We start from the raw sequence: 115343 nt of genomic DNA on the forward strand, positions 1-115343 counted from the left end.
ACATGCGACCAAACAAACCCCAATCACAAGGGCACCTGATCCACACACAACCAAACACGCACACCACAACAAAAGCAGCACACATCAACAAAACAAAGCTGGCACACTATCGAGTTCTCAAACAACACTCACTACTGCTCGAACGGAAGCTTTTCGCTCGTCCGTGCCGCAGCGACTCGATAAACACTACACAGCACTCTATAACAACACAAACCTGCAGGTCACTCACTGTTCTTCTGATGTTCATAACCTTGCAACGTGGCTTTTATATGGCCGCGCCCCACCTAGGCCGTCTGTAGCCGCCGCCGAGCACGCACCCGGGCCACACCCAAGCACGCGCCCAAGCACGCGTCCAAAGATGAAGTACTCGGTCCGTGCTAGCGATACACCCCGCACCGTATGGAGGTCTGTGTTCCGCGGAGGAAGATGTTGACCATCGCCACGACCACGGCCACCACGAGGATGACCAGGCTGAGCACGAGGTCCATACCGTAGTACTCGGCGATCTGCATTACGGAGGTAGCGAGGATCACTGTCGCTGGAATTCCAAAGATCGCCACAGTGGGCTTAGCGAAGGTATAGAGCGCAAGGTAGACGAGCATGAAGGCCAATGCCCGCAACGCGAGGGTGGGATAGCTCATGACGGAGGTGTCATAGCTAATAAGAGCGGCAAGCAGTTTCGAGCACCCTGCGGCTATAAGCACATAGAGCACCATGGCGCTCAGGCAGGTGCCGAACCACTGTTTGCGCGTGAGCCCGAAGCTCTGCCATGTTCCGAGGGAACCGGGTTCTTGGGCAACAATCAACCCTCCGAGGCTGAGCACGATCGCGACCATTCCCATCAGCGGCTGCGGTTCCGTCCACTCCCATGCCTGCGAGCCTAGGGCGATAATCTGAGCGATCACGAAGAAGACAAGCAGTGGCGGGAGTGTCAGCTGTACCGGCAACGGCAGACCCTTGCAGGCACGCATGAGCACCAGGGTGGGGCGAGTGGCCCACACCTTGGGTTCCATCGCCCGCGCCAGTTCCGGCCGATCGTGCGCGCGTTGGAACCACAGCGCTTCGAGGACATAGATGGCGAGAGCACAGAGGGCAAGCCCGAGAAAACCATTCCACCACCAGCGCGCATTCTCTGCGAATAATGCTCCGGCGACGATGATGCAGGCTGGTAGCTGAGTCAGGATCGCCAGCATCAACGGTCCGGTGAGCAGGCGCATTCTTCCCGCGTGGTTAACTCCCAAGGCCCACGCTCCGAACACCACTTTGTTGCGGAGAGCGGCATAAGCGACGAGCACGAGGAGCGCACTCATCACCGCTTGCGCTGGTGGAACCATGAAGTAACTGGTCAAACCCACAAGGCCCAAGCCCAGCATGGGGAGAATGTCGATCCACTTCGCGTTCATGCGCACGCTGGAACGCAGCGGGCGCGCAAAGTGTGTGGCTGTCATGTCTTCCTCCTTATATACGTGGCGGTGGAGTGGAGTTAGCGGGTGGGGATGGGGGTTTCTGTCAGCGCCTGGAACACATCGGCCAAGCTCGGGGTATCGATGCGCACGCTGCGCCCCTGTAGGTCCGCTGCCTCCACAGATGCGGCGGTGACCATGAAGCGGCTATGGGTGCGGCCATCGCGGCGGCTGAGGATTCCGGAACCCAGCGCCCGCACAAGAGCGTCACTATCGGCCCGCGGGACGGTGACAAAGCGGTAGGCATCGTCGATATCTTCGACGGGGAGTTGCCCCACAAATTCACCCGTGGGGGAGAGCACGAGCGCTTCATCGATCACGAGGGCGAGCTCTTCGAGCTGATGCGTGGCCATCACGATGGTGCGCGGGTGGGTTTGCTGCTCCTCACGCAGGAATGAGTAGAAGAGTTCGCGGTTCTGGGCGTCGAGGCCCAAATAGGGTTCATCCAGCAAGGTCAGCTCGGCGCGCGCACAGAGCCCGACGATGGCGCCCACCATGGAGCGCTGGCCGCGGGAGAGATCCGAATAGGATGCGTGCGGCGCGAGCCCGAACTGCGCGGTCATCTCTGTGGCCCGAGCTGGATCGAAACGCGGGTAGCGGCGAGCAGCGAGGTCGAGAATCGTGCTCACACTCCACGGCCCAGGGTAGGGGTTATCGATTCCGGCATAGACGCAGCGATCCATCACGGCGGAATTATCGAAGGGCGCACTATCGAAGACGCTCAGCTCACCTGCGCTGGCTTTGTTTTGGCCCGCGAGGATAGTGAGCAGCGTGGACTTACCGGTGCCGTTGCGCCCGAGCAGACCATAAAGCGAACCGGGCTGCAGGTCGATGCTCACGCCGCGGAGAACCGTGTGCGAGCCATAGGACTTAGACAGATTGTGTGTATGGACGATACTCATTGGTAGAGGCCTCTACTTTCTGCAACTCGATCAATCAGGGTGTGCAATTCAGCGCGGGCGATACCCAGCTTGACGGCTTCATCAATAAGTGGTGCGAGAAAACTCGCGGCGAATTCCTCGCGCCGCCTAGCGAGGATCAGCTCACGGGCGTCGTCCGTCACGAACATCCCGATGCCGCGGCGCTTCTCTAGAACGCGGATATCGACAAGCAACGCGAGCCCCTTTCGGGCAGTTGCCGGATTAATGGAATGAAATTCCGCCAACTCATTGGTGGACGGGGCACGCTCGCCAGGAGCGAGGGAGCCCTCCACAATGGAATCCTCAACGAGGGTGGCAATCTGCCGGAAGAGGGGAGCAGTGGCTTCATCCATGCTTCCTCCTTCTCACACGCGCCCTTCGGGGCGGAGGCTTATCGACGCCACCCCGCAGGCTCATTGGTTGGTTACTTGTGTAACTAACCATATAACTAACCAACCCAGATGACAAGGGCTACCGACATACACAACTGGACGCAGCTCATCGCGACCGTCCACCCTGCCGCCGCGCAAGCCCACCCGAAGTGCTGGTCACAGAAAGATTGGGGGGAGGAGACGATGTGCCTTTTCGACGCGAGGGGTGCACATAGGGCACACTATAAGGCACACGGAGGGTGCATCTTTACCCCCGTTTTTATACAGATGATTATTAATGAGAAACGGATGACAACCATTAGCCATGTTGCCTCGTACACAGGTATTTGTAGACACTTCCTACCTTCTAGCCAGCTTTTATAACTCATGGGAAACAGGGGCCCGCGCCCAGTTAGAGATTGATCTTCCCGAGGTGGTAGCGGTCCTAGGTCAGATGATCCAGGACCAGCTGGGCCAGCCGATTCACCGCCAGCTGTGGTACGACGGGCTCCCCGATTCCGGCCCCCACCGCTATCAACGAGCCTTGCGCACCTGCGATGGCGTGCTGCTCCGCGCCGGCCAGCTCATCGAATGGGGCGAGCGCCGCACCCAAAAGGCCGTGGACACCCGCCTCGTCGCGGACATGGTTCTCGCCGGAGTGCGCGGCACCTGCACGGACATGGTGCTGGTCTCCGGCGATGCGGACATGATCCCGGGCGTCCAAGAGGCCTCAATGGCGGGCGTGCGGGTGCACCTCTACGGCTTCGGCTGGGACTCCATGTCCTCCGCACTGCGCCACGCCTGCGATACCACCACCATTTTGGATCCCCGCGAGGATTTCGCAGAGTGCATGCAATTGCAGGTCCTGGAAGGCCCACTGCCCCCGCAGGTTCGCCCCAAGCCCATCGGCGATGCCGAGCCCTTGGACGATACCTCGCCCTGCTCGGTGCCGGGCACCACGCTCAGCCATGGCAACCGCGCACAGCCGCGCCCCTCGTCCCCCTGTGACTCCTCCTCCGCGACGGACAGCTCCGAGCAGGACCCAGCCGCCGGCGATAACACAAGCGAAAGTGCAGCAACGCCGAGGGACACCTCGGCCGAGAAGCAGGACACACCCGAGAGCCCAGCACCTCCCGAGAAGCCGGCAACCTCCGAGAACTCTGCGGACGCCAGCGAGCAACAGCGCAACCGCAGCGACTCGCCGCTGCTGACCCGTCCGGGCGAGCCCGCCGAAACCGATGATGACCGCCCCTATTCCAGCGCGGAGTCCACCGAGCCGGAGCAGGCCGCCACATCCACCACGGAACCCTGCGCCGATGCGCCCGCCACACTCTCCACCCCGAGTGCCGCGGCGGGGCTCACCCCAGCACACCTCTCGGGGGATACCCCCGAGCCAGCGCCGCAACCTACCCCCGCAGATATCGCCCAGAATCAGCAGCAGCCAGCTGGCGAGAAGCAGGAGTCGGAGAGCAGCTCACACACGCAGTCCGAGGCGGCAGGGGAGAGCTCCACCGGCGCGGAGAATCGCCGGAGCGCGGCGTCGACAAGTGGCCCCGTGCCGAAGCCCACACCGAAACCGACGCCCAAGCCCTCCATGATGGCGCGCCGCCGCAAGCTGCGCTCGCGCTATGTGCCCCTGCCGAATGAGGTATGGGCCTCTGCGGGATTCCAAACTCCCTTCGATGTGGGCCAGCAATACGCCTCGTGGTGGTTTGATAATGCCGCCTCCTCCGAGCAGCGCGACCAAGCGCATATGCTCTCCGGCGGTGGCCTGCCCCCGGAGATTGATCGGCCGCTGCTGCAATTCGCCTGCGAAACCCTGCATGAATACACGCTCACTGAATCGCAGCGCGTCAGTCTGCGCGATGGTTTCCACTCGGGTATTCGCGGCGTGCTCATCAATTTGAGCGGACGCGACTTCTAACACCGGCTGTGGGCGCCCACGCGCCGCAGAGACATCCACGAGCCGCCACCGGATCCCGCGCGGGGGATCGACGGTGGCGGCTCGTTGTACACGCCCAGGCTTAGGGCTATCGCCGCAGCTAGCGGTCGGAATCCTGTTCAGAATCCGCCGTGGGATTCTCGGGTGTAACCTCTTCGGCGTCCTCGGGCTCGCTACCGCGGGAGAGCTCGGCGGGAGAATCCTGCGCGGCGCTCAGCTCGCCCTGCATCTCGGAACGAATCTTCTCCAGCCGCGACTGGGCGGCCATATCGCGGCCGGCGGCCTGGATCTCCTGCATCTGGGTATTCACGGTGTTCACCGTGAGTTCCTGCGCCCCGAGCGCGGTGGCGTAGCGGCTCTCGATCTTCTCGCGCACGCTATCGAGGGTGGGCACGGAATCGTCCTGGGAGAACTGCCCCATGGAATCCACGGCCTTGGCATTCGCCTCCTGCATCTCCACGTGCTCGGCCTGGCTGCGCAGCTGGGTCAGCTCACTGAGCTGCTCCTGCAGGCGCGCCTCCGACTGCTTCGCGGTGGCCTTGGCCTGGTCTGCCGCCTGCACCGCCTGCTCGTATTGACTGCGCACATCCTCGATCTGGTTCTCTACCGCCACCAGCTGGCTCACGATCACCTCGGCGGTGGCGTCATATTCCGCCCCGGCCCGCTCATCGCCCTGAGCGCGGGCGTTATCAGCGGCCCGCACCGCGGTGCGCGACTGCTCATCGAGTTTCTTTTGGTCCTCCACGAGGCGGTTGAGCTTCATCTCCAACTGGCGCTGCTGGCCAATGATGGAGGCCGCATGCTCGGCGATCTCGCGATGCTGCTTCTTCGCCGCCTCCTCAGCCTGATTGATCTGTACCTGCGGATCGGCGTTCTCATCGATCGCATTGTCGAAGGAGGCCATGAGGTACTTCCAGCCCTTACTCAGTGGATTAGCCATCTAGATCAGTGTCCTTACCTTTTCTGCTTGGTGGCGGTCACGAGAGACGGCAGCGCACGCTGTGCCTGCGCAACCGCAGTTGTAGCTTCAGTGTAGAGAAAATCCCCACGATCCGAGCGCTCCACAGCGCCCAGAAGGTGGGGATGGGGCGCGCATCACCCAGAGCACCAGAGTGCGCTGGGTGGCTGCGCCGCATAGTCAGTCTTAGCCCTGCTCGTTCTGCGCCTGCTCGACCTGCTTGCGCACCTCATCCATGTCCAGCCCCTTCACCTGGGTGATGAGGTCCTCCAGTGCGGCGGGCGGCAGGGCGCCGGCCTCGCGGTAGACCAGAATGCCATCGCGGAAAATCATCAAGGTCGGGATGGACTGAATCTCTAGTGCAGCGGCAAGGCCCTGGTTGTTCTCGGTATCCAAGGTGCCGAACGTGGCGTCCGTGTGTTCCTCGGAAGCCTTCTCAAAGGTGGGTTTGAAGGCGCGGCAGGGGCCACACCATGCGGCCCAGCAATCCACGAGCACAATGCCCTTGCCGGTAACCGTGTCCTGGAAGTTGTTCTCATTCAATTCGATGGTTGCCATGGTGGCCAATCTCCTTCATTATCTGTTGGTGTACGTAGACCGTGGTTTCAAGGCTACATGGGGGTGCAACGCCGCCGGAGCGAGGTTCATTCCGCAACGGTGGTTTTCACCCCTCTCGCGAGCCCGTGACGCGCAGCTGACGTGGGCCACACGCGGACACTGGGGTGGCTGCGGCACGCGGGATCGGGGAGGGGTTAGTATCGGTGGGTGTACGCCGCGCCACGCGGGCCCCGAGCGGGGCCGCTCTGCGGCGCCAGAGAGCCGTACCGCACGTATGACCAGCCGCGGCGCATGCGGACGCCGCGCGATGATTTGCTAAGGAATTGAGAGTAAACATGGGCATGAAGAACTACAAGGTAAAGGGTATGACCTGCGAGCACTGCGCCAAGGCAGTGGAGCAGGAGCTGGAGTTTGTTGCCGGCACCCAGGGTGTCGATGTTGATGTTGAGCGGGGCATTGTCCGCGTCACCGGCCATGGCTTCACCGATGAGGGTGTGACCGCCGCGATCGAAGAGGCCGGCTACGAGGTTGTCGTCGAGGACTAGTCTCGGCTCCGCCACTCATCTCGTGCAGGTGAGTGGTCTTTTTCACTCACCTCTATACCCCCTAGGGGTATCGAGGTAGCATGGGTCCCACGAGGGAAGAGAAGGAGAATATATGCAGGACAGCACCGCAATGGAGCATGTCGATCTAGGAATAACGGGCATGACCTGCACGTCCTGCTCCTCGCGGGTGGAGCGCAAGCTGAACAAGCTCGAGGGCACGCAGGCGACGGTGAATTTCGCCACCGAGACCGCACGCATCACCTTCGACCCGGCGCTGCATTCCACCGCGGACTTTCTCGACGTGGTGCGCACCACCGGCTATGACGCCTTCATCATGAGCGACTCCACCGCTGCGCCTGTCGATGCCGCCGCACCGGCATCGGAGGCGGCCGCTGACGCCCCCGCGCGGGCCGAGCAGGAGCACGCCCGCTATCAGGCAGAGCTGAAGCAGCGGGTGATCGTTTCCGCGTTATTGGCGCTGCCGGTGATGCTGCTGTCCATGGTGCCGGCCCTGCAATTCCAGTACTGGCAGTGGGCCGCGCTCACTCTTGCCGCCCCGGTGTATGTGTGGGGCGGCTGGCCCTTCCACCGCGCCTGCGTGCGCAATGCGCGCCACGGTGCCTTCACCATGGACACGCTCATCTCCATGGGCACGACGGCGGCGTTCCTGTGGTCGCTGTACTCGCTTTTCCTCGGCTCGGCAGGGCAGCCAGGAATGCACATGCATATGAGCCTCTCCGCGCACGCCGCTGCGGGCATGGATCAGATTTATCTGGAAACCGCCTCCATGGTGATCGTGTTTTTGCTGCTCGGGCGCTGGTTCGAGGAGCGGGCGAAGGGGCGCAGCTCCCAGGCGCTTACGGAATTGCTCAACCTGGGCGCGAGAGAAGCCGCGGTGCTGCGCGATGGGCGAGAGGTGCGTATTCCCAGCGCCCAGGTGGCGGTGGGCGATCACTGCGTCGTGCGCCCCGGAGAGAAGATCCCCACCGATGGGCGGGTGGTCGAGGGGCATTCCGCGGTGGATGAATCCATGCTCACCGGCGAGTCCATGCCCATCGAGGTCGATCCCGGCGCGACGGTCACCGGCGCCACCCTCAACACCACGGGCCGGTTGATCGTGGAGGCCACCCGGGTGGGCGCGGATACCACCTTGGCCCAGATAGGCCGGCTGGTGAGCGACGCTCAGGCCCGCAAGGCGCCTGTGCAGCGGCTGGTGGATCGGATCTCCCAGGTATTTGTGCCCGTGGTGATCACCGTCGCCCTGCTCACCCTCGGCGCCCACCTGCTGCTGCGGGATGGCTCGGTGGCCGACGCCTTTGCGGCCGCAGTAGCGGTGCTCATCATCGCCTGCCCCTGCGCGCTGGGGCTGGCTACTCCGACAGCATTGCTCGTGGGCACGGGCACCGGCGCCCGGCTGGGCATCCTGATTAAGGGCCCCGAGGTGCTGGAATCGACCCGCCACGCCGACACCATCGTGCTCGATAAAACGGGCACGATCACCACGGGGCAGATGTCCTTAAGCGGCCTCTACGCCACCGGGGTCTCGGAGGAGGAGCTTGTGGCTCGTGCCGCGGCAGCCGAGTCGGGCAGCGAGCACCCAGTGGGGCGCGCGATCTGCCATGCCGCCGCCGAGCGCGGGATCACCGTGCCTGCCGCCAGCGAGTTTCTCGCCACCGCGGGACAGGGGGTCAGCGCCGTGGTGGAGGGGCAGCGGGTGAGCGTCGTCAAGCCAGGAGCGGCGGACCTGCCCGAGGTGGTGAGCCAGATGCGCGAGACCGGCGCCACCGTGGTGCTGGTGCGCGTCGACGAGGCGCCCGTGGGCGTGATTGCCGTATCCGATGCGCCCCGAGAGGAGGCGACTGCCGCCATCAGCCAGCTCAAGGACCTAGGGCTGCAGCCGTGGATACTCAGCGGCGATAACCAGCAGGCGGCGCGCCATGTGGCCCGCCAGGTGGGCGTCGCGGAGGAGAACGTGATCGCCGAGGTGCTGCCGGAGGATAAGGTGCGCCACGTCGCGGCGCTCGCCGAGCAGGGGCGCACCGTGGCGATGGTTGGCGATGGCATCAATGACGCCGCCGCCCTCACCGAGGCGGATCTGGGCATCGCCATGGGTGGGGGCACGGATGTGGCCATCGAGGCCGCCGATATCACCCTCATGCACTCAGATCTGCGCGCTACCGTTGATGCGCTGCAGCTATCGCGCGCGACGCTGCGGGTGATCCAAGGAAATCTGTTCTGGGCGTTTATCTACAACATCGTGCTCATCCCCGTGGCCGCCTTGGGTCTGCTGAATCCGATGCTCGCGGGATTGGCGATGAGCCTGTCGAGCGTGTTTGTGGTGACTAACTCGCTGCGGCTGCGGCGTTTCCGCTCGAGCTTCCTCAACCCCGGTGCGGCGGCTGCGAGGTCGCGAGACTAGGCTCACCTACCTCCGAGTCGTTGCTGTGGGTGGCGCACTAACTCTGGGCTGATGTCGATTTTGTAGACTGTTCGACAACCGAGAAACTGCACCGGAGTTCCGCATCAGCCTTGTCACCGGTTTTATATGCGGTCGCGTGCCGCAGAAACAGACCGCCGAGGCAGTGTGTGCTGTGTAACTTCCGGGACGACAACGAGGACACACAGTGACTACCGACAACGCCTATTTCGGCCGCATGGGCCACCAGCCCACCACACGCTCGGATCAGCTGGTACAGGAGATCGCGCGCTATATTCTGAATGCTGGGCTGGTCAATGGCGACCCCATTCCGCCCGAGCCGGAACTCCAGCGCATCCTTGGCTGTTCCCGTAACTCCATTCGCGAGGCCATCAAGGTGATGGAGGCCGTGGGCATGGTGGAGGTGCGCCGCGGCACCGGCACCTTTGTCGCCGGCAATCCTCTGGCTCCGCTGACTCCGGCGTTGATCTTCCAGGGCATGCTCTCGCTCAATTCCGGCGGCAACGAGGCCAAGGACATCATTACGCTGCGCCGCGGCCTCGAGGTGGCCTTCCTGCCCATCGTGATGAAATATGTGGCCGAGGACGACGCCGCGAAGCAGACGCTGATCGCGCAATTGCAGGACACCGTGGAGGAGATGGCCGCGGCCGAGCGCGCCGGCTCTTCGACCGTGGACTTGGATTATCGCTTCCACAACCAGCTATTCGCCCCGCTGCGCTCGCGCACGCTGAAGCAGCTTAACGACGCCATCCTGAATGTGTATTTCTCGCTGCTCGAGGCCGTAGCGGAGCGCTTCGGCGAGCACCCCGTGTTCGAGTCGGATCCCAGCAGCCAGCCGCTTGCCACCGCCCACCAAGGCATCGTGGATGCCATCGCCGAGGGCAATGGCGAGGAGGCCGTGGAGCGGCTGCTCAACCACTATCAGCCGCTGTCGGAAGCCATCGATAGTGTGATCGCCGCCCGCGAAGAACGCTAGGCGGCGCCGCCCGCTTTTTAGGCGCGGGCCAAGTCCTTGAAGCGCGAGTAGTGCAGCTGGTGGGCCACCTCGACGGTGCCGATGGGGCCACCACGGTGCTTCGCCAAGATGATGTCCGCCTCGCCGGCGCGCACATCCTCGAGGTCCTGGGAGTCGGGGCGATACAGCAACATCACCATATCGGCGTCCTGCTCCAAGGAGCCGGATTCACGCAGATCCGCCAGCTGGGGGCGCTTATCCGTGCGCGACTCGGGGCCACGGTTGAGCTGCGCCACCGCAACCAGCGGCACCTCTAGCTCCTTGGCCAACAATTTAAGCTGGCGGGAAAATTCGGACACCTCTTGCTGGCGGGACTCCACCTTCTTGCCGGAGCTCATCAGCTGCAGGTAGTCCACCACGATCAATTGCAGATCATGCTTGTCCTTGAGCTGGCGGGCCTTCGAGCGGATCTCCATCATCGTCAGGTTCGGGGAGTCATCGATAAATAGCGGTGCCTCGCTGAGTTCCCCGGCCCGCTGCGCGATACGCGCCCAGTCATCATCGGACATGGTGCCGGAGCGCATATCGGAGAGCTTCACCTCGGCCTCGGCAGAGAGCAGACGCATGACGATCTCGGACTTGGACATCTCGAGCGAGAAGAGCACCGAGGCCATATTGTGCTTGATCGAACAGGAGCGCATGAAGTCTAGGGCGATGGTGGATTTACCCACACCAGGACGAGCCGCCACAATGATCATCTGGCCGGCGTGCAAACCATTGGTGATGCGGTCGAGATCAATAAACCCAGTGGGCACGCCGGTGGACAGCCCGCCGTTTTGGGCGATCTCATCCAGCTCATCCATCACCGGCTGCAGCAGATCATCCAGCACAGCATAATCGGTGACGGTCTTCTTCTGCGCAATCTGGAATACCTCCTGCTGCGCCAGATCGATCATGACTTCGATCTCGGTATCGCCGGCCGCCTCATAGCCCAGCTGGACGATGCGCGTGCCCGCCGAGACCAAACGCCGCAGCACGGCCTTCTCAGAGACGATCTCCGCGTAGTAGGGGGCGTTGGCAGGGGTGGGCACAACCTCGGCGAGGGTGACCAGATAGGAGGGGCCTCCCGCCCGCTCCAGATCGCCGTGGCGGTGCAAACGATCGCGCACGATGAAGGTGTCGATCTGCTTATTGTCCGCGTAGAGATCCAAAATGGCGCGATAGATCAGCTGATGCTGCGGCGCATAAAAGTCCTCAGGGTTGAGCTCCTCGACGATATCGGTGACCACCGTCGGCGCAATGAGCATCGCCCCCAGCACGCCCTGCTCCGCCTCGCGGTCATGCGGCAATTGCCGGGCATAGTCCCGCGGGGTGGCGTCATCGAAGCGCCCCCGACCCGCGCTGCGCTGCGGGGCGAATCGACCCTGATTAGGCCCGGCGTGGTTATAGCTCGGGGCCGAGTCATCAAAGCTACTGGGCGCAAACTCGGGCGCCGGGGGGAAATCACTGATCGCCTCGGCGGGGAAACCCTCCGGCCGAGCTGGACTGGGGGAGTAGCTGGCATCCTGCCCGGCCCCGCCCTCGGCGGGTTCCGGCGGGAAGGCGTTGTCATCAAAGTTCGCGCTACCTGCCACGTCTCTCAGCTCCTTCACTGTCGCCACTTTTCAGCCTGGGCGCATCCCGCGGATGCGGGAGACGCCAGACCTCGATTCTATCCACCCCTGAGCGCGCCGTCCCCCTAGGGCAGAGGAGGTCCACCCACAGCAGCGGGGAAGCAATGCGCTCGGCGCCCAGCCGCTCCACATTGGTGGCCGCCGCTGTGGATAACTCCCCGCGTTCTGGGCTGCGGGGGAGAGATTCTTCACACTCTGCACGGAGGTTATGCACAGGGGTCTGTGGATAACTCTGTGTACGCGAGGTAAATAGCAGCTAAAACTCCTGCTCACCTAGCGCTTAGCTGGCGTTTACCTGCGGTTTTATATATCCGTCCTGCTCAGACGGTAGTTCGCTAGTGGCACCCAGCATCGACGTCACCGGATCGTCACCTTCGCACCCGCCAAGCACCCCCTCTCGAGGGGCCAGTTGCCCCCTCGCCGCGGGGCTTATGGACCTCTCATGCACAGGTTATGCACAGTGCTATCGCACTTGTCCACAGACATGGCTGTGGATTGTGCATAACTCTGCCGATAGGCGTACACCCCTATGCATCACACACGCATCAGTGTCGATAGATCTCCCCATACCGACACGACCTAGAGAGGCACTGCGGGCGAGAGATGCACCACAGCCCTGCCCGTGCCCGCTTCCGGCTAAGCGAGCCGCACCGGCCCCCGCAGCGCCTTTGTGAGCACCCCCTGCTCCGAGATACACCAAGGGCCCCTAGCGGGGAGTGTGTCCCCACCAGAGGCCCTGGTGCGCTGTTGTCGTTGGGGTCTCCTCTGTGCGTGAGACCCGCCGTCTAGTGCGCGTAGATTACGCGGCGACGACCTTGAAGTTCACCTTTGCACTGATGTCATCGTGCAGCTGAGCAATCACCTGGTAGCCGCCGGTGCTCTTGACGAGACCCTTCGGCACGGTGATGGTCTGCTTCTCGATCTTGGGGCCGCCAGCGGCCTCGATCGCCCTAACGATGTCGCCAGCCTGGACAGAGCCGAAGAGCTTGCCCTTGCTGGAGGTACGCATGGTCACAGTGATGTTGTCAAGGGCCTCGATCTGCTCCTTGACCTCGCGTGCATGATCCAGGCTCTGGATCTGGCGCTCGGAGCGCACACGCTTGATGTCTTCGATCTGCTTCTCTGCACCACGGGTTGCCACAATGGCCATACCGCGGGGAAGCAGGTAGTTACGTCCGTAGCCGTCCTTCACCTCGACGATGTCACCGGGGACACCGAGGTTCTCTACGGCAGCCGTAAGGATCAGCTTCATGATCCCTGCCTTTCGCTTATGAAAAGAATGAAAAGTGGTTGTGTATTCGCATGAAGTCCCAACACCCGCGAACGGGCGCATCGGACTCGCCTATCAGAATGGCGGGTCGTCATCATCGCCCTGGAACCCACCCGCAGGGGGCGCCGAGTTCCACGGGTCATCGTTGTGGACGTCGTTCTGCGACTGTTGCTGATAGCCACCAAAACCACCTTGGCTTTGACCGCGGTTTCCACCACCTTGGCCGCCACCAAATCCACCCTGGCCACCGCCAGAGTTAGCGCCACCAAAGCCACCGCCTTGGCCGCCCTGACCACCCTGGCCGCGCTGCACGCGGTTCACGGAGGCCGTAGCGTACTTCAGCGAGGGGCCCACCTCATCGACTTCGACTTCGAAGACGGTGCGGCGCTCTCCCTCGCGGGTGTCGAAGGTGCGCTGGCGGAGCCGACCATTAACGATCACGCGCATACCTTTAGTCAGCGACTCGGCGACGTTCTCCGCCGCCTGGCGCCACACGTTGCACTGCAAGAACAGTGCCTCGCCGTCCTCCCACTGGCCGGTCTGCGAGTTATAGCGTCGCGGAGTGGAGGCCACACGGAAGTTGGCCACTGCGGCACCCGAAGGGGTAAAACGCAGTTCAGGGTCGGCAACGAGGTTGCCAACAATCGTGATAGGGGTATCGCCTTGTGCCATGGTCTCAGGACTCCTTAGGAGTTCGTTGGTTGGTGTTACTACCAGTGTTCCTGATTAGCGATCGGTGCGCAGCACCTTGGTGCGCAGAACCGTGTCGCTGAGGTTCAGCTTGCGGTCGAGCTCGACGACAGTCTCCGACTCACAGGTCAGGTTAAGGACCACGTAGATGCCCTCTTCCTTCTTGTTGATCGGATATGCCAGACGACGCTTCGGGCGAATGTCCACCTTGTCAACGGTGCCGTTTTCCTTGCGAACAGTCTCAAGGAACTTATCTAGGGACGGGGCTACGGTGCGTTCATCCTGCGAGGGATCGAGAATGATCATGAGTTCGTATTGACGCACGGACCTCATCACCTCCTATGGTCTAGTAATTGTGGTTCGGCCGCGCCCATCGTGGACGTGGCAGGAGGGTCGTTGCGTCAAGCAACCTTTTCAAGATACACCATCTACCTGCTCTCTTTCAATTGCGTACCCTGCGGCGGCCGCCGCTTATCGACGCCCACTCGCTGCCCACGCACCCTAGCGGCCCAGCCGCAACCTAGTTCATGGCGGCATCGCCAATGAAGCCGGTAGCCATAAACACAGCAAAGATGAGGGGGACAAGGAGCACGAAGAAGAAGGCGGCGATAATCCAAGAGACCACGGCTTTGGTGCTCTTGCCATAGGACTTGGCAGCATAGCCGCCGCCGAAGCAGCAAGCGCCAATGAACACGCTCGCCATCGTGAGGATCATGATGGTGGTGGAACTCATGGCTCTTAGCTTAGCTGCCAGATGCACGAATCCCCGCTCCCAGGTGCAGTGTCGCTGCGCATGTGGGGGAGCGGGTCGGGAGAAGAGGAAGCGTCGATAAGCGCCGTGCTAGCCCGGTAGCAGATCACCCAAGTTCGGGAGTGCGGGCTGCGCCGGTTGCTCCGGCTCCGCCGGGGGAGCCGGGGCCGGCAGCGGCACATCCGGGATCTCCGGCAGGGCCGGCTCGGCGGGCTCAGCCGGCTCCGAGGGCTCCGTCGGCTCGGTGCTGGTGGTCTCGGGCGGAGCCACCGGGGTGGCGGGCGCCGGCGGTGCGGGCGGAGCCACATAACCCAGATTGGAGGTCGGAACCGGGAAGCTCTCGTAGTCGGCATTCGCCAGCGCGGCATCCATGGTGGACTTCCAGATATCGCTGGGCAGGCCGGAGCCCCAGATCTTGCCACCATAGAGGTTCAGCAGCGGCTGGCCATCATCGGTGCCCACCCACACAGCGGTGGAGAGCTGCGGGGTGGCACCAATCATCCACGCATCCTTGTTCTGACCCGTATCACCCAGCTGGGCGGTACCGGTCTTGGCGGCGGACTCTCGGCCATTCAGGGCGTGGCCGCGGGAATAGGCGGCGATCGGCTTCATCGCGTGGATCACGGAATTGGCCACTTCCTCGTCCACGATGCGCTCGCTTTCACCCTCGTGCTCATAGAGCACCTCGCCATCATTGGTCACAACCTTCTGCACGAAGTGCGTCTTGTTGTACACGCCCTCATTGGCGAGGGTGGCCAAGGCGACAGCCAAGTCGAAGGGGCGGGACTGGTACTGGCCCAGTACCACACCCAGCTGGCTATGACCATTCTCCTCCTTCAGGGTGTGCGGGAGCCCCGGCAGGGACTCCGCCACGCCCAAGCGATGCGCCATGGCGGCGGTGTCATCGGGGCCATTCTTCAGATCATCCTGGAGGCGGATGAAGGAGGTATTCAGCGACTGCTTCAGCGCCTGAGCGATGGTACAGGTACCGCAGCTTTGCCCCTCAGAGTTGGTCACCGTGACATCACCGGTCTGTACCGGGGCGGAGCTGTAGTACTGGGAGAGCGGTATGCCCTGCTCCAAGGCCGCCGCGAGGGCGAAGATCTTGAAGGTCGAACCGGTCTGCAGCGGGGCAATGGCATAGTCCCAGCCGGCCGGGTCGTCGCCGCCATAGTAGGCGGAGACACCACCGGTCTTGGGGTTGATGGAGACCACCGCGGTGCGCAGGTTCTCCGGCTCGCCCTGCATGTTGTTCTCCACCGCCGCCTGGGCCGCATTCTGGGCGTCGGTATCGATGGTGGTGGTCACCCGCAGGCCGCGGGTCTGCACATCCTGTTCGCTGATGCCCACGCCTTCGAGCTCGGCGAGCACGCGATCCTTGATCAAACCATTGGTGCCGGTGGCCTCGGTATTGGACTGCACGGTGGCGGGGTCAATCACCTCTGGGAAGCGCGCCTCCGCGCGCGCCCCGGGGCTCATGGCACCGATCTCGACCATGCCGTCCATCACGTAGTTCCAGCGCTGCTCCGCCTCGGCCCGGTTATTCCAGGGATCGAGGGTGGAGGGGCGCTGGATGGCGGCGGCCAAGAGCGCGGACTCTTCGGGCGTGAGGTCCGTGAAGTCCTTGGCAAAATAGGCTTGGGAGGCCGCGGCCACACCATAGGCATTGCGGCCCAAGTAGATGGTGTTCAGATAGGACTCCAACACCTGCTCCTTGGACCACTCATTGGCCATCTTGGCGGAGTAGACGAGCTCCTTGAGCTTGCGCTCATAGGAACGCTCATTGCCCACCACGGCGATCTTCACGTACTGCTGCGTGATGGTGGAACCGCCGCCCTTGGAGCCGTCACCGGTGAGCTGGCCGATAATCGCGCGACCGAAGCCGGTGATAGAAAAGCCGGGGTTGGTATAAAACTCGCGGTCCTCGGCGGCCAGAGTGGCGTCCTTCATGGACTCCGGAATCTCCGAGAGCGGCACCACCACACGGTTACCTTCCGGGGGCACGATGCGCGCTAACTGCGTCTCATCATCCCCAGCATAAATCTCCGTCACCTGCTTATTCACAAGCTGGTCGGCCTTCGGAACATCCACAAGCAGATAGGCGATCATGAATGCCACGAAGGGAGCGAGGATAATCAACACCACTGCGATGAGGATCGAGCGCCAGACCCACGGGTTACGGGTCTTCTCCTCGCTCTCTTCTACGGTCACGGTGTGTTCAGTCACGACTATTGCTTCCAATCTCCATGGGTGAAATTGCGGCGTTCGGGCGAGCGACGGCCGGCGACCTGCCCAAACAAACTAACTAATCGGTTAAGCATAGCGGGTACGAGGGGAAACAACCATTGTCGCCAACAGGTGATTCCAATGACAATCAGGACAGACCTCCACGCGGTGAACGTCGAAAAGCTTGCCAGCGGAGACCAGCTGCGCGATCTCTTCCTCGCTGCGGGCGGAACCGGCTGCCCGGCCCACCTCATCGCCATAAATCCACAGCACGTCCCGCATGTTCTGAGAGGAACATACCGGGCAGTCCCGCGCTGAGGGCGAGCCATGAAACTCGGCCGCCGTGCGCAGCAAGAAATCGCACTCGCAGATCTCGGCGCGCGTGACCACCCCTTGGCTATAGAGGCGCAAGGTGTGGCGACGGTGCCACTCGTGACTCACGATATTGCGATATTCAACCACGCGGCCAGTCTAGCTATCCCCACGGCAGTGGCGCCCGCGGCGATAATACTGTGTCTGTGCTCACAACTTAATCGGTTCACTGCGGTTCTGTATCGATTGAGCACCTGCGCTGGGCCAAAAAGGCGGGTTAGATTCTGAGGAATCACGATTGTTGCGCGTCCTCAGGAGTGAGCCCCACGACTGCGGACGTGCTCGCCCGCCGCGGTGCGCCCCCACCCGTAGGAGGTGTCGCGGCGGTACAAGTTTGTTTGAAGGAGTTTGCCCATGAGCGGAGAAATCCGTGTTGCGATCGTCGGAGTTGGTAACTGCGCCACCTCGCTGATCGAAGGCGTCGAGTTTTATAAGGACGCCCGCGATAGCGACGATGTTCCCGGCCTGATGCACGTGCGCTTCGGCGACTATCACGTCAAGGACGTCACATTCGCCGCAGCCTTCGATGTGGATGCCGCCAAGGTGGGGCTCGATCTCTCCGAGGCCACCCGCGCATCCGAGAACTGCACCATCCAGATTGCGCAGCTGCCGCATCTCGGCGTGAAGGTCCAGCGCGGCCCCACGCACGACGGCCTCGGCCGCTACTATCAGCAGACCATCACCGAGTCCGAAGAGGAGCCGGTGGATGTGGTGCAGGCCCTCAAGGACGCCCAGGTGGATGTGGTGGTCAGTTATCTGCCCGTGGGTAGCGAGGAGGCCGATAAGTTCTACGCCCAGGCCGCAATCGACGCCGGCTGTGCCTTCGTCAACGCCCTGCCGGTGTTCATCGCCTCCGATCCCGAGTGGGCCGAGAAGTTCCGTGCCGCCGGGGTGCCGATTGTGGGCGATGACATCAAGTCCCAGGTGGGCGCGACCATCACCCACCGCGTGATGGCCAAGCTCTTCGAGGATCGCGGCGTGCGCCTCGAGCGCACCATGCAGCTCAACGTCGGCGGCAACATGGACTTCAAGAACATGCTCGAGCGCGAGCGCCTGGAGTCCAAGAAGATCTCCAAGACCCAGGCCGTCACCTCCAACCTGAAGACCTCCCCCTTGGCGGGCAAGGTGGATGATCGCAATGTGCACATCGGCCCCTCCGACTATGTGGGCTGGCTGGATGATCGCAAATGGGCCTATGTGCGCCTCGAGGGCAAGGCCTTCGGCGAGGTGCCGCTGAACCTTGAGTACAAGCTCGAGGTGTGGGACTCCCCGAACTCCGCGGGCATCATTATTGACGCCCTGCGCGCGGCGAAGATTGCCCTCGACCGCGGCATTGGCGGCCCGATCGACGCCGCCTCCTCCTATCTGATGAAGTCCCCGCCGAAGCAGCTCGGCGACGACGAGGCCCGCGCCCGCCTCGAAAGCTTCATCGCCGGCGACTAAACCCCACCGGTGGGCGCGAACGCAGCGCCCTAGCGGCCACGGCCACGGACGACGCCCTGTGGTGTCTGTCCGTGGCCGTACTGCATTCTCCTGCCTCCCGTGGACAGACACCTACCCCCGCCGCAGCACACCCACCTGCCGAAATACTTTTTCACCTAAACAATTTTTAGGACAGTACTGTTTCGCGCCATAGAATATGGACTATGAACGCGCAACCTTATTTTGAACTCGCCCGGAATGCACGGCCCGCGCTCACGCAGCTCTACGTCACCTATTTCCGGCTTGCAGAGCGCTCCGATCTCACCGGACCGCAGCTGACAATCCTGTCTCGCTTGAAGTCCGATGGAGCGGCGCGTATCAGCGAACTAGCCAAGCGGGAGGGCATTCGCATGCCCACCGCCTCTAATGCCTTGCACCAGCTCGAATCCCGCGGCTTGGTGGAGCGCGTCCGCGATAATAATGACCGCCGCGGCGTGCGCGTGCAGCTGACCGAGCAAGGCGCTGTCGAACTCGAGCGCGTCGGCGAGGAACGTATCGCCCAGCTGGCTGATATGTTTAGCACTCTCGAGGATGAGGAGATCGCCGCTATCGAAGAGATCGTCCCGATTATCAATCGCCTCGCCGAGCGCTATACCGCCCAAACCCGCAACGGCGATAAGTAACTAGCCTCGGAGCGTGCCCGCCCCTGTTCCTTTGTCCGCCCAGATGAAAGTTGAGCGCATGAGCAGCGCTCGGCCCCGCCCTCGCCGCTCATGCATAGACACCTATGCCCGATTCTCGCCTCCGCGTATTGATAGCGTGGCAGCCCGACGCCGCCAATAACGAAATTCTCGATGCCGTCGCATGGCTACACCGCTCTGGGCCCATCACCGTCCGCGCCATCTCGGCCTTTACCCGCCCCTGGCCACAAACTTCCCTATCCAAACTGGGGGGCAAGTACAAGAAGTGGTTGAAGAAGCAGGAGGAGGCCAGCCGCGAAGTGGTGACCGCCGCGCTGCTCGACGCCGGCGTGGACAAAGACTGCTTCGATAGCAAGCTCGCCGTCTTTGCCGATGGCTCCTCCGAGCCGCATCTGCTCACCCAGGCTGCCAAGGACTTCCACGCCGACATTATCCTGCTGGGCCCCGCCCAAGCCGCCCCCAAGGGGCGATATTTGGCCGGCACCACCGCCGATGCGCTGCTGCACGCCTCCCCTTATCCCCTGGGCCTGATCCCGCGCGAGGTGAAGCTGGGCAAGAAGGGCGTGAACCGAGTCTCCTGCGCGCTCACCGAGGAGGCCGGCAGCGCTGCCGTCTTCGATCATGCCGCCGCGGTAGCCGAGACCTACTCCGTCCCGCTGCGGATCGTGGCTTTCGTGCCCGATCGAGTGGGCAATGCGTTGAAGTCCACGAATAGCAAGCTCGAGTCTGTGCTGGCTGATGACGCCCGCGAACATGCGCTGGCCAATCTTGATCGGGCGCGAGATAGCGTCGTCAAGCATCGCCCCGAGCTGCAGGTGGAAACGGAACTCGCTACCGGCAGCGGCTGGTCCGAGGCCATGGACGCGGTGAAGTGGAAGAAATCAGATCTGCTCGTGGTGGGCTCCGAAGATAGCAATCCCATCGCGCGGGTGTTCATGGGCTCTCATACCTCGGCCGTGCTCAAACACGCGCGCGTACCGGTGATGATCTACCCGACCACGACCTAAACCCGCCCCGTGTGGGGCACAGACTACGCATAGGAGACACGCACATATGCGCACAGCACTCGTTACCGGCGCCAGTGGGGGAGTGGGGCGCGAGATCGCCGAGCAGCTTATCGACGCCGGCTGGGTGGTCTATGCCCACTATCGCAGCGAGTCACCCGCCACGGACAAGACCCGGGCCGCCGTCTCCCAAGCCAGCTGGTTCCGCCTTAATTTCGATTCCCCCGAGCTCGATCTCTCGGCCGTGCCCGATATCCACAGCCTCGATGCGCTCATCCACTGCGCCGGCTACTGCCAGCTCAACCGCATCGAGGACGCCAGCAGCCAGGAATGGCAGGATTCCTTCAACGTCAATCTGCACGGCCCGGTGGCGCTGACGAATCATCTGCTCCCCGCCCTGCGCGCCGCCCAAGGCACCATGGTGTATCTCAACTCGGGGGCCGGTTTTCGGGTCAAGCCCGAATGGGGCAGCTATGCCGCCGCCAAGTTTGCCGCCCGCGCTTGGTGCGATGGGCTGCGCGAGGAAGAGCCCGGCATCCGCGTCTCCTCGATCCACCCGGGCCGCATCGATACGCAGATGCAGCGCGCCATCGTGACCTATGAGGGCGGCAGCTATGATCCGCATCAATTCCTGACCGCCGAGACCGTGGCGCGCTCGGTGGTGCAGGTGATCACCACACCGATGGATGCCCAACCCACCGAGCTGGTGCTGCGTCCCCGCCCTCACTAGCGCCGCAGCGCCGCATGCTGGGGTCTACCCACGATGCGGAGCAGCGAGTAGGGTGGCGAAGAAAGGGCTGGATAAACGGCCCGAGAAGCACGACAAGGCAGAGCTATAGGGGTGAGAAGCCATGCAATCCGAGTCTGAAGACGATCCACGCCCGCCGCGGCCGGAGTCTGCGGCGGGCCCCACGCCCGCCGCCGGCCTGCCCGAGGGACAGTATTTCGATCCCACCGTGGATCGGGTCTCCACCACGCCCCGCGGCCCCTCCCGTGAGGAGTTCGAGCGCGACCCCTTGGCGTGGTTCGAGCACAGCCGCCGCTCCTCACGCAGGGCCATTGCCTATGCGCTGACGATACCCCTGCTCACCGTCCTCACTGGGCTGGTGATCGCGCTCATCTCCCGCGCCCACGGCGGACCGATCTGCGAGGCCGGGCTCTCGACGTGGATCTGCAGCCGTGACTACGAGATTCTATTCTCGCTGGTGCCCCTCGGCGTGGCTTTGGCCGGCACCTTCGGCGCTTTTTGGATCACCTATCGCACCTGGGCCCGCTATGGAGCATGGCGGCCGTGGCTCGCCATCATCTGGGTGCTCATCCCTGCCTCCTTGGCGTGGATGACGGGCTTCGGCTGGATGTTCGTTAACGGTCACCACTAGCGGCGGCAGCGATCTCAGCGCAGCCCGCATCGCCGCAGTGCCCCACGGAATCCGCGCAGTCCGCGCACATGAGCGTCTGCTTGCGGCAGGCCTGGTTGCTGCAGTTGTGGAAGTCATTCGTGGCCGCACCACAGTGGGCACAGTGCCCCAGTTGGGTGAACTCGCCGCCCTCGAACTCCATGTGCATGCGCTTGTCAAAGACGTAGAGCGAGCCTTCCCAGAGTCCAGCGTTACCGTACTTTTCGCCATAGCGGACGATACCGCCATCGATCTGATAGACCTCCTCGAAGCCACGGTTTTTCATCAGACTCGACAACACCTCGCAGCGGATACCGCCGGTGCAATAGGAAACCACCGGCTTATCCTTCATCCAGTCATATTTGCCGGAATCGAGCTCTGCGATGAAGTCGTGGGTTGTGGAAACATCGGGCACCACGGCGTTTTTAAACTTGCCGATCTGCGCCTCCATGGCATTGCGCCCGTCGAAGAACACCACCTCCTCGCCGCGCCGCTCCACTAGCTCATTCACTTCTTCGGGCTTGAGGTGCACGCCGCCGCCGATCACACCGTCGTCATCCACCTTCAGCTCGCCCGGCGCACCGAAGGCCACGATCTCATCGCGGACTTTCACGGAGAGTTTCGGGAAATCCTCGGCCCCGCCCTCGGACCATTTGAACTCCATGGGCTTGAAGTATTCGCGGGTTTTACGGACATATTTCTTGCAGGAATCCATCGGTCCGCCGACGGTGCCGTTGATGCCGTGCTCGGAGATCAGAATGCGGCCGCGCAGCCCGAGGGACTCGCAGAGGTCGCGCTGCCACAGCATCACGGCCTTGGGGTCGGCGATGGGCTGGAACTTGTAGTAGAGCAGGATCTTCGAGAGCATATGTTGATCCTATTCCGGCACGGCGGCCAGTTCCTAACCACCGCGGCGGGCAGCGCAGGAGGGCGGGGGTGTGGTGAACGGTGTTCTAGAATGAGAGGCTATGGAACCTTTTGATATCAATGCCGGTCGTTTCTATCTGCGGGCACTGCACAACCAAACCACCCTCGACGACGGGCCCACCCTGCGCTCGATCACGCCCACCCCAGCGATTCAGTCCAATGATGACGCCGAGGATGGCTGGATGAACAATACCTGCTATAGCTGGGCGGTGTGTGAACAAACCTCCTCAGATCTGCTGGCCTTGGTCACCTACGAACCGGCCACCGATACCGTGACCTCCTACCCAGCCGGGGAGGCAGACACGGTATGGGATCATAACCGCGAGCTCGAGCCCATCACCTTGGGCCAAGCGGCCGCTACGGGCGAAAAGGCGGTCCGAGCGCACATCTAGCGCCACACGAACCGCCTTCTACGCGCTCGGTGTTACTTCCGGAAGAGCAGCTTCTTCTGATAGATCGGATCGGAGGTCACCTGGATATCCAGGTTGCGGAAGATCCCCTCATCCACCGAGCCGAGAATGGTGGTGGTGTGCACGTCGAGGCCACGCAGGTTGTGCAGCTCCTCTAGGGCGCGGCGGGCATTAGGGTCATGATCCGCCGAAACGCTCAGGGCGATGAGCACCTCATCGGTGTGCAGCCGCGGGTTGCTGCTGCCCAGCTGCTCGATCTTGAGGGTCTGGATGGGCTTGATGGAGCTCGGCGCCAGCAAGTCCACATCCGGCTCGATACCGGCCAGATACTTCAGCGCGTTGAGCAGCATGGCCGCCGAGCAACCGAGCAAAGCGGAGGTCTTGCCGGTAATGATCTCGCCATCATTGAGCTTGATGGCGCTACCAGGCTGGCCGGTCTCCTCTGCGATGGCGCGCGCCGGCTCGATCACGGGGCGATCAGTTTCGTGAATGCCCTGCTTGCCCATGAGCAGGCGAATGCGGCCGGATTCCAGCGGCGCCTTTTGATTCTTCTTCTCCTCTACCAGCGCCTTGTAGTAGCGCCGGATGATCTCCTGCTTGGCAGCCTCGCGGCACACCTCATCATCGCTGATGCAATTACCCACCATGTTCACGCCCATGTCGGTGGGGGACTCATAGGGAGAGTGCCCGGAAATCTTCTCCAGCAGGTGCTTGAGCAGCGGGAATACTTCCACATCGCGGTTGTAGTTCACCGCCTGGCTGCCATAGGCCGCCAGGTGGAAGGGGTCGATCATGTTCACATCATCCAGATCGGCGGTGGCGGCCTCATAGGCAGCGTTCACCGGGTGATCCAGCGGGATATTCCAGATGGGGAAGGTCTCGAACTTGGCATAGCCCACGTCAATGCCGCGCACGTGCTCGTGGTAGATCTGCGAGAGGCAGGTGGCCAGCTTGCCCGAGCCGGGGCCGGGCGCGGTGACGATAATGAGATCGCGGCTGGTGTCCGCGTACTCGTTGCGGCCGAGGCCATTCTCGGAGACGATGTGCTCGGTATCAGCTGGGTAGCCCTCGATCACGAAGTGGCGGGTGACCTTCAGGCCCAAGCGGGTGAGCTTCTCCTGGAAGGCGGTGGCGTGCTTATTGCCCTCCTCGCACTGGGTCATCACCACGTTATCCACGAGGAAACCACGGGCGCGGAAGACATCCACCAAGCGCAGTACATCATCCTCATAAGAAATGCCAAGGTCGGCGCGCATTTTACCGCGTTCCAGATCCTTGGCGTTGATGCAGACCATGATCTCGACATCGTCCTTGATGTTCTCGAGCATCGCGATCTTGTTGTCGGGAGTAAAGCCCGGCAACACACGGGAGGCGTGCATATCGTCGAAGAGCTTGCCTCCCATCTCCAGATAGAGGCGTCCGCCGAGACTCTCTCGGCGCTCCTTAATGTGCTCAGATTGCATCTGAATGTACGCGGATCGGTCGAAGCCAATGGCGGGTGAAAGCATAGAGCAACCTCACTTGAGATAAGAGCGTAAAGGGGGGCGGCAACTGACGTAGTGGCAGCGGTCGGAGTGAGGCCCTGTGGCGGCCTACATTCTCTCTGACGGCCGCCGCTACGGTTACCCTGAGATACTACCGCCGTCGGGGAACAATTGCATAAAGGAGCATTAAACGCGCTGGTGAGAGCTTATTTTAATTTCTGTTTGTCGATAGTTTTTAGCGTCGAATATAGGCCTCCAGGCGATCGCAGGCGGCCACCACATCGGCGGTATCGCAGGCATAGCTCAGCCGAATCCAGCGGTGCCCGTGCACGGTGTCGAAATCCACTCCGGGCGCCACCGCCACCCCCGTGGCGTCGAGCAACTCATGGGCGAAGCGAAAGGAGTCCTCGGTGATCGAGGAGACATCCACATAGCAGTAGAAGGCGCCATCCGCGGGCGCGATATTCTCCAAGCCCAGCGCGGGCAGCCGCTGCATGAGGATCTCTCGGTTGCGGGCATAGCGCTGCACATGCGCGTCGAGTTCCTCCAGGGCGGCGTCGTCAAAAGCACGCAGCGCGGCCTGCTGCGAGATCGCCGGCGGGCAGACCGTGAAATTGGCATGGAGGCGATCGAGCGCTCCCACCAGCTCCGGCGGCACGATGAGCCACCCGACCCGCCAGCCGGTCATGGAGAAATACTTGCTCACGCTGCCTACGATGACCGCCCGTTCAGAAAACTCGGCGGCGCTGCGGCACTGGGCTCCATAGCTGATGCCGTGGTAGATCTCGTCGGAGATCAGTACCACACCGTGCTCCTCACACCACTGCGCAAGACGACGCAGCTCTGCCGGATCGATCACCGTGCCGCTGGGGTTGGAGGGGGAGGTCACAATCACCGCCCGCGGTAGCCGCGGCAGGGCCTGCAGATCCTCGACGCGCAGCTGGAAGGCATGCTCGGCATCGGTGACGTCGATCTCCACCATGCGTACCCCGAGCGCGGAGAGCACATTCCGATAGGCGGGATAGCCCGGGCGGGCCAGCACCACCTCATCGCCGGGATCGCAGACGGCGAGAAAGAGCGAGGTAAACCCGCCCGAGGAGCCGGTGGTGATGAGAATACATTCCGGATCCACCGACACCCCATAGCGGCGCTGATAGTAGGCGGCGATGGCCTCTTTAAGCTCGGACGTGCCGCTGGCCGCTGTGTAGCCGAGGATATCCTGGCGCACCACCGACTCGGCCTGCTCCAGCACGGGGCTAGGTGCCGGGGTCGAGGGCTGGCCCACGCATAATAGCAGCGCATCGCCGTGTGTCTGGCGGCGCTGGAGGGCCCGGGCGAGAATATCCATCACGATAAAAGGTGCGATCTCGCCACGCTGGGAGAAGTGCATCGGCGCTGCGGTAGGGGAGGAGTCGGTGGAACGCGAAGCTGCTGACATGCCCTTTAGTATGGCCCATGCGCGGCAGCCGGCGCCCGTTGCCGCGCGGAGCCCCCTGCGCGTCATGGAGCGGCCTACACTAGAACACCATGCCCGAAGGTCATGTGATTCACCGCCTCGCCCGTCAGCTCAACCAGCATTTCGCCGAGCAGAGCGTGCAGGTCAGCTCGCCACAGGGGCGCTTTGCCGCCGCCGCGGCGCAGCTTGACGGCCACCGCTTCGACCACGCAGATGCCTGGGGCAAACACCTCTTTATCCACATCGATAACCCACAACCGGACTCGATTGTGCATATTCACCTCGGGCTCATCGGTAAGTTTCACTTCGAATCCCCCGAAGCCGACTGGGGCCAGATTCGGCTGCGCATCGCGAACGAGGACATAGCCGCCACGCTCCGCGGCCCCCAGTGGTGCCGGCTTATCACCGCCGAGGAGCAGGCCGCGGCGATCGCCCGGCTGGGGGCAGATCCCTTGCGCGCGGACTCAGACTGGGAGGAGCTTGCCGGCCGCGTCGCCCGCTCGCGCCGCAGTATCGCCTCGCTCTTGATGGACCAGAAATACTATGCCGGGGTGGGTAATATCTACCGCGCCGAAGTGCTCTTCCGGCAGGGAATCGATCCTTTCACCCCGGGCCGAGAGCTCACGGCGGCGCAGCGGGACGCCATTGCGCAGGATCTCTGCCAGCTCATGCGTGATGGGGAAAAGAAGGGCTGGATCGACACCGTGCTGCCCGCCCACACCCCCGAGGCCATGCGGCGGCCGGCGCGGGAGGATGCGCACGGCGGCGAGGTCTATGTTTACCGTCGCGCCGATCAGGATTGTCTGGTGTGCGGCGGGCCCGTGGCTAACCGGCCCGTGGAGGGGCGCAATCTGTTTTGGTGCCCCTCCTGCCAGAGCTGAACAGCGGCGCGGCGGAGCAATTCTACGCTCCCGTAGGGTAGGGGAGCAATGCAGGTCACCCCATAAAGAGGGGCGAAAAACGGCGGCGGTGTCGGTACGGCAGATTCCGCTACGCTGGGGGATGACAGGGCTACCTACTCGCGTCACTCCATTCACCGTCGAGCCCCAGAGGGAGGGTGTCAGATGAAGAAATTGATGAATGATCCCCATGATTATGTCGCCGAGTCCATCGCCGGATTCGCCGCAGCACACTCCGAGCATGTGCAGATGCACACCGAGCCGTTATTTGTGTCCCGCTCCGCTGCCACGCGCAAGGAGGAGGGCAAGGTCGGGCTGATCTCCGGTGGCGGCTCGGGGCATGAGCCGCTCCACGCCGGATTCGTGGGCACCGGCATGCTGGATGCCGCCGTGCCCGGCGCGGTATTTACCTCGCCCACACCGGATCCCATCCAGGCCGCCACCGTGGAAGCCAACCGCGGGGCAGGTGTGGTGTATTTGGTGAAGAACTACACCGGCGATGTGCTCAATTTCGATACCGCCGCCGAGCTCGCAGAGCTGGACGATATCGAGGTGCGGCAAGTGCTGATTAATGATGACGTCGCGGTGGAGGATTCGCTCTACACCGCTGGTCGACGCGGTGTGGCCGGCACCCTGCTAGTAGAAAAGATCACCGGCGCCGCCGCCGAGCGCGGCGATAGCTTGGACGAGGTGGTCGCCGTGGCCGAAACCTGCGTGGCCCAGGTGCGCTCCATGGGCGTGGCCCTGAGCCCCTGCCACGTCCCGCATGCCGATCAGCCCTCCTTCGAGCTGGCGGAGGGCGATGTGGAACTCGGCGTGGGCATTCATGGCGAGCCCGGCCGCCGCACCACCACCTTCGGCAGCGCCGATGAACTCACCGACGCGGTGCTGGACCCGATCCTCGCCGATCTCTCCCTCGCCGCCGGCGAGAAGGTGATTGCACTGGTCAACGGCATGGGTGGCACGCCCCTCTCGGAGCTCTATATTGTCTACCGCCGTCTCGCTGAACGACTTACTGAACAGAACGTCACTATATCGCGCTCGCTCGTAGGCAACTACGTCACCAGCCTCGATATGCAGGGCTTTTCCATCTCGCTCATGCGTGTTGATGAGCAGCTGCTGGCGCTCTATGACGCTCCCGCCCACACCCCCGCTTTTACTCACTAAGGAGGCTTGAGAATAATGGCTGAACTCTCTCTCGATTGGGCTCTCGCGTGGATCGACCGCTGCGTGGCCGAGGCCGCCGCTCACCGCGTGGAACTGACCGATCTCGACCGCGCCATCGGTGACGCCGATCATGGCGAGAACCTCGACCGTGGCTTCGGCGCGGTATCCGCCACGCTGAAGCAATCCACCCCAGACACTCCCGCCGCGGTATTCAAGACGGTGGCCGCCACGCTGATCTCGACCGTGGGCGGCGCCTCGGGCCCACTGCTCGGCACCGCCTTCATGCGCCTGGCCAAGGTGGCACCGGAGCAGATCGACGCCACCGCCGTCGCCGAGATGTATGAGGCCGCCGTCGCCGGTATCCAGGCCCGCGGCAAGGCCGAGGAAGGGGAGAAGACCATGGTGGATGCGTGGGCCTCGGCTGCGGCCGCCGCGCGTGCCGCCGCCACTGAGGGCGCCGATGCCGCCGCAGCACTGCAGGCTGCCGCCGATGCGGCCGCGCAGGGCGCAGAGGCCACGATCCCCATGAAGGCCACCAAGGGCCGCGCCTCCTATCTGGGGGAGCGCTCCGAGGGACACAAGGATCCCGGCGCCACCTCCTCGGCCTACTTCCTCGCTGCGGCCGCCGCAGCCGCACAGGAAGGCAAATAACTCATGGCCGTCGGCCTTGTTTTTGTCTCACATTCGGCCCAGCTGGCCGAGGGGCTGCGCGATCTCGCGCGGCAGATGGCCTCCGAGGTGGATATCCGCGCCGCGGGCGGCACCGCCGATGGGGGCATTGGCACCTCCTATGACCGCATCGAGTCGGCCGTCACCCAGCTGCGCGACGCCGACCGCGAGGTGCTGATCCTCACGGATCTCGGCTCAGCCACCATGACCGTGGAGATGCTGCTCGAGTTCCATGAGGACGAGCCCATCTGCTTCGTGGATGCGCCCTTGGTGGAGGGCGGTATCGCAGCAGCCGTGGCCGCCCAACAAGGCGTGGATCTACGCGGGGTGGAGGCAGCGGCCCGCAACGCTATCTATGGCTTCCGTGCCCCCACGCAGGAGGACACGGCGGCAGCCGAGCCGGAGGCCGCGGCGGATACCACCGCTGGCTATAGCCGCACGGCCGTCGTGGCCGACGAGGCTGGGCTGCACGCCCGCCCCGCCGCGCTCATCGCCGAGATGGCCGCCACGGCCGAAGGAGAAATCGCGATCAACGACGCCGATGCCGCCTCGGCGCTCATGGTGATGGGCCTAGGCATCAGCCACGGAGAGACAGTCACCATCAGCGGCGAGGCCACGGATTCCGCGGTGATCGATCGCATCGCTGAGGCCATTGCCGCGGGCCTCGATTAGGCGCGTAAACCCTGGAATACGTAGCTCAACGCCATATCGGCGGCGTCCTCGGGCTCGCCTTCATAGCAGGCCGCGGTGGTCACGCAGCTGGTGATGATGAGCTCCGCGATCACGCCCGGCTCCAGCGCGGAGCTGAGGCGCTGGGCGGCGCGGGCGGCGTCGATATGCGTGATGAGTTCCTGGCGTAGCTGCTGCCGCACCTGCCGCAGGGGTGCGCTCAGCTCCTCGGAGCCGCTGGCCGCCACGGCGAGCCGGAGGCTGCCGCGATCCTCGGCGAGGGCCACAGTGAGTTCCCACACCATGTTCTTGAGAATGTCTAGGCCATCATCCTCGCCCTCCTTGGCGAGGGTGATAATGCTGGCGCAGGTGTGCTGGGCGCGCTCGGCCACAGCGGCGATGAGCTCGCCCTTGGATGCCACGTGGTGATACACCGCGGACTTGGTGATGTTCAGTGCGTGCGAGATCTGGCTGATGGATGTCTCCGCAATACCGCGTTGGTGAAACTGCTCCTCAGCGGCGCTAATGATATCCGCGCGGCTATTGCCGGGTCGTCCCCTCCGGCGTGGCTTCTCGCTCACCTGCTCCCTCTCTTTTCCTCGGCTCGCGCTCGGACGCGACCTAAAGCTGAGTGCCTAATAGTACAACACTGGGCCTGAGAGCAGCAGCGCCCCAGCTAGCGAGGTTAGTGCGCCCAGCAGCCGGCGCTCGCCACCACCACATCCGGACTACCGAGCCGTGATCCGAGCCCGTATAGCAGCATGAGGGTGAGCATAAAGAGTAGGCACACCGCCACAACGATGCGCTGCACCACCGGCGGCGACACAGTGGCCAGCCATGCCCCTAGGACAGCGCCCAGGGCGTTATAGAGCAGATCATCGATATCGCTATAACCCAGACGGAGTACATACTGGGCGATCTCGATGCCTAGGCTCAGCGCGAAACTCAGGAGAGTGGCCGTGCGTACCGGATAGGTGCGGCCGCGCAGCAGCAGCACCAGCACAAAGCCGAGCGGAGCGAAGAGCACCACATTGCCCGCCACGTTGAGGAGCGAGCCCACGACGGACTGGGCATTCCAGAAATCATCCAGTGGCAAGAGCTCCACGCCGCGATGGCGGTGCGCCTCGCGCTGCCACAGGTGGCCGATAACAAATACGCTTTTTAATAAGGTTGCAGCGATGATGGTGAGCAGCTGACAAACCAACGCAGCCCACACGAGCCCAGGGCAGGGGCCACTGGGACGTGCGGGCTGGGCGGCCTGGGTCCCCTGACCGATCGATTCCTCGAGTGTCATGGGGCCCTCCTGGGTGTCCGCGTCAGAGATACACCCAGCGTAGTTCACGGCCGGTGGGTTACTTAACCACGAGATTGATCATCTTGCCCGGGATCACGATCTGCTTCACCACAGTCTTTCCCTCAAGATGCGCGGCCACCTTCTCATCGGCTGCGGCCAACTCCACAAGGGCCTCGCGATCGGCCTCCACCGGAGCTTGGATGCGGCCGCGAACTTTGCCATTGACCTGCACCGGCAGCTCCACGGTATCGTCCTTCAGCCAGGCCTCATCCCAGGTGGGGAAGGGCTCATAGGTGATGCTCTCCTCGTGGCCGAGGACACTCCACAGCTCCTCTGCGATATGCGGGGCGATCGGGGAGAGCATAGACACCGCCGGCTCCACGGCCGCCCGCGGGGTGGCAGTGGAGGAGTAGTGCTTGGTAAGAAAGTTCACGTACTCGATGAGCTTCGCCACCACGGTGTTCATGCGTAGGTTCTCATAGTCCTCACGCACGCCCGCCACGGTGCGGTGCAGGGCCTTGAGGGTGGCGTCGTCAAGCTCCTGTTCGGAGACGCTGCACTCACCCGTGGATTCCTCCACCACCAGCCGCCACAGACGCTGCAGGAAGCGGTGGGCGCCCACCACGTCCTTCGTGGCCCAAGGGCGGGACGTATCCAGCGGGCCCATGGACATCTCGTAGACGCGCAGGGTATCGGCACCGTACTCATCACACATATCGTCCGGGGAGACGGAGTTCTTCAGGGACTTGCCCATCTTGCCGTACTCCTGCGTCACCTTCTCGCCCTGGTAGAAGAACTCGCCATCCTTCTCCTCTACCTCGGCGGCGGGTACGTACACGCCACGGGAATCGGTGTAGGCATAGGCCTGAATATAGCCTTGGTTATAGAGGCGGTGATAGGGCTCGCAGGAGCTCACATAGCCGAGATCGAAGAGCACCTTATGCCAGAAGCGGGAATACAGCAGGTGCAGCACGGCGTGCTCGACGCCGCCCACATAGAGATCCACGCCGCCGCCCGGGGCGCCCTCGCGGGGGCCAGTCCAGTAGCGCTCGTTCTCAATATTGCAGAACTGCTCCTCGTTCTTCGGATCGATATAGCGCAGCTGGTACCAGGAGGAACCAGCCCACTGGGGCATCACATTGGTATCGCGAGTGTAGCTCTGCAGCCCATCGCCCAAATCCAACTCCACATTCACCCAGTCAGTGGCCTTAGCCAGCGGCGGGTGCGGAGAGGAATCGGCATCGTCCGGGTCAAAGGACACCGGCTTATAGTCCTCCACCTCCGGCAGCTCGATGGGTAGCATCTCCTCCGGCAGGGCGTGGGCCACACCCTTGTCGTCATAGACGATAGGGAAAGGCTCGCCCCAGTAGCGCTGGCGGGCAAAGAGCCAATCGCGCAGCTTGTACTGGATCTTCTCGCGGCCATAGCCCTTCTGCTCCAGCCAGGCGATAGTGGTGGCGACGGCCTCCTCCTTGCCTAGGCCGTTGATGTCCAGGCCTTCCTCATTGGCGGAGTTCACCGCGATCCCCGGCTCGGTGAAGGCGGCCGTGGAAATATCGCCACCGGCCACCACCTCCCGAATGGGCAGACCGAAGGCTTGGGCGAATTCATAGTCGCGGTCATCGTGCGCCGGAACGGACATGATGGCCCCAGTGCCATAGCCGGTGAGCACATAATCACCGATAAACACGGGGATCTCTTCACCGGAGACAGGGTTCACGGCCTGCACGCCGAGGTACACACCGGTCTTGTCCTTGTTCTCCTGGCGTTCCAGATCGGACTTGGCGGCGATCGAGGAGCGATAGGCGGCCACGGCCTCTGCAGGGCTGGCGGCACCAAAGGTCCAGCGCTCGTCCACGCCCTCATAGCTCTCGGGCGCGTGGGTGAGCAATTCGTCCACCAACTCGTGCTCGGGGGCGAGCACCATATAGCTTGCGCCGAAGAGGGTATCCGGGCGGGTGGTAAACACAGTGATGGTGTGGCCGGCGGCGCGGAAGTCCACCTCGGCACCGCGGGAGCGGCCGATCCAGTTCCGCTGCATGGACTTCACCTTCTCCGGCCAATCCAGCAGATCCAGATCATCGATCAGGCGGTCCGAATAAGCAGTAATGCGCATCATCCACTGCTGCAGATTCTTGCGGAACACTGGGAAGTTACCCCGCTCCGAGCGCCCCTCGGCGGTGACCTCCTCATTGGCCAGCACAGTGCCCAAGCCGGGACACCAATTGACCGTGGAGTTCGAGCGATAGACCAAACGGAACTCGTCAATCACCTCGGCCCGCTCGACGTCATTCAACTCCACAAAGGGGCGGCCATAGCGCTCGGGGGTGGCGATCTCGCCGGACTCGAGCAAAGGGATCAGCTCGCCGATACGGCGCGCCTTATTTGTCCGCTCATCGAACCAGGAATCGTAGATCGTCAGGAAGATCCACTGGGTCCAGCGATAGAAGTCCGTATCCGTGGTAGCGAAACTGCGGCGTGTATCGTGCCCCAGGCCGAGACGGCCGATCTGGCGGGACATGTTCTTAATATTGGCCTCGGTGGTCGTGCGCGGGTGCGTCCCGGTTTGCACCGCGTACTGCTCAGCCGGCAGGCCAAAGGCGTCATAGCCAAAAGCGTGCAGCACGTTCTTACCCAGCTTGCGATGAAAGCGAGCAAACGCATCGGTGGCGATATAGCCCAGCGGGTGGCCCACATGCACGCCCACGCCCGAGGGATAGGGGAACATGTCCTGCACAAAGAGTTTGTCCTCAGGAAGGTTCTGACCGCCCTCTTCGGCCAACTCACCTACAGGGTTCGGTGCATTGAAGGTGCCGTGATCAGCCCAATACTTCTGCCACTTGCTTTCAATGTCGGCCGCAAGGCCGGCACGGTATCTATATGCGGGTACATCGCTCGAGTTAGTCATGCGTCATAGTGTAGCCGGTGTGTCTCGCCACTTTCGCACAGCCATCCACGCTAGGCACGCCTGCGGGGATGGGGGAGCGTGTGGTGAATGTTTCACGTGAAACATTCACCCCAAAGTGCAGCTTTTTTAATTACTAACCGCAGATACACTAAACCGCCCAGAACCTATCCGAATGGACAGTCTGGACGGCGTGAGAATGCGGTATTAAGCGTCCTCTAGTTCAGTTTTCTTCTCTGCGCCCCGACCGCCGGAGAGCTTATTGACGATCATGGCGATAGCACCGTCGCCGGTGACATTACATGCGGTGCCGAAGGAATCGATGGCGATATAGGCGGCGATCATCAACGCCACCTGATCATCAGTGAAGCCGAGCATGGAACTCAGAAGAGTAGAAGCGGCCATGATGGCGCCACCAGGCACGCCGGGCGCTGCGATCATGGTGATACCCAGCATGAGCACGAAGCCGAAGGCGAGTGCGGGACTCACCGGAGTGCCCGCCATAAACATGATGGCAAAGGCGAAGAGCGAGATCTTCATCATCGAGCCCGAGAGGTGGATGGTGGCGCAGAGCGGCACCACAAAGCCAGCCACATTGGCGGAGACACCATTCTTCTGCGCGCAGGAGTACGTGACGGGGATGGTGGCAGCCGAGGAGGAGGTACCCAGCGCGGTGAAATAGGCAGGCAACATCGTCTTCCATGCGCGCAGCGGGTTGCGGCCGGCGATAGCGCCCGCGATGAGGAATTGCACCAGCAACAACACCAAGGTGGCCACGATTGCCAGGATGAGTACGACGGCGAACATCGTCATGGTCTTTTGCATATTGCCGTTCTTGCCCATGGAGAGGAACATGCCGAAAATGAAGATGGGCAGCAGCGGAATCACGAACTTACGAATGGTGAGCTGCACAATCTCTTCCACCTCCTTCGCCAGCGTATAGGCGGTATCGGCCTTGACCACCGTCATACCGATGCCAAAGATGAAGGCCAAGAGAAGCGCCGTCATGATATTCATCAAGGGCGGCATTTCTACCTCGAAGTAGGGGGCGAGGGCGCCGGCGTCAATGTCCACGGCATCACCCAGCGCCTCGGAGGAGAGCAGCGAGGGATAGAGCCCGCGGCTCAGTCCATAGGCGGCGAACCCGGAGAGCACCGTCGATGCATAGGCGATGGCGGTGGTCACGAGGAGCCACTTACCCGCGCCGCGTCCGATGCCCGCGATGGCGGGGGCGATGAGCGCGAAGATGAGAATGGGAATGAAGAAGCCGAGGAAGTTTCCGAAGAGCCCGTTGAAGGTGACGAAGATGCGTGCCAGCCAATCGGGAAGCACGAGACTCAGAGCGCTACCGAGGACGATCGCGACGATGATCCACATCAGCAGCGAGCCGAGAAAGCCTCCTTTCTTTTTCTCCGGGGCGGCCATCGTGGCCTGTCCAGTGTTCATGAGAATCCACTTTCTTTTTCGTAACGTGACGTTATTTCACTAACCTTGCGCACCAACAGAAGCCGTTGTGGCGGTTTCTCCGCATCTGAGCTATTCTCGCTGGTCAGAGCGTTGCGATTCGGCGCAAGATACCCGCAGGCCGCGCCAGAACGGTGAATAGTCCAGATGCCCAGACACCACGCGTCCACACAATGGAGACGCCTGTGCGTAGGCCTCAATCTACCGCACCAACGGCGTCCTACCACCCTTGCTCCCCGATCTGCGGCTGAGAGATAGCCGACAACCACCCGCTCGGGGAGGGTAGTGCTCCACCCTGGCAGAGAATGATTGCCGCCGAGCTTTTCGCGCGACCGCCACCCATGGCTTAGAGTGTCATTCATGGCTGTCCTCGGCATCATTTTGCTTATTCTCACCCTTGCCCTTCTCGTCCTCGGCGCCCTGGCATGGACACAGCACCTGCCCGGCAACGGCGTCATCGGCATCCGCGTACCCGAGGTCCGCACCTCGCGGGAGATGTGGAACGCCGCCCACAAGGTGGCCGGCCCCGTGTGGCTGGTCGCCGGCCTCGCCATGGGCATCGGCGCCCTGCTGGCCTTTTCCGCCCAAGGGTGGATGTGGCTGCTTGTTCTCGCCGCTGTCGTAGCCAGTGCCGCGCTGCTGGGCATCGGCGCCGCCCTCGGCGCCAAAACAGTGGCCATTATCGACGCCAACCGCAAGATTTCCGACGCCGCTGCCGCCCAGGCGGACGCCTCGGGGCCTGCAACTCCGCAGCCCGAGGTGGACGTCGATAAGCTGCGTTCGGCGCTGCGCCGCTCTCAGAATCAGGACGAGACCTAAAGGTCAGCGTCTATAGTTCATTCATTGGTGTACTATCGGGGGCATGAGCTTCCAAGAAACACATAACGACGCACTCAAGCGCATCGGCACAGCGCTCGCCAGCGATACTCGGCGAGCGCTTCTTCTTGCCATGATGGATGGCGTCCACTATCCCGCAGAGCTAGCCGAGCGGCTGGGAACGGGACGATCCAATGTCTCTAATCACCTCAACTGCCTGAGTGATTGTGGGGTCATTCGCGCCCAGCACGAAGGCCGCAAGGTGCGTTATGAGATCAGCAGTCCACAATTGCAGCATGCACTCCTCGAGCTCTCGCAGGTGGTACTCACCGTGCACGAGAGCGAGACCTGCCTCGTAGAGACGGGGGCTAACCATGAGTAGCGCATGTTGCTCCTGCGAATCCGGCGAGGTGCGAGAGAACACCGAGGGCCCGTGGTACCGCGATCGTCAGATTCAATTAGCCCTTGGTTCGGGAATCGCCATGATCCTTGGCTTCCTCGTGCACCCCTGGTTCTACTATCTCGGCATCACCTTGGGTGGAGCCACCTTCGTGCCTGGGGCGCTAAAAACCTTCGTTAAGAACCGCGGCCGCGCCCGCCTGGGCGTCGCGCTGTTGATGACGATCTCCGCTATCGGCGCGATTCTCCTCGGCTTCCCCGGAGAAGCAGCCACCCTCGCCTTCCTCTATTCGCTGGTTGAGGCCATCGAGGATCGCTCCCTGGATAAAGCGCGGGATGATCTGGAATCGATAGATAAACTCCTACCCGAGACTGTGGAGACCCTCGAGCGCGGGCGTGTGCCCGTCCGCGAGCTCGGCGTCGGCGAAATGTTTCACGTGAAACCTGGGCAGCGCGTGCCCACCGATGGTGTGGTCCACACCGGCCGCTCGCACATGGATGTCTCCGCCATTACCGGCGAGCCCATGCCCGTGATGGCTGGGGGAGGGGAGGAGGTCATTGCCGGCTCTATCGCCCTCGATGGCTCCCTCGAAGTGGAAGCGACCTCTCCCGGCGCGAAGAATACGCTCTCCAGCATCGTGGAGCTAACCACCACCGCCCAGGACCGCAAGGGCGCGGCGGGGCGGCTTGCTGACCGTATTGCGGGCGTGCTCGTGCCTGGAGTGCTGCTGCTGGCGCTCGCCACGGGCGTTATTGGCAGCATCTTCGGCGATCCTGGGCTCTGGATCCCGCGCGCCTTGACGGTGCTCGTGGCGGCTTCGCCCTGCGCCCTCGCGATCTGCGTGCCCATCACCATTCTGGCCGCGCTGGGCCGGGCTAGCCGCATGGGCTGTGCGGTGCGGGACGCCGCCACCGTCGAACGTTTCCATGGCATCACCACCGTCGCCTTCGATAAAACCGGCACCCTCACCCAGGGTCGGCCCCAGGTGGTGCACATCGACGCCGCCCCCGGTACGGAGTCTCAGCAAGTACTCGCCATCGCCGCCGCGATTGAGCACCACAGCGAGCACCCCTTGGCCCGAGCCATCGTGCAGGCGGCCGCGCAGCAGGGGATCAGTCCCGCTCCGGCCACGGATGTGCGCGAGACCCCCGGCGAGGGCCTGCACGGCATCGTCGATGGCACGGAGATCTACGTGGGCCGTGCACGCGATGTCACCGCCACGGTCAGCGGCGCCAGCGTGGTGGAGGTGCGCCGCGAGGGAGAGACCCTCGGCATTATCGAACTCGCCGATTCCCTGCGAGAGGAGGCGCCGGAGGCAGTCCGCGCCCTCGAGGCCCAAGGTCTGCGCACGGTGATGCTCAGTGGCGACCGCCAGGAGGCAGCCGAGGCTATTGCCCACTCGGCGGGTATTGCCGATGTGCGGGGCGATCTCAGCCCCTCCGATAAGCATGCCGCGGTAGATTCCCGGCACTGGATGATGGTGGGCGATGGCATCAATGATGCACCGGCTCTTGCAGCCGCCCGCATTGGCATCGCCATGGGGGCCACGGGCACCGATATTGCCCGCCGAAGCGCCGATATCACCTTCGTCGGCCATAGCCTCACGTTGCTTCCCCCGGCGCTGCGGCACCTCGTCCGAGCGCACCGCATCATGATCACGAACCTAGCCCTGGCGCTGGCTATTGTGGTGGCGTTGCCGCCGCTGGCGATCACCGGCGTGCTGGGGCTGGCGGAGGTAGTAACCATCCACGAGGCGGCCGAGGTACTCATTATTCTCAATGGTGTACGCGCCGGCCTCCTGCCCCGATCGGAACGCTCCTAGGGGCTCTACCCCCATCTAGCACCCATCTTCCTAGCGGCAGAGAGACTACTGCTAAAGTAGCTGCCATGTTGTTGAACGAATTCACTTCCAGCACCCACTCGTGGTGGTGGCGCGCCAGCTAGGGCGAGCCACGAATTCGGCATTCCAACGTCTTTTCACTAGGCTCGCTCGCTCCCCGGCGCGGCGAGCCTTTTTTGTTGCCTGAGAGGGCGCGGGCTCGACGCCACGGGGGACGTGGCCCCACCAATCAACCCAGGCTTCAGAAGAAAAGAGCACGATGACACTCACCACCCCGCCGCACTATGAGCCCGCAGTGCTGCGCCGCCCAGTGCGTTATCACCGCGATGCCTCCGAGGTATATCGCGCCCTCTGTCTTGATGGCACGGACACGCCTGCAGACTCGGTTCTGCTGGAATCGGTCGATATTGAGTCCAAGCGCGGCGTGAAATCTCTCGCGATCCTCAGCGCCTCGCTGCGGCTGACCTGTACTGGCCATGATGTCCAGGTAGATATCCTCAGCGCCTCTGGCGAGCCGCTGGCAGAGCTGCTGGCATCCCGTCTGGCCGAGTACCGTCTCCCCGGGGATCGCCTCCGCTTCCATTTCCCGCCCTCGACGGCCATGGACGAGAAGGAGCGTCTCCTCGCTCCGAGCACGGTGCTGCCCCTGCGGCTGCTGCAGCAGGAGGCCGGCGTCCACGATGGTCTCTTGCCCTTCCTAGCGGGCGGCTTTGCCTTCGACTACCTCGCCACCTTCGAGGAGCTTCCCGAGGTGGAGGAGGGGCCCAATACCTATCCGGACTATCAGTTCATCCTCGCCGAAACGCTGCTGGACATCGACCACCGCTCCGAGGAAGCCTCGCTCGCGCGGGTGAGTACCCTCGCCTCCTCCCGCGAGGCAGACGCCGCGGAGCTCGAGCGCATTTCGGTGCTTATCGACGCCCACTCCGCGCCCGCCAACCCCGCCGCCGACACGGAGTACACGGGGGATGTTTCACGTGAAACATTGCACGCAGAAATCAACCTCAGCGATGAGCAATTCCGCGATGTCGTGCGCACGCTCAAGGGCAATATCTACGAAGGCGATATCTACCAGGTGGTGCCCGCCCGCACCTTCAGCGTGGACTGCCCCGATGCCTTCGCCGCCTATCGTCAGCTCCGAGTGTCCAATCCCAGCCCCTATATGTTCTATATCCACGGCGCGGCGGCTGCGGGCGCGGACGATGAGGCAGGGGAGAGCGCCTATGAGCTCTTCGGCGCTTCGCCGGAGTCCAACCTCAAGTACACCGCCGAGAGTCGGACGCTGCAGATCTATCCTGCCGCGGGCACGCAGCCACGCGGGCTCAATCCCGATGGTAGCCTGAATCGGGAGCTCGATACCCGCAATGAACTTCTGCTGCGCACCGATGACAAGGAAACGGCCGAGCATGCGATGCTCGTGGATCTCGCGCGCAATGATATTGCCCGCGTGGCGGTACCGGGCACCCGCGCGGTGGATCGCCTCATGCAGGTGGACCGCTACTCCCGGGTGATGCACTTGGTCAGTATCGTCAGCGCCACCTTGGCCCAGGACTTCGATCCGCTGGACGCCTACCGCGCCTGCATGAATATGGGCACGCTCACCGGCGCCCCGAAGATCAAGGCGGTGGAGCTCTTGCGGAAGGCTGAGGGGATCCGTCGCGGCAGCTATGGCGGCGCCGTGGGCTATCTGGCGGGCAATGGCGATATGGATAATTGCATCGTCATCCGTTCCGCCTTCGTCCGCCATGGCCGCGCCCATGTGCAGGCCGGTGCCGGCGTCGTCCGCGACTCGGTGCCGCAATCCGAAGCCGATGAAACCGTACACAAGGCCTATGCGGTGCTGGACGCCATCGCGGCTGCCGCAGCGCAGGAATTGAAGGTGGAACGAGCATGAGCCACATTGTTGTTATCGATAATTTCGACTCTTTCGTCTACAACCTGGTGGACGCCATTGCCGCTACCGAGCATCGCATCACGGTGGTGCGCAATACCACCCCCGTCGCCGAGGTCCAGGCTCTCCAGCCGGATCTGCTCGTGCTCTCTCCCGGCCCCAGCTATCCCTCCGAGGCGGGCACCATGACTCAGCTCATTGCCGCCGAACTGGGCTCCACCCCGATGCTCGGGATTTGCCTCGGCTTCCAGGCGCTCATCGAGCACTGTGGGGGAGTGGTGGCCCCCTGCGGGCCCGTGCACGGCCGCATGAGTGACATGGTGCTCAGCGAGGCGGGGGCGCGCTCCGCGCTCTTCGCCGGCTTGAGCGTGGACCCGCATCCGGACCGCAGCACCGGCGCCGGCGACCACGTGCCGGTGGCGCGTTATCACTCACTCGGCTGCGTTGATGTTCCCGAGCGCATCGAGAGCCTCGGCACCTGCCCTTCGGACAGCGGTGATGTCATCATGGCGGGCATTATCCGTGGCGCGGAGGATCGTACCGACGCCATCGGCCTGCAATTCCACCCCGAGTCCATTCTCAGTCCCTCTGGGCCGCACATCATCCAGCGCGCCATCGACATCTTGCTCCCATAATGGAGGGCAGTACCCCTGCCCATCCTCCCCGCATTGTTTCACGTGAAACGAAAGGCACTCATCATGGCTAACCCAGCCGCAGTCGATCTTCTGAAAAATTATCTGGATAATCCTCACCCCACGGTGGAGGAGGCCCGCGCGGTCTTCGAGCCGCTCACCGAGGGCGACTACGATGACGTCCATATGGCCGCCCTCTTGGTGGCCATCCGCACCCGTGGTGAGACCTTTGAGGATATTGCCGGCGCGGCCCAGGCCTTCCTCGCCGCCGCCCGCCCCTTCCCGCTCACGGGCGCGGGCCTTCTGGACACCGCCGGTACCGGTGGTGACGGCAAGAACACTATTAATATCTCCACCGCCGCCTCCTTGGTCTGTGCAGCGGGCGGCTGCGGCGTCGTCAAGTGTGGCAACCGCTCGGTGAGCTCGAAGTCCGGCTCTGCCGATGTGCTGGAAGCGCTCTCCATTCCGGTGCAGCAGGACGTCGATAACGCCGTGCGCTGCTATGAGGAGTCGAAGTTCACCTTCCTCTTCGCACCGGCCTATCACCCCGCCGTCGCGCACGTGCAGCCCGTGCGTAAGGCGCTGGGTATTCCCACCCTCTTCAATATTCTCGGCCCCTTGCTCTCCCCAGCACGCCCAAAGCTGCAGATCATGGGTATCGCACAGCCACGCCTGGGCGATACCATCGCCCGCGTGATGCGCGAGCTGGGCCGCGAGCGCGCCCTCGTGGTGCATGGCAGCGGCACCGATGAGCTAGCGGTCCACGGGCCCACGGATTTCTGGGAGCTCAAGGACGGCGAAATCTCGCACTATCGCCTCTACCCGGAAGAGATGGGCATTGCCACCCACGAGCTCTCCGAGATTACCGGCGGCGACGCCGCACAGAATGCCGAGATGCTGCGGGCCGTCTTCGCCAGTACTGCCCCGGCGGCCCATGTGGATGCCGTCGCAGTGAACGCCGGCGCCATGTTCTATCTCCACGGCGCGGCCGAGAGCATCGCCTCGGGCACCGCCCGCGCCAAGGAGGTCATCTCTAGCGGCGCCGTCCAGGACTGGCTCGCCACCTATGAAGGGAGTGACCATGACGACAAGTAAGTCCTCTTCGCTGCCCACGATTTTGGAGGAGATCGTCAGCGCCCGCCGTGGCCACCTCGCGGATATCCGCGCGCGCATTGGTGGGGTAGAGGCGGCGTCTCTTCCCACCTCGCAGCGCTCGCTCTACAACGCACTGCAGGGCTCGCACCGCTTTATCCTCGAGTGCAAGTCCTCCTCGCCCTCCTTGGGCCTGATTCGCGAGTCCTATCATCCCGCCGATATCGCGCGGATCTATTCGCGCTATGCCGCGGCCATCTCCGTGCTCTGCGAGCCCGATCGCTTCGGCGGCGACTATGACCATCTCGCCACCGTGGCCTCCAGCACCCATCTCCCCGTGCTGTGCAAGGACTTCATCATCGATGAAGTGCAGGTAGTGGCCGCCCGCTATTTCGGGGCCGACGCCATCCTGCTCATGCTCTCTGTGCTTGACGACGCCGAGTACCGGCAACTCTCCTCGCTGGCCGCACGGCTCGGCCTCGATGTGCTCACTGAGGTGCTCGACGAGGAGGAGATGGCCCGCGCCACCTCCTTAGGTGCCCGCATTATTGGCGTGAACCACCGTAATCTCCACGATCTCAGCATCGACCTCTCCCGCTCGACCGAATTGGCTCCTCTGGCCCCCACAGACGCGGTGCTGCTCGCCGAATCGGGCATTAAGGACCATGTCACCGTGGAGAAGCTGGGCGGGGTGGTCAATGGCTTCCTAGTGGGCTCGCAACTCACCTCACGGCCCGATATCGACGCGGCCGCCCGCGCCCTCATCTACGGCGAGAATAAGGTCTGCGGGCTGAGTTCCCCAGCGGCCGCCCAAGCGGCCTGTGCGGCCGGCGCCGTCTACGGCGGGCTGATCTTCGAGCACGCCTCGCCCCGCTATGTTTCACGTGAAACATCGGCGGCCATCATGGCCGCGGAGCCCGGGTTGCGCTATGTGGCGGTCTCGCGCCAGCGCTCCGGCTATCGGGACTATGCCGATAGTGGCGTCTACGCCGTACAGATCCATGCGCCGCTCTCCGATACCTGGGAGGGGGAGAAGCAGCTGATCTCCGCCGTGCGCGCTGAAGTCGGCCCCGAGGTCCAGGTGTGGCGGGCTATCTCTATGAGCTCCGAGCACGGGGCACGGATGGCCGAGGCGCATGCCAGCGGGGGACTGGTGGATAAGCTCGTGCTGGACAATGGCGAAGGAGGCACCGGCGAGAGCTTCGACTGGGCCACCATCCCCGATAACGTCAAAAACCGCGCCCTCATCGCAGGCGGAGTATCCCCAGAGAATATCGACGAGGCGCTGGGCACTGGCTGCGTCGGCGTCGATCTCAATAGCGGCGTGGAGTATGGCTCCGCGGCCGGGGAAACGTGGCAGTATCGAAAGAATAGTGCCGCTATCCGCCGCGCCTTCGCCGCCATCAAGGACTTCCACTTTGCCCCTCCCGCCCCTCAGGGCGAGGCCGCAGAACACCCCGATATCACCGACCAAGGACACGATCAACGATGACAGAGACCACCCAGAACACAGAGCGGGAGACCATCCTTCCCGCGTATTTCGGCGAGTTCGGCGGGCAATATGTCCCGGAACTCCTTATTCCCGCCCTCGATCAGCTCGAGCAGGCCTTCGTGGACGCCATGGAGGATCCGGCATTCATGGAGGAGCTCGCGACCTATTTCCGCGATTATCTCGGCCGGCCGACACCGATTACCGAATGCTCCAACCTGCCCCTCGAGGGACAGGGCAAGGGCCATGCGCGCATCTTCCTTAAACGTGAGGATTTGGTGCACGGCGGCGCTCATAAAACCAACCAGGTGATCGGGCAGGCCCTGCTGGCCAAGCGCATGGGCAAGCACCGCGTGATCGCAGAGACCGGCGCCGGCCAGCACGGCACCGCCACTGCTCTCGCCTGCGCCCTGCTGGATCTCGAGTGCGTGATCTATATGGGCTCCAAGGACGTCGAGCGCCAGCAGCCGAACGTCTACCGCATGGAAATGATGGGCGCCAAGGTGGTGAGCGTGAACTCTGGTTCCGGCACCCTGAAGGACGCCGTGAACGAGGCGCTCCGCGATTGGACGGAATCCTTCGAGGACACCCACTATCTGCTCGGCACCGCCGCCGGCCCCCATCCCTTCCCAACGATCGTCCGCGAATTTCACCGCGTCATCTCCACCGAGGCCAAGAAGCAGATGCAGGAACGCATCGGCGGTCTGCCGGATGTGGTGACCGCCTGCGTGGGCGGCGGCTCCAATGCCATTGGTATCTTCGCCGACTTCATCGAGGAGGACTCGGTGGAGCTCGTGGGCACCGAGCCCGCCGGCTTCGGTCTGGATTCCGGCAAGAGTGGCGCTCCCATCAACGCTGGTCGAATCGGTATTCTCCACGGCGCGAAGTCCTATCTCATGCGCACCGCTGAGGGCCAGGTAGAGGAGTCCTATTCCATCTCTGCCGGCCTAGACTATCCGGGCGTCGGCCCTCAGCACGCCCACCTGTCTCATTCCGGCCGTGCCACCTATGTGGGCATCACTGACGCCGAGGCGCTCGAGGCCTTCCAGCTGCTGACCCGCTATGAGGGTATTCTGCCGGCGCTGGAGTCCTCCCACGCGCTGGCCTATGCCCTGAAGCGCGCCGCCCTCGCCGCCGAGAACAACGAGGAGATCACCATTCTGGTATCCCTCTCCGGCCGCGGCGATAAGGATATTGACTATGTGCGCCGCACCCTGGCCGAGCACCCCGAGTACACCCTGAAGGAGAACTAAGCATGTCCCGCTATGACGATCTCTTCGCCAGCTTGGATGAACGGCGCGAGGGTGCCTTCGTCCCCTTCATCATGCTTGGCGATCCTGACCCCGATACCAACGTGGAGCTGATCACCACCCTCATCGAGAACGGCGCCGATGCCCTCGAGCTGGGCGTGCCCTTCTCCGATCCGGTGGCCGATGGCCCCACCATCCAGGCCGCCGATATCCGCGCTTTCGACGCCGGCATGGACTTCGCCGCCTCGCTCGATATCATTCGCCGCATCCGCGCCCGCTATCCCGAGATTCCCATGGGCCTGCTCTGCTATGGCAATGTGGCGTTTTCTCTTGGTCTGGATAGTTTCTACTCCCAGATCCACGAGGCGGGAGCCGATTCCGTGCTTATTCCGGATATCCCGGTGCGCGAGTCCGCCCCCTTCATCGCCGCCGCCAAGCAGCACCAGGTGGATCCGGTGTTCATCGCACCGCCGAATGTGAATGAGGAGACCCTGGAACGCGTCGCCGCCGTGTCCAAGGGCTATATCTACACCGTCTCTCGCCTCGGCGTAACGGGTGCCGAGTCCGAATCTCAAACCGGGGGCCTGCCGGAGATCGTGAAGAATATTCAACGCTTCGGCGGCGCTCCTTCGCTCTTGGGTTTCGGCATCTCCACCCCCGAGCACGTCTCGGACGCCATTACCGCCGGCGCCGCCGGGGCGATCACCGGCTCCGCCATTGCTGCAATCATCGAGAAGTACTGCGAGGGCGAGCACCCCGAGCCGCGCCGCATCACGGATCTCGAGGCACTGAAGAAGGAACTCGGCGAGTTTGTCTCCCGTATGAAGGCGGCCACCGCCAAGAATTCCTAAGCAGTTCACGCTAGGGGAGGGGAGTGCTACGGCACTCCTCTCTAGCTCTTTTCGGCCCCGAGGGGCTATAATTGGGGCATACTACGCACAGGGGCACTATTCATAACGTGACAATACTCCGCGGCTCCGCATATGCCACTGGAAAGCCCCAAGGACGGGCGATTCCAAAGGTTCCAGCCCTCATCTATCGGGGCAACCAATAGTAGGCACTCCCAACGGCTGACCACACCAAGCCGGTATGTACAGGGGTTTTATTTTCTTGGTGCTCCCCACGACATCCTGCTACCTAGCTCCCGGCACAGCGGCCCCCACGGCTGAGGTGACAGCACTAAGCTGAAGGGCATGCGCTCGAGATTAACTCTGCGACCACCAGACCCTTTGATCGTACTCATTCTGTGCGCGGTCATTGTGGCGATCGTCCTACCCGCCCGCGGGTGGTTTGCCGATGCCTTTTCCGTGGCCACTCAGCTCGCCATCGCCCTGCTCTTCTACCTCTATGGTGCGCGGCTCTCGCCGCGAGAAGCACTGACTGGATTGAAGCACTGGCGGCTGCACCTGACGATCCTCGCCTTTACCTTCGTGGTCTTTCCGCTCATCGGAATCGCCCTCACCCCGCTCAAGGCGATACTGTCGACCGGGCTCTATCTGGGCATCGTCTATCTCACGCTCACGCCCTCCACAGTGCAGTCCTCGGTGGCCTTTACCTCTATTGCCCGCGGCAACGTCGCTGGGGCGATCGTCAGCGCCTCGCTCTCCAATCTGCTGGGCGTGGTCCTCACCCCGCTTTTGGTCATGCTCATCATGGCCCAGGGGACAGGTATCACCGTGGGGCCGGAGGTATTCATCAAAATCGCCGTGCAGCTTCTCCTGCCCTTCGTGGCGGGACAGCTCACGCGGCATTGGACCGGCCGCTGGGCCGCCGCCACAGGCACCAAGATCGTCGACCGCGGCTCCATCACCATGGTGGTGTACTCGGCCTTCTCCGCGGGCATGGTCTCCGGCATCTGGGACACCGTGGACGTGGGGGAGATCCTCTTTCTCATCGGCTTCTCCATCGTGCTGGTGGCCTTCATGCTGTGGCTTACCCGTTGGGTCGCTGCGCGCCTCGGCTTTGATCCCCAGGATCAAAAGGCCATTCAGTTCTGCGGCACCAAGAAGTCCCTTGCCACGGGCCTACCCATGGGTGCTGTGATCTTCGGCCCCGTGGAAGTAAGCTTGCTCATCGTTCCGCTCATGATCTTCCATCAGGTGCAGCTCATGATGTGCTCCTGGCTGGCCGCCCGCTATGCCCGCTCGCAGGAGAACGACAGCGGCGAGAGCACCGAGAGCACTCGGCAGCACAGCAGCTAAGAACCCCGTCCGCACACCCGTATCGAGGAGGTTTCCACCCCATGTCCCACCCGCAGAGCTCGCAAAGCCGACACAGCCCACAGCCGAGCGGCAGCGACGCGCAGACGCTCTACGTGCGCATCAGCATGGCCATCGAGGCCCAAGCGATCACCCATGTCGCGGAACTGGAGGAAATCGACACCCAGCAGTGCCGCATGCTGCGCGTCCTCGAGCTCAAGGGCCCAGCGGATAGCTCCCATCGCACCCACGAGATCACCGGTTCCGCCGTGCTCACCGCCGAGGGCGGCTTCGCCCTTGAAGGCATGGACGCTCCGCCGAACCCGGTGGTACCGCACCCGAATCTCTATGGGAACTTCGAAGACATCGTCGCCAGCCCGCTCACTGCCGCAGAGTTCGAGGAGTACTGGTCGCAGCGCTGATCCTCGTAGCCGCGGAGCAGCCACTCCGAGACAAGAAAAACCCGGATGTTTCACGTGAAACATCCGGGCCTTTTTAATTCTCTTCGTACTCCGAGGTGAAGGTACTAAATACCGACATCGGGAAGTCTTGGCGCTTGAGGATATCGCCCCAAACATCCACCATACGTCCCGCAGTGACATCAGAGGGGAGTGCTGGAGCGACAAACCAATGACCGAGCTGGATCTCCTTCTCGAGTTCACCGGGTTCCCACACCTTGTGCCCGGCGACAAAGCGCACGCTTTCCACATAGGGTTCAAAGGCCTCCGGCGGATGCTGCAGATTGAGCACCACGATGCGATTGCTGAGCACATCCCAGAAATCGCCCTTCTCGGCCTTTACGCCAGGCCGGAGCACGGCCACGGCTAGGGCCCCTTCTGGGCTAGTTGCGCCGCCGACATAGAACACTGGGGGAGTGCAGAGCAGATCGGACCACTCCGGCAGCACATTAGCCACCGCCATCTCGGAGGGCATTGTCAAGCTCAGCGCCATCGTGCGTTGTTCGGAGTGTTCGATCACGAGCAGAGCATCGCGCTTATGCGGCCCGAACTCAGATTCGTGATCTTGCACCAGCACGGCGCCCACCTCGATGGGATTGCGTTCCATAGCGCTGAAGAGATTATCTCCGAAATACTGTTCCATGGCGGTGTGTCCTTTAGTTCTGTTCCTGCCACCACGAGCGTAGTGCCGCGATGGCGTCGTCGCGCTCCATCGGGCCCTGATCCAATCGGAGCTCCTTCAAGTATGACCACGCACGGCCCACCTCGGGTCCGGGCGGGAGCTCGAGAATCTCCATGATGTCGTTGCCGTTGAGATCCGGGCGGACGGCGGCCAGGTTTTCCTTCTCGGCGAGATCAGCGATGCGCTGTTCCAGCTCATCATAGGCCCGCTTGAGCCGCTGGGACTTGCGCTTATTGCGGGTGGTGCAATCCGAGCGCACCAGCTTATTGAGCTGCGGCAGCAGTTCACCGGCGTCATTGGCATAGCGACGCACCCCGGAGTCGGACCACGGCGCATCGCTGTAGCCATAGAAGCGCATGTGCAAAAACACCAGCTGCGATACGTCCTTGACCACCTGCTTGGGATACTTCAGGGCGCGCAGGCGCTGGCGCACCATCTTCGCTCCCACGACCTCGTGCTGGTGGAAGCTCACGGCACCGCCCTCGTGGAACTCGCGGGTCGCGGGCTTGCCGATATCGTGCATGAGCGCCGCCCAGCGCAGCACTAGGTCGGGGCCGTCATCGCCCTCGTGCTCTGTGACATTACGCAGTACCCGCTTCGAGTGGACGTAGACGTCCTTGTGCTGTTTGTGCTCGTCCTGGGTAAGACGCAGCGCGGGAACCTCGGGGAGCACATGATCGGCCAGTCCGCTCTCGACCATCACGTCGATACCGGCCCATGGGGCGCGGCCGAGCATGAGTTTGCTCATCTCCATCTGCACCCGCTCGGCGGTGATGCGCGTAATTTCGCCGCTCATCTCCGTCATCGCCTGCTGTACTCGCGGCGCCACCGTGCACTCCAGCTGGGAGACGAAACGGGCGGCACGCAGCATACGCAGCGGATCATCGTGGAAGGACTGCTCTGGGGTGGCTGGGGTATCGAGCAGCCCCGCCTGGAGGTCGCTCAACCCCTCCATGGGGTCGTGCAGCTCCACGTCCCCCCCGGGGGTGATGCGCACGGCCATGGCATTGACCTTAAAGTCGCGGCGCACCAGATCGCCCTCGAGGCTATCGCCGAAGCGCACCTCCGGGTTGCGGGAGCTGCCATCGTAAGTATCACTACGGAAGGTAGTGATCTCGATCTGCGCGTCGTCTTTCTCTGCAGACACGGTGCCGAATTCGATACCGGTGTCCCATACCGCCGGGGCATAGGACTGCAGTATCTGCATGATCAGCTCCGGGCGCGCCGAGGTGGTGAAGTCATAGTCCATGCCACCGCGGTCGAGAAAAGCGTCACGAACACTGCCGCCTACGAGGTAGAGCGGGTGCTGGTGAGCGTCGAAAAGCGCTGCAAGATCTGCGAATCTGTGGCCAATTTCGCGCAGCCGGTTAAATCCCGGCAGTGCATCGGACATGAATCTCCTCCGATTCCTTGCACAGTGCGGCGACCCCCTCCTGGCGTCACCGTATGTGTGTAATGAGTCTACTCGTGATGTCGAAGTACCAACCGGCGGCTGGTCACGATACGATCAAGGGAATGAGTACCACGAGCAGCAACGCCGAAAATTCGGCGCAGCGAACAAGCGAGTCTAGCAGCACTGCAGGCTCCGGTTCCAGCGGAAACACGAGCCCCAGCACGACGAGGGGCCGGTCTCGTGGTGCCTCCACCCGTCGATCGCGGCGCCGCACCCACACCCCAGCGCACACCCCGCCCCCTGCCGATGCAGGTAGCGAGGCTAACTCCGAGGCTTCCGGTTCCTCGCGTTCGAATTCTGCGCGCTCCGGCTCGGAGGGCGGGCGGCGACGCCGGCGCCAGCGCGGCGGCCGTGGGGGACGGCAGAATGCCCACCGCAGCTCCCGCCCCCACACCTCGGAGAACGAGGGCGAGGCATCCACCCAGTCCGGCGAGGGCTCCTCGCGGCGACGGCGCGGCACGTCCGCCAAGCGCGGGGGGCGCGGTGGCGCGCAGGGCCAGAAGAAGCAGAAGCGGGGCAAAAACCAGCGCCCGCAGAATGCGCACCGCCCGCGTCGCGGCGATAAGGGCCGAGGCGGACAGCACTCCATGCCCACCTCTATTGAAACCTCGGCGGGCGGCTTGGTGGCCTCCGGTCTGGCGGAGGCCGTGGATGAGAACGGCGCAGTGGATCTGTCCCGTATCTATGTGGCGTTGATTGGCCGCGTGGATCGCCGCGGCCGTCTGTTGTGGTCGATGCCGAAGGGCCATGTGGAAAATGGCGAGGCCCATACCGCCACTGCGGAACGCGAGGTGTGGGAGGAAACCGGCATCAAGGGCGAGGTTTTGGGCGAGCTAGGGGTGATTGATTATTGGTTTGTCTCCGATGGCACGCGCATCCATAAGACGGTGCACCATCATCTTTTGGCCTATCTGGACGGGGATTTAAACGATGATGACCCCGAGGTCACCGAGGTATCGTGGGTACCAGCGAATTCTCTGATCGAACGCTTGGCCTATGCCGATGAGCGCAAGTTGGCGCGCACGGCCCATTCTCTGATGCGGGAATGCGCGGTGCGCATGCACGCCGAGGGAAGGACAACACCACGGTGAGTCGTACGCGTCGTCTAGCCGCGTCTGTGGTGGCAGCAGCGGTGGCCGCCACGACGCCGCCCGCCCTTGCCCCGCAGGCTGCGGCTTTTCCGGTGGTGCTCGACCCGAGCGATCCCCAGGTAGCGCAACAATGGGTCAATCCCTATATTCGCGCCGAGGATAAGGCCTCGCCGCTGCGGGTGGAGATCTCCCCGCTGGAGCAGTCCCATTGGGATCCCACGCGCCCTTTTCGGGTGCGGGTGAGCATCACCAATACCGCGGATACCTCGATCTCGGACGTCTCGCTCACGCTCTATCGAGGAGACGCCACGACTGACCCCGAGCACGCCGCCACCATGATGACGGTGGGCCTTGAGGCCTATCCTTATTCCCTCACCGGGGAGGAGGATCTGCGCATCGACGCCGGCGAGAAGCGCGAACTCACGCTCACCGTCACCCCGGGCGCCAGCGCGGATCGGATCCGGCCCGGCGTCTATCCCTTCCTGATCTGGGTGGGGGCCACGGGGCCAGCGGGGGCGAGTTCCACCACGGAACGTTTTCTTGTGCCCACCGATCCGCTCAGCCCTGCCTCGGCGCTTGTCGACGCCGCCCCGCAGGAACAGTCTCCTCCTGATGCAGAGGAGCCGGCCCCGCCGAGTGGCCTGACCATGCTGCTGCCGATTACCGCCTCCACAGACATCACCCCGGGCGAAACGGGGGAGGCTCCCGCCCAGCCGACCTTGTATCTGCGTGATGATGAGCTAGCCTCCACGATCGTCTCGGGTGGGCGCCTCGATCAGCTCCTCGATACCTATATCGAGCGCACCTCGAACAATGCGGCGCTGCAGGATGCCACCTGCCTGGCGGTGGATCCGCAGCTGCTCGCCGCGGTGGATCGCATGAGCGATGGGTATCGCGTCTCCGATAGCAGGCCCTCTCCGGTGGCGCCGGCGGCGCGGCTGCGGGACCGTTGGGATACCCCCTCCGAGGAGAGCCTGTCTGCAGCGGGTTCGAGCCCCGTGGTGGCGGGGGAGTGGATCGCGAAGCTCCACCGCGCCGCCGAGAATCACTGCGTGGTGGCGCTGCCCTGGGCGAATGCCGACCTCAATGCGGTGGCGTCCACCGGTAATCAGTGGCTGGCCCGCGAGGCCGTCACCCGCGGCCGGCTGACGGTGGAGGAGATCCTCGACCGGCCGGTAACTAGCTCGGTGGTGATCCCCACTGCCGGCTATATGACGGATCGCGCCGAGAGCGTGATCCACACCGCCTCCTCAGGACTCACTCCCGACGAGGCGTGGGTGCGGCAGCGGCGGCAGGGCGGCCAGCAGAATGTCTATGACGAAGCCCCAGATGTGCTCACCCAAGACGAGGCCCCGCAGGAAGAGCAGGTCCCCGATCCCACTCTGGGCCGCGCCGAGGTGCTGCTCGCAGATTCCACCGCGGCACCCGCGGGGGAGCGGATCCATCCGGTGGGCTATAACTCTGGCCTGGCCACGCTCGTGGCGCGTATGGGCAGCGCCCCAGTTACCACGGCCTATTCGGATCCGCGCTACCGCTTCGATTACACCCTGGACTCCACCCCAGCCCGCCGCCAGAGCGCCGCGGCCGCCCTCGAGCTCGCCGCAATGAACGCCTATCAGGCGGGAGAGCCGCTGCTGGTGCTCCCTCCGGCGCAGTTGAGCAGCAATGATGCCGATAGCCTCTTGGATAGCGCCCAGTTTGTGCTCAATGCGCGGATCAGCGCGCCCATGGCTATCACGGACTATCTGGCTACCGCCGCCGCCCCGACCGGGGCACGGGAGGTGGTGGATCCGGCGGCAATGAGCGACCGCGAGATCATCACCACCAGCCAGCAGCTGCGCTATACCGACGAGGTCACTCGCCTCATGGTGCGCGATCCCAATATCGCGCTCACCCCCTATGGTTTTTCTGCGCCGCTACGCCAAGGCATTCTGCGCGCCTTGAGCCGCACCGAACGCGATACTCTGCGCCGCCATACCGCCGCCACCGAGCGCGCAGATCGCGGCATCACGGGCAACCGGGCGATGCTCATGGAATTGCGCGATGCCGTGGCCCTGCTGCCACCGGGCAACGTCTACACCCGCACCAGCAACTCCTCGCCGCTGTTGATCGTGGCCCGCAATGGCCTGCCGCTGCCGGTGGATTCCCATATCGGCTATTCCGCTCCAGAGAATGTGAGATTAGAGCTGCCCACGCAGCTGCGCATCCCCGCCAAGGGTTCCATCACCACGGAACTGACGGCCATGATCCCCGACGATGACCAGCGCACGGATCTCGAACTCTTCCTGCTCACCCCCACTGACACCTTGATCAGTAATCCCGTCGATATCTCGGTGCAGACCCGCGGCACCACCATCAACCGCTGGCTCGCTGGGGTGCTCTTGGTGATGCTCGTGGGGCTGATAGCGCTGCGCACGAATAAGCGTCGCCGCGCCCGATCGGCGCGCCAGCCGCGTACCGCGGCGGCGCGGGCCATGGCCCGCGCTGAGGCCGCCAGCACCGACAACCAGCAGCGCCACCACCGCAGGGACGTGGATAGGCGGGGCCGCCAGGAGGCGGCGCGACGCACCCAGCATCTGCCGCGTCATCATGCTCACCACCACCCAGGGCCGAGTCCCGGGGATGACCCGCCTGGGCCACCCCGCAGCAGACAACGCAGACCGAGACGAACCCCGCCGCCGAGAACACCGGGGGATGAGAGCCGCTCCTCGCGCCGATCGAGGGACAGCTAGAAGACGAAACGTGGTTGAGAAGTGACAGACAAGCACACGCCAGCAGCGGGCCAGCGGCCCGGCTTACGCGGCCGCATCGTACCGCCGGCGCCGCCCGCGCCGCTCCCCGAATCCAGACCTAGCGTTCAGGAAAAGCGGAAGCAGCGGCTGGAGAGCCAGCACAGCGATCACTCGCAGCTGGCCGCCGAACCGGCCCAGGCGCTCTATGAGGCGCAGCAGGAGCCCGTCACCGCGGCCGGAACGTCCTCCCCGGTGGCCACCAAGGAGGAGGAGCAGGGAACCACCAGCGACTCCGATGTGGTGCGCGCCGGTGGCTCCATGGCCATTGCCACCCTGATTAGCCGTATCACCGGCTTTCTCCGCAACCTCGCCATCGGCGCCACCCTCGGCTCGGCGGTGGGCTCGGCCTTCACCGTGGCCAATACGCTGCCCAATCTCGTTACCGAGATTGTGCTCGGCGCCGTGCTCACCTCCTTGGTGGTGCCGGTGCTGGTGCGCGCCGAGAAGGAAGATCCGGATAGGGGAGCGGCCTTCATTCGGCGGCTGTTCACCCTGGCGCTGACACTGCTCATCGTCGTCACCACGCTCGCGGTGCTCACCGCGCCCTTGCTGACGCGACTCACCATTGACGATGAGGGCAAGGTCAATATCATTCAGGCCACCTCTTTCGCCTATTTGGTGCTGCCACAGATTCTCTTCTACGGCATCTTCTCGCTGTTCATGGCGGTGCTCAACACCAAGGGCGTGTTTCGTCCAGGGGCGTGGGCGCCGGTGTGGAACAACGTGGTGTGTCTGGCCACCTTCGCCCTCTACTGGATGGTGCCGGGGGCGCTGGATCCCGCCGAACAGGCCTCGGTGACAGACCCGCACGTGCTGCTGCTGGGTCTGGGCACCACCATGGGTGTGGTGGTGCAGGCGCTACTGCTGGTACCGCCGCTGCGGAAAAAGGGCATCGATCTGCGCCCGCTCTGGGGCATCGATGATCGGCTCAAAGAGTTCGCTGGGATGGCCATCGCCATCGTTATCTATGTGGCCATTTCGCAGCTGGGCTACATCGTGACCACCCGCATCGCCTCCAATGCCGATGCCCGCGCCCCGCTGATTTATCAGCAGGCCTGGCTGCTGCTGCAGGTGCCCTATGGCGTCATCGGTGTCACCCTCTTGACCGCTATCATGCCGCGGCTGTCGCGCAACGCCGCCGAGGGCGATGATCAGGCCGTGGTGCGGGATCTCACGTGGGCCTCCAAGCTCACCTTCGCCGCCTTGATCCCGGTGATCGTGTTCTTCATGGCCTTTGGCACCAACATCGCCAATGCGCTCTTCGCTTATGGCCAATTCACTCCCTCCGAGGCCGATATCTTGGGTTGGACCCTGAGCTTCTCAGCCTTTACCCTCATTCCCTACGCCTTGGTGCTGCTGCACCTGCGCGTGTTCTATGCCCGCGAGGAGGCGTGGACGCCCACCTTCATCATCGCAGGTATCACCACGGTGAAGATCCTGCTCTCGGCGGCCGCCCCCTTTGTGGCTACCTCCTCCTCGCGCGTGGTGATTCTGCTCGGCGCCGCCAATGGCTTTGGTTTTGTCAGCGGCGCGGTGATCGGTGTGTTCCTCCTGCGCCGCAAACTGGGATCGCTGCGCGGCAAGGAAATCATCACCTCCACCTTGTGGGTGATTGGCGCCTCGCTGGTGGGCGCCGGCGTGGGCCTCGTTATGGACTGGCTGCTGCAGCTGACCTTCTTCGGCGCGGCCTCCTCGGTGGTGATCATGCTACGCACCGCGATCACCGGCACCGTATTCCTCATCGTCACCGCCATCGTGCTCTCCCGCTCGGGACTGCCCGAGGTCAGTGCCTTCGCCCGCCAGCTCAGCCGGGTGCCGGTGCTCAACCGCATGCTCCGCGCCCCGCAGGCGGACGAGGAGGACTCGGCGAACGAGGGGCTGCCCGCCGCCACCACCGCCGAGCTATCCACCCAGCTGGTCACCGTGGAGCCCTTTACTGCCTCCCCGGTGCCGCCGCCGATGTCGGCCGGCGAGGTGCGCATCCCGCGCCTGGTCCCGGGTGCCGCTGTGGCCAATGGCCGCTACCGCCTCCTGCGGGATTATGGTCGCGTCCCGGGCGCTCGCTTCTGGCACGCCCGCGATCAACGCACCGGCCAGCAGGTGGCGCTCGTGTTCGTGGACACCCAAGGCATGCAGATCCCCGCGGCTCCTGTCAGCCCCGCCACGGCCGCCCAGCGCGCCGCTGAGATCACCCGCACCACCCGTGCCCTCGCGGAGCTCAACCATCCGGCGATCGCCGATAATATCCACGTGTTGCCCTATCGCGCGGGCTGCCTCGTGGTGGCGGACTGGGTGGAGGGCACCGCCTTGAACTCGCTCACCATCGGCGCCCAGTCCGGCTCTCAGCGCCAGCGTTTCACCGGCGCCAATCCGCGCGCGGTGGCCTATGCCATGAGTTCGCTTCTCGACGCCGCCGCCACGGCCGAGGAGACCGGTATCTCGCTTGGCTTCGACCACTTTGATCGCATCCGTGTAAACACCGATGGCCGGGCCGTGCTCGCCTTCCCAGCGGTGTTGGAGAGCAACGATTATGCCCAAGATCTGCGCTATATTGCCAAGGCCGTGGAGCAGCTCGTGGAGGATGAGGGCGCCGGCCGGGATCTGAAGTATCTCACCTCTCAGCTCTATGATGCCGACACGGTGAACCCCCGGGTGATGGCCGCTGACCTTTACGAGTTCGGTATGGGCTCGGATCATCCCGAACACTACCTCGAGGTGGCCGCGGATGCCGCGCCCGATCCCACCTCCTCGCCGGGCTTCGGCTCCAAGGGATATACCCGCGCCGGCCTCACCCTGGTCTCTATCGCCACGGTGGGCTTGGTGGTGCTGGTGGCGGCCTCCAGCGTCTATCTGCTCGGCATTGTCGGCGGCAACCGCGCCGATAGCCCAGTGAACTCGGACTCCATTTCTGGCGCACCGGAGAAGGTGCTCAAAGCCACCAAGGTGAAGCTCACCCGCGCCGAGGAATGGGAGCCAGGCGATCCCGCCACCCGCCCCGCCGAGTGGCCGGATAATCCGCAGCTGGCGGAGCTGGTGATCGACGGCGATGTGTCCACCCGCTGGCGCACCGATGATTATCGCGCCCAGTTTGGCGAGCGCGAGGAGATCAAAAATGGGGTGGGCTTAAAGATCGACTTCGCCCAGCCGGCCTCCCCGGCGGAGGTGGAGTTCCTCGCCGAGACCGGTGGCACCACCGTGAGCATCCTGGGATTCACCGCGGACTCCGATGAGGTGGACTCCCGCGATCAGCTCACCGAACTCGGCCGCGCGGTGCTGCGCACGGGCTCCACGGTGGTGACGCTCCCGAAGCTCACAACGAACGAGGATCCCACCTATTATCGCGGCATGGTGGTGTGGATCGAGCGGCTACCGATGCCCTCGGGCAGCGCGCAGTCTCCGAAGCCCGCAGATATCCAGGAAATCCGCGTCAAGGGGATCGTGGATACCGTGAAGGAGAAAAGTGCAGAGTAGCGTCGTCACGCAGCGGTACAGGCTAGCCTTAGCCCAAGATATGACCCTCTAGCTCAGCTCTATCCCCCTATATAGGTCCGGTGCACACCGTGATGTGCACCGGACCTTTTGCTTAGCTATCTATTTTTCGCACACTACATCTGCGCGCAGCACCGCGCGCTAAGAATCTAACCGCTTCTACTGTTCATCGTTCATCTGGGGGAGAAGATCATGAACACACCGATGCCAACCGATATTCAGTCCACACATCGCACACGGGGGGAGAGCGGCCGCGCCGACGTGGAGCTGGTGAGCCAGCATCTGGCCGGGGATGAGAAGGCTTTTCGCCGCATCGTGCGACAGCACCACACCACGCTCTTTCTCACCGCCCGCCGCTATAGCCGCACCGAGCACGACGCCTGGGATATCGTCCAAGAAGCCTTGCTCAAGGCCTCGCAGCGGATGCACACCTTTCGCGCCGAGGCCACCCTGTCCACCTGGCTGCACAAGCTGGTGTCGAATACCGGCTATGACTTCACCAATCGGCGCCCACACCAGCGCCACGAGCTGGCGGTGATGGACGATGACACCCATTCCCGTGCCATTGCCTACCAGCACAGCCACGATCCCTTCATCAGCGAGCTCTCGCGACTGGCGCTGCAGGCGATCATGCGGACGCTCTCCCCAGAACAGCGGGAGGCGCTCTATCTCATCGATATCGCCGGCTACACCGTGGAGTGGGTGGCCGAGTACCAGGGCGTAGCCGTGGGCACGGTGAAATCGCGGCGGGCACGGGCCCGCACCAAGCTGCAGCAGCTCTACAGCGACCCGGCAGAGATCGCGGATCTGCTCGCTGGGGCGAACTAGCCGCCGCAAGGCTTATCGACGCCACCTCGCCGCCATACCGGCGCGCGGGAATGCTCGACACCGGCACGGTGTTATACCAAGGCACGAGCGGGACGCCCCGCGTACTGAAGCCTTTCCCACCGGTTGGGTAGGGTGGCAGAGGTAGACACTGACGCGCAGCTAGGGCCGCTCGATCGGCGGCCACCGCTGCCGCAGACTTTAGCCGCAGAATCACACAGTAAAGGACGCATCTCACAGTGAGCGACACGATCCACGACGTCATCATCATCGGTTCCGGCCCGGCAGGCTATACCGCCGCCATCTATGCCGCACGCGCCGAGCTCAAGCCACTGGTCTTTGAGGGCTATGAGTACGGCGGCTCGTTGATGACCACCACCGAGGTGGAAAATTTCCCCGGCTTCGCCGAGGGCATCATGGGGCCTGAGTTGATGGAGCAGATGCGCTCCCAGGCAGAGCGCTTCGGCGCTGATCTGCGCATGGAGATGGTGGATTCGGCAGATCTCAGCGGTGAGGTGAAGATCGTGCGCGTCGGTGAAGAGGAGTTTCGGGCCCGCAGCGTGATCTTGGCGATGGGTTCCGCTCCACGCTATGTGGGCGTGCCCGGGGAGAAGGAGCTGCTGGGGCGCGGTGTCTCCGCCTGCGCCACCTGCGATGGGTTCTTCTTCAAGGACGCCGAGATTGCCGTTGTGGGCGGCGGCGACTCCGCTATGGAGGAGGCCACCTTCCTCACCACCTTCGCCTCCAAGGTCACCATCATCCACCGCCGCGAGGAGTTCCGCGCCTCCAAGATCATGCTGGAGCGCGCCAAGAATAACGAGAAGATCGAGTTCATGGTGAACAAGGTGGTCGAGGAGGTGCGCGGCGAGTCCAAGGTGTCTTCGCTGCTGCTGCGAGATACCGTCACCGGTGAAACCTCCGAGCTGGCGGTGGCCGCGATGTTCGTGGCCATTGGCGCCGATCCGCGCTCGGATATTGCCGCTGGTCAGGTGGAACTCACCGACACCAAACACGTGCGCGTTCAGGAGCCCTCCACCCGCACCAGCGTGCCCGGGGTCTTCGCCGTCGGCGACCTCGTAGATAATCACTACCAGCAGGCCATCACCGCCGCCGGCACCGGCTGCCGCGCCGCCATCGACGCCCAGCACTATCTGGGCGAACTGGAAGACACGCTGCACTAAACCCCGCCCTTCATTCATTCTCCAAGGAGACCCCCATGTCTGAGATCATCAACCTCACCAGCGATACGTTTAAGTCCACCGTGATCGAGTCCGAGAAACCGGTCTTGGTGGATTTCTGGGCCGAATGGTGCGGCCCCTGCAAGAAGCTCGCGCCTGTGATCGAGCAGGTTGCCGAGGAGGTCGGCGATACTGCGGTAGTGGCCAAGGTGGATGTGGATGCAGAGCGCAGCTTGGGCGCGATGTTTCAGATTATGTCCATTCCCACCGTTTTGATCTTCCAAGGCGGAGAGAAGGTCGCTGAGTACACGGGCGTGCGACCGAAGCGCGAATACGTGGAAAAACTTGCGTCACTTGCGTAACTGGTAAGGTTAAAACGACAGCGTGAAAGTGCCTTTCTCAGCAACTTTCGTTTAGCGGGCCGCCCGCGCCTAGAATAGTGACACGCTGAGATATCAGGTGTCGTGCTGCGCACTAGAAAAGCCGCGCAGCGCGGCTGCAATCAATGTAGAAGGGACCTCGGTGGTGGACGTGTTGCGGGTTGGTGACCGTAGCCCGCGCGTAGCGGAAGTACGGAAGAGCCTTGCTCGTCTTGGGCTGCTTTCCGTCGACGAATCCGCAGACGGATCTTCCGATGACTTCGATAGCTATGCAGCAACCGACACGCTATTCGATACCGCTCTTGCCGAGGTCGTTCGCGGCTTCCAACAATCCCGCGGCATCATCGCTGATGGCTTTATCGGTGAAATCACGCTCCGTGCCCTCCGCGAGGCCTCCTATACCTTGGGAGCCCGCGTGCTGCAGTACCAGCCGAATAACACCTTGGTGGGAGATGACGTGGTGCAGCTGCAGACCCAGCTCCAGGAACTCGGCTTCTACACCGACCGCATCGACGGCCGCTATGGGCCCAACTCCTTTGATGCGGTGAAAAACTACCAGCTCAACTACGGTCTGGAGACCGATGGCATCTGCGGGCCCAAGACCATCAAGGCGCTCAGCCGACTAGGACTACGCATCACGGGCGGCTGCCCGCAGGCGATCCGCGAGGATGAGCAGATTCGCCGTGCAGGGCCACGTCTCGCCGGCAAGCGGGTCGTGATCGACCCGGGCCTCGGCGGCAAGGACCAGGGCATGACGGTCGTGGGCACCTATGGTGCCATCACGGAGGAGGAAATCCTCTGGGATATCGCCACCCGCCTCGAGGGCCGCATGATCGCCGCCGGTATGGAGACCATCTTGTCCCGCCCACGCGGGGATAACTCCTCCGCGGAGTCCCGCGCCGATGTGGCCAACGCCTTTGGTGCGGATCTCATGATCTGCCTCCAAGCCGATCGCTACAAGAATGACAAAGCCTCCGGTGTGGCCACGTTCTACTTCGGCTCCGCCCTCGGCTCCTCCTCGCTGACAGGGGAGAAGCTCTCCGGCTTCATCCAGCGAGAGATCGTTGCCCGCACCCAGATGATCAACTGCGGTAATCACGGCCGCACCTGGGAGCTGCTGCGCCTGACCCAGATGCCCACCGTGGAGGTCGTCACCGGCTATCTCACCAACGATGCGGACGTGGCGAAGCTGACCGACCCGATGGTGCGCGATGATATCGCCGAGGCCATCGTGGTGGCCGTTAAGCGCCTCTACCTCATGGATGCCGATGATCAGCCCACCGGCACCTACAATTTCGCGGAACTGCTCGAGCAGGAAAACTGCTAAGCCGATACCTTCCTAGCAGCGTAGCTCCGCGCTGAGGGTGTCCATGGCCGCCGCCGCCAGCACTGAGGAGTCTGGCGGCAATGTTATTTCTAGCCGGGGCACCACAGGGTGCTCGCGCACCACCTCAAAGCCCGCGGCCCGCAGCTCTTCTTCGCTCATCAAACCGATACGCTCGGGCACCCAGTCCAGTTCCTCTCGGCCGCTGACGCGCCAGCCGAAGGCCTGCACTGTCTCTATGCCGTGGCGGCTGAGGTGCATGAGGGCGGCGTCGATAAGCACCGGCGCAGTGCCCAGCTGTGGGGTACGAAATAAGGAGCTGAGCAGCATGGCGCGGCGGGGGACCGGGCCGCTGGGGAGGCGGGAGACGCCGCCGGCGAGCGCGGGCGGGCAGAAGAGGATGGTGCCGAGAGTCTCTGTGGGGGTAATGAGGTTGAAGCCGCACACCCCGAGGGTGGTGGCGGCATGAACGATCCACGCCTCTTTTTCTAAGGCGCTATCGCGGATGAGGGCCTCATCGGCGGCCGCAACTTCCCAGAAGATGCTGCGGCGCGCCTGCGGGTGCACATGCTTCAGGCCACGCGGATCGAGCCGCAGCAGCTGGATGTGATCGGCGCCCATTGTGATCCCCGGCCGGTAGCGTGCACCTGGATTAGCGCTCGAGGAGCTCGACGATACGCTCGAAATCCTCGCGGCCCGCGAACTCCACGATGATCTTGCCCTTCTTCTTCCCAGCCTGCACGGTCACCTTGGTGTCCAAGCTATCGGCTAGGGATTCGGCCGCGTGAGTGAGGTATTCCGGCTGCGGGGCCTTCTCGCGGGGCGCGGGCTTATCCGCATTCCCACCGCGGTTCAGCAGGGTGACGGCCTCTTCGGTGGCGCGCACACTCAAGCCCTCGGCCACGATCCGCTTGGCGAGCTTTTCTTGGGCCTCTTCGCCCACCTTCACGCCCAGCAGAGCGCGGGCATGGCCCGCGCTCAGCACCCCGGCAGCCACCGTGCGCTGCACCGACACAGGCAGGGCGAGCAGCCGGATCATATTGGTAATCACCGGCCGAGAGCGGCCCAGCTTATCGGCCAGTTCCGCTTGGGTGACACCGAACTCCTCCAGCAGCTGCTGATAGGCGGCGGCTTCTTCCAGCGGGTTGAGCTGCACGCGGTGGATATTTTCCAGCAGCGCATCGCGCAGCATCGTGGAATCCTCGGTCTCGCGGACGATCGCGGGGATTTCCTGCATGCCGGCCTTGGTGGCCGCGCGCCAGCGGCGCTCGCCCATGATGAGCTCATAGCCCTCGGCTACCTCGCGCACCACGATGGGCTGCATGAGGCCAAACTCCTTGATGGAGTGGGTGAGTTCGGCCATGGCCTGCTCATCAAAGACCTCGCGGGGCTGCTTCTCATTGGGCTCGATCAGCCCAATGGGGATCTCCCGGTACGTCGCACCCATCGGGGTGGAGTAGTCCTCGTGGATATTCTCGGGGCGGCTGCGCTGCACGCCTTTCTGGCTGCGCTGGCGACCCTGGCCGGTGCCGCCCTGCGCCACGCCCTGGGAATGGCCCTGGGAATGGCCCTGGGAACCGCCCTGATTGCCGCGTGCGCCCTGGTTGCCGGCCGCCCCGCGCTCGCGAGAGGACTCGCCCAGAACGATGCTCGCGGCATTATTGCCCAGCCGCGGCTTGGCGGAGCCATCGGGGATCAGGGCCGCGAGACCGCGGCCGAGACCGCCTTTACGAGTTTCATTCGCCATGGTTGCTCAACATCCTTCGTTTGCGTTCCGCGTGGGCGCTGCAGGGGCGCTTAAGCGCCTGCGATCGAGACGATCGCCCCGCTCGCTCCCAGTATCTTTCCTGGGCATGTTTCCGTCAATCCTCATCGCCGGATGGGGCTTGGCCAATAGGGGAGGACTCCTCGGTGGCGGGGTAGTCGCCCCGATTATTCAGCTCCCGTGCCGCATCCAGATAGGCCATAGCGCCGCGCGAGCCGGGATCATATTCCAGCACTGTCTGGCTATAGCCTGGCGCCTCGGAGACCTTCACGCTGCGCGGGATCACCGTGTTGAGCACGACCTCGCCGAAGTGATTGCGCACCTCGCTGCTGACCTGCTCGGCCAGCTTGGTGCGGCCGTCATACATGGTGAGCAGGATGGCGGAGATATGCAGATCGGGGTTGAGGTGGGTGCTGATCATGGAGATGTTATTGAGCAGCTGGCCCACGCCCTCCAGCGCGTAGTACTCGCACTGAATCGGAATGATCACCTCGTTGACGGCGGTCATGGCGTTAATCGTGAGCAAGCCCAGCGAGGGCGGGCAGTCGATGAGTACATAGTCCAAATCGTGCTCGGCGAGGAAGTCCTCATTAATGGCATCTGCCAGGCGATATTCGCGGCGCACCATGGACACCAGCTCGATCTCCGAACCCGCCAGATCGATCGTGGCGGGAATGCAGAAGAGATTCTCCGAGAAGTCACAGCTCTGCATCGCTTCCTCGGCGGTAGTTTCGCCGAGGAGCAGCTCATAGCTGGAGACGGTGCCGGCGCGATGCTCCACGCCGAGCGCGGTGGAGGCATTGCCCTGCGGGTCGAGGTCAATCACCAGCACTCGGAGCCCGCAAATCGCGAGACCCGCGGCAAGATTGACGGAACTGGTGGTCTTACCCACCCCGCCCTTTTGATTCGCAATCGTCACGATGCGCGGCCGCTCGGGTCGAGGCAGCTTCAGCGCATTCGGGGTGCGCACCTGCGCCGCCCGCTGTGCCGCAGCGGCAATGGGTGTGTCGTCCCACGTAGTTTCATGCATGCTCGCTGATCTATCCCCTCTATGGCTGGCCTATGAGACTACCGCGTGCGCTGCCCGGAGCATGGCCATCATGCTTAATCGACGCCACCCTCTTGGCGCACACACCTAGGCCTCTAGCCTAGTGCCTCACTGTGTCACCAACCAATGGGGTAAGAGGCCGACGCACCCACACCAACTTCTAGCGGCGGCGCGGGATACTGATCACCGTGGTGGGCTGCTCCAGCACACCCTCACCGACGGTCATGATTGTGCCCAATCCGCCGCCGGCCTTGGCGATAGTGGCGTGATCGCGTTCCCATTCTTCGTGCACACTCGAGCCTTTGAGGGCAATCATTTTCCCATTCGGGCGCACCAGCGGCATACACCACCGGGCGAGCTTGCCCAAGGGGGCCACCGCCCGCGAGGTCACCACATCAAAGCGGCCAACCTCAGCGCGCACGGTCTTTTCTTCGGCGCGGCCGCGCACGACCGTGACGTTCTCCAATTCCAGCTCCTCGACCACTTCCCGCAGATAAGTGGAGCGCTTGAGCAGCGGCTCAATGAGGGTGATGGAGAGATCGGGGCGGGCGATGGCCACCGGAATGCCGGGCAGGCCCGCACCGGAGCCGATATCGGCCACGCGACGCGCATCGGCCGGGATGGCTTCGGTGACCACCGCGCAGTTGAGGATATGCCGCTCCCAAAGCCGGGGGATCTCGCGGGGGCCGATGAAGCCGCGCTGGGTGCCGGTGGTGGCGAGCGAGGCGTGATAGCGCACAGCGAGATCGAGACGCTCGCCAAAGACGGCAGCCGCGCTCGCAGGCGGCGGAGCCATCTCTGTATTCAGCTCGCCCTCCGACTCTGGTTTCACGTGAAACATCCCTTTCCTCATCCTCGGCGCTGGCTGTATCTCCTGCCCAGCCAGACTGCACTGTATTCATCACTATACGTTGCCCTATGCGGCCTTTCCCAAGGGGGAATATGCATCGCGGCCCAGCATCTCTGCGAGGAGGATGCTGGGCCGCGGGGGCTTACTAGGTCGCTGAACTCTAGGACGCTTGAGCGCGTTTAAGAGTTAGTGCCCTTCTTCGGGTTCTTCGGCTTCTGGCCAGGGCGAGGAGCAGTGGTGCGCTTCGCTTCGCGCTTGCGGGCGAGCTCTTCTTCCTCCTCGGCGTCGACCTTGGCAAAGATCCAGCGCTGCTGGAAGAAGGTCCACACGTTGTTCGATGCCATGTAGAAGAGCAGACCGATGTGCCAGAAGACACCAGTGAAAAGGATGATGCCGGGCATGAACCAGAGCATCATCTTGTTCATCATCTGCATCTGGGTGGCCATCATGTCATTCTGCGGGGCCTTGGTCTTGCCGGACCGGCGGCGCTCCTCCTGGCGGGAGATCGACAGGCGGGCGTTCATGTGGGTTGCGAAGACCACGATGAGAATCAGCGGTGCGGCGACGGCAATGATCTTGGCGCGGGTGAAGTCCACGGTGCCGAAGGCGCCGAACATCTCATTGGGCATGGAGATATAGGAGGACAGCGGCACTCCGAAGATACGAGCATCGAGGAAAGACTGCACCTCATCGACGCCGAAGATGTAGTTCGGCGTATTGCGGTTGACCTCAATGGACAGGCCCAGCTGGGTGCCTCCGGTACCGGTGCGGTTGAAGGAACGCAGCACGTGGAACAGGCCGATGAACACCGGCATCTGCACGAGCAGCGGGATACAGCCGGCGATGGGGTTGACACCCATCTCCTTCTGCAGCTTGCGCGACTCCTCCATCATCTTGGCTTGGTCGTTCTTGTACTTCTCGCGGATGGCCTGCATCTTCGGCTGCATCTCTTGCATCTTCAGCGTCGAGCGCATCTGCTTGAGCATGGGCCTGACGAGGAAGGCACGGATGGTCACCGTCAGAAGAACGATGGCGAGCACCCAGGACACACCCGAGTCGGGGTCGAGGACATAACTGACCACCTTGTGCCAAAACCACAAGATGGCAGAAATTGCATAATAAATAGGATCCAGCACGGCGTTCTGAATGCTCCTTTAGCTGCTACGTGGTGTGATCATCGTTCAGGGTTCAGCAGCGCGCCGCTCGGCGCCTGCGTCGTGCCGCAGAAAAACTACAGCCACATGGGGTGTTCGCTCGCGCCGCCACCGGCGGCACATATGCGTGTATTATTCCATCATTTTCTCTGCACTGGGGGCACGGGGTCATAGCCGCCCGGATGCCAAGGACCACACTTACTCAGACGAATCACGGTGAGCAGCACCCCACGCAACGCCCCAAAGCGCTGCAAGCTGCCCAGCGCGTAGGCGCTGCAACTCGGTTCGAAGCGGCAGCTCGGGCCGCTTTTGAGTCCAGAAAGATACTTCTGGTACAGCCGCACCGCACCGACCAACACCGCGGTCAGCGGGCCACGCCGAGTGGGCCTAGTGGGACTGTGCGGTGCGCTCGGCGAAGCGTCGTCGACTGCGTGCGAGTGCTCGTCTAACATCGTCCTCTAATTTCCCTGCGGGGGCATCGGCGCTGGCAGGCAGCGCTCGGATGACCACTCGGTCCGTGCGATCGAGCTCGTTGGCGAGCTCGGCACAGATATGCCGCAGCCGCCGGGCGACGCGGTGACGAATCACAGCATTCCCGACGGCTTTAGACACGATGAGCCCAAAATGCGGCCCACCAAAGCTCACCTGAGGCTCCCGCTCCTCGCAGGCGCGCGAATAATAAGCAACCACGCGCTTGGTTCCGGCCCGGCTTGCGCCGGAGACAACCTGCGAAAACTCCGCAGAGGAACCAATTTTGAGGTTCTTCGGAAGCATCAGTGCGCCCCTCGAGTAATTTTTCGGTGGCGAGGCCCCGGGCCACAGAGTGCGTGGCGCCGTCGCCTCACGGGAAAAGAAAACTACGCGGTGAGGCGAGCACGGCCCTTGCGGCGACGTGCAGCGACGATAGCGCGACCGGAACGGGTGCGCATACGAGTACGGAAACCGTGGACGCGGGCACGACGACGGTTATTGGGCTGGAAAGTCCGCTTGCCCTTAGCCATAGGTCAAACACTCCTTGAAAGTTTGCTGTCATAAGCTCCGCGCTGCTCAGCACTAGAGACCCAGACCACAATGGCGGACTGAGACGCTGGCGCTGCGCGACGCCTAAGGAACTCATGAGATGAATTCTCTTCTTCCCCTCTTCCGCCGAAGCGAAACAGGATGCAGATCGATACTTCAGCTTCCGCAACGAGGTAGTCACCCACCTCCGAGCCGGCGCTCGGATCAGCGCACTGTACCGCCGAAGTATCGTCCACACGCGGCCCCGCCCACCCCATCTGCAAGGCTCAACCTCAGGTTGAACCCGCGATGCAGCTGCGTGACCGCAATAGACCTAGACAGAATACGGTATGGCCGTCGTGAATAACAAGTTGCCACGCGAATAAGATTAGTGGCGCTAGCTGGGCGAACTTACATCCCTGTGCTTTTCCCGCTGTAGCTGTGCTGCAACCAGGACACCATCGCGGACGGACTTGTACGGCCCCGAACTCGGCACAAATAGTACGGGTGTACTGGTATTTAGGTGATTCCACCAGTACCCACATCCAAGAGTGTAAAGCCCCCTCGGCCACGCTCCCCGCGCTCTGCCCGCACGGCCACCGAGGAAGAGCCACGGCGCTACAGCGGGGGGAGAATGAGCATTTTTTACCCCTGAAATACTGCCGATGTAATTCTCGGCTCGACCCTCGGCACTCCTCTGCTCCCGCTCCTGCGGCAATGCCGATGCGCAACAGAAAAAGAGCATGTCATCGCAATGTGGGATTATCGACTTTCCGGCCGAGGGTACGGAGATAACGATAATTACAGTATTGATATTCCCCGCGATTGTTGGACTGTATCCACCACCGGCGGGTAACAATGGAAACCGTGAATTAAACACAGCTGTGAACACCCCGTGGCTGTGGATAACTCTAAAGCTGAAGTTGAGACTTCCCTGAGCCCGGCGCTTTGATGCAGCTCAGAACCCATTTTTTCGGCGATTTAGTTATGCACAGGCTCTCGACTAGGCTGTGGATAGCGCTTGTGCAGTCCAGTTATCCACAGCTGTGGATAACGTTGTGGAAAACTCCGCATCACCATGGAGTTCGGCTATGTCGGCTCTGTGCACACGGCGGTGTAATCACACAACCGTGCATCCACAGCGAAGCGTTCTTTCCGACTGAGATAACCCGCTTTTTCTGGGGGTTATGAACAGGCTCGGAAAGGCCGTCGGGGAGAGGGGAGACCGGCTTTAAGCGCGCGTGCGCCTTGAGGCTTTGGTTTTTCCTCGCTTCGCCGCGATAGCGGTGAGCTAAGGGTGCCCATGGCTGGTGGCTGCAGCTCCTTTCGAGGACACCGTTATTCGGAAACGACCTCCTCGCTGGGAAAACGTATCGTGCCTGTGTGGCAGGGATGGTGCGGATGTGTCGTTTCCGCGTGCCATCACCCGGTGGTGGTGCTGTGCCCGTGATTGTCCGTCCACCCGTGTAGTAAGGGGCTTTCCCTGTGACAGAGCATTCTGGTTCTCTCGCCCAGACGTGGCAGAGCGTGATTAACGATCTGTTGGCGCTGTCTGAGCAACCCTCCTCTGGGATCGGACCAATTAGCGCCCGCCAGCGCGGTTTTCTCAGCCTCGTCACCCCGGTGGCCTTGGTGCCGGGCTATGCGGTGCTCGCCGCGCCTCATGCGATGGCGAAAAGCGTCATTGAGCAGGACTTGGGACCTGCGCTGACCTCTGTTCTCACCACCCATATGGGCCGCCCGACGGGGCTGGCCGTCAGCGTCAATCCGGAAGCAATCATGCCGGAGACCGCCGCCCCCGAGCAGCCCGCGGACTATTCCGAGCACGCCGAACACGCCGAGCACCACCCAGATCCCCACCGGGCGGCCAGCAGCGCGGCCACGGAGATGCTCAATAACGACAATGCAGCTGTCGTCCCGCCGCCGAGCAGCGCGCAGACGCTCTCGCAGCCTACCGCGCACTCCGAGGGCGACAGCCCGCAGCAGCAGTGGGCGGATCAGGGCTGGCCGGAGAAGAATTGGCAGGAAAGCCATGCCAACTATCCCGAACAACCGCAGCACTCCGAGCCCGGCCAGCATGGGGCTCAGCACCATGATTCGCTGGCGCAGCGCGGCCACGACGCCTCGGTGGGTTTCGGGCACCCGGTAACCAATCCGCAGGCAGCAGCACCGCAGCGCTATACTCGCGAACAGCCGGCCCCCAAGGCATCCTCGGAAGGATCGCTGAATCCGAAGTACACCTTCGATTCCTTCGTTATCGGATCCTCCAATCGTTTCGCCCATGCCGCGGCAGTCGCGGTGGCGGAGACCCCAGCGAAAGCCTTCAACCCGCTGTTCATCTGGGGCGGATCAGGACTGGGGAAAACCCACCTTCTACACGCTGCGGGCCTTTACTCGCAGGTACTGCAGCCGGGCCTGCGCGTGAAGTATGTCTCCAGTGAGGAATTCACTAATGACTACATCAACTCGGTGCGCGATGACCGCCAGGAAGCCTTCAAGCGGCGCTACCGCAACCTCGACATCCTCATGGTTGATGACATCCAATTCCTCGAGGGCAAAGAGGGAACGCAGGAAGAGTTCTTCCACACCTTCAACGCCCTCCACCAGGCGGATAAGCAGATCATTTTGTCCTCGGACCGACCCCCGAAGGAGCTGACCACTCTCGAGGATCGTCTGCGCACCCGTTTTGCCGCGGGGCTGATCACCGATATTCAGCCCCCGGACTTAGAAACCCGCATCGCCATTTTGATGAAGAAGGCCCAAGACGATGGCACCCAAGTGCCCCGGGATGTGCTGGAGCTGATCGCCAGCCGCTTCGAGTCCTCTATTCGTGAACTCGAGGGGGCGCTGATTCGGGTGGCGGCGTTTTCTTCGCTGACCAATCAGCCGATCACCATCGAGCACGCCGAGGTGGCGCTGCGCGACATCATGCCGGAGAACAAGCACGTCGAGATCACCGGGCAGACCATCATCACCGCCACGGCTAATTACTTCGATATCTCGGTGGACACCATCACCGGCACGAGTAAAACCCATGCGGTGGTCCATGCCCGCCAGCTGGCCATGTACATCTGCCGCGAGCTCACGGCTCTCTCCTTGCCCCAGATCGCCGAGAAATTCGGTGGTAAGAACCACACCACCGTGATGTATGCGGTGCGCAAGATCAAGAACGAGATGCAAGAAAATCGCGAAACCTACGATCAGATCCAGGAGCTCACCCAGCTGATCAAGAATGGCTCCGCTTAGCGAGGCCTACGAGCCAGGCTTTTTAGCCAGACTTTCACCCCCGCGGGGTAGGGTAGGAGCGCCTTCTGCCCGCCGCGGCCCCCAGCGCCCGTGTACACAGTGTGTGGCACGGGCGCTGTGTCGTATCTGTACTGGGCGAAGGCGCCGCAGAGGTGGCGTCGATACGCGCGCTGGGGGCGTTATTCACAGAGTTATTCACAGTTGTGTAATTACAGAATTGTCATTTACTGTCCGTTCGGAGAAACCGCAGGTCGCCGCCTGTGCATAAGTAGCGATTTTCTGTTGTTCGCAGCCGCCTCGACGGTGCATGGATTGTGCACAACGAGCAGGGGTCGAAAGTTGTGCACAACCCCCTCTAGTTATGCACCTGTTATGCACAGCCTGGAACACATGCCGCAACGCTAGGGTGAGCTGCGCGGATCGTGGAATTACACAGATTGCACAGCACCTACTGCTACTACCAAAGAAAGTTATGGATTGATCTAAGAAGAAATAGGGGGTGTGGACGCGGCGCCGATTCCTGTCATTCACCGCACCCGCCACGGCGGCACGCCGCGAGGTGCGGGGAGGCGGAATCACATATCCCCTCCCGCGCGGATCCCGGTTTATAGCGGAGTGTGATTCTTGTAGGCTGGGAGAGAAGAACAATTGTTTTGCTGCCGATGAGCCGATACTGGACCATATTGGCCGTATCGCCGAGGACCTGATACCGAGGTTTCTTGGCTGCTCAGCGGCTGCTTGTGCTTGAAGGAGCCTCAGCTAAGCATGGAATCGCAGCCTGTGTCTTTCCGAGTGTCGAAAGATGACTTTTCCGCAGCCGTGGGCTGGGTCGCTCGTAGTTTGCCCACCAAGCCCACCCAGCCGGTACTTCGCGGCATGGTGATTAGCGCCGACGATGACGGCCTCACCTTGGCCGGATTCGACTATGAAGTATCCACCAAGGTCAGCATCTCGGCGGAGATCGATGAGCCGGGCCGCATCGCCGTTCCCGGCAAGCTGGTCTCGGATATTGTGAGTTCGCTGCCAAATAAGCCCATCGAGGTGCGCACCGACGAGTCGAAGGCATTTTTCCGCTGCGGTTCCTCCAGCTTTGAGCTCCCGCTGATCCCGCTGGATGATTATCCTGCGCTGCCCACGCTGCCGGAGGTGACCGGCCGAGTGAACCCGAGCCTCTTCAACGAGGCCGTGTCTCAGGTGGCCATCGCCGCTGGTAAAGACGACACGTTGCCGATGCTCACCGGCGTGCACATGAAGGTGCAGGGAAAGAACGTGGTCATGGCCGCCACCGACCGTTTCCGGCTCGCGGTGCGGCGCTTCGAGTGGGAGCCAGTGGCCGATGACGTCGAGGCCGCCCTGCTCATCCCGGCGAAAACCCTGCAGGAAAACGCCCGATCCATCGATCCCTCGCTCAACGAGAACGTGGAGATCGCCGCTGGTACCGGCGAGAAGGTGGGCGCCGATGGTCTCTTCGGCGTGCATACCCGCAACCGCCAGACCACCACCCGCATGCTGGATGCGGAGTTCCCGAACTACGATCCGCTCCTGCCGAAGGTGCACACCTCTTTGGCAACCGTGGCTATCGGCCCGCTTCTCGACGCCATCAAGCGTGTCTCCCTCGTGGCCGAGCGCAATGCGCAGATCCGCATGCACTTCTCCGAGGGCCAGGTGGTGTTGGCTGCCGGTGCCACCGATTCCGGCCACGCCGAGGAGTCGCTGCCCTGTGACTATCAGGTGGGCGAGGGCGCCGAGGGCCAGGATTCCCTGCTCATCGCCTTTAACCCCTCCTATCTCAAGGAGGGCCTCAACGCCATGCCGGGACAGCGCGTGGTCTTTGGTTTTACCGCTCCGTCGCGCCCAGCGATCATCATCCCCGAGCCGGAAGAAGCCATCGAGGCTAATTCCGCTGGTGAGTTCCCCACCCCGGGGTCGGAATTCACCTATCTGCTGATGCCGGTTCGCCTGCCGGGCTAATTCTTCCGCGGTGTACATTCGGCATCTCAGCCTGCGCGATTTCCGCTCGTGGCCGAGCCTCGAGATCGATCTGACCCCCGGGATCACGGTGTTTACCGGCCGCAATGGGCACGGCAAAACAAACATTGTGGAGGCGGCCGGCTATGTGGCGCATCTCGGCTCCCACCGGGTCTCTACCGATGCGCCGCTGGTGCGCGAGGGCGCGCAGGCGGCACGGGCATCGGCCACGGTGGTCAACGATGGCCGCGAACTCGCAGGGCATGTGTTGATTAAGGCCCGCGGCGGCAATCAGGCCGGCATTAATCGCACCAAGCTCAAAAGCACCCGCGAACTGCTCGGCGTGCTCAAAACCGTGATGTTTGGCCCCGAGGATCTCAGCTTGGTGCGCGGCGAACCCGCCGAGCGCCGCCACTATCTGGATGCGATTATTGCCTCGCGCAAACCGCGGATCGCGGGGGTCAAGGCGGATTATGACAAGATCGTGCGCCAGCGCAATGCGCTGTTGAAGTCGAACTATGCCGCGCTGCGCCGCGGCTATTCCGCCGATGATGGCGCCGCCACCTTGGCCACCCTCGATTCCTGGGATATGCAGCTGGCCAGCTGCGGCGCGATCGTCCTCGAGGAGCGTCTGCGCACCATTGAGCAGCTGCAGCCATTGGTGACCGGCGCCTATAGTGGGCTGGCCCCAGAATCTCGGCCGGCGTCGATCGCCTATGATTCCTCGCTCAATGACACCTTGGCAGAGGTGGAGGGCCGGCCCGATCGGGGAGTGCTGGAGGCGGCGTTGATGGCGCGTCTGGCGGCGGTACGCACGAATGAGATTGAACGCGGTATCACCCTGGCCGGGCCGCATCGGGATGATATTCAGCTCATGTTGGGCGGCCAGCCGGCCAAGGGCTTTGCCTCCCATGGCGAGACGTGGTCCATGGCCTTGGCCCTGCGGCTCGCGGAGTTTCATCTGCACCGCGGCGATGGCACAGATCCGGTGCTCATCCTGGACGATGTTTTTGCCGAGCTGGATGCGCGCCGCCGCGCCCAGCTCGTGGGGCTGGCCCAGGACGCCGAGCAGGTGCTCATCACCGCAGCCGTGGGCGATGACCTGCCCGATAATCTGGATGAGCACATCGCTGCTCGCTACTTCGTGGAGGCCGTCGCCGATCCAGAGGGCAAGGAGCACGCTCGCTTATCGACGCTCACTCCCATGCCCCTCGACCCTCCTGCCGTGGCTGAGCCCGAGGTGGGTGCGTCGTCGTGAGCGACAAGCAGCAGCCACCGGCCGCGGCGCAGCCGAAGGAAACGAGACCCGAGTCGGCCCCTAAGGGCGCGGCACCGGCGCCGTCCCGCCCGGCGGATCTGATTAGCCGCTCTTTTCAGGCGGTGCGCACCGAGGCGAAAAAGCGGCGGGGCTATGTGCCGGATTTATCGCGGCAGCGCCGCGATACCACTCGCCGCCTGGATTCTGATCGCGCCGATTCCTCGGCGATGTTGCAGCGTATGGGCTTGGATAAGTCCTCCTCGGCGCCGCGTTCGTGGCGGTTGCGGCGCGGCTCGAATACCGTGCTGCGCGCCACCGGCCCGGATGGGCGGGCGCTGCGCCGAGCCCGCACCTTCTCCTCGGTGGGGGAGGTGCTCTCGGAGGAAATTACGGCCCGAGGCTGGGGCAAGGATTTAGCCAATGGCTGGGTGCAGACCCACTGGCCGGAGCTAGTGGGGCCGACGATCGCCGGCTATGCCGTGGTGGAAAGGGTGAAGGGAACCACCGTCTACGTACGCTGTGCCACCACCCCGCAGGCGACGAATCTGCGCGCCATGCAGCGCATGATCCTAGCCAAAATCGCAGAAAAAGTTGGTCCCAATGTGGTTACTACCTTGAAGATTCACGGCCCCGAGGCACCCAGCTGGCGTCATGGCCCGCTGCACGTGAAGGGCCGCGGGCCGCGCGATACCTACGGATAGGCCACGGGCCGGTGCGTCTAACCCGCTCTGTTTCTGCCTGAGAGCGAATGAGGCGCCAGGCAAGTAGGGGGATAGCTCATCGGGGAGTGAAGGCGGTGATTGGGCCTGTAGGGGTGTAATATGGAGGGGTCTAATTAATCTGTTTCAAGGAGTTTGAGTAATTACAGTGGCTAGCACCGAACACATTTATGATGCCTCCTCAATTACCATCCTCGAAGGTCTTGAGGCAGTGCGTAAGCGCCCCGGCATGTACATCGGTTCCACCGGTGAGCGCGGCCTCCACCACCTGGTGTGGGAGGTCGTGGATAACTCCGTCGATGAGGCCATGGCCGGCTATGCCACCAAGGTGAAAGTCACTCTCTTGGAGGATGGCGGCGTGGAAGTCGTCGACGATGGCCGTGGTATTCCCGTGGAAATGCACCCCTCGGGCGCGCCGACCGTGCAGGTGGTTATGACGCAGCTGCACGCCGGCGGCAAGTTCGACTCGGAGTCCTATGCGGTCTCCGGTGGTCTTCACGGTGTGGGTATCTCGGTGGTCAATGCGCTCTCGACGCGTGTTGAGGCGGATATCAAGCGCGATGGCAAGCACTGGTTGCAGAACTTCAGGAACGCGATTCCGGAGGAGCTGGAGGAGGGCGGCAACGCCCGCGGCAGCGGCACCACGGTTCGTTTCTGGCCGGATCCGGAGATCTTCGAAACGACAGAGTTTAAGTTCGACACCATCGCCCGCCGCTTGCAGGAAATGGCCTTCCTGAACAAGGGTTTGAAGATCGAGCTGATCGATAAGCGCGTCTCCGATGCCGAGGCCGAGCTCGATGCCCTCGCTGAGGCCGGCGAGGACGCCGCCGCCATTGATACTCCTTCCTTGGATGATATCGATGAGCAGGAAGAAACCCGCGAGGCGCTCGGCGATGGCGCCAAGGATAAGCCCGGGAAGAAGAAGGACAAGGTCCGTGAGTTTTTCTACCCTGAGGGCCTGATTAACTACGTCGAGTATCTCAACGATACGAAGACCCCGATCCACCCCACCATCATCGGTTTTGATGCCAAGACCGAGGAGCACGAGGTGGAGATCGCGATGCAGTGGAATAAGGGCTTTAAGCAGTCCGTGCACACCTTCGCGAACACCATCAACACCATCGAGGGCGGCACCCACGAAGAGGGATTCCGCGCGGCCCTGACCGGTTTGATGAACCGCTATGCCCAATCCCACAAGCTGCTCAAGGAAAAGGACGGCAAGCTCACCGGCGAGGACTGCCGCGAGGGCTTGGCCGCGGTGATTTCCGTGCGCGTGGCTGATCCTCAGTTCGAGGGCCAGACCAAGACCAAGCTCGGTAATACCGAGGTGCGGTCCTTCGTGCAGAAGATGGTGAATGAGCACATCGCGGACTGGTTGGAGGCCAACCCGGCCGAGGCGAAGGTGATCATCAACAAGGCGCTGGCGTCTGCGCACGCCCGCCAAGCTGCCCGTCGTGCCCGTGATCTGGTGCGGCGCAAATCCGCCACCGATCTTGGTGGCCTGCCCGGTAAGTTGGCCGATTGCCGTTCGAAGGATCCGGTGCGTTCCGAGCTCTACATCGTGGAGGGTGACTCCGCAGGTGGTTCCGCGAAGTCCGGCCGTGATTCGATGTTCCAGGCCATTTTGCCGCTGCGCGGCAAAATCCTGAACGTGGAGAAGGCCCGTTTGGATCGCGTGCTGAAGTCCAATGAGGTGCAGGCCATCATCACTGCTCTCGGCACGGGTATTCATGATGAGTTCGACATCAACAAGCTGCGCTATCACAAGATCGTGCTGATGGCCGACGCCGATGTGGACGGCCAGCACATCGCGACCTTGCTGCTAACGCTGCTCTACCGCTTCATGCCGCAGCTGATTGAGGAAGGCCATGTGTTCTTGGCCCAGCCGCCGCTGTACAAGCTGAAGTGGGGCAAGGGCCGGCCTGGTTTCGCCTTCTCCGATGGCGAGCGCGATGAGCAGCTGGCCGCCGGCCTGGCCGAGGGCCGCAAGATCAACAAGGATGACGGCATCCAGCGCTATAAGGGTCTGGGCGAGATGAGCGCCAAGGAGCTATGGGAGACCACCATGGATCCCGAGACCCGTATTCTCCGCCGCGTGGATGTGGGCGATGCCCAGGCCGCCGATGAGCTCTTCTCCGTGCTCATGGGCGACGATGTGCGCGCCCGTCGCAGCTTCATCACCCGCAATGCTAAGGATGTGCGCTTCCTCGATATCTAGGATCGCCCGCTGCGTTGTCACGCAGCCCGCATCAAGCACACCACCCGCCTCCTGCACTGCAGGAGGCGGGTGGTGGTGTATCGCGGTGAAGATAGGGCCGTTTAGCTGGCGTGCTTGTGGATGATCTCTCCGGTTTCGAAGAGGGAGTCGGTGATGAGCTTCTCGCTCTTGCCACGGACCGAGGAGTAGACCTTCTTCAGCGGCGCGGCCGAGATCTTATCGGCGTTGCGGTCCGCCACGGTCATGATGGAGTTGACCACCTCGGTGGAGTTCTCCTCGAGGTAGGTGCCGAAGCTGTGACCAGCCCCCGGCTCCTGGAACTTCTGCCAGTAGGGGTCCAACTCATCGGCCATTTCGGGGAGCAGGCGGCGGGCAGCCTTATTCACGATGTCCGAATCCACCTTCTTGGCGGCGGCGAGGGCACCTGTGATCAGCTTGCCGGAGATACCGCTTTGCTCCTGCACCTTCTTCTCCACCAGGGCGCTGAAGTCGGAAACGACCGCGTTGGTGGTGTCATCGTCCTTGGTGAGCAGTTCGCGTAAATGTTGCATGCCCCTCATGGTACGGGCTCTGAACTGCAGATAACGCAACATCCTTGTAGTTCCACATTTTTCGGCGCACCTGAGAAATGTGGAACTACAAGGATCGTATTCGCGTGTTGTGACTCTTCCGCCACAGCTCAGCCGACCACCTCAGTAGTCACATGCTTTCACTGCAATCACAACTGCAACATAGCTTACATGAGCAGAGGGGCGGCGCCAAGAGAACGGGGAATCATTTTCTTTCTCTGTGCGCGCCTGAGAGCCTCTATGCGGGCCGGAAGGGTGGTGTGAGTTCGATCATAGTAGCGTCGATAAGCGAAAAAATGCGTCTAAATCGCGCTCAGTGCCACTCTGCGGCGAAAAGGGGAGTAGAATGGCGGAGATTGGATTCTGAGAAACCCAAACCATAAGAGGTGACGCGCGTGAGCGATGACAATCAGGGCGGCGAGAGCTTATTCGACCGCATCGAACCCATCGATATCAATGAGGAGATGCAGTCGAGTTATATCGACTACGCCATGTCTGTCATTGTTGGTCGAGCGCTGCCGGAGGTGCGCGACGGTCTCAAGCCGGTGCACCGCCGTATTTTGTACTCGATGTTTGACTCCGGCTATCGCCCGGAGCGCGGCTATGTGAAGTCGGCGCGCCCAGTGGCCGACACTATGGGTCACTATCACCCGCACGGTGACTCCGCGATTTATGACACCCTGGTGCGTATGGCCCAGCCGTGGTCCATGCGCTATCCGCTGGTGGATGGCCAGGGTAACTTCGGTTCTCGCGGTAATGACGGCCCGGCCGCCATGCGTTATACCGAGTGCCGTCTCACGCCGTTGGCCATGGAGATGGTGCGCGATATCCGCGAGAACACCGTGGATTTCTCCCCGAACTATGACGGCAAGACCCTCGAGCCGGATATTCTTCCCTCGCGCGTGCCGAATCTGTTGATGAATGGCTCCGGCGGTATCGCCGTGGGTATGGCCACCAACATCCCGCCGCACAACCTCAACGAGCTGGCCGAGGCCATTTATTGGATTCTTGCCCATCCCGAGGCCGATGAGAAGTCGGCGCTCGAGGCGTGCATGGAGCGCGTGAAGGGCCCCGATTTCCCGACCGCAGGGTTGATTGTGGGCGATGAGGGCATCAAGGATGCCTACACCACGGGCCGTGGCTCGATTCGCATGCGCGGTGTCACCAGCATTGAGGAACTGGGTAACCGGCAGATCATCGTGATCACCGAGCTGCCCTACATGGTGAATCCCGATAATCTGGTCTCCTCGATTGCGGAGCAGGTCAAGCACGGCAAGCTGGCGGGTATCTCCAGCGTGGACGATGAGTCCTCCGATCGCGTCGGCCTGCGCATCGTGGTGACCCTTAAGCGCGACGCGGTGCCGCGCGTGGTGCTGAATAACCTATTCAAGCACTCCCAGCTGCAAACCAGCTTCGGTGCGAACATGCTCTCCATTGTGGATGGTGTGCCGCGTACCCTGCGCCTGGATCAGATCCTCAAGCAGTACGTGAAGCACCAGATCGATGTGATCGTGCGTCGTACCCAGTACCGCCTCGACGAGGCCGAGAAGCGCGCCCATATCTTGCGCGGTTTGGTCAAGGCACTGGACATGCTGGATGAAGTGATCGCCCTCATCCGACGTTCGCCCACCGTGGATGATGCCCGCACCGGTTTGATGACGCTGCTGGATGTCGACGAGATCCAGGCAGACGCTATTTTGGCCATGCAGCTACGTCGCCTCGCCGCTCTGGAGCGGCAGAAGATCGTGGACGAGCTAGCCGAACTGCAGGCCCTCATCGAGGATCTGCAGAGCATTCTGGCCTCCCCCGAGCGCCAGCGCACCATCGTGCGCGAAGAGCTCGAGGAGATCGTGCGCAAGTACGGCGATGAGCGTCGTACCCAGATCGTGGCTGCCTCCGGCGATGTCACCGAAGAAGACCTCATCGCCCGCGAGAACGTGGTGGTCACCATCACCTCCACCGGCTATGCCAAGCGCACCAAGGTGGATGCCTATAAGTCGCAGCGACGCGGCGGCAAGGGCGTGCGCGGCGCCGAGTTGAAGCAAGAAGACATTGTGCGCCACTTCTTCGTCTGCTCCACGCACGACTGGATTCTCTTCTTCACCAACTTTGGCCGGGTCTATCGCTTGAAGGCCTATGAGCTGCCCGAGGCATCGCGAACCGCGCGCGGCCAACATGTGGCGAATCTGCTGGAGTTCCAGCCGGAAGAAACCATCGCGCAGATCATTCAGATCCAAACCTATGACGATGCCGAGTACCTCGTCTTGGCTACCCAGCAGGGTCGGGTGAAGAAGTCCAAGCTGCACGATTATGAGTCCAACCGTTCCGGCGGGTTGATCGCCATCAACCTCAACGATAACGACAAGCTCATCGGCGCCACACTCTCTAATGGCGATGATGACATCCTGTTGGTCTCCGAAAAGGGGCAGTCCATTCGCTTCACTGCCGATGATGATGCGCTGCGCCCGATGGGTCGTGCCACCGCCGGTGTGAAGGGCATGCGTTTCCGCGACGATGACCAGTTGCTCTCCATGACCCGCGTGGACAATGGAGAGTTCCTCTTGGTGGCCACCTCCGGCGGCTATGGCAAGCGCACCCCGATGGAGGAATACCCCACCCAAAACCGTGGCGGTATTGGCGTGGTCACGCTCAAGCACACTCCGAAGCGCGGCAAGCTGATCAGCGCCTTGGCTGTGGATGAGGACGATCAAATCTTCGCCATTACCTCCGCTGGCGGTGTGATCCGCACCGAGGTGAACCAGATCCGCCCGAGCTCCCGCTCGACCATGGGCGTGCGTCTGGTGGACCTGGCAAAGGATGTCGAGGTCTTGGCTATCGACCGCAATGTCGAGGACGAGGGCGAGGAAAACGCCACCGCCGTGGCCACCGGCCAGGCCGAGTCCCCGACCGCTGCCCGGGCGCGCAAGACCGGAGAAGATGACGCCACCGCGGACCCCATTCCCGGAGTGGAAGGTCTCAGCGACAACGATGAGTCCGAGGAGGACTAATGAGTAGTCGGAGAGTCGCCGTGCGGCATATTTCTCCGCTGTCTGCGTTTAAGACAGCGCTGGCCCTATCGCTCACGGGACTAGCTGCTTGGATCATCTGTGTGATCGTGCTCTATTTGGGGCTCGATGCCGCTGGGGTGTGGGATAAGGCCAATGAAGTGATTGCAGGCGTCGGTGGCGAGCAGGTACTGAATTTCGGCATCACGGTCTCGCTCGCGACGCTGGTGGGTGCGATCCTCGCCCTGATCGCCACCTTCCTTGCGCCACTCGGGGCGATCATCTACAACGCAGTGGTTGATCTCTTCGGAGGCGTCGTGATCACCATCGGCGACGCCGAGGACTAAAACGCTGCTTTTCGCGTGGTAGCGCCAGCGGCTCCGGCACGGATTCACCAGTGCTCGGAGCCGCTGGCATATACTGATAGAGATGCCTAAAAACGCACTATGACCAGCGGATTTGGTGTTGTTGCCCTTTCTGGGTAAAGTTCTTACACGTTCCAAGGGCCTATAGCTCAGTCGGTTAGAGCGCATCGCTGATAACGATGAGGTCGCAAGTTCGATTCTTGCTAGGCCCACTGCGAAGCCCTCGGGTTTCGTTGCTTGGGGCATTAGCTCAATTGGTAGAGCACCTGCTTTGCAAGCAGGAGGTCAGGAGTTCGATTCTCCTATGCTCCACAACTCACATTCCCCCTAGTGGTTATCCACTAGGGGTTTTGTTGTGTCTGGGCGGTGGGCGGGAAAATCAGTGGCCGTCACTGCGTTGCGCTGGGTATTCTGGATCCATCGCGGTGAGAAGAATGAGGCTTACGGCGATAGAACAGCTCACCCGCCGTGGTTGTGCCGCGGCCGCCGTGGAATACGCACCCAAGAAAAGAGGTTCTCCCGTGTCTCAGCATGAGATCTCCGCGCTGAATGATGCCACCGCATACGATAGTGACGGCGAGAAACTGGGCGCCGTGGAGGAGGTATTCATCAATGATGCCACCGGCCAGCCCAAGTTCGTGGAGGTCTCTCATGGCCTCTTCGGTATGAAGTCGAGCGTGGTGCCGCTGCTCGGCCACCGCCTCGAGGAAGAGCAGCTGCACCTGGCTTTTCCCTTAGAGCGCATCAATGGCGCCCCTAATTTCGATGGCGCCCATATCAGCCCCGAGCAGGAAGAACGCCTCTACCGCCACTATGGCATTGCGGACGCCGAGGATAGCGAGAGCTACTCCTAGCCTTCGCCTGGCGGGATTATCCTTGGTGGGTATGAGCCTTTCCGTATGCGATCTTCTTGGTAGTCCCACCCGCACGCTGAGTAGCCCGGCCACCGTCGCCGAGATTCGCGCTGCCGAACAGCCTCTCCTCGATGCTCAAGGCAGCGTCGATGAGCTGATGCGTAGTGCCGCCAGCACGGTGGCGCGGGTCGCCAGCGCCATGCTGGGCGATGCTCAGAGACTTATCGACGCCCCCTCCCAGCCCCACATCCTGGTTCTCGCAGGAGCCGGTGGCAATGGCGGGGATGGGCTGTATGCGGCCGCCATGCTGCGCGAGCAGGGCTGGACACAGGTGAGCGCCTATCGGGTGAGCAGCTCGGTACACGCCTCAGCGTGGCAGCGTTTCCTCGACGCGGGGGGAACGGTGGTGAGCGATCCCGCCACCATGGGCCGGGTGGATCTGCTCATTGATGCCATCACGGGTATCGGAGCGCGGCCCGGCCTACGACCAGAAGCCGCCGCGGTGCTGCAGGGGCTTGATGTGGCCCAGGTGCTGGCCGTGGATATCCCCTCGGGAGTGGCCGCCGATAGTGGCGCGGCGGGGGAGCAGCACATTAATGCGGATGTGACGGTGAGTTTCGGGGCGCCGCGCCTGGCCCATGTGCTCTCCCCAGCGTGCGGCACGGTGCTCATAGGCGATATCGCCCTCGACAGCGCTACGATGCCGCCGCTATCCGAGCTGATTGCCCAGCAGATTGCGCGGCGGCGCGCCTGCACTGGCCTGCGCGCGGTCTATGGCAGAAGCCAGTTGCAGCTCGAGGGCTATGAGTGCGTAGGTGGCCACCACGGCATCGCGGATCTATCGCCGGGGCCGGAGGATGATAAGTACAGTGGCGGAGTGGTGGGGATTCTCGCCGGATCTGAGGACTATATCGGCGCTGGGGTGCTGTGTGCGACGGCCGCGGTGCGGGCCAGCAGCTCCATGGTGCGCTATGTGGGGGCGCTGCGAGCGAGAGTCGTGGAACGCCTCCCGGAGGTGGTCTCTCATCCCAGCCTTGGTGAATGCGGCCAGGTGCAGTGCGTGGTGGTGGGGCCCGGACGCGGCACAGATGAGAGGGCGCGCGAGGAATTACTGACCGCGCTGTCCATGGATGTTCCGGTGGTGGTGGACGCCGATGCGATCACCCTGCTGGCTGAACTGCCGAAGCTGCGCGCCGCATTAGCCGCCCGGCAGGCGCCCACCGTGCTCACTCCCCATGCTGGGGAGTTCGAGCGCCTGGCCGCCGCCCTCGACGATGAGCTGCCGGGGCTGAGTGAACACCGCGTGGAGGCCTGCGAGAAGCTGGCCGCCCTCCTGGGTATCACGGTCTTGCTCAAGGGGCATGCGACGATCATCGCTGATCCGCAGCAGAGCACCATCGTTCATACGGGTGTGTCCTGGGCAGCGACGGCCGGCTCGGGTGATGTACTGGCGGGGATTCTCGGCGCCCATCTCGCCTGGGCGGAGGCCACCGAGCACATCGACACTATCGAGGCGGTGGTCTCGGCGGTGCTGGTGCACTCTGTGGCCGCGGCACTCGCGGCGCACACCCCCTATGGGCCGGCGCCGACGAGCGCCAGCGCCATCGCCGAGAGTATTCCTGCCGCGACGGCCGCGCTCATCGCGCACCGAAAAAACGCCCAGGCGCTAGAGACCTTCGAGAACGCCGCGTTCATAGTGCAGGGGCGTGATACCGAGGTTCGTCGTGCAGTCCTCAACGCGGATGGGGAGGAGGCGATGATCGCCGCCATGTCTGCACGGTTCATAGCTTCCCTACAGAGAGGCTAGAAGGCCTGCGAAGGGGCGTTGCATAGTCCAACTGGTCTATCACGGTATGGGCCGGAAACTGGGGCATAAGAAAAACCGCCTGCCCGAAGGGAAGGCGGTTCTGCTCGCCGCGGCTATACGCAGCGTGAAGAAGTGTTTAGTTCTTCTCGTTGTCGCCGTACTTGGCGTCTACCTCGGCGGAGAGGATCTCATGCGCCTGGGCGGAGCTGGAGCGCTCATCGGTCCAGCTTTCTACCTCGGCCTCATTATCGAGCTCACCCACACCGGTGTTGGGCACGGCAGGATCGAGGGAATCGGCAACCTTTTCATCGAAGGGCTTCTCCGGGGTGGCCACCTCGGCATCGGCGGGGGTCTCGGTGGAGTAGACCAGCTTCGGCTCCTCATCCGGTGTGGCGGTATCGAAGTCCTCCACGCGCGGCGGGACGGTCTGAACCTTTTCCTCCTCGCGGAAGAAGAAGTAGTACACGGCGGCGGCCACAGCGCTCAGCAGCGCCAGAACCGCGGCGATCGTGCCGAAGGTCTTTCTCTTCGCGCAGCCCTTGTCCTTCTTAAACTTCTTCTTGGCCTGTGCGGCTGCCTTCTTGGCATCCTTTTCCCGCTGCTTGGCCAGCTTGCGCAGTTGCTTGCCGGATTTTTTGGCGTTCTTCTCGGCCTCCTTGCGGAAGGAACCGGTCTGCGCCTTCGCCTTCTCGAGGCGCTTGGCGGCCTGGGCGCTAATGGCGGAGCCGCGCTTGTTCAGATCGGCTACACGCTTATCGACGTCCGCATTATCCACGGCCTCAGCTGCCGAATCATAGAGCTCCTGGCCCTTATCCACGGCCGCATGGGCGGCCTCTTGCAGGGCCTCATAGGCCTCATCAGCCTTCTGCGCGCGATACTCATTCAATGCAATAAGGCCCTTTTTAGCGGTTTGTGCGCCCTGGACGAGCAACATGGGATTCATAGTGGTGTTCCACCTTCCAATCTTTAGTTTCTTTAATAGATAGTCCCATCCTAGGTGCAGTGACGGTGCACATGCCACGTTTTTTCTCTACGATGAGGGCTATGACTCAGAAGACCGCAACTGCAACGATGCACACCAATTACGGTGATATCGTCATTGAACTCTTTGGCAACCACGCGCCCGTCACCGTCGAGAACTTCGTCGGTCTGGCCCAGGGCACCAAGGAGTACCGTGCCAACAACGCCAACGGCACCACCGAAGGCCCCTTCTACGATGGTGCTATCTTCCACCGTGTGATTAATGGCTTCATGATCCAGGGCGGCGACCCCACCGGCACCGGCCGCGGTGGGCCCGGCTACACCTTCGAGGACGAGTTCCACCCCGAGCTGCAGTTCGATCGCCCCTACCTCTTGGCCATGGCCAATGCCGGCCCCGGCACCAATGGCTCCCAGTTCTTCATCACGGTGGCGCCCACCCCGCACCTGAACAACCACCACACCATCTTCGGTGAGGTTGTGGACGAGGACTCCAAGGCTGTCGTGGACTCCATCGCCACGGTGCAGACCTCCATCCAGGATCGTCCGAATGACCCGGTGGTTATCGAGTCCATCGACATCCAGTAGGAGGGTAATCATCGCGGCGGGGCGCGGGCAGTGAACGTCGATAAGCGCGCTGCACGCCCCACCCCCGCGACGCCCCCCTCTCACCCTGTGACCCATCGCCGGCCTGTGGCCGTATGTGGCGATGGGTCTTTGCGTGTCTAGAGAAAGAGTGTCATGAATTCCTCCACTATTGCCCGCTGGTATCGCGAAGCGCCCGTGACCGTGGTGCTGGTTGCGCTCAACTGCGTGTTCTATCTGATCACCGCAGTCGAGTCGCTCTCCCTGCAGCACAACCTCGCACGCTCCGTGCTGGCCGAATACTTAGTATTCTTTCCGCCGCGAGCGGCGTATCTCGGCTTCGCCGGGCTGCTGCCCTCTGTGGGCTACGCCTTTATGCATGTGGGCCTCGCCCATCTATTGATGAACATGTTTTTGCTCTTTCTCATTGGCCGCGAGATCGAGCACTATGTGGGCGGCCGCGTGATGGTTGCCGCCTATTTCTGCTCCGTGGTGGGTACGGCCGCGTGCATCACCTGGGCCAGCCCCCTGACCTCTACCGCGGGAGCCTCGGGCGCGGTCTATGCGCTGATGGTGGTCTTTATGGTGCTCTGCCACCGCACCGGCCGTGATGTGCGCGGGCCGGCTGTGCTGTTGGCGGTGAATATCGTCTACACATTCATCGCAGTCAATGTATCGGTATGGGGCCATATCGGCGGCATCATCATGGGCGCCCTGCTCGCATGGCCGCTGGTGTATAGCACTAGGCAGCAACGCACCCCCATTGTTGGTCTTTTATGTGGGGCGAGCGTGTGTGCTCTGCTTGCCGGCTTCGCGAAGATATCCACAAGCATCTTGTGACAGGCGAGAAGAAACGCACCGACCGTTATCCCCATCGACAGGCAGGTTATGCCCAGTCGGTGGGGATAAGTGTTTTGTGGGCAAAGGCAGATAGACTGTGCACACCCGCTGTGGAGGCTGTGCATAATCTTCTGCGTGTAATTTAGCCAGACTCGAACGCACGCGCTTTCGAAACGCCTATGCCTGACCTGCGTTTGAGCAGATAGTTAGAACATTATTCAGCTGTGTGCACAGCGTGTTGAGTTAGTGCACAAAGTTATGCACAGGCTGTGCAGAACCGCTGAATTACAAGAATGTAAGCAGAATCCACAGAGTTATCCACAGGCTGTGCATAACTCTGTCGTTTTCTACACACATGCGCTATGCACAGCCTAGGTTGTGCATAACCCTGTGTAATTGTGCATAACTGCTCTCTCACATGGGGGTGGTGTGCACCGCCTGTGGTGTCTTTTTGGTGCGGCGGCGAACGTGCCGGCGGCCCGGTCCACGGCCTATGGCCGCTACTACGCAGCGGCGGCGGTGAGGGTGTGGGGCATGAAAAAAACCCGACTCCCCAGCGGAGTCGGGTTCTTTCTCGGTCTGCGTGGCTAGCGCCAGCCCATCGTCATCAGCAGCCCAATGATGAGCAGACCGAAGCCGATCGCGAAGTTGATCGGGCCGAGTTCACGCATGAGCGCGATCTGCGGGCCAGCCAAATAGTTCACTACCAGCCAGGCCAGGCCGAGCAAGATCAGCCCAAACATCAAGACCTTGTACCACAGCGGGGTACCGGAGGAATTGATCTTCACAGGGGTGCGGCTAGCCGTCGACGTCGACACCGTGGTCGAGCTCTGAGTAACCTTTGCCTTCGGCATATCTAGCCTTTCTTTTCTTTTCACAGTTCTCGGGCAGGTGCGCCCGTGGACGTCTCCTGCACACCCTACCAGCGTCGATAGAGTTTCTGAACACCGCACATGGCCGCCGTGTTCGCTCAGCTGGTGACAGTAGACAGCACACACCCGCCCTCACGCGCTGCGGCGGGGGCGGGTGTGCGACTCGAGCTGCGGTGCTCGCTGCGGTTAGGGCGCGAGTTCCAGCAGGGAGAAGCGATAGATCCGCAGGACCACTTCATCTTCATCCCCGATGCTTTCTCCGGCGGCGGGAACCTGGGAGGCCACGGTGTTCTGCTTCGTCAGATCATCGGTGGGCTCCTCTTCTTGGCGCACCTGGGCTTGGGTGCCCTTCCAGCCGGCGGCCCGCAGGGCGGCGACGGCCTGATTGACGTTCTTGCCGCGGAGATCCGGGACGGTGATCTGCTTCTTGCCATTGGACACGCGCACAATCACCGTCGAGCCCTTGGGTACCTTGGTGCCCTCGCCATTGACGCTCAGCACCGTGCCCTCCGGCTTATCGGATTCCACATACTCGGGCTGCGGAATAAAGCCGGCGGACTCGAGGTTGCCCACGGCCTGCTCGTATTTCATGCCGGTGAGCGAGGGGATGCGCACATTTTCCACACCGGTGGAGATGGTGATGCTCACCTCGGAGCCCTTGGACACGGCAGTACCGGCGGGCGGCGACTGCTCGATGATCTCGCCGGCGGGGGCGGTATCCGAGGGTTCCTCACGCGGGGTGGAGTTGAGCTTTAGTCCCGCCCGTTCGAGTTCCCTATTGGCGGCCTCGGTGGTGCGGCCGGTGATCTGCGGCACCTCCACGATCTCCTTACCCGAGGAGACGATCAGCGTCACCGTGGAGCCCTTGGGCAGGGTGGAGTCGGCGGAAGGATTCGTGCCCAGTGCCAGACCACGCGCCACATCCGGGCTGGGTTCCTCGGAGCGAATCACCTCAAACCCTGCCGAGCGCAGCCGCTGGGTGGCGACCTGCTCCTCGAGCCCGGCGATCGTCGGAACCGAGATAGAGCTTTCGGCCACCCGCTCCTCGCGGTTGCCAAAGTAGTCCACGGCGAAAGCGACACCAATACCCACCACCACGACGGCGAGGAGAGAGGTCAGCCACACGCCCCAGCGGGAGGACTTCTTCTTGCGATGCCCGCCCTGGGGGCTTTGCTGTGCCGGGGCCTGTTGGGCGGCGTACTGGTTATTGGCCGGGTACTCGTTCTGCGAGCCATAGTGCTGGCCGGCGGCACTGGCGGCCGCGGCAGAGATCTCACCGGAATCACCGATGATCGCAGTATGTGCCGGACCCTCGCCCTGGCGATGGGTGTTTTCCAGCTTGGCCCCCACCGGGCCGGAGAGGTGCATCTTCGCGGCATGGGTGACGGCGTTGCGCATCACCAGCTCGAGATCGGAGGAAAACTCCGCCGCCGACTGGTAGCGATCGCCCGGGTGCTTGGCCATGGCGGTGAGAATCACCGCATCAATATTGGTGGCCATGGTGGGGGCGAGATCGCTGGCGTACTCCGAGGGCGGAGTGGGGGTTTCGTGCACGTGCTGATAGGCGACATCAAAAGGCGACTCGCCCTCAAAGGGCGGCCGGCCCGTGATGGCTTCATAGAGCACACAGCCCAAGGCATACACATCCGAGCGGGCGTCAGCATTGCGGCCGCGCGCCTGCTCAGGGGAGAGATACTGGGCGGTGCCGATCACGGCAGAGGTTTGGGTCATTGCCGAGGTGGCGTCGTCAAGCGCTCGCGCAATACCGAAATCCATCACCTTCACCTGGCCGGTATTCGTGACCATGATGTTGGCGGGTTTGATATCGCGGTGAATGATGCCGGCGTCGTGCGAGGCCTGCAGAGCCGAACATACCGGGATCATTACCTGGGCGGCCTCGGATGGCGAATAGGGGCCGCGGTCGTGGACGATGCCGCGCAGGGTGGTGCCGTGCACTAGCTCCATCACGATATAGGGCACCGATACGCCATCGATGAGCTGCTCGCCCGTGTCATAGACCGCCACGATATTGGGGTGGTTCAACCGGGAAGAATTTTGGGCTTCGCGGCGGAAACGCTCGCGGAAATTCTCATCCCGCGCCAGCTCCATACGCAGCACCTTCAGCGCCACCTGGCGTCCCAAGAGCGTATCAGTGGCGGAATACACATCGGACATGCCGCCGTGCCCAATATTTTCTTGGGGATCATAGCGGCCACCGAAACTGGTGTGCATCATTATTGCTCGCCTCCTTCGTCGTTCTTGGGGGTGTCAGCCGGCGATGCCGGTTGGGTCGGCTGCGCCGGTTGCGCGGGTTGGGTGGGCTGCGTGGGCTGTGGAGGTGCCGGCTCCTCCGTCGGCTCCTGCGACGTGGTCACGCTCGGCTCGGATATTTCTTCTTCAGAGCTTAGCGTTGGGCTTTCGCGGCGCTCGGGGGTGATCGTCTCGATCACGGTCTCCGTCACCGGGGGCAATTTGCTTGTCGACGTCTCCTCGCTGGTGCTGCTCGTCTCCGTCGGCGCGGGCTGCCCCGTCGGTTGGCTAGTGAGATAGTACAGCAGCACGCCCATGCCTCCTACTAGCAGCAGCAGCACAAACAGCCACGGCCCGATGCTTTTCTTTTTCGCGGGCCGCTGCCCGGTCGGCTGCTGAGCCGCGCGGGGTGCCGCGGGCAGCATCTGCGGCCGTGGCGGGGTGACCGCCGGATTCACCGTGGTCGGTACCGTGGCATTGCCGAGCGCGGTGGTGGAGGATCCGGGGTGGTGTTGCGGTGCCTGACCAGCCACCGCCGCTGAGCGCGGCTGCGGCGGGCGTTTCTGAAAACGCACCGCGGAAATGGCGTGGGAAAGCTCATTGCCATCGGCGTAGCGACGCTGCGGATCCTTACGCAAACAGATCCCAATGAGCTCTCGGATCTGCGGGGCGATCTCCCGCGGCAGCACCGGCGGGGCCTCATTAATATGCGCAATGGCCACCGAGACCGTCGAATCCCCACTGAAGGGACGGTGGCCAGCGAGAATCTCATAGCCCACCACACCGAGAGAATAAACATCCGAACAGGCGGTCACCGGGTGGCCCTGGGCCTGTTCCGGGGAGACATACTGGGCGGTACCCACCACCATGCCGGTGCGGGTCAGCGGCACGGCCTCAGCCGCCTTGGCGATACCAAAATCGGTGATCTTTACCTGCCCGGACTCGGTGATGAGGATATTGCCGGGTTTAATATCGCGGTGTACCAAACCCATGCGGTGGATCACGGCCAGCCCGTGGGCGGCCTGCTCCAACACATCGAGGGCCTGCTCCTGCTCGAGCTTGCCGCGGCGGCGCAGCATATCCGCCAAGGACTCGCCGCGGACGTACTCCATGACGATGAAGCAGAACACATTGCCCGCAGGATCATCCGCCTCGCGGTAGTCGTAGGTGCCCACGACGTTCTCGGAATTGATGCTCTCCGCAGCCTCCGCCTCATTGCGGAAGCGGGTGAGGAATTCCTCATTGTCCGAAAACTCCGGACGCAGCACCTTAATGGCCACCTCGCGGCCGCTCTGGCTTTCCTTCGCCAGCCACACCGTGGACATACCGCCGTGTCCAATAATGAACTGCAGCTGATAGTCATCGCCGATGAGGGCCTGCACGCGGTCTAAGCCGGTGGAGTCATTACTCATAGTTGCTTTCTCACTTCCGATCCGCGGCTAGGCCTGCGTCCTCAAAACGGCATCGATCACGGCACGACCAATAGGGGCAGACACCGAACCGCCGGTAGCACCAGCACCCTGGTTACCGCCGTTTTTCACCACCACAGCCACCGCTACATCGGCGTCTTTATCCGGGGCGAAGGCCACATACCAGGTGTGCGGGAAGCTAGAGCGCGAATCCTCGCCATGCTCGGCCGTTCCGGTCTTGGAGGCGATATCTCCGCGCCCGCCGGAGGTATTCCGCTCCGACTGCCGCATCAGCTCCTGCAGCTTGACCGCCACATCCTCATCCAGGCCATCCTTGGCCTGCTGAGGCTTATGGGAGGACAGCGTAGACAGATCCGGACGCAGCACCTCATCCACCACATAGGGCTTCATGCGCTTACCGTTATTGGCCACGGTGGCGGCCATGACGGCGGCGTCGAGCACCGTCATGGACACATCCGCCTGGCCGATAGAGGACACGCCGCGCCGAGCAGGATCGCTGAGATCGCCGACCGAGCTCGGGGTCTCCGGCAGCCCAAGATCATAGGTGTCGCCGATGCCAAAGGATTTCGCGGCATCGTAGAGGGCATCCTCGCCCACATCCACGCCCATCTGCACGAAGGCAGTATTGCAGGAGAGGGAGAACGCCGTGGTGAGCGATACCTCGCCGCCACCAGCACAGGGCCGGCCACCGTAGTTTTCCAGCGTCGAGGTGGAGTTCGGCAGCGTGATCTTGGCCTCGCCGGTGAGCTGGGAGCCTGGCTCGTAGCCATTGCGCAGCCCCGCGGTAGAGGTGATGATCTTAAAGATCGAGCCAGGCGGCAGCGTCTCCTGGGTGGCGTGGTTGAGCAGCGGTGACGCCGGATCCGAGGTGAGCCGCCCCCACGCCTGCTCGGCGGAATCATTATCCACCACAGTGTTGGGATCAAAGCTCGGGGTCTGGGCCATGGCCAGCACCTCGCCGGTGGAGGGTTTGAGGGCCACCACGGCGCCCTCATAGTTATTGTTCACCAGCTGCTGATAGGCCACCTCTTGGGCCTCGGGAAGCAGGGTCAGCTTCAGTGAAGCCCCATCGTGCTCCTTGCCGGTGAGCGTGTCCCAGGTGTTGGACACCAGCATGGAGGGATCCGTGCCATTGAGCACCTCGTTGAAGCCCTGCTCCAGCCCGGCGGCACCATAGAGATCGGAAAGATAGCCGCTGACGGGGGCATAGGCCTGCGGATTGGTGGAGGGATAGGAGCGGTAGTAGAAGTCGTCCGCGCCCTTGCTGGACTTGGCCAGCACCACGCCGCCGGCCGAAATCTGGCCGCGGGGGGTGCTTTTCATCTCATAAAACTGGCGCTTATTCAGCGGATTCTGCGCATAGGTTTCCTTGCGGAAGCCCTGCACCACGGTGAGGTTGATCAGCAGCACCAAAACCATCAGCAGAGCGATCATGGTGGACGAGCGAATAGCCTTATTCATGGTCTCTCACCTACCTCCGATTCTTCTGTGCTGAGTGGTTGGACGGGGACACTCCAGGGGAGTGGTCACTGCTGACGGCGGAAAAGTGCGAGGTCTGCTCGATACTGGAGGGCTCCGCGTGGCCGCCGCCGCGCTGCGGCGGTGCGGCACTGGTGTGATCTTCTGGTACGCGCGCCTGGTGAGAGATGCGCAGCAGGATGGCCAGCAGGATGTAGTTCGCCATCAGCGAGGAGCCACCCTGGGACATGAAGGGAGTGGTCAAACCAGTCATGGGCAGCATGGCGGAGATACCGCCGACTACCACGAACAGCTGGATAAGGATGGTCATGGACAAGCCCGAGGCCACCAATTTCCCATAGGAGGACTTCGCCAGCATGGCGGTGTGCATGCCGCGCACCACGAACAGGGTGAAGAGCACGAGCACGGCCGCGAGACCGATGAAACCGAGCTCCTCGCCGATTCCGGCCAAGATGAAGTCCGATTCCGCCACCGGCACGGCCTGGGGGTAACCCTCACCAAGCCCGGTGCCCGTGATACCACCCCAAGACATGCCGAACAGCGCCTGGGAGAGCTGGAAACCGGTGGTGTCATAGTTCGACAGCGGGTCCATGAAATTAGCCACGCGGGACTGGATCTTGTCCGAGATCTGATAGATACCCACACCGCCGATAGCCACCAAGATCACGCCGATAAGCAGCCAGGAAATACGGCCGCTGGCGAGATACATCATGATCAGCACGGTGGAGAAGAGCAGCAGCGCCGGGCCAAAGTCGTTCTCTCCGGCCATGATCACCAGCGCGAGTGCCCACACGAAGAAGATGGGGCCGAGATCGCGCAGGCGGGGCAGCTCAAGACCCAGCACACGATAGCCAGCGACATTGAATAGTGCCCGCTTATCCGCCAAGAGCTTGGCGAAGAAAAGCAGCAGCAAGATCTTGGAAAACTCCCCGGGCTGCAGGGTGAAGGGACCCACGGAGATCCAGATGCGGGCATCGGATTGGATGCCGGAGCCCTGCGGCCACACCATGGGCAGGGCCAGCAGAATGATGCCGACCACGCCCAAAATATATGAGTAGCGGGTGAGCACCATGTAGTCCTCCATGATCACCAGCACGATGGTCATGAGCACTACAGCCACCAGCGACCACATCACTTGGCGGGTAGCCATGGAGGTGTCCTTGGCCGCGTCGAGACGCGAGATCATCACCAGGCCGAGGCCATTGAGGGTCGCCGCCACGGGCAGCAAAATCTGGTCCGCGTGCGGGGCCTTCCACACGAGGGCGAAATGGGCGATCATGAATACGCCGATGAAGCCGCCGCCCACCCAGAGCAGCTGGCTGCCGAGCTCATTGCCCAGCGAAATCTCGAGGCTCACCACCGCGGCCATGACGATGGCCGCCGACAAGATGAGCAGCCACATCTCATTTCTTCGGATGGTGATTCTTTGCCACACGCTCATGGGCTATTTCACCTCCCGGCAATTGGTTCCGGGTTTGGTGAGGTCGCCGGCCTCGCCCTTGAGGCATACCGGCAGGGCGTCGTGGGCGAGACGCTGCAGTTGCTGCACCACCTCGTCATAGCTGCCCGAGGGCAAGCCTTCCACAGAGTTGCGGGTGGCCTCGGGGAGGGCGTCCAAGGTGAACAAGGAGCAGTTCTTGGACGGCTTCACCGGGTCAGTGAGCATCAGATTGCCGGACTTATCCAAGCAGGCCGCCTGGTGCGGCTCGTGGAAGGAGGCGCCAAAGACATCGAGATTCACGCCGTGTTGGATCTCGAGGCGATCATTCTCTCCAGTGGTGAGGTAGTACTGCGAGTCCACGCTGCGCATAAACGCCCAGCCGCCCAGAATCGCCGCGAGGATCAGAACAAGGGCGATGCTGATGGGGATCCAGCGAAACCGCGAAGAAGAACCTTCCTCGCGTCCCTCCGGCGCTTCCGACTCACCATCGTTTTCGGATGCCTCTGGGCGGGGGTGTGACTCGCGCGCGGCGGACGGCGCCTCATTCTGGTCGAGCAGGGAGGCACGGGCCGCAGAGGTATTTCCGCGCGGCTCCTCGGCAGTGGCGCTATTGAGCGCGCCAGCCACCATGGGAGTCACGGCCAGCTGAGAGGCCTCGGATCCTTCATCCTCCACCACATCGGCTACCACCACGGTGACGTTATCGGGGCCGCCACCGCGCAGCGCGAGATCGACGAGCGTGCGGGCCGCCTCGGCGGGAGAGCCGTGGCGGAGGGTCTCTTCAATGGTGTCAAAGGACACCGGATCAGAGAGGCCATCCGAACACAGCAGGAGGCGGTCCTGGGGCTTGGCGTCGATAAGCCGAAAAGAGGGCTGAACCGGACGGCCGGTATAAGCCTTGAGGATCAACGAGCGCTGCGGGTGCGTGGAGACATCCTCGGGGGCGAGTTTGCCCTCGTCCACCAGGGATTGGACGAAGGTATCGTCCACGGTGATCTGCTCAAGACGGTCATCGCGAAGCCGATAGCCGCGGGAATCGCCCACATGCAGCATGGCGAACTCGGTGCCGTCGAACATCAGCGCCGTCAGTGTGGTGCCCATGCCCTCAGTTTGGGGATTGGCGCGTTCTTCCGCGGCGATGGAGCGGTTGCCATCATCGGCGACCCCGCCGAGCAGAGCGAACATGTCATTATCGCCCGGGTTGGCGTCGAGCTTCTGCAGATGAGTGATCATCAGCTGCGAGGCGATCTCGCCCGCAGCGTGGCCACCCATGCCATCGGCCAAGGCCAGCAGATGGGGGCCGGCATAGGCGGAATCCTCGTTGTTTTTTCGCACGTGGCCGCGATCAGAGGCGGCCGCAAAATGTAGTCTCAGCATCAGGGCATCAGCCTCACGGTCGTGCGCCCGATCGTCACTTCACTCTCGGTGGTGATTTTTTCGGGCTGGTCGATACGGTAGCCGCCTACGTGGGTGCCATTGCGGGAATCGAGATCCTCCACAAACCAATCATCGCCGCGGCGGAACAGGCGCGCATGGCGGGAGGAGGCGAAGTCGTCCTGGATCACAAAGGTGCACTCCTGGGAGCGGCCGATCGTGATCTCTTGCACACCAAGTAGATCCATGCGGGAGCCACGCATCGCGCCATCGACCACCACCAGCTGCGCCGGTGGCTGGGGGCGCTTGCGCGGCGCACCCGCCGGGGCGGTAGCCGGGGAACGCTTGGACCAGAAACGGCCCGAGGACTGCGTGCCCGCGAGCCGGTTGGTATCGCGCCGCATGGCGCGCAGCGCAAAGAAGATACACAGCCAGAGCAGCACAAGCAGGCCGATACGGAACACAAGTAAGATGACGGCGCTCATTGTTGTTCTTCAGGCCTCCTTTAAAGGCAATGTCGGTGTGCTCTAGGCGGGCACTCATATCCGCCCCGCACGATCATGCGCCGGGTGCGCATGTCCGGCTGATTGGGCCACGGGGCACAACCAGCAGCTGCTGGTGCCACGGGAACGCGAGCCCTGCGGTGCCGCCTCCCAGTCGCTTCCCCATATATACAAGGACAAACGATCCAGTCTTCGGCCGCACCACACAGATGCATCCCCTACCAGCACCAACCATGCTGCTGGTAGGGGTTATTCCCGCCCTAGAACGGAAGACACCCCCGCCCAGCGTGGGAGCCAAGCAGGTTACCCACACATTTTAGTACGCGTAGGCCTAGTTATTAGTGATCCGCACTTCAATGTAGGAGTGCCCCACGGTGATCACGTCACCGTCTGCGAGCAGCCAATTATCCACCGGAACATCGTTGACGGTGGTTCCGTTCGTAGACTGCAAGTCTGTAATGACAGCATCATGGCCATTCCATGTGACTTCGGCGTGCTGGCGGGAAACCCCGGTATCGGGCAGGCGGAAGTCTGCGTCATTCGAGCGGCCGATGATATTCGAGCCATCGCGGACCAAGTACGTGCGCGAGGAGCCATCCTGCAGCAGCAAGGACACGGTCGGTTGCGATGCCGCTGGGGCGCGGGTCTCCTCCGGCGCATTCGCCGCCGCTGTCTCGGTGGGGGAGTCGAAGGTAGTGGTCTCCGCGGAGTACTTGGCGGAATCCTCCGCCGGAAGCGCTGCGGCCTTGGGCATGTCCACGTGATGAGCAGCGCTCGTCGGGGTTACCGCGGCATAACCGGCCGCTGCGCCCGTAGCGGCGCCTGCTGCGCTGGCCGCGCCGGGGGAGTTGTGGTGATCGCTGTTCATATATCCATTCGTCTCTGCTGGCTGGTGATCCGCCGGCTCATTGCGGTGCGGAGTGGAGCTGTAGTGATGATCCTGCTGGTCGTGGTCGTGATCCTCCGGCTGCTGCTCGAAGGAGTGCTCCTCGAAAGAGCCTGAATCCTCAGACTCTACGGCATCCGCGTCCTCCGGCATACCGTAGAAACCACTCTCATCCTCTGGGCGCTGGGCGCGGATGCAGTGGGACTTCAACTGGCCGGTGCGCAGTCCTTTAGCCTGCACAAGCTTGACGACGACTGGCCCCGCCGGCGACCAATTCTGATTACGGAAATAGCGAGTCAGACGATCCGCGAAATCCCAGGGCAGCTCGGGCGAGGTTTCCTGCAAATTGGAGAAATCCTTCTTGCCCACCATTACCTCGAACTGGTTGGGAACCTCCACATAGCCCTCGTAAGTGGTGACAGCCTCGTCCTCGGCGCACTGTTTTAGCGCCTCCTCGACTTCGGCGGCCACAATCTTGCCGCCAAAGACGAAGGCGAAGCTGTTATCTAGGCCGCGCTGCAAGGCGCTATCCATCTTTGCGAATCTCGACCACACAGACATAGCGGATGCAGTGTCACCTTCCTTCTTTTCTTCGGCGAGAGTACTCAGCGGCTCATCAGTTGTGGCCGACATATCTGGCATGGCCACTAGGGCCCTATCAAGGCTCAGAATGTGCACGTCATAGCCATGGTGGCCACAACGCTCAACGCCTCCGCCCGTCACCGCTCTCACCGGGCGAGCCTGCAGGCAGTTCTCATGCCCCATAAAGATATAAGCGGCATGGCCACACTTGAGCCGAAGTGTGGCCCCAGTATAGAGGCCACGCAAGCCACAATGAACTTCTACCAGCGCAAAAACGCCGCGCCCGCCATGCGACGCCATCATGAAACAGGCACCCACCTGCGGATTTGGGATAGTGTAACAATCTGTGTAACCTAGGTTAAGTCTTGCACAGCACTGCTGGTTAGACGCCAACTCGGGCGAGTGGCGGAATGGCAGACGCGCTGGCTTCAGGTGCCAGTGTCCTTTACGGACGTGGGGGTTCAAGTCCCCCTTCGCCCACAATAATTAGTGCCCCGCACCATGGTTTCTCACTATGGTGCGGGGCATTTTTTGATCTGCTGACGCTGAGGCGATTGGGTATTGCCTTATCGGAGTTCAGTTTGATGGAGCGTAGGAGCGCCCCGATAGTCCATGTCTTAGTGGGAAGCTAATCTGGTGCCCTTGGACCTTGTTGGGATAAACGTGGATTCGAGTGGGTTCATCCTGCAGTGGTAGCGAGCTGTCGAGCGGCCAGCCCAAAGGGCGATCTGCCTCAACTAGGAGTTAGCGGGGTAGTGCACACTGCGAGGATGCCAAACTATGAGGGAAGCTACTCCTGCAGCAGTCGTCAAAGTTGCATTGTGTCCCTCTGGACGATGACGTGCCTCAAAATCTGGAGCAAGGGTGGCCAGACTGAGTAATGTAGGGAGGCAGGGCATTAAACAGGTCACGAAAGGATTAAACGTGAGCATCGATCAGTCAATCCAGAGTCTCGCCGCCAAAGTTCGCGAGCTCAAGCCGATCATTGAGACCGAGGAAGCAACCAAAACAGCATTCATCATTCCCTTCATCAGCACTGTTCTTGGATATGATGTTACCGATCCTCGGGAGGTTATCCCTGAATATACGGCAGATGTCGGGGTCAAAAAGGGTGAGAAAGTGGACTTCGCCATTAAATCAGGCGATGATTTCCGTTTCCTCATAGAGTGCAAGAAGATTGGCGAGCCGCTCCGCCTCGATCATGCTAATCAACTAGTTCGTTACTTCAACGTGACCGATACAGAGTTCGCGATTCTCACCAACGGAGAAGTCTATGAGTTTTATGCTCAGCTCGACGCTGCCAACCGTATGGACGAGAAGCCATTCATGACAATCGACCTCGCCAATATCGATGCTCGTGTTTTCCCGCATCTTGAGATGTGCACTAAAACCCGTTTCGATTCAGAGACAATCGCTGCGAGTGCCGAACAATTAAAGTATATTTCAGAAATTCGAAAGGTGCTTTCGGCGCAATTCAAGGAGCCGGATGCGGACTGGGTTAAGCTCATTGCTTCCCGTGTGACATCACGCCGTATGACTGCGCAAAACCTTGAGGTGTTTACGAAGCTTGTTTCGACGGCACAGTCACAGTTCCTCAAGGATGAGGCAAACCGTCGTCTCCGCTCAGCTCAGGATTTTGACGAGATCGAAAAGGCCACACCGGCGTTAGAGAATAACACCGTTAGTGAGGATCCAACCGATGTTGAAGATCCCGACATCGTTACGACCGAAGAAGAGCTGCAGGCTTTCGGGATCATCCGGGCGATCTGCTGCAGTGAGGTGCCAGTATCGGACATTAATCTGCGTGATGCGAAGACATACTGTGCCATCCTTTATCAAGATAACAATAGGAAACCGATCGCGCGCTTGTACTTTGATCGCCGCATTCCTCGTATCATGATCTTTGATGAGCTTCGTAATAGGCATTCGTTTGATCTTGGCGGGGTGGATGACATTTACGAGCATTCCGAGCTGCTCCGTAGGCGCTGCATCGCACTTCGAGATGAGTAGTAGTGGCGGCCTTTCAGCCTTGCGAACTGAAAGAGAGTGCGCTCGGTCGAGGACCGTAGTGAATTTAGAGTCTGCCAAGTTGGGTGTGGTGGTTGTCGAAGGGAACGAAGCTCTAGCCCAGCAGGTACACCAGGTACACACTGACTAGATACATTTTGCAGCTCTTGGTAGCGACGTAACTATTTTTGTGTTTCGACCTTCTATGACGCGGCGGCTCTCTGATGTAGTGGATGCGCACCACGGAATCTCCTCCGGTCGGCAGGAAAGAACAACCGTGGGGATAGTTCTCGACGCCAACGCCGCACTAACAGATCGAAGTGGAAACCTACCGCTACAAGTTGTAGCTATGCCGAGCTAAGCGATAATATTTCCCTAGATCAGTAAGTGTTTTCCCCGCTCCCGCGGGGATGAGCCCGCTGGAACAGGCTCCTGCTGCGTTATTCCTCTGTTGTCCCCGCGCACGCGGGGATGAGCCTGTCATGCTGGATCCCATGACTCTCTATCGCTAGTTTTCCCCGCTCCCGCGGGGATGAGCCTGGGGATCGAATACCCGATGCTGGCAAGAATGTATTTTCCCCGCTCCCGCGGGGATGAATCCCACTATCTCGTGCGGCCTAGCCCCGCTTCCCAGTTATCTCTAAGGGCTGCCGCCGGCTGTGTATGCCGAGATAAAAGTGTGCGCTGTGGGTTGCGAGGAGAGCGATCAACACAAAGCCCTGATGGCATAGTGCGCGTGGGCATCGCCGAGATCAGCCCCGCGAGCGAGAAAAGAAGTGACGAATAAAAAGCGATCGTCTTCTATATCGCATCGCCCCTGTGAATCCCCGTACTGTCCCCGCCCCCGATACGGTGGGGTTATGACACGAGACGAAATCCTTATCGAGTTCATCACCCGCGCCCACGACAGCCTCGAGTCCCTCGGCGAGGTCGATGCCGCCACCGCCTCCCGTTCGCCGGGCGGGCACCCCAACTCGATGGCGTGGCTGCTGTGGCACACCGGCCGGATGCTGGATATTCAGCTATCCGAGCTCAGCGGCCAGCCCCAGCTGTGGCACACCCTAGAGCTGCGGCGGCAGCTGGGGCTCGGTGAGCTCGGCGATGGTATGGGCTATGGACATAGCGATGATGAAGCCCGCGCCATCCAGGTGCATCGGGCAGAGGATGTGCGCGGGCTGATGAGTTATGTGCACGCCTGTCTCGATGACGTGCAGTGTTATGCGCTGTCGGGGCCGGATCTCGACGAGGTGATTGATACCAGTTTCACTCCGCCGGTCACCCGCGGGGCGCGGATCGTATCGCTTATCGACGATGCCATCCAGCACCTCGCGCAGGCGCACTATGCAGCGCGCATTCTGGGTAGCCGGGCCTAGCGGGGCGGCTTAGCGGAAGTACGCCGAAACCGCCGGAGCTACGTGGGCGGCGTGGTTGATGAGCACGCCGTGGCTATAGCCGCTGAGGGTGATCAGCTCACCGCCCATGGCTTCCTTCATGCTGGGCGCGCCGTGCGGGCCTACTGCGGAGTCCTTGGAGTAGCCCAAATTCAGTGGCGCCGTTTTCAGCTTCTCGCCGCCCAGCGGGCGGGCGGGGGCCACGGGCTCGGGCCAGCCGAGGCAGTGCTGGCCGCTGCCCAGAAGATCACCATTGAGGTCGATGAAGTCACCGCCGGTGAAGGTGGTCTCCCAGAAGGGCGCAATCAGACTCGGGTCGGGGGCGGTGGTGTTCTCATTACAGACGATGGCGCGGTCCACGTTTTGCATGGTGATCGCCTGCAACTGCATCGCCTCCTGCTCCTCCGGGGTGGGCTGTGCGGTGGCCTCGCCGAGGTCGAGCTCTAGCGGTGTGGCGGGGGTGTGCTCGGCGGAGCGGGAGAGTGCCTCGGCAAGCTCTGGCCATGCCTGCTCGGAGTACATGGCGAGGTTGATCGGACCCACCGATTGGGCGATCTTCATTGCGGCGGTGAAATCCCCAGTGTTGGAGATGGCATCGGCGAAGGTCTCGCCGCGCCATTGGGTCCAGTCATAGAGGTTGAGCAGCAGCAGGGCCATGTCTTCGATCTGCTCGTTGCCGGCGGCGGCGGAGGCGAGGGCGTCGAGAGCCACTGAGCCGCTGGCGCCGAGATCCGCTGCCTCGGCCTCGCGGGGTTTCAGGGCGGGGGTCACGCCGAGGTTATCGCGGATCACGCGGCTGAAGTTCTGGTACACCTCGCGGGAGGTCGTGCCTAGGTGATAGGTGTCATCATTGTCTGCGGTCCAGCTGAAGAAGGCGGAGATGGCTTCTTGGCGGACGGCCTTGCGGTTGGCGCCGAGGGCGAACCAGCGATCCTGCGGGGCAACGCTGGAGTCCAACAGGAACTTATTGACCCGCTCCGGGTACATGGTGGCGTAGGTGCTCATTAGCGAGCCGCCATAGGAGACGCCGTAGAGGTTGAGCTGTTCCTCGCCGAGGGCGAGGCGGGCGCGCTCGAGATCCCGAGCGGTGTTATCGGTGGTGATGGTGCGGGTATAGCCGGGTTGGGTCTGCTCGCACATCTGGAAGGTGGTGCCGGGCAGTGCGATCGGCGGGATATTCTCGCTGCTACAGGTCAGCGGGGTGCCGTAGCTGAGTCCGCGCGGCTCCACAGCGATGAGGTCATAGGCGGCGCGGACATCGTCGGGCAGTTGCACCTTCTGACTCACGCCGTCCTTGGGGGTGGTATCGGCAAACATGCCGAGGGCATCGCCGCCGGGACCGCCCGGGTTGCCGGCGATCACGCCCTTGCGCTCGCCCGTGGCGGGCAGCTTGCTCATGGTCAATTCGATGTTGCCGGCGCCTGGGTCGGAGTAGTCCTTCGGCACGGAGAAGGTGGCGCACACCGCTCGCTCTGCGGTACCGCTGCCGGTGGGGCAGGGGCCCCATTCCAGCCCCTCATCAGCCTGCGCTGCGGGGATGGTGATCCCGCCGAGCAGGAGGGAGGCGCCAAGGCACGCGCTCAGTGCGGTTGGAAGCTTTTTCATGAAAACCGTCTGTCCCTTTCTTACTGGTCATCACGCGATTCGCGGGGAATCGCAGCTCTAATCCGCAAGTCCTGCAGAAATATGTGTACACGGTAGTGTGGGCCCTAGCTTATAGGAGTCTGAAGTTAAGGAGCGCGCATTATGGCCAACACCGATGGCGAGACCATCACCCCTTCAGAGTCAGAGGCAGAGGGAATTGGCGGCTATCGGGTGTGTGCCTCCGCCGAGGAGGCGGTGCAGCGCTTGTGCGAGCTTTACGACGCCTCCACGCGGCTCGCTGCGCGGGTGATCGATTCAGCCCAGTGGGCGGAGTATGAGAATGTGCGCTATCCGCGATTGGTGATCGACGTCCACAGCTGGCGCCCCATCGATCGCGCCCAGCCCTTCGGTTATGTGGATGCGGCTGGGCGCTATTGCGCCAGCGTGTCTCGGCCGCGGGTGATGGGCCGCTACTTCACCGAGATGATTGAACGCTTGGTCAGTAATTATCCCTGCACTATTCACGTGGGCTATTCCCGCGAGCAGATTCCGCCGGAATATATCGATGGGCTGGATCGTTCCGAGAAACTGCAGGAGGCGCTCCAGCTCGGGGTGCGGCTGCCGCGCCCCAGCTTGGACTTTGTCGATGATGGCATTATCGACGCCAAGTGGGATGTCTTCCATCAGCAGGGCAATGATGAGCGCCCCCTGTTTCACTTCTCCCCGCAGCGCTTCGATATCGCCATTAAGCGCATTGAGCACTACACCGGCATCCCTATCGAAGGGGTGCAGAACTTTATTCTCTTCAGTAACTACGCCATGCACACCCGCGAGTTCGTGGCCTATGCCCTGTACGAGCTGGCGCGGGAGGGCTCCCGCTATACCGAGCTGTGGCTCCCCGATGGTACGCGGGTATCGCGCGAGGAGGCGGCGTCGATAAGCATCGAGGATCTCTCCTTAGAGAGCCACTATCAGATGCCGCGCTATGACCTCATTGCGCCCAATGACGATGGATTGACAATGGTCAATATCGGGGTGGGGCCGTCGAACGCAAAAACGGCCACGGATTGTTTGGCGGTGCTGCGCCCGGAGATGTGGGTGATGATCGGCCATTGCGCGGGGCTCGATGGGCGCATGCGCATCGGCGATCTCATTTTGGGCAATGCCTATGAGCGCCGCGACCATATTCTGGATGATCGCATCCCGCTGTCCACGCCGATTCCCGCGGTGCCTGAGGTGCAGCGGGCGCTGGAACGCGCGGTGCGCGATATCTATGGCGAGGACAAAAACATGATGCGCACCGGCACGGTGCTCTCCACCGATGATCGCAACTGGGAATGGCATACCCCCACCACCTTGTGGGAGATGTTCCGCGGCTCCACCGCGGTGGCGGTGGATATGGAATCCTCGGCGCTGGCCACCAATGGCTACCGCTATCGCATCCCCTATGGCACGCTGCTCTCGGTTTCGGATCTGCCGCTGCATGCGGTGCCCAAGCTGCCCAGCGGGGCGCAGGCCTTCTACTCCTCCTCGAAGGAGGCGCACGTGATGTGTGCGGTGCGGGCCGTGGAATCCCTCGCGCAGGATAAGAGCCGACTCCGCACCCGAAAGCTGCGCCGCACCATCGGCGAGGTGCCCTTCCGCTAACAGCGGCGGCCGCCGCAGCAAAGAGCTACGGGGTAGAGAGCTGCCGGATGAGGGCGCGCAGCGCGGCGGCGGTGGCCGCCGGTTGCTCATTCATCACCATGTGTCCACAACCGGGCAGCACTGTCACCTGCGGATCGGCGTGCAGCGCACGAAGGTTATCCAGCTGCCCGATTCCGAGTACCGCATCCTCGCTGCCCCAGACGGCGCCCACGGGGATAGCGTGGGCGCGGCAGCTGCGGGCACACTGCCGGGCCGCCGCCATGCGCTGCGGTGCTGGAGTACCCACCAGCGCCTGGGAAATGCCGGCGAAGGTCTCCGCCCGGTCTTCATGCTGCGCCCAGCGCAGAGACAGCGCCCGCTGCTCCTCGGTGATGCTTGCTGGATCGTGCACGGCCACATTATCTGCGGCGGCTACCACCCGCGGATGCGCTATCGCCATGAGGCGCTGACCCAGCACCGGCACGGCCGCGGCCTTGACCACCGGGGTGATCTCCGTGGAAAAGCCCGAGGGCGCGAGCAGCAGCAGCCCAGCACAGTGCGCCGGGCGGTCGGTGAGCATGCGCTGCACCAGCGCCCCACCCAAGGAATGGCCCACGAGTACCACCGGCCGCTCGCTGCCGAGCAGCTCATCCACTGCTTCCCAGAGCGTCTCCACCATGAGCGGCAGGGTGTTCTCTGGGCGCAGGGCAGGGGTGGCACCGAAGCCGGGAATGTCTAGGCTGAGGATCTCGAGCTCCGGCGCGTTCGCGTCCTGCGGGCGGATGCGCTGCAGCTCGCGGGTGAGGGTGTCGAAGTCTTCGAGGCCGCGGCCAATGCCGTGGATGCACACCACCGGAAGGCTCTCGGCTGTGGCAGGGATGTGGCGATAGCGTAGCGGACCATGGGAGGTGTGCAGCATCTGTGGTGCGGGCAGCTCCGATGCCGGCGGCTGCTGCGCTGGGTCCGTGGACTCATCGGGTGTTGCGGCAGGATCGGCTGCGGCGGCAGCGCCCGGGGCGGCAATGGCGGGGGCGAAGGCCATATCCGTGGTGGGATCAGTGCGGCGGAAATCGCGCACCTCGCGCAGATAATCATTGCGCAGGGTCCACGGTGCGGTGTCGGTGACGGCGGGGAATTGGGCGATCCCGCGCTCCACATAGTTGCTCTGCAGGTCAATGATGCGGCTGCGGGGCCCAGCCGGCGGGGTCGTGGGGCAGAAGGAGCCGAGGCCGTGCTGGCGCAGATGGGTGATCATGCGGGCCAGATAGCGGCCCACCAGCTCGGCCCGGAGAGTGAAGGAATCATTCACATAGCCCAGGGTGAAGCTGAAGTTGGGGACCCCATCCAGGCACATGCCGCGCCAGGCGGTTTTCTCGCCGGGATGAACCGGCGCACCGTCCACGGAGAGCTCGATATCGCCCAAAGCCTTGAGCTGCAGTCCGGTGGCCTTAATCAGCACATCGGCCTCCACGGCCGTGCCATCGCTGGTGTGGATGTGGTGGGCGCTGAGGGTATCGATGGTGTCGGTGACCACGGTGATATCGCCGGCGGCGATGGCGTGGAAGAGATCGCCATCGGGCACACGGCACACCCGCTGGGTCCACAGGGGATAAGAGGCCTCGAAGTGCTGGGAGTGCAGTTCTTCACCAATGATGGCGCGGCGGTGCGAGGCGAGCGTGCGCGTGACCGCATCCTCTGCGAACTGGGAGGCCTTGAGGGTGAGCGCCTGGGTGCCGATCGCACGCCAGCGATCGAGGGCATCCACGCCCCGCTGCGGCAATACCGAGCGCAGCGGCTGGAGGGGAGTGGAGTTAGGCATGACGGCGGCGTGATTCACGGTGCGCTGGATCATCGTCACGTGGCGTGCCTTCGCAGCGAGTTCCGGGGCGAGCGTGACGGCTGTTGCGCCGGAGCCGACAATGGCCACCGCGGCATCGCTGAGGTCGAGATCCTCCGGCCAGAACTGGGGATCAACGATGGTGCCGGCGAAGTTTTCCTCACCGGGAAGAGTGGGTTGGTGGGAGTGGGCGTGATCGTAATACCCCACCGCGGCGTGTAGGAACTGGGCGTTGAGCTGGTGTTCCTCGCCGGTGGCGGTATCCACATAGCGCAGCTGCCAGCGCTGGGTGGTGCTGTCATAGGCCGCCTCGCGCACCTGGGCGCCGAAGCGCATTCCGGAGGCGAGCCCGTGGCGCTGGGCCGTGTGTCGCAGATAGTGCAGAATCTCCTCGCCGGTGCCCAAAGGCCGGCTGCCCGTCCAGGACTCGAAGGAAAAGCAGTAGCTATCGATGTCGGAATCACTGCGCAGTCCGGGGTAGGAGAAGGTGTGCCACGTGCCTCCGAGATCCTCCTTGGCATCGAGGATCACCCAGCTCAACCCAGGGATCTGGGAGAGATAGTAGGCGGTGGCGATGCCGGAGATTCCGGCTCCGATGATGGCTACGTCTACCTGTTGCTGAGACACGTTTCTCCTGCGTGTTCGGGGCCTTAGGGCGCGAATGGATGAAGCGATCCGCGATGGATCTACCGAATATCTTAAACAGCATTCAATTGTGGCGTCTGCGGTTCTGGGTGAGCGCGGCGATCGTCGCCTGTTGTCCCAGTGGCGCTGGGAGGCCGCGCGCGGGGCGTGCGTGGGCGGGGTGCCGTAGTTGACGCCCATTAGTGGGGTTATATGTATTAATAAAATCCCCCAAATAAGAAAGAGATTAAGCAATTAGTAAAACAAAATAAGAGAGTGAGACCCCCAACAATACCCCCGAAAAGGGGTCCTGTGTAACGTTTTTAGCCCTTCTATATTGACGGAGGCGTAACGAGCTGGCAAAGTCTTTTTTAGCCGTTGAGGTAGACGGTCACCCGCCCAGCAAGGCAGGCCTTTTTCAAGGTCAGCGTATGTTGTGGCGGAGGTTATGTCGTCCATTGGGGTGGGTGCCCCACGGATGAAATTAAAGGGATTCGGTACTCGTTTTGAGGGAATGCGGGTACCGAATCCTTTTTGTTTTTGCCCATTGACGCACATCAATGGCAAATGAAATAGGGATTATTCTTTTGGCCGCCTCGAATGACAGCACACGGAAAGAGAGGGCCGGCGCGCTGAGGCGTGGCCGGTGGAGATACGGGGGCAGGTGAGCGTCGATAAGCGTGTGCCCTATGCCACTAGACAGGGTGGTCTACGGTAGGCTGGTGTGCATGACTGATCGTATGAACGTGGAATCCTTCAACCTCGACCACACCAAGGTGGCCGCGCCCTATGTGCGGATCGCTGATCGCAAGGAGCTGCCCGGCGGCGATGTGCTGATCAAATATGATGTGCGTTTTAGCCAGCCCAATAAGGGCCATTTGGAGATGCCGGCAATCCACTCGATTGAGCATCTCACCGCCGAGCACATGCGCAATCACACCGATAAGCTCATCGATTTTTCCCCCATGGGCTGCCAGACCGGCTTCTATGCCCTCATGCTCGGCGTGGAGCCCGAGGAGTTTTATCAGCTGCTCGAAAAGACCCTGCAGGACATCCTCGATGCCACCGAGGTGCCGGCCGCCAACGAGGTGCAGTGCGGGTGGGGCGCTAATCACTCCCTCGGCGAGGCCCAGCAGGCCGTGCGCGGCTTCCTCGAGCACCGTTCCGAGTGGGAGACCGTGGACGCCGCAGCGGGCTCATAGCGCGCTCTGGCTAGCATGAACTCATGGCTACCATCATCCCCATCGGCGATAAGACCCCGCAGATCCACCCCACCGCCTGGGTGGCGCCCAATGCCACCCTCATCGGCGATGTGGTGATTGGCGAGCACGCCAGCGTGTTCTATGGCTGCGTGCTCCGCGCGGACATCAACGCTATTCGCGTGGGAGCGCGCAGCAATATCCAAGACAACTCGGTGCTGCACGTGGATCGTGACGCCCCCTGTACCCTCGGCGCGGACGTGACGGTGGGGCATATGAGCCTGGTGCACGGCACGACCGTGGCCGATGCCTGCTTGATCGGCATGCACTCCACGCTCCTATCACACTCCAGCGTGGGCACGGGCAGCCTCGTGGCCGCCGGAGCTGTGGTGCTGGAGGGTCAAGATATTCCGGCCTCCTCGCTGGTCGCTGGCGTGCCTGCGCGGGTGCGGCGGCAGCTTAACGACGGCGACCGCGAGCACTTCATCGCCCATGCCGGCCGCTATGTGGAAACCGCCCAACTCCAAGAGGAACCACAAGAGAGCTAAGCCAGACCGGCCATGTGTGAAGCCCCCTGTTACGCGATGCGATACCGCATCACGGCAGGGGGCTGAACTGATGGATGGACGGGGCGCCGTGGCTGGCGCCTAGCTGCTGTGGAAGCTAGCTGCTCTGGCGGCGGCGCCGCGGGCGACGGCGGGTGGTGGTGATGCGTCGCTTCGGGAAGAGCCGCTCGGAGATCAGCGTGGGATCGGTAAACAGCGGCCGCACGGCGATTGCCCGTGCCGCTGAGGTGTAGGTGCCCTGCAAGTTATCGCAGTACACCACCTCATGTGCGTGGCCGGCCTCGCGGAGAGTGGAGCGGACGATCTCCACGGCGCGGGGGTCGTGGGAGAAGGCGCACCCGGTGACGATCACCGTGGTGACGTCCAGACCAGAGGCCATGGTGGAGGCGATCGAGCCCAGGAGCCGGGCGCGCTCATCGAGCAGGCGGCGGGCGGATTCTGCGCGCTCATCATCAGAGTTCGCGAGATCCACCATGCCGCTGACCGTGGCGGTCTTAATGCCTTGGCGGCCTGCTGCGGCGAGGAAGCCGCGGGTCGATAGCGCCTCGTGCGCGTCGCAGACGTGAATCTCCGACTCGGTGGGCGCTTCGCAGCCGCCGAAGCCCAGCAGCTCCGAATCGGGAATCGGCAGGCGTGTGGCACCAGAGACCCCGTGGGTGCTGGTCCAGGCCGCGCCGACGGTATCGCCGGCGGCGAGGACCGCCACCTGATGCGGGGATTTGGTCTGTGCCAGGCAGGCGCCACGGTCGAGGTACTGCGCGAGCACGGTGCCCGTGGCCAGATCCTCCACATCCACCGGCACGGCGAAGGCCTCGGTGAAGGGGTGCAGGATGTCCACGTCGCGCCAATACCATTCGGCGTTGGTGACGGTTCCGCGCATTACTCGGGCCGGGATCATGATGCCGATAGCGGCGAGCGGCAATGCGTGCTCGGCCACTAGGGTGCGAAGTTCGGCGATCATGGTGTCCACGAAGTGGGCGGGGTTGGTGGTGGCAGGGTCCATGGTGATGGATTGCTCCACCACCAGATCAGCGCGAGTGCCGTACAGCGCCATGTGGAAGCCAGTGGGATCAATGGCGATGGCGGCATGCAGCCACGGCGACGGAGACAACTCGATCGGGATGCGCGGACGGCCCGGGCCACGGGGAACAATCAGATCGGGGCGCTCGCGCACCAAGCGCGATTCAATCAGCGTGGTGACTGCGCGAGTGATTGTTGGTTGGCTGAGCTCGGCGGCCTCGATGAGGTCTTGGCGGATCATCTGGGTGCCCTGCTGGAGGACGGATAGACAGCGGCTTAGAGGGGTATCCGCCGTATACACAAAGGTTTGACCTGCCAAGGGCGAGAGGACGCTGATGTCTTCCTTGACTGGTGCATGTGTTGCGGGGGATTTCATGCGAGTCATTCTATGCATAGCCTTGACGGACCACGAAAACGACAATCTGGGCTTAAAGAGTTCTCAGGGTCCTCTCATTTTGTGGTGGTGTACTGCATCTTTAGGTTTCTATAGATGTAGTGATAGTGCGCCCCTACCGAGCGCGGCTAGGGACGTAATATTCCCCTTTTCAGGATGTAACTGAGCCAATTTTGGCCCTGCGCACATGGGGGTGGCATCAGATGTCAGAGGAGTGGAGAAAGAGAACAAAGCCTTCCACATGAGATGCTCGCTTAATAATTAGGAATTAACACTAGAGAGCTTGCTGTAATGCACCACTCGGTTCGCACCTAGAAACCTACAGTAGATAAAGGACGCATCCACATATGTGGCTGGGTGGTGAGGAGAAGGGTGTCCGCCATGGCCCAGAGGGAATGTCATACTCTGGGGCGCGGCACGGCTCTGGGATATGGCGGACCGAACGGTAAGTGGGTACTAGACCAGCGCCTCCGCTACTCGCGGGTCGCGCGCAAGCCTTCGCGCACATGGGCCACGAGGGCAGGAAGTGCGTCTTGGGCGGTGGCCTGGATGAATACATCCACCTGCGGGGTCAGGTCGGTGGTTTGGGGTGAGATTTCCACCAGTTTCGCCCCCATCTGCTTGGCGATAATGGGCAGGGAGGCGGCGGGCTGCACGATGCCTGAGGTGCCCACGATCACCACGAGATCGGCGGTGGCCATGCGTTCTTCGGCCTGCTGCCATTCTCGTTGGGGAAGCGGCTCGCCGAACCAGACGACACCGGGGCGAATAAGGTTGCCGCACCGCGAGCACGTCGGTGGGGTCAGTCGAGGGCTGGGCTGCTCGGGCAGTTCAGGGCGGCGCGCAGGGGCGCCACACATGCAGCAGCGGAACGCAAAGAGCGAGCCGTGGAGGTGAGTGGGCGTGCGGGAGTTGCCGCGTTCGTGCAAATCATCGATGTTTTGGGTGGTGACGTGCACGTCCTGCAGCCGCTCCCACTCGCCAATGGCGAGGTGCCCAGCATGCGGATAGGCGCTCTGGGCCACACGGGCCCGCCACAGGTACCAGGCCCACATGGGTTCGGGGTCGCGCGCCCACGCATCGATGGAGGCCATGGCCTGCGGGTCCACATGATCCCAGAGCCCCGATTCGGCCGAGCGATACACCTCCAAGCCGGAGTCGGCGCTCATTCCGGCGCCGCTGAATACCTCGATACGCTCGGAGTGAAGGGCGAGATCCCCGGCGATGGCGATACTGTCGTGGTCCATGCTGTCCGTGCTGTCCATAGTGTCCATGCTAGAGAAGCGAGGCGACCTCGCTGGGGTCCGCGTCGAGCAGCAATGCTAAACGCTGCTGCGGTACGGCGAGGGCCTGCTCCAGGGTGGCGATATAGGCGGATTCCTGGGCGGCGCGCTGTGCCAAGAACTCTCCTTGATTGGTGGGCGAGCAGCGGTTGATATACACCCCGCCCACCCGCACCCCGAGGTGCTGCAAGGTGTGGTAGAGCTCGATGGATTCACTCACCGGCATCTTCTCGGGCAGGGTCACCAGCCCAAAGGAGGTGAGTTCTGGGTCTTGGATGAGCTCACGGAAACTGCTGAAAAGGTGCTTGCGGCGGGTGAGGATAGCGCGGATCTCGGCATCGCGGCTGCGCTCTTTCTCGCCGGAGAAGCCGCGGACAATCTCGCCGAATTTCTCGGACTGGCCGCGGCGTTTCAGCAGCCCCTCGGTCCACGCCCCGAGCAGCTCGGGCAGGGCGAGCAGCCGCGAGGTATGCCCGCTGGGGGCGGTGTCGATGACGATGTGGCTGAACTCCTCGCGCTGGTGGAGCGCCACATCGGCGATGCGCTCGAGCAGGGCCGCTTCGTGGGTGCCGGGCGAGGTACGCGCTAGGTTGAGGTGTTTGCGCACCTCGCCGTGGAGGCGCTCCGGCATCATCGTGCGCATGGTCTCTTCCACCTTGGCGATGTGCGCCTCGGCGGTGGCGCGCGGATCGAGTTCCATCGCGGACAGGGTGGGAGTCAGCGCGGTCGGGGAGTCGCTGAGGGTGGCGTCGAAAATGTGCCCGATATTGTGGGCCGGGTCGGTGGAGACCAACAGGGTGGGGGCGGCCTCGCTCAGACGCAGCGCGGTGGCCGCGGCGAGGGTGGTTTTGCCCACCCCGCCTTTGCCACCGAAGAAGATCACGGGGGTGTTTAGCAGCATTGGATGTGCTCCACGGGTGAGTGCTCTAAGCCCATGCGGGTATGCCAAGCGTGAAAGTCCTCGTAGATGATGGGCAGCAGCTCGATGGTGTAGAAGCTCGCGGGATTATCAATGCCGAGAGCTTCGGAGAGCACCAGCATCATGAAGAGGTCATCTTCCTCTCGCTGGGCTTGGGCGAAGGTGGCGCGGTAGGGGGAGACATAAAACTCCTCCATACCGCGGCTCACCTTCTTGAATGCGTCGAGAAGCTGTGCGGGCCAGGCAGTCATGGTGGTGCCCCGCTAGCTCCGGGTGGAGGAGGCGGCCAGTTCGGGGTAGTCCTCGGGGAAGGCCGCATCCGGTTCGTTGTGCTCGCGGGCGCGGCGCACGGCGGAGAGTGCTTCCACGGAGACCCACAGGGCGCAGGCGAGGATGATGATGTCGAGGGTGGCGAGCAGCCAGTTGGCGTCGGCGATGAAGGTCTTGAGCTGTACCACCAGCGCCCACACGGACATCACGAGCACGAAGAGCAGCGGGATTACCACCGGCCAGATCGGGCGGGAGAGGCGGGAGAGGATCACCGCGATGATAGACATCGACAGCGCCGCCATGAGTTGGTTGGTGGTGCCGAATAGCGGCCAGATGAGCACGCCGCCGGAGCCATTGCTGCCGGTGGAGAAGGTGAGCGCCAAGCCCACGGTGACGGCGATGATGGTGGCCCAGATAGCGGAGACCTTGGCGCCGATGATGCCGCCGATTTCTTGGACCACGAAGCGCTGGAGGCGGATACCGGAGTCCATGGTGGTGGCGGCGAAGAGCACCGCCATGGTGGCGAGCACGGTGGCAGACAGCGAGGTGGGCAAGCCGAGACCCTCGTTGATGATGGAGCTGCCGCCCTGCACGAAGGCGCCGACGCCACCGGCGTTGAACTCGGTGTAGATCTCCTCCCAGTCCGCTAGGCTCTGAAAACCTGCGGTGGTGGCCACGATCGCGCCGAGGGCGAGCAGGCCCTCGCCGACCGCGCCGAAGTAGCCCACGAAGCGTTCATCGGTTTCTTTGTCGATCTGCTTGGAGCTGGTGCCGGAGGCGACGGTGCCGTGGAAGCCGGAAATCGCGCCGCAGGCGATGGTGACAAACAGCAGCGGCACCATCGACGGGGTGCCCTCGGGCAGGGAGGTATTGACCATGGGGGCCACCACGGTGGGCGCGGTGAGCAGTGCGGAGGCATACAGGATGCCGAGGCCAATGAACAGCTGCAGCCCATTGATGTAGTCGCGCGGCTGCAGCAGCACCCACACCGGCAGCAGCGAGGCGATGCCGCCGTAGATGAACAGCAGCAGAATCCACACGGCCTCCGGGGCGAGCCCGAAGGTGGATTCGGGCAGGCTCACGGGAACACGGTCGCCCAACACGATCAGCCCGTAGAGGGCCACGATGCCGACCAGCGATACCAGCGGCAGGTTCCACTTGAGCCGGTAGATGGCTTGCCCGATGAGCAGCGCCACCAGCAGTGCGCCCCAGGTGGGGATCACGGCGCTCGGGGTGGATACCAGCAGCCCGGCGATCACCACACCGAAGGCGGCGACCACCATGAGCAGAAGCAGGAAGATGACCACGAGGAAGAGGTTGCGGCCGCGGTTGCCAATGTACTTGCCGGATAAGGTGCCAATGGATTGGCCTTTGTGCCGCGCGGAGGCCCACAGCACGCCGAAGTCGTGCATGCCGGCGATGAACACGGTGCCGATGGTGACCCACAGGAAGGCGGGCAGCCAGCCCCAGATCACGGCCACGGCCGGGCCCACGATGGGAGCGGCACCTGCGACGGAGGTGAAGTGGTGGCCCCACAGCACGTACTTATTGGTGGGCACGAAGTCCACGCCGTCTTCGAGCTCATGCGCGGGGGTGGCGTAGTCCTTTTTGAGTTGGTACACCGTCGATGCCAAGTAGCGGGAGTACAGCAGGTAGCCGCCGCTCATCATCGCTACACCGATGAGGATGAGCCACAGTGAGTTCATTTCTTCACCCCTAGAGTGTGATCGCTGAAGAGTATGTGCGTATTAGTGTGTCACATCACGTGGGGGTGGGGGAGTGGAATGCCCGCGCTATGGCGGCTTATCGACGCCGCCCTCTGCCTAGAGCACCCGCTGCAGCCAGCGCAGCACCCAGGGCAGCCAGCCGGCGAGGAAGAGCACGGTGATGAGGCGCACGATCTGCATGGCAGCGACGATCTCGACGGCACCGGTTTCGGAGCCCAAGGCCAGGGCGGTTTCGAGACCGCCGGGATTGGTGGCGAGGAAGGCGTCGATGTAGTCCATGCCCATCCACTGTGCAATCACCCACGCCAGCCCAGCGCAGCCGCCAATGAGCACCGCAATCAACCCTAGGGTCAGGGGAAGCTGGTGGGAGAAGGAGCGCAGCGCTGCTACCGAGAGCCCACCGCCGGCCATCCAGCCGATGGAGACATAGGCGATATCGCGGGCGGCCTCGGGCAGGGCGAGGGAGTGCCAGGGGTCGAGCAGCAGCGCCACGATGATAGTGAGCAGCATGGGTCCGAGCACGCTCGCCGCGGGCAGGTGGAGAAGCCGTCCCACGCGCCCGCCGAACACAACGATGACGACGATGGCGAGAGCGCTCAGCCAAGTGAAGGGCTGCGCCTCGTGGTCGCTGGCGCTGCTACTGCCGCTGAGATGAGCCCAGGCCACCACCAGTGGCATGATGATAGAGACGCTGAGGAGCCGGAGATACTGGGTGAGGGTGACATAGCGGAAGTCCGCGCCGAGGTCCTTGGCCAGCAGCGGCATGACGGAGGCGCCGCCAGCAAAGAGCGATAACACCCCAGTTTCTGGGGAGACTACGTGCGCGGGATCGCGTGGATCGGCGCCGGCGCGCCGGGCCTGGCGCAGGGAGCCGCGCCACAGGAGCCAGCCGCCACCGAAGGCGAGCACCACGGTAAAACCCGCAGAGAGTAGCCCGGGTGCCACATAGCGCAGCAACTCACCAGCGGGGGTGCGCACCAAGGGCAAGGCAGCGATGATCGCGATGAAGGACTTGGCCACGGTGATCAGGCGAGGATCCACGGTGAGTTCCTCGCCGTGGAGGATAGCCGAGCCGGCCGCGGCGATAATGGCGGCGAGAATCCATGCGGCAGGCACATGCAGCGCGCTCAACGCCACGCCCAGTACCAAAGAGAGCGGGACCACAATGGCCCATCGTGCCCACTGGGCGCGCACTGGCCTCACCCCTTTCTTCTCACCGTTTTAGAATCAATCCTATGAGCCACGGATACGACAGCGACAAGCAACGCTACCTCGCGCGCCTCAAACGCATCGAAGGACAAATTCGTGGCATTCACCGCATGGTGGATGAGGACGAGTATTGCATTGATGTGCTCACCCAAATCCAGGCAGCTCGCGCCGCCCTCGACAATGTGGCGCTGAAGCTTCTCGACGATCACCTCTCGCACTGTGTGGTCACGGCAGCAGCCCACGGCGGCCAGGAGGCCGAGGATAAAATCGCGGAGGTATCGCGGGCCATTGCCCGACTCGTGAAGTAGGAGCCGCCCATGTTGTCACTCGGACTAGGAGGATGGCTCGTCCTGCTGTGCGCTGCGTTCGCCGCCGGTTGGATTGACGCAGTGATCGGTGGTGGCGGGCTGGTACTCATCCCCGTGATTATGGCGGTGCTGCCCCAAGCCTCCCCCGTGGTGGCGCTAGCGACCAACAAGTTTGCGGCCTGTCTCGGCACCGGTTCAGCCGCAGTGTCTCTGTTGCGGAAGGTGCAGGTGGAGCGGCGCCGGCTGGTGACCTACATTCCGATCGCGGCCGCCAGTTCAGGCGCGGGGGCGCTGATTGCCAGCTCGCTGTCTAAAGCGGTGCTGCGCCCGATCGTCATTGTGATGCTGGTGGTAGTGGGCGTGTTCGTGGTGTGCCGGCCAGACTTCGGTGAGCAGGCGCGGGAGCACAGCAGTAGGCGGCGAGAAGCGGTGGTGCTGGTCGCGGTCGGCGCGATCGCACTCTACGACGGCGTGTTCGGGCCCGGCACCGGAATGTTTCTGATCATGGTGTTTACGGCGGTGCTGGGACGGAATTTCCTGCAATCGGCGGTGCTGGCCAAGGTGGTGAACTGTGCCATCAACGCCGGCGCACTGGTGGTGTTCATTCTCGGAGGACATGTGTGGTGGACCATGGGCATCGCCTTGGCGGTGATGAACGTGGCCGGGGCGCAGCTGGGGGCGCGCACCGTGCTCGCAGGAGGGACGAAACTCATCCGGATTGCGTTGTTGACGCTGGTAGTAGTGATGTCCTGCTATCTCAGCTACACCCAGATTTTTGGGGAGCCGTTTTAGCCGGCGGCAGATGGGTGTGGCTTGCGGGCAATGAGTTCGCCGTGCGGCACCATGAAATAGGCGCCGAGTTGACTGCCCCAGCGACGGAACGCATCGGCAATATAGTGTAATTCCTCCTCGCTGGCCCAGCCCTCGCGGAGAATCAGCGTGGAGAGTTGGGTGTTGCTGATGCGCTGCGCCCACGACTGAGACCACCAGGTGAGATCCTCGGGGTGCTGAATGGCCAGATCGCTGCGCCTATGCGGACCGGATGAATTCCTGCCTGCTCAGCCCAATACTTGAGCCGCACACCCGCGTCGGGATGACCGCCATTGTGGCGGGCAGCCAAAAGGTACAACTCGCGCCACCGCTCGAGTCGTGGATCGTGGGGCTACCAGCTAAAAGCGGTGTAATCAGCATCGCGCGCGGCAACAATGCCGTGAGGGCGGGTGACTCGCCACATGTGCTGTAGTACGAGCACAGGGTCGGCCACGTGCTGCAGCACCTGATGGGCATGAACAAGATCGAAAGAGTGATCCGCATACGAAAGCTGGTGGGCGTCTTCTACCACCACCTCGACTGTGTTGATACCACGCTGCTCTAGGGTGCGGCGTCTCCACTCGGCAGCAGTATGATCAAGCTCAACCGCCACTACTCGTCCGGGAGCCACCGCGTAGGCAAGATCAGCGGTGATGGTGCCGGCGCCCGATCCAATGTCCAGCACATCCATGCCTGGGCGTAGCATGCCGAGCAGTGTCCCCGCTGAGTTCTGGGCTGTGCGCTTGCTGTGTCCATCGATCACGGAGGCGTCATATCCGTGGGTGTAGGTGTGGTCACTCGGAAAAGGGCTCGTCATGTACCCGTCCTATCGGCTTCGGCCGTCGCACACCTCGGGTGCGAGATGCTGGTGCGTGGGGTGAGATAGTAGAAATGCTAAAAAACAGTAAAGGATAGTAAAGCACATCTGAAGCCCTAGAAGGTGCGGCGCAGGCGTGCGCAGGGTATCCCTTCATGGAGCAGCTGGTCGGGCCAGACCCTCTCCGTCACCGCGAGCGAACGATGATCACGGCCGGTGGGGCACGGGCCGGTGGATGTCGAATTGCCCTTCATGCGTTCCTACCTGCGTAGTGGTGCCCGGCGGGAGCTTTTAACGGCGCAGCTGGGCTGTGGTTTTTCGGGTGGCTGGTGCGGTTCGGGGATCCTCCGGCCAGGGATGCTTGGGGTAGCGCCCGCGCATGTCGGCGCGCACATCTGCATAGGCGCCGTCCCAGAAGCGGGTGAGGT

Annotated in this window: 98 protein-coding genes, 3 tRNA genes and 2 pseudogenes (1 of these 103 running past the window's edge); 54 read left to right on the forward strand and 49 right to left on the reverse strand. The window is 62.7% G+C overall.

All coding sequences use genetic code 11. The features are described 5' to 3' along the window. Positions 1–377: 377 nt before the first annotated feature. Genes GBB18_RS05250 through GBB18_RS05260 form a run of 3 tightly spaced genes read right to left on the reverse strand, consistent with a single transcriptional unit; the run spans position 378 to position 2736 of the window. The gene (locus tag GBB18_RS05250) at positions 378–1448 is read right to left on the reverse strand and encodes a hypothetical protein (protein WP_151640974.1); all 1071 of its coding nucleotides are present in this window, start codon (positions 1446–1448) and stop codon (positions 378–380) included. Positions 1449–1483: 35 nt separating this feature from the next. Then, a complete protein-coding gene (locus tag GBB18_RS05255; RefSeq protein ID WP_151640975.1) occupies positions 1484–2365 on the reverse strand; it encodes an ATP-binding cassette domain-containing protein in 882 nt (293 codons plus the stop codon). Continuing rightward, on the reverse strand, positions 2362–2736 hold the full coding sequence (locus GBB18_RS05260; protein WP_151549711.1) for a GntR family transcriptional regulator: 375 nt from the start codon (positions 2734–2736) through the stop codon (positions 2362–2364). Before GBB18_RS05260 ends, GBB18_RS05255 begins: the two co-directional genes overlap by 4 nt. Positions 2737–3079: 343 nt before the next feature. Here GBB18_RS05260 and GBB18_RS10855 point away from each other — a divergent pair. Beyond that, positions 3080–3649 (forward strand): annotated as a pseudogene (locus GBB18_RS10855) (NYN domain-containing protein); the annotation flags it as partial. 672 nt (positions 3650–4321) lie between these two features. Then, positions 4322–4678 (forward strand): annotated as a pseudogene (locus GBB18_RS10860) (NYN domain-containing protein); the annotation flags it as partial. A 118-nt stretch (positions 4679–4796) separates the two neighbouring features. Here GBB18_RS10860 and GBB18_RS05270 read toward each other — a convergent pair. Both GBB18_RS05270 and GBB18_RS05275 read right to left on the reverse strand, forming a co-directional pair. Next, positions 4797–5636, reverse strand: a complete 840-nt coding sequence (locus GBB18_RS05270; protein WP_151640977.1) for a PspA/IM30 family protein — start codon at positions 5634–5636, stop codon at positions 4797–4799. Positions 5637–5840: 204 nt separating this feature from the next. After that, positions 5841–6212, reverse strand: coding sequence for a co-chaperone YbbN (locus GBB18_RS05275; RefSeq protein ID WP_151640978.1), 372 nt, complete (start codon positions 6210–6212; stop codon positions 5841–5843). 335 nt (positions 6213–6547) lie between these two features. Between GBB18_RS05275 and GBB18_RS05280 the strand changes: the two genes are divergently transcribed. The 3 genes from GBB18_RS05280 (at position 6548) to GBB18_RS05290 (ending at position 10170) form a co-directional block, all read left to right on the forward strand. Then, positions 6548–6757 carry a heavy-metal-associated domain-containing protein gene (locus GBB18_RS05280; RefSeq protein WP_151529724.1) on the forward strand — a complete coding sequence of 70 codons (210 nt, stop codon included), beginning with the start codon at positions 6548–6550 and terminating at the stop codon, positions 6755–6757. Positions 6758–6869: 112 nt separating this feature from the next. Continuing rightward, positions 6870–9176, forward strand: coding sequence for a cation-translocating P-type ATPase (locus GBB18_RS05285; protein ID WP_151640979.1), 2307 nt, complete (start codon positions 6870–6872; stop codon positions 9174–9176). 205 nt (positions 9177–9381) lie between these two features. Beyond that, positions 9382–10170 (forward strand): FadR/GntR family transcriptional regulator, encoded by a 789-nt coding sequence (locus tag GBB18_RS05290; RefSeq protein WP_151640980.1) that lies wholly within the window; start codon positions 9382–9384, stop codon positions 10168–10170. A gap of 17 nt (positions 10171–10187) precedes the next feature. On the opposite strand, the gene dnaB is transcribed toward GBB18_RS05290, so the two are convergent. From dnaB to GBB18_RS05325, 7 genes are all read right to left on the reverse strand, one after another. Continuing rightward, positions 10188–11783: a replicative DNA helicase gene (gene dnaB / locus GBB18_RS05295; protein ID WP_225990245.1), complete on the reverse strand. Its 1596-nt coding sequence runs from the start codon at positions 11781–11783 to the stop codon at positions 10188–10190. A gap of 838 nt (positions 11784–12621) precedes the next feature. Then, complete coding sequence (gene rplI / locus GBB18_RS05300; protein ID WP_151549717.1) at positions 12622–13074, reverse strand: 50S ribosomal protein L9; 453 nt, start codon at positions 13072–13074, stop codon at positions 12622–12624. Between the two features lie 93 nt (positions 13075–13167). Next, positions 13168–13764 carry a single-stranded DNA-binding protein gene (locus GBB18_RS05305; RefSeq protein WP_151549718.1) on the reverse strand — a complete coding sequence of 199 codons (597 nt, stop codon included), beginning with the start codon at positions 13762–13764 and terminating at the stop codon, positions 13168–13170. 54 nt (positions 13765–13818) lie between these two features. Beyond that, a complete protein-coding gene (gene rpsF, locus GBB18_RS05310; protein ID WP_192795935.1) occupies positions 13819–14106 on the reverse strand; it encodes a 30S ribosomal protein S6 in 288 nt (95 codons plus the stop codon). A gap of 196 nt (positions 14107–14302) precedes the next feature. Next, complete coding sequence (locus GBB18_RS05315; RefSeq protein WP_225979219.1) at positions 14303–14515, reverse strand: hypothetical protein; 213 nt, start codon at positions 14513–14515, stop codon at positions 14303–14305. A 108-nt stretch (positions 14516–14623) separates the two neighbouring features. Continuing rightward, positions 14624–16759, reverse strand: coding sequence for a transglycosylase domain-containing protein (locus GBB18_RS05320; RefSeq protein ID WP_151640982.1), 2136 nt, complete (start codon positions 16757–16759; stop codon positions 14624–14626). A gap of 87 nt (positions 16760–16846) precedes the next feature. Then, positions 16847–17221, reverse strand: coding sequence for a DUF5318 family protein (locus GBB18_RS05325; RefSeq protein ID WP_151640983.1), 375 nt, complete (start codon positions 17219–17221; stop codon positions 16847–16849). A gap of 264 nt (positions 17222–17485) precedes the next feature. On the opposite strand from GBB18_RS05325, the gene GBB18_RS05330 reads away from it, so the two are divergent. From GBB18_RS05330 to GBB18_RS05350, 5 genes are all read left to right on the forward strand, one after another. After that, positions 17486–18574, forward strand: coding sequence for an inositol-3-phosphate synthase (locus GBB18_RS05330; protein ID WP_151549721.1), 1089 nt, complete (start codon positions 17486–17488; stop codon positions 18572–18574). A 203-nt stretch (positions 18575–18777) separates the two neighbouring features. Then, positions 18778–19236 (forward strand): MarR family transcriptional regulator, encoded by a 459-nt coding sequence (locus GBB18_RS05335; protein WP_151529714.1) that lies wholly within the window; start codon positions 18778–18780, stop codon positions 19234–19236. Positions 19237–19340: 104 nt separating this feature from the next. Then, positions 19341–20261 (forward strand): universal stress protein, encoded by a 921-nt coding sequence (locus GBB18_RS05340; protein ID WP_151640984.1) that lies wholly within the window; start codon positions 19341–19343, stop codon positions 20259–20261. Between the two features lie 46 nt (positions 20262–20307). Beyond that, entirely contained in the window at positions 20308–20988 is a 681-nt protein-coding gene (locus tag GBB18_RS05345) for an SDR family oxidoreductase (RefSeq protein ID WP_151640985.1), read from the forward strand. Positions 20989–21109: 121 nt separating this feature from the next. Next, positions 21110–21637, forward strand: coding sequence for a DUF4133 domain-containing protein (locus tag GBB18_RS05350; protein WP_225979221.1), 528 nt, complete (start codon positions 21110–21112; stop codon positions 21635–21637). On the opposite strand, the gene GBB18_RS05355 is transcribed toward GBB18_RS05350, so the two are convergent. Next, a complete protein-coding gene (locus tag GBB18_RS05355) occupies positions 21621–22523 on the reverse strand; it encodes a rhodanese-related sulfurtransferase (protein ID WP_151640986.1) in 903 nt (300 codons plus the stop codon). The genes GBB18_RS05350 and GBB18_RS05355 overlap by 17 nt on opposite strands. A 100-nt stretch (positions 22524–22623) precedes the next feature. Here GBB18_RS05355 and GBB18_RS05360 point away from each other — a divergent pair, with 100 nt between their 5' ends. Beyond that, positions 22624–22974, forward strand: coding sequence for a hypothetical protein (locus GBB18_RS05360; RefSeq protein ID WP_151529710.1), 351 nt, complete (start codon positions 22624–22626; stop codon positions 22972–22974). A gap of 32 nt (positions 22975–23006) precedes the next feature. Here the strand turns inward: GBB18_RS05360 and GBB18_RS05365 are convergent, their stop codons facing one another. Both GBB18_RS05365 and GBB18_RS05370 read right to left on the reverse strand, forming a co-directional pair. Further along, a complete protein-coding gene (locus GBB18_RS05365; protein WP_151640987.1) occupies positions 23007–24500 on the reverse strand; it encodes a DUF1846 domain-containing protein in 1494 nt (497 codons plus the stop codon). Between the two features lie 211 nt (positions 24501–24711). Next, a complete protein-coding gene (locus GBB18_RS05370; protein ID WP_370513263.1) occupies positions 24712–25914 on the reverse strand; it encodes a pyridoxal phosphate-dependent aminotransferase in 1203 nt (400 codons plus the stop codon). A gap of 89 nt (positions 25915–26003) precedes the next feature. On the opposite strand from GBB18_RS05370, the gene GBB18_RS05375 reads away from it, so the two are divergent. The 4 genes from GBB18_RS05375 to dhaM all read left to right on the forward strand — a co-directional run bounded on the left by GBB18_RS05375 (position 26004) and on the right by dhaM (position 29339). Continuing rightward, the gene (locus tag GBB18_RS05375; protein WP_151640988.1) at positions 26004–26813 is read left to right on the forward strand and encodes an Fpg/Nei family DNA glycosylase; all 810 of its coding nucleotides are present in this window, start codon (positions 26004–26006) and stop codon (positions 26811–26813) included. Positions 26814–26996: 183 nt separating this feature from the next. Further along, entirely contained in the window at positions 26997–27998 is a 1002-nt protein-coding gene (dhaK, locus tag GBB18_RS05380) for a dihydroxyacetone kinase subunit DhaK (protein WP_151640989.1), read from the forward strand. 15 nt (positions 27999–28013) lie between these two features. Then, positions 28014–28649 carry a dihydroxyacetone kinase subunit DhaL gene (gene dhaL, locus GBB18_RS05385; RefSeq protein ID WP_151640990.1) on the forward strand — a complete coding sequence of 212 codons (636 nt, stop codon included), beginning with the start codon at positions 28014–28016 and terminating at the stop codon, positions 28647–28649. Positions 28650–28652: 3 nt separating this feature from the next. Beyond that, complete coding sequence (gene dhaM, locus GBB18_RS05390; RefSeq protein WP_151640991.1) at positions 28653–29339, forward strand: dihydroxyacetone kinase phosphoryl donor subunit DhaM; 687 nt, start codon at positions 28653–28655, stop codon at positions 29337–29339. On the opposite strand, the gene GBB18_RS05395 is transcribed toward dhaM, so the two are convergent. From GBB18_RS05395 to GBB18_RS05410, 4 genes are all read right to left on the reverse strand, one after another. Continuing rightward, positions 29336–29917 (reverse strand): TetR/AcrR family transcriptional regulator, encoded by a 582-nt coding sequence (locus GBB18_RS05395; RefSeq protein ID WP_151640992.1) that lies wholly within the window; start codon positions 29915–29917, stop codon positions 29336–29338. The two genes, dhaM and GBB18_RS05395, sit on opposite strands and share 4 nt — an antisense overlap. Before the next feature lie 104 nt (positions 29918–30021). Next, positions 30022–30630: a VanZ family protein gene (locus GBB18_RS05400; protein WP_151640993.1), complete on the reverse strand. Its 609-nt coding sequence runs from the start codon at positions 30628–30630 to the stop codon at positions 30022–30024. A 58-nt stretch (positions 30631–30688) separates the two neighbouring features. Continuing rightward, entirely contained in the window at positions 30689–33538 is a 2850-nt protein-coding gene (gene leuS / locus GBB18_RS05405) for a leucine--tRNA ligase (protein WP_151640994.1), read from the reverse strand. 204 nt (positions 33539–33742) lie between these two features. Next, the gene (locus tag GBB18_RS05410; RefSeq protein ID WP_151529701.1) at positions 33743–34981 is read right to left on the reverse strand and encodes a dicarboxylate/amino acid:cation symporter; all 1239 of its coding nucleotides are present in this window, start codon (positions 34979–34981) and stop codon (positions 33743–33745) included. 378 nt (positions 34982–35359) lie between these two features. On the opposite strand from GBB18_RS05410, the gene GBB18_RS05415 reads away from it, so the two are divergent. The 11 genes from GBB18_RS05415 to GBB18_RS05465 all read left to right on the forward strand — a co-directional run bounded on the left by GBB18_RS05415 (position 35360) and on the right by GBB18_RS05465 (position 47029). Continuing rightward, on the forward strand, positions 35360–35818 hold the full coding sequence (locus GBB18_RS05415) for an SdpI family protein (RefSeq protein WP_151549735.1): 459 nt from the start codon (positions 35360–35362) through the stop codon (positions 35816–35818). A gap of 43 nt (positions 35819–35861) precedes the next feature. After that, positions 35862–36197: a helix-turn-helix transcriptional regulator gene (locus GBB18_RS05420; RefSeq protein WP_151640995.1), complete on the forward strand. Its 336-nt coding sequence runs from the start codon at positions 35862–35864 to the stop codon at positions 36195–36197. Continuing rightward, positions 36190–38037 carry a cation-translocating P-type ATPase gene (locus GBB18_RS05425; protein WP_151640996.1) on the forward strand — a complete coding sequence of 616 codons (1848 nt, stop codon included), beginning with the start codon at positions 36190–36192 and terminating at the stop codon, positions 38035–38037. The genes GBB18_RS05420 and GBB18_RS05425 overlap by 8 nt, the downstream gene beginning before the upstream one ends. 277 nt (positions 38038–38314) lie before the next feature. Continuing rightward, a complete protein-coding gene (locus GBB18_RS05430; protein WP_151640997.1) occupies positions 38315–39949 on the forward strand; it encodes an anthranilate synthase component 1 in 1635 nt (544 codons plus the stop codon). Beyond that, positions 39946–40581, forward strand: a complete 636-nt coding sequence (locus GBB18_RS05435; protein WP_151549739.1) for a gamma-glutamyl-gamma-aminobutyrate hydrolase family protein — start codon at positions 39946–39948, stop codon at positions 40579–40581. Before GBB18_RS05430 ends, GBB18_RS05435 begins: the two co-directional genes overlap by 4 nt. A 63-nt stretch (positions 40582–40644) precedes the next feature. Next, complete coding sequence (gene trpD, locus GBB18_RS05440) at positions 40645–41673, forward strand: anthranilate phosphoribosyltransferase (protein ID WP_151640998.1); 1029 nt, start codon at positions 40645–40647, stop codon at positions 41671–41673. After that, positions 41660–43162: a bifunctional indole-3-glycerol-phosphate synthase TrpC/phosphoribosylanthranilate isomerase TrpF gene (trpCF, locus tag GBB18_RS05445; RefSeq protein ID WP_151640999.1), complete on the forward strand. Its 1503-nt coding sequence runs from the start codon at positions 41660–41662 to the stop codon at positions 43160–43162. Before trpD ends, trpCF begins: the two co-directional genes overlap by 14 nt. Beyond that, positions 43159–44412, forward strand: coding sequence for a tryptophan synthase subunit beta (gene trpB / locus GBB18_RS05450; RefSeq protein WP_151641000.1), 1254 nt, complete (start codon positions 43159–43161; stop codon positions 44410–44412). Before trpCF ends, trpB begins: the two co-directional genes overlap by 4 nt. A 2-nt stretch (positions 44413–44414) precedes the next feature. Then, the gene (trpA, locus tag GBB18_RS05455; protein WP_151641001.1) at positions 44415–45260 is read left to right on the forward strand and encodes a tryptophan synthase subunit alpha; all 846 of its coding nucleotides are present in this window, start codon (positions 44415–44417) and stop codon (positions 45258–45260) included. A gap of 342 nt (positions 45261–45602) precedes the next feature. Further along, the gene (locus GBB18_RS05460; RefSeq protein ID WP_151641002.1) at positions 45603–46610 is read left to right on the forward strand and encodes a bile acid:sodium symporter family protein; all 1008 of its coding nucleotides are present in this window, start codon (positions 45603–45605) and stop codon (positions 46608–46610) included. Positions 46611–46651: 41 nt separating this feature from the next. Beyond that, positions 46652–47029, forward strand: a complete 378-nt coding sequence (locus GBB18_RS05465) for a hypothetical protein (RefSeq protein ID WP_151641003.1) — start codon at positions 46652–46654, stop codon at positions 47027–47029. Between the two features lie 73 nt (positions 47030–47102). On the opposite strand, the gene GBB18_RS05470 is transcribed toward GBB18_RS05465, so the two are convergent. Next, positions 47103–47708, reverse strand: a complete 606-nt coding sequence (locus GBB18_RS05470; protein WP_151641004.1) for a YqgE/AlgH family protein — start codon at positions 47706–47708, stop codon at positions 47103–47105. A gap of 13 nt (positions 47709–47721) precedes the next feature. Then, the gene (locus GBB18_RS05475; RefSeq protein ID WP_151641005.1) at positions 47722–49140 is read right to left on the reverse strand and encodes a CCA tRNA nucleotidyltransferase; all 1419 of its coding nucleotides are present in this window, start codon (positions 49138–49140) and stop codon (positions 47722–47724) included. 122 nt (positions 49141–49262) lie between these two features. On the opposite strand from GBB18_RS05475, the gene GBB18_RS05480 reads away from it, so the two are divergent. From GBB18_RS05480 to GBB18_RS05510, 7 genes are all read left to right on the forward strand, one after another. After that, the gene (locus tag GBB18_RS05480) at positions 49263–50291 is read left to right on the forward strand and encodes an NUDIX hydrolase (protein WP_151641006.1); all 1029 of its coding nucleotides are present in this window, start codon (positions 49263–49265) and stop codon (positions 50289–50291) included. Then, entirely contained in the window at positions 50288–53023 is a 2736-nt protein-coding gene (locus tag GBB18_RS05485; protein WP_151641007.1) for a hypothetical protein, read from the forward strand. The genes GBB18_RS05480 and GBB18_RS05485 overlap by 4 nt, the downstream gene beginning before the upstream one ends. Before the next feature lie 21 nt (positions 53024–53044). Next, the gene (murJ, locus tag GBB18_RS05490) at positions 53045–56554 is read left to right on the forward strand and encodes a murein biosynthesis integral membrane protein MurJ (protein WP_151641008.1); all 3510 of its coding nucleotides are present in this window, start codon (positions 53045–53047) and stop codon (positions 56552–56554) included. Between the two features lie 210 nt (positions 56555–56764). After that, a complete protein-coding gene (locus tag GBB18_RS05495; protein ID WP_225990246.1) occupies positions 56765–57400 on the forward strand; it encodes a sigma-70 family RNA polymerase sigma factor in 636 nt (211 codons plus the stop codon). 236 nt (positions 57401–57636) lie between these two features. Further along, entirely contained in the window at positions 57637–58578 is a 942-nt protein-coding gene (gene trxB / locus GBB18_RS05500; protein ID WP_151549751.1) for a thioredoxin-disulfide reductase, read from the forward strand. Between the two features lie 35 nt (positions 58579–58613). Continuing rightward, positions 58614–58937 carry a thioredoxin gene (gene trxA, locus GBB18_RS05505; protein WP_151549752.1) on the forward strand — a complete coding sequence of 108 codons (324 nt, stop codon included), beginning with the start codon at positions 58614–58616 and terminating at the stop codon, positions 58935–58937. A gap of 160 nt (positions 58938–59097) precedes the next feature. Further along, a complete protein-coding gene (locus GBB18_RS05510) occupies positions 59098–60282 on the forward strand; it encodes an N-acetylmuramoyl-L-alanine amidase (protein ID WP_151549753.1) in 1185 nt (394 codons plus the stop codon). A gap of 12 nt (positions 60283–60294) precedes the next feature. On the opposite strand, the gene GBB18_RS05515 is transcribed toward GBB18_RS05510, so the two are convergent. The 8 genes from GBB18_RS05515 to rpmH all read right to left on the reverse strand — a co-directional run bounded on the left by GBB18_RS05515 (position 60295) and on the right by rpmH (position 66097). Next, positions 60295–60900: a hypothetical protein gene (locus GBB18_RS05515; protein WP_151641009.1), complete on the reverse strand. Its 606-nt coding sequence runs from the start codon at positions 60898–60900 to the stop codon at positions 60295–60297. Positions 60901–60931: 31 nt separating this feature from the next. Further along, positions 60932–62026, reverse strand: a complete 1095-nt coding sequence (locus GBB18_RS05520; RefSeq protein WP_151641010.1) for a ParB/RepB/Spo0J family partition protein — start codon at positions 62024–62026, stop codon at positions 60932–60934. 115 nt (positions 62027–62141) lie between these two features. Beyond that, complete coding sequence (locus GBB18_RS05525; protein ID WP_151549756.1) at positions 62142–63074, reverse strand: ParA family protein; 933 nt, start codon at positions 63072–63074, stop codon at positions 62142–62144. 178 nt (positions 63075–63252) lie between these two features. Beyond that, on the reverse strand, positions 63253–63888 hold the full coding sequence (gene rsmG, locus GBB18_RS05530) for a 16S rRNA (guanine(527)-N(7))-methyltransferase RsmG (RefSeq protein WP_225979238.1): 636 nt from the start codon (positions 63886–63888) through the stop codon (positions 63253–63255). A 233-nt stretch (positions 63889–64121) separates the two neighbouring features. Beyond that, positions 64122–65078 (reverse strand): membrane protein insertase YidC, encoded by a 957-nt coding sequence (gene yidC / locus GBB18_RS05535; protein ID WP_151549758.1) that lies wholly within the window; start codon positions 65076–65078, stop codon positions 64122–64124. 158 nt (positions 65079–65236) lie between these two features. Then, positions 65237–65548: a membrane protein insertion efficiency factor YidD gene (gene yidD, locus GBB18_RS05540; protein WP_151549759.1), complete on the reverse strand. Its 312-nt coding sequence runs from the start codon at positions 65546–65548 to the stop codon at positions 65237–65239. Further along, positions 65484–65870, reverse strand: a complete 387-nt coding sequence (rnpA, locus tag GBB18_RS05545) for a ribonuclease P protein component (protein ID WP_151549760.1) — start codon at positions 65868–65870, stop codon at positions 65484–65486. Before rnpA ends, yidD begins: the two co-directional genes overlap by 65 nt. 83 nt (positions 65871–65953) lie before the next feature. Next, the gene (gene rpmH, locus GBB18_RS05550; RefSeq protein WP_083878205.1) at positions 65954–66097 is read right to left on the reverse strand and encodes a 50S ribosomal protein L34; all 144 of its coding nucleotides are present in this window, start codon (positions 66095–66097) and stop codon (positions 65954–65956) included. A 1483-nt stretch (positions 66098–67580) separates the two neighbouring features. Here rpmH and dnaA point away from each other — a divergent pair. From dnaA to gyrB, 5 genes are all read left to right on the forward strand, one after another. Next, positions 67581–69341 (forward strand): chromosomal replication initiator protein DnaA, encoded by a 1761-nt coding sequence (gene dnaA / locus GBB18_RS05555; protein WP_151641011.1) that lies wholly within the window; start codon positions 67581–67583, stop codon positions 69339–69341. Between the two features lie 765 nt (positions 69342–70106). Beyond that, complete coding sequence (gene dnaN / locus GBB18_RS05560) at positions 70107–71312, forward strand: DNA polymerase III subunit beta (protein WP_151549762.1); 1206 nt, start codon at positions 70107–70109, stop codon at positions 71310–71312. Positions 71313–71322: 10 nt separating this feature from the next. After that, complete coding sequence (gene recF, locus GBB18_RS05565) at positions 71323–72567, forward strand: DNA replication/repair protein RecF (protein WP_151641012.1); 1245 nt, start codon at positions 71323–71325, stop codon at positions 72565–72567. Between the two features lie 98 nt (positions 72568–72665). Further along, positions 72666–73268 carry a DciA family protein gene (locus tag GBB18_RS05570; protein ID WP_225990251.1) on the forward strand — a complete coding sequence of 201 codons (603 nt, stop codon included), beginning with the start codon at positions 72666–72668 and terminating at the stop codon, positions 73266–73268. 166 nt (positions 73269–73434) lie between these two features. After that, the gene (gene gyrB / locus GBB18_RS05575; RefSeq protein ID WP_151641013.1) at positions 73435–75504 is read left to right on the forward strand and encodes a DNA topoisomerase (ATP-hydrolyzing) subunit B; all 2070 of its coding nucleotides are present in this window, start codon (positions 73435–73437) and stop codon (positions 75502–75504) included. Between the two features lie 101 nt (positions 75505–75605). Here gyrB and GBB18_RS05580 read toward each other — a convergent pair whose 3' ends face one another. Beyond that, the gene (locus GBB18_RS05580) at positions 75606–76055 is read right to left on the reverse strand and encodes a hypothetical protein (RefSeq protein ID WP_151549765.1); all 450 of its coding nucleotides are present in this window, start codon (positions 76053–76055) and stop codon (positions 75606–75608) included. Positions 76056–76468: 413 nt separating this feature from the next. Between GBB18_RS05580 and gyrA the strand changes: the two genes are divergently transcribed. The 6 genes from gyrA (at position 76469) to GBB18_RS05610 (ending at position 82104) form a co-directional block, all read left to right on the forward strand. Further along, positions 76469–79081 (forward strand): DNA gyrase subunit A, encoded by a 2613-nt coding sequence (gyrA, locus tag GBB18_RS05585; RefSeq protein ID WP_151529669.1) that lies wholly within the window; start codon positions 76469–76471, stop codon positions 79079–79081. Then, positions 79081–79425 carry a DUF3566 domain-containing protein gene (locus GBB18_RS05590; RefSeq protein ID WP_151641014.1) on the forward strand — a complete coding sequence of 115 codons (345 nt, stop codon included), beginning with the start codon at positions 79081–79083 and terminating at the stop codon, positions 79423–79425. The genes gyrA and GBB18_RS05590 overlap by 1 nt, the downstream gene beginning before the upstream one ends. A gap of 156 nt (positions 79426–79581) precedes the next feature. Further along, positions 79582–79655, forward strand: a tRNA-Ile gene (locus tag GBB18_RS05595). Positions 79656–79682: 27 nt separating this feature from the next. Next, positions 79683–79755, forward strand: a tRNA-Ala gene (locus GBB18_RS05600). A gap of 209 nt (positions 79756–79964) precedes the next feature. Then, positions 79965–80297 (forward strand): PRC-barrel domain-containing protein, encoded by a 333-nt coding sequence (locus GBB18_RS05605; protein ID WP_192795936.1) that lies wholly within the window; start codon positions 79965–79967, stop codon positions 80295–80297. 31 nt (positions 80298–80328) lie between these two features. Continuing rightward, on the forward strand, positions 80329–82104 hold the full coding sequence (locus GBB18_RS05610; protein WP_151641016.1) for a bifunctional ADP-dependent NAD(P)H-hydrate dehydratase/NAD(P)H-hydrate epimerase: 1776 nt from the start codon (positions 80329–80331) through the stop codon (positions 82102–82104). Positions 82105–82240: 136 nt separating this feature from the next. On the opposite strand, the gene GBB18_RS05615 is transcribed toward GBB18_RS05610, so the two are convergent. Next, positions 82241–83047, reverse strand: coding sequence for a hypothetical protein (locus GBB18_RS05615; protein WP_151641017.1), 807 nt, complete (start codon positions 83045–83047; stop codon positions 82241–82243). A 92-nt stretch (positions 83048–83139) separates the two neighbouring features. Here GBB18_RS05615 and GBB18_RS05620 point away from each other — a divergent pair, with 92 nt between their 5' ends. Both GBB18_RS05620 and GBB18_RS05625 read left to right on the forward strand, forming a co-directional pair. Continuing rightward, a complete protein-coding gene (locus tag GBB18_RS05620; protein ID WP_151549822.1) occupies positions 83140–83670 on the forward strand; it encodes a peptidylprolyl isomerase in 531 nt (176 codons plus the stop codon). 153 nt (positions 83671–83823) lie between these two features. Continuing rightward, positions 83824–84507: a rhomboid family intramembrane serine protease gene (locus tag GBB18_RS05625; protein WP_151641018.1), complete on the forward strand. Its 684-nt coding sequence runs from the start codon at positions 83824–83826 to the stop codon at positions 84505–84507. A gap of 587 nt (positions 84508–85094) precedes the next feature. Here the strand turns inward: GBB18_RS05625 and crgA are convergent. The 8 genes from crgA to GBB18_RS05665 all read right to left on the reverse strand — a co-directional run bounded on the left by crgA (position 85095) and on the right by GBB18_RS05665 (position 95375). Continuing rightward, complete coding sequence (gene crgA, locus GBB18_RS05630; protein ID WP_151529660.1) at positions 85095–85361, reverse strand: cell division protein CrgA; 267 nt, start codon at positions 85359–85361, stop codon at positions 85095–85097. Between the two features lie 204 nt (positions 85362–85565). Further along, a complete protein-coding gene (pknB, locus tag GBB18_RS05635; protein WP_151549771.1) occupies positions 85566–87614 on the reverse strand; it encodes a Stk1 family PASTA domain-containing Ser/Thr kinase in 2049 nt (682 codons plus the stop codon). Next, positions 87614–89041 (reverse strand): serine/threonine-protein kinase, encoded by a 1428-nt coding sequence (locus tag GBB18_RS05640; RefSeq protein ID WP_151641019.1) that lies wholly within the window; start codon positions 89039–89041, stop codon positions 87614–87616. Before GBB18_RS05640 ends, pknB begins: the two co-directional genes overlap by 1 nt. A 27-nt stretch (positions 89042–89068) precedes the next feature. Continuing rightward, positions 89069–90520 carry a penicillin-binding transpeptidase domain-containing protein gene (locus GBB18_RS05645; protein WP_151641020.1) on the reverse strand — a complete coding sequence of 484 codons (1452 nt, stop codon included), beginning with the start codon at positions 90518–90520 and terminating at the stop codon, positions 89069–89071. Between the two features lie 10 nt (positions 90521–90530). Beyond that, complete coding sequence (locus tag GBB18_RS05650; RefSeq protein ID WP_151641021.1) at positions 90531–91979, reverse strand: FtsW/RodA/SpoVE family cell cycle protein; 1449 nt, start codon at positions 91977–91979, stop codon at positions 90531–90533. Between the two features lie 3 nt (positions 91980–91982). Beyond that, a complete protein-coding gene (locus GBB18_RS05655) occupies positions 91983–93356 on the reverse strand; it encodes a PP2C family serine/threonine-protein phosphatase (RefSeq protein WP_151641022.1) in 1374 nt (457 codons plus the stop codon). Beyond that, the gene (locus GBB18_RS05660; protein ID WP_151549776.1) at positions 93356–93838 is read right to left on the reverse strand and encodes an FHA domain-containing protein; all 483 of its coding nucleotides are present in this window, start codon (positions 93836–93838) and stop codon (positions 93356–93358) included. Before GBB18_RS05660 ends, GBB18_RS05655 begins: the two co-directional genes overlap by 1 nt. 349 nt (positions 93839–94187) lie before the next feature. Beyond that, on the reverse strand, positions 94188–95375 hold the full coding sequence (locus GBB18_RS05665; protein WP_225990247.1) for a DUF3662 and FHA domain-containing protein: 1188 nt from the start codon (positions 95373–95375) through the stop codon (positions 94188–94190). Between the two features lie 345 nt (positions 95376–95720). Here GBB18_RS05665 and GBB18_RS05670 point away from each other — a divergent pair. From GBB18_RS05670 to GBB18_RS05680, 3 genes are all read left to right on the forward strand, one after another. Further along, positions 95721–95804: transfer RNA gene (locus GBB18_RS05670), tRNA-Leu, on the forward strand. A 444-nt stretch (positions 95805–96248) separates the two neighbouring features. Continuing rightward, positions 96249–97334, forward strand: coding sequence for a type I restriction enzyme HsdR N-terminal domain-containing protein (locus tag GBB18_RS05675; RefSeq protein WP_151529655.1), 1086 nt, complete (start codon positions 96249–96251; stop codon positions 97332–97334). 857 nt (positions 97335–98191) lie between these two features. Next, positions 98192–98704 (forward strand): DinB family protein, encoded by a 513-nt coding sequence (locus GBB18_RS05680; RefSeq protein ID WP_151641023.1) that lies wholly within the window; start codon positions 98192–98194, stop codon positions 98702–98704. 9 nt (positions 98705–98713) lie between these two features. On the opposite strand, the gene GBB18_RS05685 is transcribed toward GBB18_RS05680, so the two are convergent. After that, positions 98714–100327, reverse strand: a complete 1614-nt coding sequence (locus tag GBB18_RS05685) for an alpha/beta fold hydrolase (RefSeq protein ID WP_151641024.1) — start codon at positions 100325–100327, stop codon at positions 98714–98716. 141 nt (positions 100328–100468) lie between these two features. Between GBB18_RS05685 and amn the strand changes: the two genes are divergently transcribed. Beyond that, positions 100469–101953 carry an AMP nucleosidase gene (gene amn, locus GBB18_RS05690; protein WP_151641025.1) on the forward strand — a complete coding sequence of 495 codons (1485 nt, stop codon included), beginning with the start codon at positions 100469–100471 and terminating at the stop codon, positions 101951–101953. Positions 101954–101978: 25 nt separating this feature from the next. Here the strand turns inward: amn and GBB18_RS05695 are convergent, their stop codons facing one another. Further along, a complete protein-coding gene (locus GBB18_RS05695) occupies positions 101979–104396 on the reverse strand; it encodes an alpha/beta fold hydrolase (protein ID WP_192795937.1) in 2418 nt (805 codons plus the stop codon). A 725-nt stretch (positions 104397–105121) separates the two neighbouring features. On the opposite strand from GBB18_RS05695, the gene GBB18_RS05700 reads away from it, so the two are divergent. Continuing rightward, positions 105122–105595: an S-ribosylhomocysteine lyase gene (locus GBB18_RS05700; protein WP_151641027.1), complete on the forward strand. Its 474-nt coding sequence runs from the start codon at positions 105122–105124 to the stop codon at positions 105593–105595. Positions 105596–105618: 23 nt separating this feature from the next. Continuing rightward, positions 105619–106140, forward strand: a complete 522-nt coding sequence (locus tag GBB18_RS05705; protein WP_151549788.1) for a gamma carbonic anhydrase family protein — start codon at positions 105619–105621, stop codon at positions 106138–106140. Between the two features lie 115 nt (positions 106141–106255). On the opposite strand, the gene GBB18_RS05710 is transcribed toward GBB18_RS05705, so the two are convergent. From GBB18_RS05710 to GBB18_RS05735, 6 genes are all read right to left on the reverse strand, one after another. Continuing rightward, positions 106256–107554 carry an ROK family protein gene (locus GBB18_RS05710; protein WP_151641028.1) on the reverse strand — a complete coding sequence of 433 codons (1299 nt, stop codon included), beginning with the start codon at positions 107552–107554 and terminating at the stop codon, positions 106256–106258. Between the two features lie 491 nt (positions 107555–108045). Next, complete coding sequence (locus GBB18_RS05715; RefSeq protein WP_151549826.1) at positions 108046–108819, reverse strand: NAD-dependent deacylase; 774 nt, start codon at positions 108817–108819, stop codon at positions 108046–108048. A 28-nt stretch (positions 108820–108847) separates the two neighbouring features. Then, positions 108848–109756 carry an ArsA family ATPase gene (locus GBB18_RS05720; protein WP_151641029.1) on the reverse strand — a complete coding sequence of 303 codons (909 nt, stop codon included), beginning with the start codon at positions 109754–109756 and terminating at the stop codon, positions 108848–108850. Then, positions 109747–109971, reverse strand: a complete 225-nt coding sequence (locus tag GBB18_RS05725; protein ID WP_370451582.1) for a cory-CC-star protein — start codon at positions 109969–109971, stop codon at positions 109747–109749. Before GBB18_RS05725 ends, GBB18_RS05720 begins: the two co-directional genes overlap by 10 nt. A 66-nt stretch (positions 109972–110037) precedes the next feature. Further along, positions 110038–111750: a carbon starvation protein A gene (locus tag GBB18_RS05730; RefSeq protein ID WP_151641030.1), complete on the reverse strand. Its 1713-nt coding sequence runs from the start codon at positions 111748–111750 to the stop codon at positions 110038–110040. Between the two features lie 117 nt (positions 111751–111867). Beyond that, entirely contained in the window at positions 111868–112965 is a 1098-nt protein-coding gene (locus GBB18_RS05735) for an AbrB family transcriptional regulator (RefSeq protein WP_225990248.1), read from the reverse strand. A 41-nt stretch (positions 112966–113006) separates the two neighbouring features. Between GBB18_RS05735 and GBB18_RS05740 the strand changes: the two genes are divergently transcribed. Together GBB18_RS05740 and GBB18_RS05745 are read left to right on the forward strand one after the other, a co-directional pair. Next, positions 113007–113288: a metal-sensitive transcriptional regulator gene (locus tag GBB18_RS05740; protein WP_151641032.1), complete on the forward strand. Its 282-nt coding sequence runs from the start codon at positions 113007–113009 to the stop codon at positions 113286–113288. A 9-nt stretch (positions 113289–113297) separates the two neighbouring features. Then, a complete protein-coding gene (locus GBB18_RS05745; protein WP_192795938.1) occupies positions 113298–114080 on the forward strand; it encodes a TSUP family transporter in 783 nt (260 codons plus the stop codon). A 370-nt stretch (positions 114081–114450) separates the two neighbouring features. On the opposite strand, the gene GBB18_RS10755 is transcribed toward GBB18_RS05745, so the two are convergent. Together GBB18_RS10755 and hrpB are read right to left on the reverse strand one after the other, a co-directional pair. Continuing rightward, the gene (locus GBB18_RS10755) at positions 114451–114915 is read right to left on the reverse strand and encodes a class I SAM-dependent methyltransferase (protein ID WP_225990249.1); all 465 of its coding nucleotides are present in this window, start codon (positions 114913–114915) and stop codon (positions 114451–114453) included. A gap of 291 nt (positions 114916–115206) precedes the next feature. Continuing rightward, on the reverse strand, positions 115207–115343 hold the end of the coding sequence (gene hrpB, locus GBB18_RS05755; RefSeq protein WP_151641033.1) for an ATP-dependent helicase HrpB. Its footprint extends 2278 nt past the window's final position; the window shows 137 of its 2415 coding nt (coding positions 2279–2415); its start codon lies beyond the right edge, outside the window — the gene reads right to left on this strand; its stop codon occupies positions 115207–115209.

This window comes from Corynebacterium sp. 11A (assembly GCF_008930935.1).
Classification (GTDB): domain Bacteria; phylum Actinomycetota; class Actinomycetes; order Mycobacteriales; family Mycobacteriaceae; genus Corynebacterium; species Corynebacterium megadyptis.

What these genes read in the sequence shown, in the direction of transcription:
- GBB18_RS05250 (WP_151640974.1), bottom strand. Translation starts at nt 1,448, where the DNA reads ATGACAGCCACACACTTTGCGCGCCCGCTGCGTTCCAGCGTGCGCATG.
- GBB18_RS05255 (WP_151640975.1), bottom strand. Translation starts at nt 2,365, where the DNA reads ATGAGTATCGTCCATACACACAATCTGTCTAAGTCCTATGGCTCGCAC.
- GBB18_RS05260 (WP_151549711.1), bottom strand. Translation starts at nt 2,736, where the DNA reads ATGGATGAAGCCACTGCTCCCCTCTTCCGGCAGATTGCCACCCTCGTT.
- GBB18_RS05270 (WP_151640977.1), bottom strand. Translation starts at nt 5,636, where the DNA reads ATGGCTAATCCACTGAGTAAGGGCTGGAAGTACCTCATGGCCTCCTTC.
- GBB18_RS05275 (WP_151640978.1), bottom strand. Translation starts at nt 6,212, where the DNA reads ATGGCAACCATCGAATTGAATGAGAACAACTTCCAGGACACGGTTACC.
- GBB18_RS05280 (WP_151529724.1), top strand. Translation starts at nt 6,548, where the DNA reads ATGGGCATGAAGAACTACAAGGTAAAGGGTATGACCTGCGAGCACTGC.
- GBB18_RS05285 (WP_151640979.1), top strand. Translation starts at nt 6,870, where the DNA reads ATGCAGGACAGCACCGCAATGGAGCATGTCGATCTAGGAATAACGGGC.
- rplI (WP_151549717.1), bottom strand. Translation starts at nt 13,074, where the DNA reads ATGAAGCTGATCCTTACGGCTGCCGTAGAGAACCTCGGTGTCCCCGGT.
- GBB18_RS05305 (WP_151549718.1), bottom strand. Translation starts at nt 13,764, where the DNA reads ATGGCACAAGGCGATACCCCTATCACGATTGTTGGCAACCTCGTTGCC.
- GBB18_RS05315 (WP_225979219.1), bottom strand. Translation starts at nt 14,515, where the DNA reads ATGAGTTCCACCACCATCATGATCCTCACGATGGCGAGCGTGTTCATT.
- GBB18_RS05330 (WP_151549721.1), top strand. Translation starts at nt 17,486, where the DNA reads ATGAGCGGAGAAATCCGTGTTGCGATCGTCGGAGTTGGTAACTGCGCC.
- GBB18_RS05335 (WP_151529714.1), top strand. Translation starts at nt 18,778, where the DNA reads ATGAACGCGCAACCTTATTTTGAACTCGCCCGGAATGCACGGCCCGCG.
- GBB18_RS05340 (WP_151640984.1), top strand. Translation starts at nt 19,341, where the DNA reads ATGCCCGATTCTCGCCTCCGCGTATTGATAGCGTGGCAGCCCGACGCC.
- GBB18_RS05345 (WP_151640985.1), top strand. Translation starts at nt 20,308, where the DNA reads ATGCGCACAGCACTCGTTACCGGCGCCAGTGGGGGAGTGGGGCGCGAG.
- GBB18_RS05350 (WP_225979221.1), top strand. Translation starts at nt 21,110, where the DNA reads ATGCAATCCGAGTCTGAAGACGATCCACGCCCGCCGCGGCCGGAGTCT.
- GBB18_RS05355 (WP_151640986.1), bottom strand. Translation starts at nt 22,523, where the DNA reads ATGCTCTCGAAGATCCTGCTCTACTACAAGTTCCAGCCCATCGCCGAC.
- GBB18_RS05360 (WP_151529710.1), top strand. Translation starts at nt 22,624, where the DNA reads ATGGAACCTTTTGATATCAATGCCGGTCGTTTCTATCTGCGGGCACTG.
- GBB18_RS05365 (WP_151640987.1), bottom strand. Translation starts at nt 24,500, where the DNA reads ATGCTTTCACCCGCCATTGGCTTCGACCGATCCGCGTACATTCAGATG.
- GBB18_RS05370 (WP_370513263.1), bottom strand. Translation starts at nt 25,914, where the DNA reads ATGTCAGCAGCTTCGCGTTCCACCGACTCCTCCCCTACCGCAGCGCCG.
- GBB18_RS05375 (WP_151640988.1), top strand. Translation starts at nt 26,004, where the DNA reads ATGCCCGAAGGTCATGTGATTCACCGCCTCGCCCGTCAGCTCAACCAG.
- dhaK (WP_151640989.1), top strand. Translation starts at nt 26,997, where the DNA reads ATGAAGAAATTGATGAATGATCCCCATGATTATGTCGCCGAGTCCATC.
- dhaL (WP_151640990.1), top strand. Translation starts at nt 28,014, where the DNA reads ATGGCTGAACTCTCTCTCGATTGGGCTCTCGCGTGGATCGACCGCTGC.
- dhaM (WP_151640991.1), top strand. Translation starts at nt 28,653, where the DNA reads ATGGCCGTCGGCCTTGTTTTTGTCTCACATTCGGCCCAGCTGGCCGAG.
- GBB18_RS05400 (WP_151640993.1), bottom strand. Translation starts at nt 30,630, where the DNA reads ATGACACTCGAGGAATCGATCGGTCAGGGGACCCAGGCCGCCCAGCCC.
- leuS (WP_151640994.1), bottom strand. Translation starts at nt 33,538, where the DNA reads ATGACTAACTCGAGCGATGTACCCGCATATAGATACCGTGCCGGCCTT.
- GBB18_RS05410 (WP_151529701.1), bottom strand. Translation starts at nt 34,981, where the DNA reads ATGAACACTGGACAGGCCACGATGGCCGCCCCGGAGAAAAAGAAAGGA.
- GBB18_RS05415 (WP_151549735.1), top strand. Translation starts at nt 35,360, where the DNA reads ATGGCTGTCCTCGGCATCATTTTGCTTATTCTCACCCTTGCCCTTCTC.
- GBB18_RS05420 (WP_151640995.1), top strand. Translation starts at nt 35,862, where the DNA reads ATGAGCTTCCAAGAAACACATAACGACGCACTCAAGCGCATCGGCACA.
- GBB18_RS05425 (WP_151640996.1), top strand. Translation starts at nt 36,190, where the DNA reads ATGAGTAGCGCATGTTGCTCCTGCGAATCCGGCGAGGTGCGAGAGAAC.
- GBB18_RS05430 (WP_151640997.1), top strand. Translation starts at nt 38,315, where the DNA reads ATGACACTCACCACCCCGCCGCACTATGAGCCCGCAGTGCTGCGCCGC.
- GBB18_RS05435 (WP_151549739.1), top strand. Translation starts at nt 39,946, where the DNA reads ATGAGCCACATTGTTGTTATCGATAATTTCGACTCTTTCGTCTACAAC.
- trpD (WP_151640998.1), top strand. Translation starts at nt 40,645, where the DNA reads ATGGCTAACCCAGCCGCAGTCGATCTTCTGAAAAATTATCTGGATAAT.
- trpCF (WP_151640999.1), top strand. Translation starts at nt 41,660, where the DNA reads ATGACGACAAGTAAGTCCTCTTCGCTGCCCACGATTTTGGAGGAGATC.
- trpB (WP_151641000.1), top strand. Translation starts at nt 43,159, where the DNA reads ATGACAGAGACCACCCAGAACACAGAGCGGGAGACCATCCTTCCCGCG.
- trpA (WP_151641001.1), top strand. Translation starts at nt 44,415, where the DNA reads ATGTCCCGCTATGACGATCTCTTCGCCAGCTTGGATGAACGGCGCGAG.
- GBB18_RS05460 (WP_151641002.1), top strand. Translation starts at nt 45,603, where the DNA reads ATGCGCTCGAGATTAACTCTGCGACCACCAGACCCTTTGATCGTACTC.
- GBB18_RS05465 (WP_151641003.1), top strand. Translation starts at nt 46,652, where the DNA reads ATGTCCCACCCGCAGAGCTCGCAAAGCCGACACAGCCCACAGCCGAGC.
- GBB18_RS05470 (WP_151641004.1), bottom strand. Translation starts at nt 47,708, where the DNA reads ATGGAACAGTATTTCGGAGATAATCTCTTCAGCGCTATGGAACGCAAT.
- GBB18_RS05475 (WP_151641005.1), bottom strand. Translation starts at nt 49,140, where the DNA reads ATGTCCGATGCACTGCCGGGATTTAACCGGCTGCGCGAAATTGGCCAC.
- GBB18_RS05480 (WP_151641006.1), top strand. Translation starts at nt 49,263, where the DNA reads ATGAGTACCACGAGCAGCAACGCCGAAAATTCGGCGCAGCGAACAAGC.
- GBB18_RS05495 (WP_225990246.1), top strand. Translation starts at nt 56,765, where the DNA reads ATGAACACACCGATGCCAACCGATATTCAGTCCACACATCGCACACGG.
- trxA (WP_151549752.1), top strand. Translation starts at nt 58,614, where the DNA reads ATGTCTGAGATCATCAACCTCACCAGCGATACGTTTAAGTCCACCGTG.
- GBB18_RS05515 (WP_151641009.1), bottom strand. Translation starts at nt 60,900, where the DNA reads ATGGGCGCCGATCACATCCAGCTGCTGCGGCTCGATCCGCGTGGCCTG.
- GBB18_RS05520 (WP_151641010.1), bottom strand. Translation starts at nt 62,026, where the DNA reads ATGGCGAATGAAACTCGTAAAGGCGGTCTCGGCCGCGGTCTCGCGGCC.
- GBB18_RS05525 (WP_151549756.1), bottom strand. Translation starts at nt 63,074, where the DNA reads ATGCATGAAACTACGTGGGACGACACACCCATTGCCGCTGCGGCACAG.
- rsmG (WP_225979238.1), bottom strand. Translation starts at nt 63,888, where the DNA reads ATGGCTCCGCCGCCTGCGAGCGCGGCTGCCGTCTTTGGCGAGCGTCTC.
- yidD (WP_151549759.1), bottom strand. Translation starts at nt 65,548, where the DNA reads ATGTTAGACGAGCACTCGCACGCAGTCGACGACGCTTCGCCGAGCGCA.
- rnpA (WP_151549760.1), bottom strand. Translation starts at nt 65,870, where the DNA reads ATGCTTCCGAAGAACCTCAAAATTGGTTCCTCTGCGGAGTTTTCGCAG.
- rpmH (WP_083878205.1), bottom strand. Translation starts at nt 66,097, where the DNA reads ATGGCTAAGGGCAAGCGGACTTTCCAGCCCAATAACCGTCGTCGTGCC.
- dnaN (WP_151549762.1), top strand. Translation starts at nt 70,107, where the DNA reads ATGGAATCGCAGCCTGTGTCTTTCCGAGTGTCGAAAGATGACTTTTCC.
- GBB18_RS05580 (WP_151549765.1), bottom strand. Translation starts at nt 76,055, where the DNA reads ATGCAACATTTACGCGAACTGCTCACCAAGGACGATGACACCACCAAC.
- GBB18_RS05590 (WP_151641014.1), top strand. Translation starts at nt 79,081, where the DNA reads ATGAGTAGTCGGAGAGTCGCCGTGCGGCATATTTCTCCGCTGTCTGCG.
- GBB18_RS05610 (WP_151641016.1), top strand. Translation starts at nt 80,329, where the DNA reads ATGAGCCTTTCCGTATGCGATCTTCTTGGTAGTCCCACCCGCACGCTG.
- GBB18_RS05615 (WP_151641017.1), bottom strand. Translation starts at nt 83,047, where the DNA reads ATGAATCCCATGTTGCTCGTCCAGGGCGCACAAACCGCTAAAAAGGGC.
- GBB18_RS05620 (WP_151549822.1), top strand. Translation starts at nt 83,140, where the DNA reads ATGAGGGCTATGACTCAGAAGACCGCAACTGCAACGATGCACACCAAT.
- GBB18_RS05625 (WP_151641018.1), top strand. Translation starts at nt 83,824, where the DNA reads ATGAATTCCTCCACTATTGCCCGCTGGTATCGCGAAGCGCCCGTGACC.
- crgA (WP_151529660.1), bottom strand. Translation starts at nt 85,361, where the DNA reads ATGCCGAAGGCAAAGGTTACTCAGAGCTCGACCACGGTGTCGACGTCG.
- pknB (WP_151549771.1), bottom strand. Translation starts at nt 87,614, where the DNA reads ATGATGCACACCAGTTTCGGTGGCCGCTATGATCCCCAAGAAAATATT.
- GBB18_RS05640 (WP_151641019.1), bottom strand. Translation starts at nt 89,041, where the DNA reads ATGAGTAATGACTCCACCGGCTTAGACCGCGTGCAGGCCCTCATCGGC.
- GBB18_RS05645 (WP_151641020.1), bottom strand. Translation starts at nt 90,520, where the DNA reads ATGAATAAGGCTATTCGCTCGTCCACCATGATCGCTCTGCTGATGGTT.
- GBB18_RS05650 (WP_151641021.1), bottom strand. Translation starts at nt 91,979, where the DNA reads ATGAGCGTGTGGCAAAGAATCACCATCCGAAGAAATGAGATGTGGCTG.
- GBB18_RS05655 (WP_151641022.1), bottom strand. Translation starts at nt 93,356, where the DNA reads ATGCTGAGACTACATTTTGCGGCCGCCTCTGATCGCGGCCACGTGCGA.
- GBB18_RS05660 (WP_151549776.1), bottom strand. Translation starts at nt 93,838, where the DNA reads ATGAGCGCCGTCATCTTACTTGTGTTCCGTATCGGCCTGCTTGTGCTG.
- GBB18_RS05665 (WP_225990247.1), bottom strand. Translation starts at nt 95,375, where the DNA reads ATGTCGGCCACAACTGATGAGCCGCTGAGTACTCTCGCCGAAGAAAAG.
- GBB18_RS05680 (WP_151641023.1), top strand. Translation starts at nt 98,192, where the DNA reads ATGACACGAGACGAAATCCTTATCGAGTTCATCACCCGCGCCCACGAC.
- GBB18_RS05685 (WP_151641024.1), bottom strand. Translation starts at nt 100,327, where the DNA reads ATGAAAAAGCTTCCAACCGCACTGAGCGCGTGCCTTGGCGCCTCCCTC.
- amn (WP_151641025.1), top strand. Translation starts at nt 100,469, where the DNA reads ATGGCCAACACCGATGGCGAGACCATCACCCCTTCAGAGTCAGAGGCA.
- GBB18_RS05700 (WP_151641027.1), top strand. Translation starts at nt 105,122, where the DNA reads ATGACTGATCGTATGAACGTGGAATCCTTCAACCTCGACCACACCAAG.
- GBB18_RS05705 (WP_151549788.1), top strand. Translation starts at nt 105,619, where the DNA reads ATGGCTACCATCATCCCCATCGGCGATAAGACCCCGCAGATCCACCCC.
- GBB18_RS05710 (WP_151641028.1), bottom strand. Translation starts at nt 107,554, where the DNA reads ATGAAATCCCCCGCAACACATGCACCAGTCAAGGAAGACATCAGCGTC.
- GBB18_RS05715 (WP_151549826.1), bottom strand. Translation starts at nt 108,819, where the DNA reads ATGGACCACGACAGTATCGCCATCGCCGGGGATCTCGCCCTTCACTCC.
- GBB18_RS05720 (WP_151641029.1), bottom strand. Translation starts at nt 109,756, where the DNA reads ATGCTGCTAAACACCCCCGTGATCTTCTTCGGTGGCAAAGGCGGGGTG.
- GBB18_RS05725 (WP_370451582.1), bottom strand. Translation starts at nt 109,971, where the DNA reads ATGGAGGAGTTTTATGTCTCCCCCTACCGCGCCACCTTCGCCCAAGCC.
- GBB18_RS05730 (WP_151641030.1), bottom strand. Translation starts at nt 111,750, where the DNA reads ATGAACTCACTGTGGCTCATCCTCATCGGTGTAGCGATGATGAGCGGC.
- GBB18_RS05740 (WP_151641032.1), top strand. Translation starts at nt 113,007, where the DNA reads ATGAGCCACGGATACGACAGCGACAAGCAACGCTACCTCGCGCGCCTC.
- GBB18_RS05745 (WP_192795938.1), top strand. Translation starts at nt 113,298, where the DNA reads ATGTTGTCACTCGGACTAGGAGGATGGCTCGTCCTGCTGTGCGCTGCG.
- GBB18_RS10755 (WP_225990249.1), bottom strand. Translation starts at nt 114,915, where the DNA reads ATGACGAGCCCTTTTCCGAGTGACCACACCTACACCCACGGATATGAC.